Below are 113,418 nucleotides of genomic sequence, written 5' to 3' on the forward strand. Positions count from 1 at the left end.
CGACCCGCTCGGGACCGGCCTCGAGGACCAGGTCGGCGGCCGCGGCGGCCGCGGCCGGGTCGGTGTCGAAAGCCAGCGACGCGAGCGCCGAGGCGTCCGTCCCGAGCGCGCGGAGGTGCTCCGCGACGGCCGCGCGCAGGCGCGGCTCGGCGGCCGGGTCGGGGTCGGCGGCGCGGACGGCGCAGCCCCGGGACAGCGCGAGCGCGGCCCAGCTGCCGCCGATGGAGCCCGCGCCCACGACGGCGACGGTGTCGACCTGGGTCCTCACCGGGCCACCCCCGCTCCGCTCGCGGCCAGCGCGAGGAAGGGGTCGAGCACCGCCGGGTCGGCCAGCGCGTCGCGGCTGACCACCTGCTCGGCGGGCACGCCCTGGAGGATCCGCTTGACCGGCAGCTCGAGCTTCTTGCCGGTGAGGTTGCGCGGCACGGCCGGGACCTCGAGGATCCGGTCGGGGACGTGGCGCGGCGAGAGCGCCGTGCGCAGCTCGCGCCGGACCCGGTCCTGCAGCTCCGCGGTGAGCCCGCCCGCTCGCACCGGCGCCACGAAGAGCACCAGGTCGCCGTTGCCGCCGGCCGGGTCCTCCAGGTGCACGACCAGGCTGTCGGCCACCTCCGGCAGCTCCTCGACCACGCGGTAGAACTCCGCGGTCCCCAGCCGCACGCCGCCGCGGTTCAAGGTGGCATCGCTGCGGCCGGTCACCACGCAGCTGCCGTCGGCCTCGACCACGATCCAGTCGCCGTGGCGCCACACGCCCGGGTAGGTGTCGAAGTACGTCGCTCGCAGTCGCGACCCGTCCGCGTCACCCCACAGGCCCACCGGCATCGAGGGCATCGGGGAGGTCACGACCAGCTCGCCGGGCTCGCCGACCACCTCGTGTCCCGCCTCGTCGAACGCGTGCACGTCGACCCCGAGCGCGGGGCCCGAGATCATCCCGGCCCGCACCGGCATCCACGGGTCGTTCTGGACCAGCCCGCCGCACACGTCGGTGCCCCCGCTGCCCACGTTGAGCTGCACGTCCGGGCCGAGCTGCTCGCCGATCCAGGCGTAGCCCTCGGCCGGCAGCGGCGAGCCCGCCGAGCCGACCACCCGCACGCGCAGGTCGAGGTCGCCCAGGTCGAGGCCGGCCGAGCGGCAGGCCATCACGAAGCCCGGGCTGGCCCCCATCAGGGTCGCGCCGGTCTCCTGGGCCAGCCGCCACTGCCACCCCAGGTCGGGGAAGGCCGGGTCGCCGTCGACGGTGACGATGGTGGCACCGACCAGCAGGCCGCTGACCAGGGCGTTCCACATCATCCAGGCGGTGGTGGAGTACCACAGCACCACGTCGCCCGGCCCGAGGTCCCAGGAGAGAGCGTGGTTCTTCAGGTGCTCGAGCGTGATCCCGCCGTGGCCGTGCACGATCGCCTTGGGCTGGCCGGTGGTGCCGGAGGAGAAGAGCACGACCAGCGGGTGGTCGAAGGCGACCGGGGTGGTCTCCGGCACGGGGTCCACGACCGCGGCCAGCAGCGCGGGCCAGGACAGGGCGCCCTCGACGGGGGCGTCGGCGTACCCGATGTCGAGCACGGCGCGCAGGGTGGGGAGGCCGGCGACGACCTCGGCGACCTGGTCGCGCCGGTCGACCTGCTTGGCGCCGTAGCGGTAGCCGCCCGCGACGACGAGCACGACCGGCTCGACCTGCCCGAAGCGGTCCACGACGCTGCGGGGGCCGAACTCGCTGGCGCAGCTGGTCCACACGGCGCCCAGGCCGGCGGCGGCGAGGAACGCGACGACGGCCTCGGGGGTGTTGGGCAGGTAGCCCGCGACCCGGTCGCCCGGACCGACGCCCAGGTCGAGCAGCACGCGGCGGGCCCGGGCCACCTGGTCGCGCAGCTGCGCCCAGGTGAGGTCCACGTCGTCCCGCGACTGGGAGCGCCCGAGCACCGCCGGGGCGTCGTCGGCCACGCCAGCGCCGCGCAGGGCCTGCTCGGCGTAGTTCAGGCGCGACCCGGGGAACCACACCGCGCCGGGCATCGACCGGTCGGCCAGCACGGCCTGGCGCGCGCCGTGGTCGACCACGCCGAAGTGGTCCCAGACCGCGGCCCAGAAACCGTCGAGGTCCTCGACCGACCAGCGCCACAGGGCCGCTCGGTCGCCCAGGTCGGCGGGGTCGTGACCGCGCTCGCGCAGGCCCGCGACGAAGCGGCCCAGCTCGGTGGCGGCGAAGCCCTCCTCGGTGGGCGTCCAGACGACGTCGCCCGTCGCCGGCCCGCTCGACCTCGTCGCGCTCACCGGTCCGTCACCTTCGCGGCGCGTCCGTCCAGGAAGTCCTGCATCCGCCCCTTGGCGTCGTCGGTGCCCTGGGCGATCGCGGCCATCATCGACTCCATCAGGTAGCCCTGGTGCGGGTCGGCCTCGGCGATCCGGGGGAGCGCCTGCACGACCGCGTAGTTGGTCTGGGGGGCGTTCTGGGCGATCCGGCCGGCCAGCTCGAGCGCGGTGTCGAGACCGGCGCCGTCGTCCACGACGTACTGCGAGAGGCCGGCGGCGGCGCCCTCCTCGGCGTCGTACCGCCGCCCGGTGAGCATCAGGTCGGTCATCCGGGCCACGCCGATCAGCCGGGGAAGGCGCACGGCGCCGCCGCCGCCGACGAACAGCCCACGCATCCCCTCGGGGAGGGCGTAGAAGGTGGACCGCTCGGCCACCCGCAGGTGGGCGGCCGCCGCGAGCTCGAGCCCGCCACCGACGACGGCGCCCTTGAGAGCCGCGACCACCGGCACCGGGCCGAGCTCGACGTGCTCGAAGGCCCGGTGCCACATCCGCGAGTGGTGCACCCCCGCCAGGGTGTCCCGCCCGCGCATCTCCGCGAGGTCCAGGCCGGCGCAGAAGTGGTCGCCCGCGGCGGCCAGCACGACGACCCCCACGTCGCCGGGCAGGCGGGTGAAGAAGTGCTCGATGCCGAGCACGGTCGTGTCGTCCAGGGCGTTGCGCTTGGCCGGGCGCTCGAGGGTGAGGACGGCGACCCGACCTCCGGCACCCTCGCGGTGCGCGGACAGCGTGGGGGGGAGCGGGGGAAGCTCGGCGAGCTCGGGCACGGGACCTCCGGGGGAGACAATCAGGTTTCCTGATTAGTACACCAGTCCTGGGGGTCACGCAAGCGTGCCGACGGTCCTCGTCACCGACTGTTCACTCCACCCCTCGGGACCCGTCGCGGCGTTGTGGCCCGGATCGCGGCTCCCGGGGTGACAATCGGCCGGTGATCTCACGACGCACCCTCCTCGGCGTCTCGGCCGCCACCGCCGGACTGGCCGCCGCCTCCGGCTCGCTGCCCGACGCCAGCGCCACCACCTCGGTCACCCCGACCGACCTCACCAAGGTCGCGCCGGGCACCTCCGGCATCGACCACGTGGTCGTGGTGATGATGGAGAACCGCTCCTTCGACCACTTCCTGGGCTGGCTGCCCGGGGCGCGCGGCCGGCAGTCGGGGCTGACCTTCACCGACCGGTACGGCGTGCGGCACGGCACCCACCACCTCAAGACCTTCGCCTCGTGCGGCAACACCGACCCCGACCACTCCTACGAGGGCGGGCGCATCGAGCTCGGCGCCGGCCACGCCGACGGCTGGCTCAAGACCGGCGAGAACGACCTGCTCTCGATCGGCTACTACGGCCAGTCCGACCTGGGCTTCTTCGGCAAGGCGGCGCCGTACTGGACGACCTGCGACCAGTACTTCAGCGCGATCATGGCCGAGACCTACCCCAACCGGTTCTACCAGCACAGCGCGCAGACCGACCGGATCCACAACTCCTCGACGACCTCGACGCTCCCCACCATCTGGGACCGGTGCGCCGCCGCCGGGGTCAGCCACACTTACTACTACTCCGACGTGCCGTTCCTGGCCCTGTGGGGCAGCAAGTACCTCTCGATCTCCTCGCCCTACGAGAAGTTCCTCGCCGACGCGGCCACCGGCACGCTTCCGCAGGTCAGCTTCCTGGACCCTCGCTTCGGTGGTGAGGGCGACGGCATCTCGGGCGACGACCACCCCTCGGCCGACATTCGCGTGGGGGAGAAGTTCCTCGCCGACGTCTACACCGCGATCACCAACGGACCCGGCTGGGCCAACACGCTGCTGGTGGTCAACTACGACGAGTGGGGCGGCTTCTTCGACCACGTCGCGCCGGGCACCGCGCCGGACGTGACGGCCTCCAACGGACTGCGCGGCTTCCGGGTCCCGGCGCTGGTCGTGTCGCCCCGGGCCCGCCGCAAGTTCGTGGCGCCCTGGACCTACGACCACACCTCGGTGCTGAAGATGATCGAGTGGCGGTTCGGGCTCGCGCCGCTGACCACGCGCGACGCCCACGCCCGCAACCTGGCCGAGGTGCTCGATTTCTCCTCGCCGCCGTCGCTCACGGCGCCGGCGATCAGCGTGCCGGCCGTGGTGCCGACCCCGTGCGAGGCGCCGGCCCCGGTGCCCCGCAGCCTGGCCCCCGAGAGCGAGTGGGGACCGTTGAAGGACCGAGCGATCAAGGACGGGTGGAAGATCCTGTGAACCGCACGCGCACCTCCCTGACCCTGCTGGCGACCGGCCTGGTGGCCGCCCTGACCCTCGGGGCGCTGACGCTGGGCTCGGCGTCCTCCGACGGCGCCCGGGCCGTAGCGGCGTCCACCCCGGCCCGCACGGCCGCCACCGCGGCGTACGTCCCCCCGGCGAAGCACGTGTTCGTGATCAACATCGAGAACAAGGGCTACGACGAGACCTGGGGCCCGAGCTCCGCGGCGCCGTACCTCGCCAGGACGCTGCGCGCCAAGGGCGTCCTGCTGAACACCTACTACGGCACGGCGCACAACTCCCAGCCCAACTATGTCGCGCAGATCTCGGGGCAGGGCCCCGACCCGCAGATGCAGAGCGACTGCCAGGTGTTCTCCCGCTTCGTCAAGGTCGGGACCGCCACCCCGGGCCAGCTGCGGGGGACCGGGTGCGTGTTCCCGGCCGGCACCCCCAACCTGGCCAGCCAGCTCACCGCCAAGGGAATGAGCTGGAAGGGCTACATGCAGGACATGACGCGCCCCTGCCAGCACCCCGCGCTGGACTCGCGCGACACCACGCAGAAGGCGACCGCGACCCAGATGTACGCCACGCGGCACGACCCGTTCGTCTACTTCCGCTCGATCATCGACCACCCGCGCTACTGCGCGCGCCACGTGCGGCCGCTGACCTCGCTCTCGCGCGACCTCCAGCAGGTCTCCACGACGCCGCGCCTGACCTACATCACCCCGGACCTGTGCTCCGACGGCCACGACGCCCCGTGCGCCGACGGCCGTCCCGGCGGCCTGCGGTCGGTCGACGCGTTCATGAAGACCTACGTGCCCAAGATCCTGGCCTCGCCGGCCTTCCGTCGTGACGGCGTCCTGGTGATCACCGCGGACGAGTCCGACGGTCCCCAGAGCGACGCGACGGCCTGCTGCGGCGAGGGAGCGGCTCCCAACGCACCGATGCCCGGGATCGTGGGGGCCGGCGGCGGCCGGATCGGCGCGCTGGTGATCTCGCGCTGGACCCGCGGCGGCACGTGGTCGACCACGCCGTACAACCACTACAGCCTGCTGGCCTCCATGGAGGAGATCTTCGGCCTGTCCAAGATCGGGTACGCCGCCTCCGACCGGCTCAACCGGTTCGGGCTGGACGTCTACAACTCCGGCTGGCGCTGAGCCACCCGCGGTCGCTCGGGCCCGGCCCCTAGGGTCGGGCCATGAGCACCGACACCTCGCTCCACCCCGACCGCGCGTCCCGGGCCCGCGCGACCTGGCCCGCGGCGCTGGCCGCGGTCCCCGGCCTGGCGCTCGGCGTCGCCGGCCTGTTCCACCCCACGCACCTCAGCGAGGCCACCGCGCACCGGTGGTGGACGCTGCACGTGCCCGGCATGGTGTTCTTCCCGCTGGTCGGGGTGGCCCTGGTGCTGCTCTTCCGCGGCCGTCGCGACCCCGTCGCCGCGGTGGCGGTGCTGGCCGCGTCGGCGTACGCGATCTTCTACAACGCCCTCGACGTGCTCAGCGGCGTCGGCGCCGGGTGGGTCACCTCGCGGCTGCCGACCGGCACCCCGCGGCCCGACGAGGTGCGCTCGCTGTTCCGCATCGGGACCCCCCTGGGCGAGATCGGCTCGTGGGCGCTCCTGCTGGCCGCGGTGGTCATCGCGGCCGACGCGCTGCGTCGGCACGGGCTCCGCGGCGGCCCCGGCCTGCTGCTGGTCCCGGGCGCCTGGTGGGTGCACACCGACCACATCTTCGCCCCGTGGGGAGCCCTCGGGATGGCGCTCATCGGCCTCGGGACCGCCGGACTGTGGTGGGCCCAGTTGTCAACTTCGCGGGTCCAGGAAGAATCTCCGATCTAGTCCAGATGAACTATGTCCGTATTCCGGTTGGCGGCGTAGGCTCGTGGACATCGGGTGGGCTCCATCACAGGGCCCCGGGGCTGCAGGGCGAAAGGGATGATGACCATGGACGCCGTACCGTCGTCGATCGTGCTGGTCGGACTGCTCGGTCTGCTCGTGCTGGGCTTCGGCCTCGCCCGCATCGCCTGGCTGGAGACGCGGCTCCGTCGTGCCCAGCGCCCGGCCGCGACCGCTCCGGTCGCCGCCCACTCGGGCCTGCCCGGCTTCCCCGCCGCCGCCTGAGGGCCTGCGCGACGACCCGGTGACCCGGGTCAGATCCAGCGCTTGAACCACATCCGCTCGACCCACTGGCGGTTGGTCACCAGCTGGTCGGTCCAGATCGGCCAGAACCACGCGAAGGCCAGCATCGCGGCCACCACGACCGCGCCGGCCGCGGCCGCCCCCAGGGTGCGACGTCGCGGGCTCGAGCCCGCGCGCCCCAGCACCTCGCCGAGGCCGAGCACCAGCGAGAGCAGGATGAACGGCAGCGACATCGAGGCGTAGTAGCTGAAGATCGGGCGGTCGTCGTACTGGAACCACGGCAGCCAGGTCGAGGCCACGCCCACCAGCACCAGCCCGTGGCGCCAGTCGCGGCGGGTCGCGAACGCCACGACCGACCACAGCAGCGCCAGCGTGCCGCACCACCAGACCACCGGGTTGCCCAGCAGAAGCACCTGGCGCAGGCACGTCGAGCCGGCCGCGGCCGCGCAGCCCTGCGCACCGGGCTGGATGTCGAGCTGGGAGTCGACGCCGACCGGGCGGTTGAGCACGAACCAGCCCCAGGGGTTGGACTGGTAGACGTGCGTGGCCTGGTTCAGGAAGCCGGTGTGGAACGAGTACACGTCGTGGTGGTAGTGCCACAGCGAGCGCAGCGACCGCACCAGCTCGGGGAAGAAGCCGTGGGTGTCAGCCTTGAGGTAGTTGCCCCAGTAGGGGCCGTACTGCGTGTCGGAGAGGTAGCGCTCGTAGACGTCGGCGTGCATCAGCCAGCCGGTCCAGCTCACGACGTAGATCAGCACCGGCAGGACGACCAGGTAGCCCACCGCGGGCAGGGCGTCCAGGGCGGCGGACTTCAGCGCCGCCCGGCGTACGCCGAACGAGCGGCGGGCCCCGGCGTCCCAGGCCCACACCAGCAGCCCGAACGCCGCCAGCGGGTAGAGCGCGGACCACTTGGTGCCCAGCGCCAGGCCGAGCCAGACCCCGGCCCCCAGCCGCCAGGGACGCCACAGCAGCCGCGGTCCCCAGGCCGCCGGGGAGAGCCGGTTGCCCTCGCCGACCGCGGACGCCAGCCGGGCCCGGCCCCAGTCGCGGTCGGCGACCAGGCAGCTGGTGGCGCACAGCAGGAAGAAGGCCAGGAAGATGTCGAGCAGGGCGAGCCGCGACAGCACCAGCTGCTGGCCCTCGAAGCACATCAGCACGCCGGCGACCAGGCCGAGCATCGTGGACCGGGTGACCCGACGGGCCAGGCGGATCATCACCAGCACCATCAGGGTGCCGGCCAAGGCCGAGGCGAACCGCCAGCCGAAGGAGTTCATCCCGAACGCGGACTCACCCAGCGCGATCAGCCACTTGCCGACCTCGGGGTGCACCACCATCTCGGGGGTGCCGGTCCAGATGCCGGTGGTCTTCCCGCCGACGATCAGGTCGTTGGCCTTGTCGACGTAGTTCTGGGCGTAGCCGAAGTGCAGCAGCGACCACGCGTCCTTGGCGTAGTAGGTCTCGTCGAAGAGCAGCGTCCGCGGCCGGCCCAGGTCCCACAGTCGCAGGAACCCGGCCAGGGCCGTGATCGCGAGCGTGCCGACCCACGAGATCACCGGGTCGGAGTCGCGGGCGCGCAGGCGGGCACGGGTCCACGCGGAGGGGACCGGGTCGCCCGAGGCGGTGCGGGCCAAGCCGGAGGCGCCGCGGGTCCGCTCGAGCCGGACGGGGATGCTCACGGCGACCAGGCTACGGCTGCGATGATCGCGGGCATGAGCGCACCGCCGAACGTCGAGCAGGGCTCCGAGCCCGGTCGGGCCGGGGTGCTGGTGCTCGCCGGCACGCCGATCGGGCGTCCCGAGGACGCCGCCCCCCGCCTGGCCACCGAGCTGGCGGCCGCCGACGTGGTGGCCGCCGAGGACACCCGGCGGCTGCGCCGGCTGACCACCGACCTCGGGGTGGAGCTCACCGGACGGGTCGTCTCCTACTTCGAGGGCAACGAGCACCTGCGCACCCAGGGGCTGCTCGACTCCCTGCTCGAGGGCCAGCGGGTCGTGCTGGTCACCGACGCCGGCATGCCCAGCGTCTCCGACCCCGGCTACCGCCTGGTGGCCGCCGCCGTCGAGCACGACGTGCGGGTCACCGCCGTGCCCGGGCCCTCCGCGGTCCTCACCGCCCTCGCCGTCTCAGGGCTGCCGGTGGACCGGTTCTGCTTCGAGGGCTTCCTGCCGCGCAAGGCCGGCGAGCGGGCCCGGCGGCTGGCGGGCCTGGCCGACGAGCAGCGCACCCTGGTGTTCTTCGAGGCGCCCCACCGCACCCACGCCACGCTGCTGGCGATGGCCGAGGCGTTCGGGCAGGCCCGCCGCGGGGCGGTGTGCCGCGAGCTGACCAAGACCCACGAGGAGGTAGGCCGCGGCACGCTGGCCGACCTCGCCGGCTGGGCCGAGGCGGGCGTGCGCGGGGAGGTGACCCTGGTCGTCGAGGGCGCTCCCGAGCCCGAGGCCGTGACCGACCCGGCGGCGCTGGCCGACCTGGTCGGCGAGGAGGAGGCCGGCGGCACCTCCCGCAAGGAGGCGATCGCCGTGGTGGCCCGCCGGTCCGGGGTGCCCAAGCGGCTGGTCTACGACGCGGTGCACAAGCCGTGAGCGCGGGCACGACCGTCGCGCTGCCCGAGGGCTTCCCCGAGGTGCCCGAGCCGCTGCCGCACCCGGTGGTCGACAACCACTGCCACCTCGACACCGTCCGCGGCGACCCGTCGCCCGACGCCGAGCCGCTCCTGGCCGTCGCCGACGCCCTGGCCCTGGCGGCCGGCGTCGGCGTGCCGCGGATCGTCCAGATCGGCTGCGACCTGCCCGGGGCCCGCTGGGCGGTCGAGACCGCGCTGGCCCACGACCAGGTGGTGGCCGGCGTCGCGCTGCACCCCAACGAGGCGCCCGTGCTGGCCGAGCAGGGCCTGCTCGACGACGCCCTCGCCGAGATCGAGTCCCTGGCCCGCAGCAGCGACCGCGTCCGCGCGATCGGGGAGACGGGCCTGGACCACTTCCGCACCGGCGACGAGGGGAGGGCCGCGCAGCGCCGTTCCTTCGCCGCCCACGTCGAGCTGGCCACCGAGCTGGGCAGGACGCTGGTGATCCACGACCGCGACGCCCACGCCGAGGTCCTCGAGGTGCTCGACGAGGTCGGCGTGCCCGAGCGGTGGGTGATGCACTGCTTCTCCGGCGACGCCGAGTTCGCGCGGGCCTGCCTGGACCGGGGCGCCTACCTGTCCTTCTCCGGCACGGTGACCTTCAAGAACGCCGAGCCGCTGCGCGAGGCGCTGCGGGTCACGCCGCTGGGCAGGATCCTGGTCGAGACCGACGCCCCGTTCCTCACCCCGACGCCCCACCGCGGGCAGGTCAACGCCTCCTACCTGGTCCCGCTGACGGTCCGTTCGATGGCCGGCACGCTGGGGATCGAGGTCGAGGAGCTGTGCCGCTCCATCGACGCCGCGACCGACGCGGCGTTCGGTGGGACGTGGGGCGGGACACGCCGGTAGGAGGTCCGTCGGGACCGCGGCGTGTCGCTCGATCGGGCCGGGCCCCCCGGTGTCGGGGCGGTCACACGGGTTTGCTAAGGCCCCCCGGTCTTGCCTAGGGTCGGGCGCTGTTGGCCGGAAGCGGGTGTGCGTCGTACCCCTGCCGGTGGGCGCCTCTCGGTGGAGCCGCGTCGTCCCGAACGGGACGTGGCGCTGGCTCGCAGGCCTCGCCGGACCCGTGGTCCGGGACCCTCGAACATCGGAGAACCGTGCGCGCGTCCCTCACGCACCTCAGCAAGAAGAAGAAGGTGGCCGGCGGCGTCTCCGCCGCGGTCGTGCTGGCCCTCGTCGGCACCGGCGCCACCTACGCGACCATGTCGAAGACCGTCACCATCAGCGTCGACGGCAAGCCCCAGACCGTGCGGACCTTCGGCGGCACCGTCGGTGAGGTCCTGGCCGACCAGGGCATCAAGCCCGGCGCCCACGACTCCGTGGTCCCCTCGGCCTCGAGCCCCGTCGCCGACGGCAGCGAGGTCGCGGTCCGCCTGGGCCGCCCGCTGCAGCTCGACGTGGACGGCGACAAGCAGGTCCTGTGGACCACCGCCACCAAGGTCTCCTCGGCCCTGACCCAGCTCGGCGTGCGCTTCGGCGACGCCGCCCTGTCGGTCAGCCGCGGCACCACCATCGACCGCTCGGGCCTGGCCCTGTCGGTGACCACGCCCAAGGCGGTCACCCTCAAGGTCGGCGAGGGCAAGGTCCAGAAGCGTGACCTGCCCGTCGCCACCGTCGGCCAGCTGCTCAGCCGCAGCGCCCCCAACGTCGACGCCAACGACCTCGTGAGCCCCTCGCGCGGCACCCGCCTGACCGACGGCACCCGCATCGTGGTGACCAAGATCGGCGTCCGCACCAAGCACGTCCCCCGCGAGGTGCTGCCCGCGGGCACCCGCCGCGAGAACGACTCCTCGCTGGACAAGGGCACGACCAAGACCGTGCGCCAGGGCGTCGACGGCGTGCGCGACGTGACCTACCGGACGAAGTTCCGCAACGGCCACGCCGTCTCGACCCAGGTCGTCCGGGCCCGCGTGCTCCGCGCGCCGGTGGCCCAGGTCGTCAAGGTCGGCACCAAGGAGGCGCCCGCGGCGCCCGCGGCGCCCGCCACGCCGTCGTCGTCGGCCAACGGCTCCCGCTGGGACGCCATCGCCGCGTGCGAGTCCGGTGGCAACTGGGCCGCCAACACCGGCAACGGCTACTACGGCGGGCTGCAGTTCAACCTGCAGACCTGGTCCGCCTACGGCGGCCAGGGTCGTCCCGACCAGAACAGCCGCGAACAGCAGATCGCCGTGGCCGAGCGCGTGCGCGCCGCCTCCGGCGGCTACGGCGCGTGGCCGGTGTGCGGCGCCTAGCTCGCCGCCGCCTACGCTCCTGCCTGTGAGCACCCCATCCTCCGCCGGACCGAGACTCCTCGGTCCGGCGGAGGTGCGTCTGCTGGCGGACCGCCTCGACCTGCGTCCCACGAAGCAGCGCGGCCAGAACTTCGTCATCGACGCCAACACGGTGCGGCGGATCGTGCGCGACTCCGGCATCGGGGCCCACGACGTCGTGCTGGAGGTGGGCCCCGGGCTGGGCTCGCTCACCCTCGCGCTGCTCGAGGTCGCCCAGCGGGTGGTGGCGGTCGAGATCGACCCGGCGCTGGCCGGCCTGCTGCCCGAGACGATCGCCGACCGCGCGCCCGAGCAGGCCGACCGGTTCGAGGTCGTGCTCGCCGACGCCCTGCGCGTCACCGAGCTGCCCGGCCCCGCGCCGACGGCGCTGGTGGCCAACCTGCCCTACAACGTCTCGGTGCCCGTGCTGCTGCACCTGCTCGCGCTGCTGCCCTCGCTCGAGCGCGGCCTGGTGATGGTGCAGTCCGAGGTCGCCGACCGCCTCGCCGCCGGACCCGGGTCCAAGGTCTACGGGGTGCCCTCGGTCAAGGCGGCCTGGTACGCCGACGTGCGGCGCGCCGGGGCCATCGGGCGCCACGTCTTCTGGCCGGCCCCCAACGTCGACTCCGGGCTGGTCGCCTGGACCCGTCGCGAGCCGCCCACGACCGAGGTGACCCGCGAGCAGGTCTTCGCCGTCGTCGACGCCGCCTTCGCCCACCGGCGCAAGGCCCTGCGTCCCTGCCTGCGCGAGCTGGCCGGGTCGACCGAGCTCGCCGAGCACGCGCTCGCCCGGGCCGGCATCGACCCGATGACCCGGGGCGAGGCCCTCGTGCTGGCCGACTTCGTGCGGCTCACCGAGGCGCTGCTGGCCGAGGTCCGCCCGTGACGTCCGCCCCCTCGGTGACGGTCCGCGCGCCGGCCAAGGTCAACCTGTCCCTGGTCGTCGGCCCGGTCCGCCCGGACGGCTTCCACCCGCTCGACACCGTCTACCAGGCGATCAGCCTGTACGACGACGTGACGGTCACCGACGCCCCGTCGTGGAGCGTGGTCGTGACGCCGGTCGGCGGGGTCGACTGCTCCGGCGTACCCCTGGACGAGGGGAACCTCGCCGTCCGGGCCGGGCGCCTGCTCGCCGCGCACCACGGTCTCGACCGGGCCGCGGCCGTCGAGGTCCGCAAGGGCGTCCCCGTCGCCGGGGGCCTGGCCGGCGGCAGCGCCGACGCCGCCGCGACGCTGGTGGCGCTGGACCGGCTCTGGGACCTGCACACCAGCGACGAGGACCTGCTGCGGCTGGCCGGCGAGCTGGGCAGCGACGTGCCCTTCGCCCTGGTCGGCGGCAGCGCGCACGGCACCGGCCGCGGCGAGGTCGTCGAGCCCGTGGACGACGCCGGCACCTGGTGGTGGGTCGTCGTGCCCCACAGCGAGGGGCTCTCCACCCCGGCGGTCTACGCCGAGCTCGACCGGCAGCCCGGGCCGCCGACCGGTGCGGGCTCGCAGCCGGTGCTGGCCGCGCTCGCCGCGGGCGACCACGCCGCCCTCGCCGCCGCGCTGCGCAACGACCTGCAGGACCCCGCCCTGCGGCTGCGGCCGGAGCTGGGGGAGCGGCTGGCGGCCCTCACCTCCGCCGCCGGCCCGGCCGTCCAGGTCTCCGGGTCCGGCCCGACGCTGCTCGTGCTGTGCGCCACCCAGGAGGAGGCGCGCACCGCCCGCGGGCTGCTCCTGGAGGAGGGGTTCGTCACGGCCCAGGTGGCCACCGGTCCGGTCGCGGGCGCCCACGTGGTGGAGTACGTCTGATGGCGAACCTGGTGAACCTGGAGAAGGTCTCGAAGTCGTACGGCGTCCGGATCCTGCTCGACGAGGTCAGCCTCGGCGTGGGGGAGGGCGACCGGATCGGCATCGTGGGCCGCAACGGCGACGGCAAGACCACCCTGCTCAACCTGATCGCGGGCCGCGAGTCCGCCGACACCGGCCGGGTCTCGACGATCCGGGGCCTGCGGATCGGCTACCTCGACCAGCGCGACCTGCTCGACGACACCCACACCGTGCGCGAGGTCGTCCTGGCCGGTCGCGCCGACCACGAGTGGGCCGGCGACTCCCGTGCCCGCGAGGTGGTCGAGGTGCTGCTCGCCGGGATCTCCCTGGACCGCGAGGTGTCCGGCCTGTCCGGCGGCGAGCGGCGGCGCTGCTCGCTGGCCCGGCTGCTGCTGACCGACGACGACCTGCTGATCCTCGACGAGCCCACCAACCACCTCGACGTCGAGGCGGTCGCCTGGCTGGCGGCGTACCTCGTGGAGCGGCAGCGGCGCGCCCGTGGCTCCGCCCTCGTCGTGGTCACCCACGACCGGTGGTTCCTCGACGCCGTCTGCGACCGCACCTGGGAGGTGCACCCCGCGGCCAACGGAGCCGGGGTGGTCGACGCCTACGACGGTGGGTACGCCGCGTTCGTGCTGGCCCGCGCCGAGCGCCAGCGCCAGGCCTCCTCCTCCGAGCAGCGCCGGCAGAACCTCGCCCGCAAGGAGCTGGCCTGGCTCCGCCGCGGTGCCCCCGCCCGCACGTCCAAGCCCAAGTTCCGCATCGACGCTGCCAACGCGCTGATCGAGGACGTGCCGCCGCCGCGCGACCGCCTCGAGCTCCAGAAGTTCGCCACCCAGCGCCTGGGCAAGGACGTCGTCGACCTCGAGCACGTCGACCTGACCCGTGGCACCCGCCAGCTGCTCAGCGACGCCACCTGGCGCCTGGGTCCCGGCGACCGCGTCGGCGTGGTCGGCGTCAACGGCGCGGGCAAGAGCAGCGTGCTCAACCTCGTGGCGGGTGCCCTCGAGCCCGACGCCGGCAAGGTCAAGCGCGGGCGCACCGTGGCCCTGCAGCACCTCACCCAGCAGGTGCCGCCCGAGGACCCCGACGCCCGGGTGCTGCCCGCCATCGAGGACATCCGCCGGGTCACCCGCACCGCGACCGGCCAGGAGGTATCGGCCTCCTCGATGCTCGAGCGGTTCGGCTTCACCGGCGACAAGCTCACCACGCGCATCGGCGACCTCTCCGGCGGCGAGCGGCGACGCTTCCAGCTGCTCAAGCTGCTGCTGTCGGAGCCCAACGTGCTGCTGCTCGACGAGCCCACCAACGACCTCGACATCGACACCCTCAACGTGGTCGAGGACTTCCTGGACAGCTGGCCCGGCACGCTGATCGTCGTCTCCCACGACCGCTACTTCCTCGAGCGCGTCACCGACGCCACCTGGGCCCTGACCGGCGACGGCCAGATCTCGATGCTGCCCGGGGGAGTCGACCAGTACCTCGAGATCCGCTCCGCCCAGGCGACCCAGGCTGCGCAGGCTGCGCAGGCCGAGCGAGGAGGCTCATCTGGCGGCCGAGGGGGCTCGTCTGGCGGCCGAGGGGGCTCGTCTGGCGAGCGAGGAGGCTCGTCTGGCGGCCGAGGAGGCTCGTCTGGCGGTCCGGCCGAGGCACCCAAGGCCCGCGTCGGCGGCGCCCAGGAGCGCGAGGCCCGCAAGACGGTCAACCGGGTCGAGAAGCAGCTGGCCAAGATCACCGTCGACGAGCTGCGGATCACCGACGAGATGGCCGCCCACGGCACCGACACCGGCAAGCTGGCCGGGCTGGCGAAGCAGATGCACGACCTGGCCGAGCAGCGGGAGTCGCTCGAGATGGAGTGGCTCGAGGCCTCCGAGCTCCTGGAGTAGCCGAGCGGGATGGGCCCCCTCGCCCGCCAGACCAGCCTCCTCGTCCGCCAGGCGAGCCTCCTCGCGCGCCAGACGAGCCTCCTCGCGCGCCGGATGAGCCTCCTCGGCCGCCAGGTGAGCCTCCTCGGCGTCAGGGGGCGAGCGGGTCCATCAGCTGCTTGAGCAGCGCGGCCAGGCGGGTGCGGTCCTCGGCCGGGAGGTCGGCCAACAGGTCGGCCTCGCGGGCCAGCAGGCTCTCGAAGGCGGCGTCGACGGTGTCCTTGCCCTCGGTGGTCAACCGCACGAGCACGCCGCGGCGGTCACCCGGGTCCGGACGGCGTACGACGAGGGCCCGGCCGACCAACCGGTCCACCCGGTTGGTCATCGTGCCGCTGGTGACCAGCGTCTGGCGCAGCAGCGCACCCGGGGTCAGCTCGTAGGGTCGGCCCGCCCGTCGCAGCGCCGCCAGCACGTCGAACTCCCAGGACTCGACCGCGTGGGCGCTGAACGCCTCGCGCCGGACCCGGTCCAGGAGCCGGGCCAGCCGTCCGACCCGGCTGAACACCTCGACGGGGCCGAGGTCGAGGTCGGCGCGCTCGCGGTGCCAGGCCTCGACCAGCTCGTCCACCTCGTCGCGCTCCACCCGGGAAGACTAGCCGGACAAGATTCTTGACATCGAGATACTGCGCGAGGCTGGCTACCCTGACGCGGTGAGCGACGCCTGGGACCCGACCACTACCTCACCTACGCCGGCGAGCGCGGCCGGCCGTTCGTGGACCTGCTGGCCCGGGTCGGGGCCACGGATCCCCGGACGGTGGTCGACCTCGGCTGCGGTGCCGGCAACCTGACCGCGCTGCTCGCCCGGCGCTGGCCCGGGGCGCGCGTCCACGGGCTCGACTCCAGCCCCGAGATGATCGCCGCCGCTCCGACCGACGCCCGCGTCGACTTCGAGGTCGCCGACCTGCGCGACTGGACCCCGGCCGAGCCGGTCGACGTGCTGGTCTCCAACGCGGTGCTGCAGTGGGTGCCCGGCCACCTCGCGCTGCTCCCGCGGCTGGTCGATGCGGTCGCCCCGGGCGGGTGGCTGGCCGTCCAGGTGCCCGGCAACGGCGCCGCCCCCAGCCACACCCGGTGCGTCGAGCTGGCCGCCGAGCCGGCGTACGCCGCTCACACCGGCGACGCGCCCGTCCCGCGGGTCCACGACCCGGCGACCTACCTGCACGCCCTGAGCGACCTGGGGTGTGAGGTCGACGCCTGGGAGACCACCTACCTGCACGTGCTCCACGGGGCCGACGCGGTCCTGGACTGGGTCAGCTCGACGGGGGCCCGCCCGACGATCAACGCGCTCCCCGAGGAGCTGCGCCCGGGCTTCACGACCGAGCTGGGGCGACGGCTGCGCGAGGACTACCCGGAGCGGGGCGGGGTGGTCGTGCTGCCGTTCCGCCGCCTCTTCGTGGTCGCCCGTCGCACCGGCGGCCGCGGCTGACAGGATCGCCGCCATGCCGCTGTCCTACTTCACGCCCGACCCCGAGGACCCCGCCACGCTGCACCCGACCCAGGTGGCGCAGAGCATGTGGAGCACCGACCAGCTGCACGGCGTCGCGGTCGGGAGCGTGCTGGCTCGGGCGCTGGAGGCGCGGGTGCGCGACGAGGGCCGCACGGACCTGCGGGCGGCCCGGTTCGACGTCGACCTGTTCTCCCCGGCCCGCTCGCGGCCCACGACGACCACGACGACCGTCGTGCGCCAGGGCAACCGGCTCTGCCTGGTGGACGCGCTGCTGGAGCAGGAGGGCGTCGCGGTCGCCCGCGCCAGCGCCCTCTTCCTCGCCACCGGCGACCCCGCCCCGGGAGCGGTCTGGGAGCCCGCGGACTCACCGGCGCCGCCGCCCGAGGAGCTCGCCCCGCGCACCGACCGCCCGCAGGTGCCGCTGTTCGCCAGCGAGCCCGGCGGGTGGGCGCCGTCGTTCTCCGAGCACCAGAACGCCGGGCGCAAGTCGACCTGGCAGGTGGCCGTCCCCGTCGTGCCGGGGGAGAAGCCGTCGGGCTTCGTCGCCGCGGCCGGGATCGCCGACATCGCCAGCATGGTCACCAACTGGGGCGAGGGCGGCATCGAGCAGATCAACACCGACATCACCCTGGTCCTCGCCCGCGAGCCCGACGGCATCGAGATCGGCCTCCAGGCGCGCGACCGGGTCTCCGCCGACGGCATCGCGGTGGGCGACGTGGTCGTCTTCGACCGCACCGGCCGGCTCGGCAGCGTGGTGGTCACCTCGATCGCGAACACCCGGCGCACGGTCGACCTCGCCGGCAGCCAGTACGACGTGCGCGCCCGCCGAGGCGCCTGACAGCGGAACCCGGCGACCGCGTCAGGCCACGGCGCGCCCGCTGCGCAGCCAGGCGTCGCGCGCGGCCACGCCGAGGTCGGCGTTGTCGGTGAAGATGCCGTCGACGCCGGCGTCGAGGAAGGCCCGGATCTCGGACTGGAGGTCGCCGGTGGCGTTCGGGTCGGTGCCGCGACGGAAGTTCGTGGCCATGAACTGGTTCTCCCGGCGCAGCGTGAACACGTGCACCACCAGGCGCGCGCGGTGGGCGTCACGGACGAGCGCGCTGGGGGTCGTGGTGGCCCCCGAGGCGTCCCGGGGCAGCACCATGTCCTTGTTGGGGCCGATCCCGTCGGCGTACGTCGCGATCTGGCGCAGCTCGCTCGACGTGGTCAGGTCGGCGTAGGTGCGCCGGTCACCCCGCGCCACCAGGTCGTACGGCGCCCCTGAGGAGTCGAGCAGCTGGATGATCGGCAGCCTGGTCATCCGGTTCAGCTCGCGCAGGTTGCCGGTCTCGAAGGACTGCAGGAACACCCGCGAGCCGGGCTTGTCGAGGCCGTGGCGCCGTAGCGTGTCCAGCATCCGCTGCTCCAGCGGCAGCCCGATCGAGCGGAAGTACGTCGGGTGCTTGGTCTCGGGGTAGACCCCGATCTTCTCGTGCAGCCGCCGCTCCTCGGCCTGGACGAGGCTGAGCACCTCGTCGAAGGTCGGCACCTGGAGCTTCCCGTCGTACGCCGTGTTGGCGGGCCGCACCTTCGGCAGCCGCTCCTTGGCGCGCAGCGTCTTGAGCTCGGCCAGGGTGAAGTCCTCGGTAAACCAGCCGGTGACCGGCTTGCCGTCGATGGTCTTGGTGGTCTTGCGCGCGGCGAACTCCGGGTGGTCGGCGACGTCGGTCGTGCCGGTGATGTCGTTCTCGTGGCGCGCGACGAGCACGCCGTCCTTGGTCGAGACCAGGTCGGGCTCGACGTAGTCGGCGCCCATCGCGATCGCGGTCCGGTAGGACTCCAGCGTGTGCTCGGGCCGGTAGCCCGACGCGCCGCGGTGGCCGATCACGATCGGAGCCGTGCGCGCCTGCCCGGGCGGGCGGGCGTCGGCCGGCGCCGCGGCGACGGTGACGAAGGTCAGAGGGGTGAGGGTGGCCAGCACTGCGAGCAGCAGGGCACCACGGAACTTCCCGAGAGTGGTCATGCCCGACACCGAAACGGCCCGAGGTGACCGGGAGGTGACGCGGAGGTGACGACCGCGGAGGGCGGTAGCCTGGCGCGACACTTTCCCCGGTTGGTCTGCCGGCAGGGCCCGCCTGACTTTGAATCAGGACAAGCGACGTAGGTTCGACTCCTACCCGGGGAGCCGAGACGCAGCAGCGCCCCGGCCCCCACGCGGGGGACCGGGGCGCCGCCGGTGGATCAGCCCACTCGGACGTCGTAGCGGTCGTTCATCATGACCTTGTCCCAGACGGCGACGAAGTCGCGCACGAAGCGGCTCTCCCCGTCGGAGGCGGCGTACACCTCGGAGATCGCGCGCAGCTGGCTGTTGACCCCGAAGAGCAGGTCGTTGCGCGAGGCGTCGTACTTCTTCTCACCGGTCACGCGGTCGTCGACCGAGAACGCGTAGCCCTCCTCGTCGAGCTTGGACCAGGTGAAGTCCATCGAGGTGACCACGTCGAAGAAGTCGTTGGTCAGCTGGCCGACGCGGTCGGTGAAGATGCCGCTGGCCGAGCCGTCGTGGTTGCAGCCCAGGGCGCGCATGCCCCCGGTGAGCGCGACCCACTCCGGAGCGGTCAGGCCCAGCAGACCGGCCTTGTCGAGGAACATCTCCTCGGGCGCGACCTTGGAGATGCTGGAGAACTCCGGCATCACGTAGTTGCGGAAGCCGTCGACGACCGGGGCCAGCCACTCGATCTGCTGGGGGTCGGTCTGCTCGGCGGTGGCGTCGGTGCGCCCCGGGGTGAACGGCACCTGCACGTCGTGACCGGCGGCCTTGGCGGCCTGCTCGACCGCCACGCAACCGCCGAGCACGATCAGGTCGGCGAGGCTGACGTTCGCGCCGGACTGGGCCTTGACCTGGGCGAGCCGGTCGAGCACGTCGCCGCAGCGGGCGTTGACCTTCCAGTCCTTCTGCGGGGCGAGCGCGATCCGGGCCCCGTTGGCGCCGCCGCGCTTGTCGCTGTCGCGGTAGGTGACCGCGGAGGAGAAGGCGGTGTAGGCGAGGTCCGAGACCGACAGGCCGGTGTCGAGGATGGCCTGCTTGAGCGTGGCCACCTCGGCGTCACCGACGACGGGACCCTCGTGCACGGGCACGGGGTCCTGCCACAGGAAGTCCTTCTCCGCGACCTCGGGGCCGAGGTAGCGCGACTTCGGGCCCATGTCGCGGTGGGTCAGCTTGTACCAAGCCTCGGAGAAGGCCTTGGTGAAGTAGTCGAAGTCGGCGAGGAACCTCTCGCAGATCGCGCGGTAGGTCGGGTCGACCTTGAGCGCGATGTCGGAGGTCATCATCATCAGCTGGTGGGACTCACCCTCGAGGTGGGCGTCGGGGGTGCGGGGGGCGCCGTCGTCCTTCGGCTTCCACTGGACGGCCCCGGTGTCGGGGTTCTCGATCTTCTCCCAGTCGAAGCGGAACAGGTTGGTCAGGTAGTCGTTGTCCCAGACCGTCGGGTTGGGGGTCCAGGAGCCCTCGATGCCGTTGGTCATGGTGTTCTCGGCGTTGCCGGACCCCTGCGGGTTGTTCCACCCCAGGCCCTGCTGCTCCATGGGGGCGATCTCCGGCGGCGGGCCGATCTTGTCGGTCGGGACCTTGCCGTGGCTCTTGCCGAAGGCGTGGCCGCCGGCGATCAGCGCGACGGTCTCCTCGTCGTTCATCGCCATCCGGCCGAAGGTGATCCGGATGTCGATGGCGGAGTCCTCGGGGATGCCGTTCTCGTTGGGGCCCTCGGGGTTGACGTAGATCAGCGACTGGTGCGAGGCGGCGAGCGGCTGCTCGAGCTCGTAGTCGGCGTCGCCTGGCTCACCGGTCCAGCGCGGGCCGCGGATGACCATGTCGTCCTGGGCGTCGGGGTGGGTGTTGTCGATCCACTCCGGACCCCAGTACGTCGCGTCGTCGGCCTCCCAGGCGTCGCGGCGTCCGCCGCCGAAGCCGGTGGTCGGGAAGCCCATGATCTCCAGCGAGCAGTTGCCGGTGAGGATCATCAGGTCGGCCCACGACAGGGCGTTGCCGTACTTCTTCTTGATCGGCCACAGCAGCCGGCGCGACTTGTCGGTGTTGCCGTTGTCCCACCAGGAGCTGACGGGTGCGAAGCGCTGCATGCCGCGGCTCGCGCCGCCGCGGCCGTCGGCGATGCGGTAGGTGCCGGCGGAGTGCCACGCCAGCCGGATCATCTGGGGGCCGTAGTTGCCGTAGTCGCTGGGCCACCAGTCGACCGAGGTGGTCAGGAAGGTCTTGATCTCGCTCTTGAGCGCGTCGAGGTCGATGCTGTTGAAGGCGGCCTCGTAGTCCTGGTCCGACAGCGGGTTCGCCGCCGGGCCGTCGGTGTGCAGCTGCTCCACGCGCAGCCGGTCGGGGTACCAGTCCGACAGGGTCGGCTTCGAGGTGGCGGCGCCGCCCACCGTGTTGCCGCCGAAGGGGCACTTTCCTTCGAGCACGTCGTCGTACTCGGTGTAGTCCGTCATGTCGCTCCGCTCCAGGGTCTTGCAGGGGATCTGGCAGGCACGCGGCACTCACGCGCCCAGGAGGCCCGTTCCCACATCGGGCCGTCCTGACCCATCTAAGATCTCGACACGTGACCCAGAACCTGACCGTCATCGTCCTGGCCGCCGGTGGCGGCACCCGGATGAAGTCCAAGACCGCCAAGGTCCTGCACCCCATGGCCGGGCGGAGCATGGTCGGGCACGTCCTGGCCGCCGTGCACGAGCTCGGCCCGCGGCGCACGGTCGCGGTCGTGGGGTACCAGCGCGAGCAGGTCGCGCCCCACGTGGAGCAGCTGCTCCCTGAGGCGCGGATCGCGGTGCAGGAGACCCAGGACGGCACCGGGCACGCCGTGCGGATCGCCTGGGAGGCGCTCGACGCCGAGGACCGTCAGGGCACCGTGCTGGTGGCGTACGGCGACACGCCGCTCCTCGAGGGCGAGAGCCTCGCCGCCCTGGTCGCGGACCACGTCGCCGGCCGACGCGCGGTCAGCATCCTCTCCGGCGTGGTCGAGCAGCCCCACGGCTACGGCCGCGTGGTGCGCGACGAGTCGGGCGAGGTGACCGGGATCGTCGAGCAGAAGGACGCGACCCCCGAGCAGGCGGCCGTCACCGAGATCAACAGCGGGATCCTGGCCTTCGACGCCGACTTCCTCGCCTCGGCGCTGCCGCGGCTGAGCAACCAGAACGCCGGTGGGGAGTACTACCTCACCGACACCGTCGCCCTGGCCCGCGAGGACGGCCTGCCCGTGGGTGCGCTGCCGCTCGACGACGTGCTCCAGACCGAGGGGGCCAACGACCGCGTCCAGCTCGCGTCGCTGGCGGCGGAGAAGAACCGCCGGATCCTGGCCCGTTGGATGCGCGAGGGCGTCACGATCGTCGACCCCACGACCACCTGGATCGACGTCGACGTCCGCCTCGAGCGCGACGTGACGATCCTGCCCGGCGTGCAGCTGCTCGGCGCGACCGTCGTGGCCGAGGACGCCGTCGTGGGCCCCGACTGCACGCTCAAGGACGTCGAGGTCGGCGCGGGGGCCAAGGTCGTGCGCACCCACGCCCAGCTCGCCGTGATCCACGCCGGCGCCGACGTCGGTCCGTTCTCCTACCTGCGCCCGGGCGCCGAGGTGGGGGAGGGCGGCAAGGTCGGCGCGTTCGTGGAGATCAAGAACTCGACGATCGGCGCGGGCGCCAAAGTGCCGCACCTGTCCTACGTCGGTGACGCCGAGATCGGCGAGGGCACCAACATCGGCGCCGGCACGATCTTCGCCAACTACGACGGCGTGGCCAAGCACCGCACCACGATCGGCAAGCACGCCCGCACGGCCAGCAACAACACCTTCGTCGCGCCCGTCACGGTCGGCGACGGAGCGGCCACGGGCGCGGGCAGCACGATCCGCGAGGACGTGCCCCCCGGTGCCCTGGCGGTGAGCGCGGGCCCCCAGCGCTTGATCGAGGGCTGGAGCGAGCGACGGCGTCCCGGCACCAAGCAGGCCGAGGCCGCGGAGCGGGCGCGCAGTGGCGAAGGCCACATCGCAGAGCGCGACCAGGGTGCCGATCCGGCCTGACCCGGTTTCGTCGGAGGCCCTGCGTGGGTCACAATCGTCCGGCGACCGGCACCGGCCAGCAGCCCGCACGAGCGAGGAGTCCCCCAGCGTGAGCGGATTGAAGAAGACCACCGAGAAGAACCTGATGGTCTTCAGCGGCCGGGCCCACCCGGAGCTGGCCGAGGAGGTCGCCCGGCACCTGGGCACCGAGCTGGTGCCGACGTCGGCGTACGAGTTCGCCAACTCCGAGATCTACGTCCGCTACGAGGAGTCCGTCCGCGGCTCCGACGCCTTCGTGATCCAGAGCCACACGGCTCCGGTCAACGAGTGGATCATGGAGCACCTGATCATGGTCGACGCGCTCAAGCGCGCCTCGGCCAAGCGGATCACCGTGGTGATGCCGTTCTACGGCTACGGCCGCCAGGACAAGAAGCACCGCGGACGCGAGCCGATCTCGGCGCGGCTGATGGCCGACCTGTTCAAGACCGCGGGCGCCGACCGGCTGATCACCGTCGACCTGCACGCCGACCAGATCCAGGGCTTCTTCGACGGTCCCGTGGACCACCTGATGGCGCTGCCGATCCTGGCCGACTACGTCAAGGAGAAGTACGGCGACCAGCAGCTCGCCGTGGTCTCGCCCGACGCCGGCCGGATCAAGGTCGCCGAGCGCTGGTCGGCCCGCCTGGGCGGCGCGCCCCTGGCCTTCATCCACAAGACCCGTCGCGAGGACCGGCCCAACGAGACCGTGGCCAACCGCGTCGTGGGCCAGGTCACCGGACGGATCTGCGTCCTCACCGACGACATGATCGACACCGGCGGCACGATCGTGAAGGCCGCCGAGGCCCTGATGGCCGACGGTGCCGCGGGCGTGATCATCGCGGCCACCCACGCGATCCTCAGCGACCCGGCCATCGACCGGCTCAAGAACAGCCCGGCCACCGAGGTCATCGTCACCGACACCCTCCCGCTGCGCCCCGAGCACCAGTTCGACAAGCTCACCTGCCTCTCGATCGCCCCGCTGATCTCGCGGGCGATCAAGGAGGTCTTCGAGGACGGCTCGGTCACCTCGATGTTCGACGGCCACGCCTGATCCGAGGCGTCACCGCAGGACCGTCCCCGATTGGCACTCCGCCCCGGGACACGGGTAGGATCGCGCAGTTGCCTCGGCGAGGGAGAGACCTCCGTGATCGACGTGGCCGGACACCCGCAGGACGTGGGTGCCGGGCGCTCGAGCCCGGTGCAGGTCCTCGACCTCCGGCCCCGGGGCGACCACACGCGACGCAGTTGATCGACAACCCCCGAGGAGCATCCCCAGCATGTCCGAAGACCAGATCAAGGCCGAGACCCGCACCGAGTTCGGCAAGGGTGCCGCCCGCCGGATCCGCCGCGCCTCCAAGGTGCCCGCCGTGCTCTACGGCCACGGCAACGAGCCCGTGCACCTGACCCTGCCCGGTCACGACACGATGATGGCCCTCAAGCACGGCGGCGCCAACGCGCTGCTGCAGCTCGAGGTCGAGGGCGTGACCCGCCTCGCGCTGACCAAGCAGATCCAGGCCGACGCGATCAAGGGCTTCCTCGAGCACGTCGACTTCGTCGAGGTCAAGAAGGGTGAGCTCGTCACGGTCGACATCCCGATCCACGTCACCGGCGAGTCCAAGTCCGACGCCCTGACGGTGACCGAGCTCAACACCGTCTCCGTCGAGGCCGACGCCACCGCGATCCCCGAGTTCTTCGAGGTCTCCGTCGAGGACGCCGAGGTCGGCTTCCAGGTGTTCGCCAAGGACCTCGAGCTCCCCAAGGGCGCCACGATGCTCACCGACGAGGACCTGCTGGTCGTCAACGTGATCCACGCGCCCACCGCGGCCGAGGTCGACGCCGAGCTGGAGGAGGCCGAGGCCGAGGCCGGCATCGAGCGCGACGAGAGCGACGAGGAGGCCGCCGAGGCGGCGGCCACCGAGGGCAGCGAGTCCGAGGCTGCGGGCGAGGGGGACACCGTCCCCGAGACCGACGCGAACAACGGCCAGCGCTGATCCGCTGCGGTGGTCGATGACGTCTGGCTGGTCGTCGGCCTGGGGAACCCCGGGCCGACGTACGCCAACACCCGGCACAACATCGGCTACCTCGTGCTCGACGAGCTGGTCCGGCGACTGGGCGGCAGCTGGCGCTCCCACAAGAGCGGCCGCGCCGAGGTCGTCGAGGGCCGGCTGGGCGCGCCCGGCACCCCCGCCCCGCGGGTGGTGCTGGCGCGCCCGCGCTCGTTCATGAACGAGCTGGGTGGGCCGGTCAAGGCGCTGGCCACCTTCTACAAGGTCGACCCCGACCACGTGATCGCGGTGCACGACGAGCTCGACATCGCCTTCGGGACGCTGCGGGTGAAGTTCGGCGGCGGCGACAACGGCCACAACGGCCTGAAGTCGATGAGGTCCTCCCTCGGCACCGGCGACTTCTTCCGCGTGCGCGCCGGCATCGGCCGGCCCCCGGGTCGCCAGGACCCCGCCGACTTCGTGCTGGGGCCCTACTCCAAGGTCGAGCGCCACGAGCTGCCCTTCCAGGTCGACGCGTGCGCCGACGCGATCGAGTGCCTGATCACCCAGGGCCTCGACGCCACCCAGCAGAGGCACAACTCGTAGTCATTAGGCTGGGTCGGTGACCGACTTCGCCTCTGACCACGAGCTCGCCGCCTGGGCCGCCACCTCCGCCGGGGAGCTCCTCCTCGACGTACGCCGCCAGGGCCTCGTGGGCCGTGAGCTCAAGGACGCCGGCGACCTGGCCGCCCACGAGCACCTGATGAAGGTCATCGCCGAGCACCGCCCCGACGACGCGATCCTGTCGGAGGAGGAGTGGCGCGGCACCGAGTCCGAGCACGACCGGCGCACGGCCGACCGGGTGTGGATCATCGACCCGCTCGACGGGACGCGCGAGTTCTCCGAGCCCCCGCGCGACGACTGGGCCGTCCACGTGGCCCTGTGGGAGCGCGGCGCCGGTGACGGCTCGACAGGGGAGGGGGACCTGATCGCCGGTGCGGTCGCGCAGCCCGGCATCGGCCAGACGTTCGGCACGGGGGAGCCGCCCGTCGTACCTGCCTCCACGGCCGCCCGCCCCCGGATCGTGGTCAGCCGCACCCGCCCCCCGGCCTTCGTGCAGGCCTTCGCCGCCGAGGTCGACGCCGAGCTGGTCCCGATGGGCTCCGCCGGCGCCAAGGTGATGGCCGTGGTCCGCGACGTCGCCGACGCCTACATCCACGCCGGCGGACAGTACGAGTGGGACTCCGCCGCCCCGGTCGCCGTCGCCCGCGCCGCCGGCCTCTTCACCAGCCGGGTCGACGGCTCCCCGCTGCGCTACAACCAGGACGACGTCTCCCTGCCCGACCTGATTGTGTGCCGACCGGAGCTGTCGGACGCGATCCTGGACTACGTCGCCGAGCACGGCACCGACTGACGTGTCGACCCCGCGCGTCGAGGCCGTCCTGTGGGACGCCGACGGGGTGCTCCAGCACGATCCGCCGCCGTGGCCGGTCTTCTTCGCCGAGCCGCTGGGGGAGCGGGCCGGTCCGATCGGGGACGAGATCTTCGCCGACCTGCGACCGGCCCTGCTCGGCCAGCTCGACATGCGCGCCCGGGTGTGGCCTGCCACCTGGCGACCAACCAGGACGACTGGAGGGCGGCCGTGATGCGCGAGCAGATGGGGTACGCCGACCTCCTCGACCGCAGCTACTACTCCTGCGACCTCGGGCTGGCCAAGCCCGACCCGGCGTACTTCACGCACGTCCTGACGGACCTCGACCTCCCCGCCGACCGGGTGGCCTTCGTCGACGACCGGCTCCCGAACGTCGAGGGCGCCGCCTCGATCGGGATCCACGCCGTGCACTGGCACCACACCGACGGCCTCGGCGCGCTCACCGATCGCCTGGCATCGTGGCTCGTGCCCACCCTTGAACTAGTTCCCAGTCGTGTCGCCGGCCGTGATGAGGCGCCCCACTCCGCCGCGTTCCAGGCTGGGTGCGCGGAGACCGAGGATAGTGACGATGCGTTGACTTCGGTCCGCCTCACCGGTGGGTACGAGGAAGGCGATCCCTGAGGAAAGGAGCACGCCATGGAACGGGTCATCCCCACTGCGTGGAACACAGGCCACCCCTCGTGAGCGCCATGGGTTCGCTGGCTCGCAGGATGTTCGACCTTGTTGAGCCGATAGGAGCCATTCCCTACTCGGCTGAGGAACCCGACGAGGCGATGTTCGCCCTGGGGTTCACCAACTACTGGGACACCTACTTTGCCGGCCGCGCTGCCCCGCTTGGCAGCTCTGTGCCGGCAGGTGTCGTTCACGCGCTCTTCTACAATTTCGCCCCGGGTGAGGTGGCCCGCCACATCCCGAAAGTCTGGAGCACGACTACACCGGAGGCGGCGATCGCCGCCCGCCAGGAGGGCTGCGTCAAGGCGCTACGTCGCATCCTCGGCGACCTCGTCGACACACCGGAGTTCGCGCGAGCCGTCGAGCTGCTTACCAAGGCAGCGATCAGCGCCTCGCTCGACGGCCGGCCCATGTACGCCGCGCTGCGCGCGCTCCCTCGCCCTGAGGAGCCGATTGCCCGCCTCTTCCACTCCGCCTCGTTGCTACGCGAGCACCGCGGCGACGGGCACATCGCCGCCCTCATGTCGGAGGGCATCGACGGCCTGGAGGCCCACGTCCTTCTTGCCCTCGACATGGGGATGCTGGCTACGACGTTCGGTCGGATCCACCACCTCCCGTCCGCGCAACTGAAGCATCTGATCGACAAGATGAAGGATCGGGGACTCGTTGAGGACGAGGAGACGTTCACCCCCCTCGGCCGACAGGTCAAGGACCGCTTGGAGGCGTTGACCGACGAGCTCGCCGTCGCGCCGTACGAGATCCTCGAACCGGGCGAACGCGAAGAGCTGATCGCTGCTCTCGAACCTCTCGCCCGCCAGCTGCTGGCGGCACAGGACTTGGGCTGAGCCTCGGCCGAAGTACGCGGCTGCGTCGCCGGCGCTCGGCGGTCACGGCCTGGTGGTCCCCGTCCCCGCTCCGCCCAACTGAGTGGCACGCGATGCAGCCGACGACCGCATGCGCCGATTCGGCCGGCGACGGAAGTACGTCATAGCGCCGCCGCGACAATGTGCAGCTCGATCCAGATGGGGCGGAACCCAGCGCCCGCTGGCAGGTCCGCACTGACCCTCTCGTTCCTACTGGAGCTCGAGCTCCCAGGGTTAGGGTCACGGCATGGACAAGGAGTACGCGTTAGGACCTACCACCGGAATCCCCTCGGGCAAGGTCGTTGCGGCGGGGCCGTATGCCGCCGGAAACAACGACGGTGAGTACTTCGCGGTCAGCCGCAGGTGTCGACACCTCGGCGCGGACCTGGCGAACGGCAGCATCGATGCGGAAGGCTGCCTGGTCTGTCCGTGGCATCAGTCCACGTACGACGTTCACACGGGTCTGATGGTCCGTGGTCCGCAGGGGATATTCGCCAAGGTTCCGGGCCTCGGGTCGGCATTCAAAGCGCTTACCCGGGCCTTCCCGCTGCGCCGCGGCCACGTGACCGAACGCGCTGGCAATCTGTACGTCCGCTGACCTCGGCGGTTCTAGCCGCAGGCTTGCCCACATGGCGCCGGCTATCCCATTCGAGGAGCTGTAGCCCCTACGCAGGGGTCTCCCGGACGGTGGGCGTCGACTGCGAAGTCATGGCGCTCCCCGCGGCGATGTACGTGCGCCACACCAGCGGGAGTGCCAGCCGCTACTACGACGACCACGTCGAGTTCATGGACACCCGCACCTACCGCGTCACCCCGCGCCTGGCCAGCGGCCGCCTCCGAGAACCGGCGTTGCTGACCGTCTACGGCACCCGGATCTCGCTGCCGAGCAGCGCCGAGCGGATCCAGGTGGGGGAGAGCGCGTCGTTCACCGGTCGCCTGAGCCAGTCGTGGGACTACGTCGACTTCAAGGACGTGATGAAGGGGCCGGGCATCGAGGGGCAGCGCGTCCTGCTCTGCCGCCAGTCGAGCACCCACTTCGTCTTCGGCGCCTGCGATCTCATCGCCACCACCACGACCACCACCAACGGGGCCTTCACCTTCACCGTGCGCCCCGTCCAGAACAGCTACTACAGCGTGCGGGTGCCCGCTGGACCGACGCTCGTCGGCAACGTCGCGGACTTCAACAGCACCGCCTACGTGTCCCCGCAGACCGATCTGTCGGCACCCGCGAGCCAGGTCGCCGAGGCGCGCACCGGCGTCGTACGCCGTGGCTCGGTCATCCGCTTCTCCACCTCGCGGGCCCGGACCGGCTCGAACGGCACCGCCCGGCTGCAGCGACTGGACGGCCGCACCTGGCGGACGCTGGTCACCAAGCGGATCGCGACCAGCGGCCCCAGCCGGATGGCCATCCCCTACCGGGAGCGCACGGCCGGCGCCCACCAGTACCGCGTCACCAAGGCGCCCGACTCCCACCACGTCACCGGCTACAGCAAGGTGGTCCGGGTCCAGGTCAGGTGACGGCGGTGTCGTCCTCGGGCGGCCGCACGACCGTCACACGTCCGTCCTGGTCCGCACGCGAGTGCCACGGCCAGGGTGACCGCGAGCCTGTCGACGTCAGGGTGCCGACGTCACCGGCACGTGCTGGACGCCGGCGAGCAGCGCCAGGCGGAAGCGGCTCTCGTCCTCCGAACCGGGGGCCGCGGTCATGACGACGATCTTCAGGTCGTCCTCGCCGTCGGTGAGGGTGTCGCAGTCGACGGCGACGGGGCCGACGGTCGGGTGGTGGACGATCTTGCGGTCCTCGCGGTGGGCGCTGACCGTGCCCTCGGCCCACAGCTCGGCGAAGCGTGCGTTGCCGGCGAGCAGGCTGGTGACCACGTGGGCCAGGCGGGGGTCGTCGGGGAAGCGGCCCGTGGCGCGACGCAGGTCCGAGGCCACGGCGGCCTCGGTGCGGGCCTGGTCCTGGACCACGACCGGCCACTGGGCCACGGCCGGACCGTCCGCCGCGGTGGGGAAGATGCACCGGGCGAAGTTCCGCACCGGCAGCGGGACGACCGACGGGTCGCCGAGGAGCGCGGCCCAGCTGCGGTTCCACCAGATCAGCTGCCAGTCGGCGGCGAAGACCGCGATCGCGGCGTCTCCCAGTCGTGAGACCAGCCGGTGGACGCCGGGGGTGAGGTGGTCGGAGACCCGGCCGCTGCTGGGTGGGGCGAGCGAGGCCAACCGGAACAGGTGGTCACGCTCGGTGGTGCTCAGCTGCAGCGCCCGGGCCAGTGCGGTGGCGACCTGGGCCGAGGGGGTCGTGGCGCGCCCCTGCTCGAGCCGGACGACGTAGTCGACCGACACCCCCGCCAGCTCGGCCAGCTCCTCGCGTCGCAGCCCCGGCGTGCGCCGGCCGTGGCGCGGTGGCAGCCCCACCTCCGACGGCACGAGCCGGTCGCGCCACGCACGGATCGTGGGGCCGAGGGCATGCATGGTCGTCACCGGTCGATCATCCCTCGCGACGGGACGTCGTGGTGGTGACGAGGGTGGTACGGCGACTCCTACCGTCACCGCGTCCCTGGTGGGCCGCTGCTCGACCCGTGAGGATCGACCCATGACCACCACCTTCATCACCGGGGCCAACAAGGGCCTCGGCCTCGAGACCGCCCGCCGCCTCGCCGAGCTCGGCCACACCGTCGTCCTGGGCGCCCGCGACCGCGAGCGCGGCACCGCGGCCGCAGCCGACCTCGGCGTCCGCTTCGTCCAGATCGACGTCACCGACGAGGCGTCCGTGCGCGCCGCGGCCGCCGACGTCGAGGCCCACGAGGGCCACCTCGACGTGCTCGTGAACAACGCCGGCGTCGCCGGGACCCACGCCGACGCCTCCGAGCTGACCGGCGCCGACGTCCTCGAGGTCCTCGACGTCAACGTCGCGGGCGTCGTGCGCACCACGACGGCCTTCCTGCCCCTGCTGCGCCGGTCGAGCGACCCCGTCGTCGTCAACGTCAGCAGCGGGATGGGGTCCCTCGAGCACACCCACGACCCGTCCCGCCCCGAGTCCCACGTCGTCGCGCCGATCTACACCGCCTCCAAGGCGGCGCTCACCATGCTGACCACGCAGTACGCCAAGGCGTTCCCCGACGTCCGTGTCAACGCCGCCGACCCTGGCTACACGGCCACCGACCTCAACGCCCACAGCGGCCCGCAGACCCTCACCGAGGGCACCGACGCCGTCGTGACGCTGGCGACGGAGGGGCCGGGCCACGGCTCCGGACGCTTCGTGGACCGGCACGGCGAGATCTCCTGGGCCTGACCTGGCCGACCGGCCTCCTCCGCGTCGCTCCGTCGGTGGCGCCGGCCACTAGGTTGACCACATGGCATCCCCGGCGGTCGAGATCGAGGTCGACGACAAGGTCGTGCGGGTGTCCAACCCGGACCGGGTCTACTTCCCGGCGCGGGGCGAGACCAAGCTCGACCTGGTGCGGTACTACCTGTCCGTGGGCAACGGGATCGTCAACGCCCTGCGGGAGCGGCCCTGCATGCTGCACCGGTTCCCGACCGGGGTGGCGGGGGAGAAGGTGCACCAGAAGCGGCTGCCCAAGGGGGCGCCGCCGTGGATGGAGACCGTCCGGGTGCACTTCCCGCGCTGGAACCGCACGGCCGACGAGCTGTGCGTGACCGAGCTGGCGCAGGTGGTCTGGGCGGTGCAGATGAGCACCGTGGAGTTCCACCCCTGGAACAGCCGCCGCGCCGACGTCGAGAAGCCCGACGAGTGGCGCATCGACCTCGACCCCGGCCCGGACTGCCCCTGGGAGACCGTGCAGCGGGTGGCCCACGTCGCTCACGAGGTGCTCGACGAGCTGGGCGCCACCGGGTTCCCCAAGACCAGCGGCGGCAACGGCATGCACGTCTACGTCCGGATCGCGCCCGACCACTCCTTCACCGACGTACGCCGTGCGGCGCTGGCCTTCGCCCGCGAAGTGGAGCGCCGCTCCGACGAGGTGACCACGGCCTGGTGGCGCAAGGACCGCGACCCGGCCGACCTGTTCGTCGACTACAACCAGAACGCGCGCGACCACACCATCGCGGCGGCGTACAGCGTGCGCGGCAACCCGATCGGCACCGTCTCCACCCCCATCCGCTGGGACGAGGTCGACCGCGTGCGGCCCGACGACTTCACCATCGCCACCGTCCCCGAGCGGTACGCCGACCTCGGCGACCTGCACGCCGACATCGACGACCACGTGTTCGACATCAGCCCCCTGCTCGACTGGGCCGAGCGTGACGAGGAGGCGGGGGAGGCCCCGCCGGCCGACCCCGACGCCACTTGACAAGACGGCTCGTTGTGTCAAGTTACCCGCCGGTTTAGTGTGGCGGACATGTCTGCCCAGCCGGATCGTCAGCCCGACCGCACGCCCCGCCAGCCCGTCGCCGACGGCCCCGCAGATCCCGAGCACGACCCGACCGCGTCGTACGCCCTCGACCAGGGCTTCGTGCGCAGCCTGACCAACCGCGTCGTCTCGACGACCGGGAGGACCAAGGCGACCTTCTCCCCGATCTCGGGCCAGCCCCTCGCGCACGTCCCGCAGTCCTCGGAGGACGACGTCGAGAAGGCCTTCGCCCGCGCCCGCACGGCCCAGGTGGCGTGGGCCCGCACCAGCATCGAGGAGCGCCAGCGCCTGCTGCTGCGCCTGCACGACCTGGTGATGGAGCGCCAGGACGAGATCCTCGACCTGATCTGCTGGGAGTCCGGCAAGGCCCGCAAGCACGCCTACGACGAGCCGCTGCACATCGCGCTCACCGCGCGCTACTACGGCCGCACCGGTCGTCGCCACGTCGGCACCGAGCGCAAGAGCGGGGTCGTCCCCGGGCTGACCCGGGTCGAGCTCAACCACACCCCCAAGGGGGTCGTCGGCATCATCGCGCCGTGGAACTACCCGTTCACGATGGCGCTGTGCGACGGCCTGCCCGCCCTGCTCGCCGGCAACGCGGTGGTCACCAAGCCCGACGCCCAGACCATGCTCACCGCGCTGTACGGCGCGCAGCTGCTCGAGGAGGCCGGCTTCCCCGCCGGGCTGTGGAACGTCGTGGCCGGCCCGGGCCGTGAGCTCGGTACGCCGATCATCGACCGCTCCGACTACGTCTGCTTCACCGGCTCGACCGCCACGGGCCGGATCATCGCCCGCCAGTGCGCCGAGCGGCTGATCGGCTGCTCCCTGGAGCTCGGCGGCAAGAACCCGATGCTCGTCCTGGAGGACGCCGACCTCGACCGCGCCGCCGAGGGAGCCGTGCGGGCCAGCTTCTCCAACGCCGGCCAGCTCTGCGTCGCGATGGAGCGCCTGCTGGTCGCCGACTCGGTCTACGACCGCTTCAAGGCGCTGTTCGTCAAGCGCACCGAGGCGATGACCCTGCGTCCCGGCCTGGAGTGGGGCTCCGACATGGGGTCGCTGATCAGCCAGGACCAGCTCGACACCGTCGTGGCCCACGTCGACGACGCCGTCGCCAAGGGCGCCACCGTGCTCACCGGCGGCCGCGCGCGTCCGGACCTGGGGCCCTTCTTCTACGAGCCGACCATCCTCGAGGGCGTCACCTCGGAGATGACCTGCTTCGGCGACGAGACCTTCGGCCCGGTGATCTCGCTCTACCGCTTCGCCGACGAGGACGAGGCCGTCCGCGTCGCCAACGAGGGGGAGTACGGCCTCAACGCCGCGATCTACAGCCGCGACACCAAGCGGGCGCGCGAGCTGGCCCGCCGGGTCAAGTGCGGCACGGTGAACATCAACGAGGCCTTCGCCGCGACCTTCGCCAGCATCGACTCCCCGATGGGCGGCATGCGCACCTCCGGGATGGGCCGGCGCCAGGGTGCCGAGGGCGTGCTGCGCTACACCGAGAGCCAGTCCGTCGCGGTGCAGAAGCTGCTCCGCTTCGGACCCATGTTGGGTATGAATGACCAGACCTACGCACGGGTGATGAACGTCAACCTGCGGCTGCTGAAGAAGATGGGACGCGCATGAGCGGGCACGACGAGTTCGACTACGACGTACTGGTCATCGGGTCGGGCTTCGGTGGCTCGGTCACGGCCCTGCGGCTGACCGAGAAGGGCTACAAGGTCGGCGTGATCGAGGCCGGCGCCCGCTTCGAGGACGAGGACTTCGCCAAGAACTCCTTCGAGATCAAGAAGTTCCTCTACCGCCCCGAGATCGGCTGCTACGGCATCCAGCGCATCGACGCGGTCCGCGACTCCCTGATCCTGGCCGGTGCCGGGGTCGGCGGCGGGTCGCTGGTCTACGCCAACACGCTCTACGAGCCCCTCGAGCAGTTCTACCGCGACCCGCAGTGGGCCGACATCACCGACTGGAAGTCCGAGCTCGCGCCGTACTACGACCAGGCCAAGCGGATGCTCGGCGTCGTCGAGAACCCGCTGCGCACCCCGGCCGACGACGTGATGGAGAAGGTCGCCAGCGAGATGGGCGTGGCCGACACCTTCCACCCCACCCCGGTCGGCGTCTTCTTCGGCGGCCCGGAGAACTCCATGGGCGAGGAGGTCGCCGACCCCTACTTCGGCGGCGAGGGCCCCGCGCGGCGTACGTGCGTGGCGTGCGGTGACTGCATGGTCGGCTGCAACTACAACGCCAAGAACACCCTGGTGAAGAACTACCTCTACCTCGCGGAGAAGAACGGCGCGAAGGTGATGCCGCTCTCGACCGTGACCCGCGTCAGCCAGCGCGAGGGTGGTGGGTACGACGTCCGGATCCGCTACACCAAGGCCAAGCGGGCGACCGCCGCGTCGACCCGCACGCTGTCGGCCGAGCAGGTCGTCTTCGCCGCCGCCGCGATCGGCACCCAGAAGCTGCTGCACAAGATGAAGGCCGAGGGGCACCTGCCCAAGCTCTCGGACCGCCTGGGCCACCTCTCGCGCACCAACTCCGAGTCGATCCTCGGCGCGATCGCGCCGGACACCTCGATCGACTACAGCTACGGGGTGGCGATCACCTCCTCGTTCCACCCCGACGAGGACACCCACGTCGAGCCCTGCCGCTACGGCCGGGGCAGCAACGCGATGGCGCTGATGCAGACCGTCCTGACCGACGGCGACGTGCCGGGCCGCCGCTGGAAGACCTGGCTCAAGGAGCTGTGGGTCCAGCGCAAGAACATCCGGTCGCTCTACGACGTCAAGCACTGGTCCGAGCGCACCGTGGTCGCCCTGGTGATGCAGACGCTGGACAACTCGATCACCGTCTACCCCAAGAAGGTGCCGGGCACGAACAAGTACCGCCTGACCTCCAGGCAGGGCCACGGCAAGCCCAACCCGACGTGGATCCCGGTGGCCAACACGGTCGTGCGCAAGATGGCCACGATCATGGGCGGCACCGCCGGCGGCTCCATCGGCGAGCCGTTCGACATGCCCATGACCGCCCACTTCATCGGCGGCTGCACGATCGGTGAGTCGAAGCGCACCGGCGTCGTCGACCCCTACCAGCGCGTCTACGGCTACGACGGCATGCACATCGCCGACGGCTCGGCGATCACCGCCAACCTCGGGGTCAACCCGTCGCTGACGATCACCGCCCAGGCCGAGCGTGCGATGGCGTTCTGGCCCAACAAGGGCGAGGCCGACCCGCGCCCGGCGGTCGAGGCGGCGTACGAGCGGATCGCGCCGGTCGAGCCCCGCAACCCCGTCGTCCCGCCCAGCGCGTACGGCGCCCTGCGGCTCCCGATCGTGGGCGTCAGCTAGGGGCTCCAGCGCGGCCTGGCAGTTTCCCAGGTGATGAACCCATGTTGCCTCTGTGCACACCAGATCTGGTGTGTGGAGAGGGAGTGTGGGTTCATCACCTGGGAAACCGGCCCCGGCCCCGGCCAGCCCGACCACCCGCGGAAGACCCCGGACACAGCTCCAGGGCCCGACCGGGGAGGGAGGGTGGCCGGGCCCTGGGCGCGGCCCGCGTCGCGAGCCTGGCTGGAACCGGCCAGGGAGGGAGGTCGTGCGCCGGATCCGAATCGCACAACGAGGCCACCTGACGGGGGTCACGCCCGGCCCGAGGAAATCTCACGGGCTGTTCTCTGGCAGACTCGGCGGCTCAGCGGGGCCCGCTCCACCACCCGCCGTACCCGCCTCGCCACCCGTCGAAAGGGTCACCCGTGACCGACCACGACCTCGTCCTCGTCGTCGACTTCGGCGCCCAGTACGCCCAGCTGATCGCGCGGCGCGTCCGCGAGGCCAAGGTGTACTCCGAGATCGTGCCGCACACCATGCCGGTGGAGCAGATGCTCGAGCGCCGGCCCGCGGCGATCATCCTCTCCGGCGGACCATCCTCGGTCTACGCCCCGGGCGCACCCCGGGTCGACGAGGACCTCTTCACGGCCGGCGTCCCCGTCTTCGGGATGTGCTACGGCTTCCAGGCGATGGCTGCCGCGCTCGGCGGCGAGGTCGCCCGCACGGGCGTCTCGGAGTACGGCCGCACCCCCGTCACGGTCACCACCCCCGGCACCCTGCTCGCCGACGTCCCGGCCGCCCACCGCGTGTGGATGTCGCACGGCGACTCCGTGCGCGAGGCGCCGACGGGCTTCACGGTGCTGGCCTCGACCACGGCGACCCCGGTCGCGGCCTTCGAGGACGTGCAGCGCCGCCTGGCCGGCGTGCAGTGGCACCCCGAGGTGATGCACACCGAGCACGGGCAGACGGTGCTCGAGCACTTCCTGATCGAGATCGCCGGCTGCCGCCCGACGTGGACCATGGTCAACATCGTCGAGGAGCAGATCGAGAAGATCCGCGCCCAGATCGGCGACCGCGGCCAGGCCATCTGCGGGCTGTCCGGCGGCGTCGACTCCGCCGTGGCCGCCGCCGTGGTGCAGCGCGCCATCGGCGACCGCCTGACCTGCGTGTACGTCGACCACGGCCTGATGCGCAAGGGCGAGACCGAGCAGGTCGAGCGCGACTTCGTCGCCGCGACCGGGGTCGACCTGGTCGTCGTGGACGCCGAGAAGCAGTTCCTCGACGCCCTCGCCGGGGTCACCGACCCCGAGGAGAAGCGCAAGGTCATCGGCCGCGAGTTCATCCGGGTCTTCGAGGCCGCCGAGGCCGACGTCCTCGGCAGCGCGGCCGCCTCCGGTGACACGGTCGCCTTCCTCGTGCAGGGCACGCTCTACCCCGACGTCGTCGAGTCCGGCGGGGGAGCGGGCACCTCGACGATCAAGTCCCACCACAACGTCGGCGGCCTGCCCGACGACCTCGAGTTCGAGCTGGTCGAGCCCCTGCGCACGCTGTTCAAGGACGAGGTCCGCCTGGTCGGCGAGCAGCTCGGCCTCCCCGCCGACATCGTCTGGCGCCAGCCCTTCCCCGGGCCCGGCCTGGGCATCCGGATCATCGGCGAGGTCACCCGCGAGCGCCTCGACGTGCTGCGCGAGGCCGACGCCATCGCCCGCGAGGAGCTGACGCGCGCCGGTCTGGACCGCGACATCTGGCAGATGCCGGTGGTGCTCCTGGCCGACGTGCGCTCCGTCGGCGTCCAGGGCGACGGCCGCACCTACGGCCACCCGGTCGTCCTGCGGCCGGTGACCTCGGAGGACGCGATGACCGCCGACTGGGCGCGCCTGCCGTACGACGTCATGGAGACGATCTCGACCCGGATCACCAACGAGGTCCGCGAGATCAACCGCGTCACGGTCGACATCACGAGCAAGCCGCCGGGCACCATCGAGTGGGAGTGATCGACCTCTCCGGTCCACCGCGGGGTGTCCGTCGTGCAGTTGTCAGGTTGTCTTCTTAAACTGTTCGCGCATCCCGAGCGGAACGAGGACGTCAGTGAGCGTGGTCAGCACCGTCAAGCGCGTCGTGCGCCAGCGCGTGATCGCGCGCACCGGTGGCATCGACCTGACCAAGCTCGACAAGGTGCCCCCCTCCCTGTCGTGGCCGCTGCACCGCGAGGTGATGGCGCCGAGCCGTCGGCTCCAGGACTCCCGCGACGAGGCCCCCGTACGCCGCCACGCCAGACTGCTCGGTCTCGAGATCTGGCTGGTCACCGGTGACGCCGAGTCGCGTGAGGTGCTCAGCGACACCACAACGTACTCCACCGACATCCGGCCCTACATGGGCAAGAGCGGGTCGACCACCGACGGCGACATCGGCGGCCTCGGCTTCACCGACCCGCCCGACCACACCCGGCTGCGCCGCCTGCTGACCCCCGAGTTCACGATGCGGCGCCTCGCGCGGCTGCGGCCCACCATCCAGGCCATCGTCGACCAGCAGGTCGAGGAGGTGGCCCGCCTCGGCGCGTCCGGGGGCGTCGTCGACCTGGTGCCGACCTTCGCCTTCCCGATCCCGTTCCTGGTGATCTGCGAGCTGCTCGGCCTGCCGGACGAGAAGCGCGAGACCTTCGCCTCCCTGGCCACCGCGCGCTTCGACGTCACCCTCGGCGGCCAGGGCACGGTCGGTGCCATCGGCGGCTCGCGGGAGTTCCTGCTGGCCGAGGCCGCGCGGCAGCGCCTGGACCCCGGGCCCGGCCTGATCGGGCAGCTGATCCGCGAGCACGGCGACGAGATCACCGACTTCGAGCTCGGCGGCCTCGCCGACGGCGTCTTCACCGGCGGGCTGGAGACCAGCGCCTCGATGATCGCCCTGGGCACCGCCCACCTGCTCGACGACCGCGACCTGTGGAAGCACGTCGCCGCCGAGCCCGACCAGATCGGTCCGGTGGTCGACGAGTTGCTGCGCCTGCTCTCGGTCGTCCAGGTGGCCTTCCCCCGCTTCGCCAAGACCGACGTCGTCGTCGCCGGTCACCACATTCCGCAGGGCTCGGTCGTGCTCTGCTCGCTCCCGGCCGCCAACCGCGACCCGCGCGCCGGACGCGCCGACGGTCTCGACCTCGACCGTGCCTCGGCCGGTGCCGCCCACGGGTCGCACGGGTCCCACCTGGCCTTCGGCTACGGCTTCCACCGCTGCATCGGGGCCGAGCTGGCCCGGATGGAGCTCACCATGGCCTACCCGACGCTGGCGGCGCGCTTCCCCGAGATGCGGCTGGCCCAGGCCGTCGAGGACCTGCCCTACCGCCCGTTGAGCATCGTCTACGGCGTCGACTCGGTGCCCGTGCACCTGGGCTGAGCCCGCCGGACGAGCCCCCTCGGGCGCCGGATGAGCCTCCTCGGGCGCCAGATGAGCCTCCTCGGGCGCCGGACGAGCCTCCTCGCGCGCCAGGTGAGCCCCCTGGGCCGCCAGGTGAGCCTCCTCGGCTCGGGGCGGTCAGCCGGCGTCGGGGACCAGGTCGGTCGCGTCGACGGCCAGCAGGAGGCCGCCCAGCATCGAGGCCCGGTCGCCGAGCTGGGCGACCTTGATGGGCGTCGAGGCGGCGCCGGCGAGCACGTGGCGGCGCAGGCCCACCCGCACCGACTCCAGCAGCATCTCACCGGCGTGGCTCATGTCGCCGCCGACGGCGATCACGCCGGGGTTGAGCAGGTTGGTGATCGTGGCCAGGCCCCAGCCCAGGTGCAGCCCGGCGTCCTCGAAGACGCGGCGGGCCGAGACGTCGCCCCGGTGGGCGGCCCGGATGACGTCGTCGATCACGGGCTCGGGCGCGGGGGAGCCGTCCGGGCCCGGACGGCGCATCTGGCCGGCCATCATCGCCAGCGCCGAGCCGGTGGCGGCGTACGCCTCCAGGCAGCCGCGGCTGCCGCACCGGCACAGCGGACCCTGCTCGTCGAAGGTGAGGTGGCCGATCTCGCCGGCGGTGCCGTGGGCGCCGCGGAAGATCCGGTGGTCCAGGATCAGCCCGGCCCCGACGCCGGAGGAGACCTTGACGAAGACGACGTTGGCGTGGCCGCGGCCGACGCCCAGCCGGTGCTCGCCCAGGGCGCCGAGGTTGGCGTCGTTGTCGACCACCACCGGGGCGCCCAGGCGCGTCTGGACGATCTCGCGGGCGTTGACGCCGACCCAGGCCGGCATGATCGCCGAGGACATCACGATGCCGTCGGAGATGGGGCAGGGGAGTCCCACCCCGAGGTTGCGCAGGTCCGAGCGGCGTACGCCGGACTCGGTGAGCAGGGCCTCGAGCAGCTCCGAGGCGCGCCCGAGCCCCTCGTCCACGGAGTACGCCGGCGGCAGCTGGCGGCTGCGCTCGCCGAGCACGCCACCGCGCATGTCGCCCAGCGCGACGCCCACGTGGCTGTGGCCGAAGTCGACCGAGCCCACGACTCCGGCGCCTCGCGAGAGACGCACGGTCGTGCCGCGTCGTCCGGCCCCGGCCACGGTGGACAGGACCTCCGCGGCGGCGAGCTCGCGCACGATCGAGGAGACGGTGCCGGCGGCGAGCCCGGTCTCGCGGGCGATCTCCGACTGGGTCGTGGTGCCGGAGCGCTGGACCACGTCGAGGACGCGCCGCTGGTTGGCGGTGCGCAGCGAGGACGTGGAGCCGGGGGAGCCTGCGGCGTCACGTGAGCCCGCGGCGGTCCCGGGCTTGGTGGCCGACATGGCGACACCATGAAGGACATGCGAGGTTGTCGTCAAGTAGTGAGCACAAAAGTGGCAGGTCTAGTTCGTTATCGACTCGTAGCGTTCGACTCTTGACCGCAACCGCGTGACGCAGCACACTGCGGTGCATGAGTCTCGCCCCGCCGCGCGGTGGCCAGAGCTAACCCACTCACAGGAGGAACCACCGTGCCATCACTTTTCCGTCGCGCATCCGTCACCGGGATCGCCGTGACCCTCGGGGTCGCGGCCCTGGCCGGCTGTGGCAGCAGCGGCTCCAGCAGCAGCAGCAAGTCCGACAGCGGCTCGGGCTCCGGCGCCGCCAAGCTGACGGCTGCCTGCAAGCTGACCAACCCCCCGAAGAGCGCCGCCAAGGCCCCCTCGACCAACACCTCGAGCGCCAAGGCGAGCGGCAAGGTCGGCGTGATCCTCCCCGACACGACGTCCTCGACGCGCTACACCCTCTACGACAAGCCCCTGCTCCAGAAGGCCCTCTCGAGCGCCGGCGTCACCGCCGACATCCAGAACGCCCAGGGTGACAAGAACAAGTTCGCCTCGATCGCCCAGAACATGATCGGCGAGGGCGTGAAGGTCCTGATCATCGACTCGATCGACGCCGCCTCCGGCGCCGGTGTCGAGAAGCAGGCCGCTGCGGCCGGCGTCAAGGTCATCGACTACGACCGCGTGAACCTCGGCGGCTCGGCCGGGTACTACGTCTCCTTCGACAACGAGGACGTCGGCAAGCTGCAGGCCCAGACCCTGGTCGACTGCCTGGACGCCCAGAAGGTCTCCAAGCCGAAGATCATCATGATGGACGGCGGCACCGACGTCGACAACAACGCGGTGCTGTTCAAGAAGGGCGCCCACGAGGTGCTCGACCCGCTGGTCAAGGCCGGCAAGCTCTCCATCGAGCAGGAGGCCGTCGTCAAGGGCTGGAACGTCCAGAACGCCGCTCCCGCCTTCAGCCAGGCGCTGACCGCCTCGGGCGGCGACGTCCAGGGCGTGCTGGCCGCCAACGACGACATCGCCAACGCCGTCATCGGCGTCCTGAAGAACCAGGGCCTCGACGGCCACGTCGTCGTGACCGGTCAGGACTCGGGCGTCGAGGGTCTGCAGAACATCATCAACGGCAAGCAGAGCATGACGGTCTTCAAGGACGTCAAGCTCGAGGCCACCGCGGCGGCCCAGCTGGCCATCGCGCTGATCGGCGGCAAGGACGCCTCCTCCGCCGGCCTCACCCTGTCGTCGTTCGCCGACCCGCAGGCCTCCGGCCACAAGATCCAGGCGCTGCTCCTGCCCGCCCAGGTCATCACCCAGGCCAACGTCAAGGACGTCGTCGACGCCGGCGCGCTGACCAAGGCCGAGCTGTGCAAGGGCATCACCTCCGCCTGCGCCAAGGTCGGCCTCAACTGACCGGCTCGCACCTGCCACACCTGCACCACCAGCAGCACTGATCCACCTGTGACCACGGCCGGGCGCGCGCGTCGCGCCCGGCCGTGGTCCGGCCCTCCCGCACCCCCTCACGACCCGGACGGTGAACCGTGCCCGAACCCATCCTCGAGATCTCGAAGCTGAACAAGAGCTTCGGCCCCGTGCACGTGCTGCACGACGTGGACCTCAATGTCTACCCCGGCGAGGTGACGGCGTTGGTGGGCGACAACGGCGCCGGCAAGTCCACGCTGGTCAAGTGCATCGCCGGCATCAACGGCATCGACTCCGGCACCGTGAAGTTCGAGGGCAAGGAGGTCTCGCTCAACGACCCGCGCGACGCCACCGCCCTCGGCATCGAGTTCGTCTACCAGGACCTCGCGCTGGCCGACAACCTCGACATCACCCAGAACATGTTCCTCGGGCGCGAGATCAAGCGCGGCGGCACCTTCCTGGTCGACGGGGAGATGGAGCGCCAGGCCCGCGAGACGCTCAAGTCGCTCTCGGTCCGCACCGTCTCCTCGGTCCGCCAGCTCGTCGCCAGCCTCTCCGGTGGCCAGCGCCAGACCGTGGCGATCGCCAAGGCCGTGCTGTGGAACAGCAAGATCGTCGTCCTGGACGAGCCCACCGCCGCCCTGGGTGTCGCCCAGACCCGCCAGGTCCTCGACCTCGTGCGCCGGCTGGCCGACCAGGGCCGCGGCGTGGTCCTGATCTCGCACAACATGAACGACGTCATGGAGGTCGCCGACCGCGTGGCGGCCCTCTACCTCGGGCGGGTGGCCGCCGAGGTCAAGACCAAGGACACCTCCACCACCCAGATCGTCGAGCTGATCACGGCCGGTCGCAGCGGCGACCTGGGCCTGGCCGCCTCGACCGCGAACCAGAGCATCTGAGGACCACGATGAGCACCCCACCCGACATCACCCCCGGCACCACCAACGTGGACGCCGGCGCCCTGCCCGCGAGCGACCGGGCCAGCTCCTTCTCCCTCGACGTGGAGGAGCGCTCGATCCCGCAGGCCTTCAAGGACTGGACGATCAAGATCCGCACCGGTGACCCGGGCGCGCTGCCCTCGGTCCTCGGCCTGGTGGTCCTGGCCCTGATCTTCATGCAGGTCTCCGACCGGTTCCTCTCGAAGTTCAACATCGGCAACATCCCCGGCCAGGGCGCCTACATCGCGATCATCGCGCTGGGCCTGGTCTTCGTCCTGCTGCTCGGCGAGATCGACCTCTCGGCCGGCACCGCCGGTGGCACCTGCGCGGCGATCGCCGCGGTGGGCGTGATGTCGAAGGACCTGCACAAGGGGCTGCCGAGCCTCCTCTACTGGGCCCTGATCGTGGGCATGGTCGCCTGCATCGCACTCGCGATCTGGCTCAAGACCTACACCGCCGCGGTCTTCATCGCGGTCGGCATCGTGCTGATCCTGGTCAACGCCACCCAGACCCTGGTGCCGGCCCTGATCGCGGCCATCTGCATCGGCGTGGCCATCGGCGTCTTCAACGGCTGGCTCGTCGCCAAGGTCGGCATCCCCAGCTTCGTGGTCACCCTGGCGCTGTTCCTGGCCTGGCAGGGCGTGCTGCAGTTCGCCCTCAACGGCCAGCCGGTGAACACCTCCAACTACGCGCTGTGGCACGACCTGACCTACGGCAACCTCACCCCGCTGTGGAGCTGGATCTTCGTGATCGTCACGGTGGGCGGCTACCTCGCCTACACGCTGTGGGCCTCGCTGTCGGCCAAGAAGGCCCAGCTCGCCCGCGACTCGGTCAGCCTGGTGCTCCTGCGCGGCGGCGTGATCGCCGTGGTCGCGGTGGTCATCACGATCCTGGCCAGCTCCAACCGCAACACCAACCCGTTCCGGGTCATCGACGGCATCCCGGTGCCGGCGGCGCTGGCCATCGTGCTGATGATCGGCTGCACCATCGCGCTGACCAAGACCACCTGGGGCCGTCACCTCTACGCGACCGGCGGCAACATCGAGGCCGCGCGTCGTGCCGGCATCGACGTGGTCCGGATGAAGGTCAACGCCTTCACCCTCTGCTCGGCCTTCGGCGCCCTGGGCGGCATCCTGCTGGCCTCGTCGCAGTCCTCGGCCTCGCTGGACCTCGGCTCGGGCAACGTGCTGCTGTTCTCGGTCGCCGCGGCGGTCATCGGCGGCACCTCGCTGTTCGGTGGTCGCGGCAAGCCGCGCGACGCCATCATCGGCGCGCTCGTGATCGCGATCATCCCCAACGGCCTGGGCCTGCGCCCGAGCCTGGGAGCGCAGTGGCAGCAGGTCATCACCGGCGTCGTGCTGCTGCTGGCGGCCGCCGTGGACGCGATCTCGCGTCGCCGGGCCGCTCGCCGCTGACCTCACCTGCTCCGCACCGACAGGGACCTCGCCCACCGGGCGGGGTCCCTGCGGCGTTCGCGCGGAAGATCAGGGGGCGAGGTCGCGGTAGGCCTGCGCCAGCACACCGGCGCCGGCCTTGACCCGCTCGGTGGAGACGACCCGGTTCCACGTCGGCCAGGTGAGGTCGAGGTGCTCGGGCTGGCCGTCGACGACCAGGTCGAGGCCGATACCGGGGATCGTCACCATCCGGGCCGGGGTGCCCTCGCCGAGCGCGGTGCGGGACGACGGGTCGGCCATGCCGAGCATGCTCCACGGGATCCGCACGCGCACGGTGTCGTGCGCCTCGTCGACGTCCCAGGTCGCGCGGGAGTCGTAGCCCTTGGCCGTAGGGTCCCAGCTGCCGCGGCGCAGCCGGCCGATGTCGGCGTACTCCGCCGGGTGGCCGCGCTGGGCGCGGTTTGTGATCAGCTCGAACAGGTGCCAGGGCGCGGCCGCGTCGGGGCGGTACGGCGTCTGGTCGGTGTCGAGCCGCATCGGGTCCAGGGCGCGGCGCACCTCCCACGTGGCCGCGCCCGTGCCGCGGTCGAGGGCGAGCCGGTAGTCGGCCTTCTCGGCGCCCGGGACCACGTCGGCCTCGGCCGTCAGCGTGGTGGGGGTCGCGGTCCGGCCGGTGACCTCGAGGTGGACGTAGGAGTAGTCGGCCCAGGCGTAGAGGTACTTGGTCGCGCCGGTGGTCGGCAGCTTCTCGGCCGCGGCATCGGGCACCTGCGGGGTGTCGGTCGCGGTGATGCCGAACCACTGCTCGTTGGTCAGCGGGTCGTGCCACAGCTGGCGCCGAGCCGGGTCCTGGTGCTCCATGGTGTTCCAGGTGCGCTTGAACCACTCGTCGGCCCAGGAGAAGACGAAGCCGCCGCCGAGGCCGATCGACTGCATCATCCGCATCATCGAGGCGTCCATCGCCATCGCCTCCTGCTCGGAGTGGGCGCCTTGCCCGCGACCGTTGGTGCCGGCGTGGGCGGTCCCCAGCGAGGCCGGCACGCCGAACTCGCTGACGACGAGCGGCATGTGGGCGGCGAAGTGGCGCTGGAGCGAGAGCAGGTAGCCGGCGTACCGGTCCGAGCGGCCCTGCCAGCGCGCCTTGTCCAGGCCGGGCTCGTAGCGCTGGAAGTCGGGGTAGTAGGGGTAGGCGTGGAAGCTGGCGAAGGTGCCACCGGGCCAGGCGCGGGTCGGCAGGACGTGGTTGGCGTCGACCGAGACCAGGTCTTCCTGACGCAGGGGCTCGGTGGGGTGGTGCAGCGGGTCGGCCGTGGGCCAGTTGGCGAACGCCACCGGGACCGAGGTGCCGCGGGCGGCCTCCAGGGTCGCGAGGTGGTCCACGTGCCGGGCGATCCAGCGCTCGGTGGCGGTGGCGCCCGGGGTGGCGCGGAAGTAGCGACCCGGCGTGTACGCCGCCCGCCGCATCACCCGGTCGGTCCGGAGCGTGCCCTCGGGGTCCCACTCCACGCCGATGATCCACGAGGCCACCCACCGCGACACGTCGGTGCGGTAGGTGCCTCCGGCCCGGCCGGGGACCTGCGGGCGGGTCAGGTCGCCGTGGACGGCCGCCGAGACGTCGGAGATCTCGTCGGTGAACGCCCGGTCGACCGCGGGGGTGTAAAGCGTGTGCCCGGGGGTGTTGTAGTCCTCGTCGGGCAGGTAGACGCCCTGCACCAGGTAGAGCGGGTCGCGGGCGTGGGCGGTGTTCCACCGGTCGAGCTCGTCGTAGAACCCGGGGGAGAGGAGCGTGTAGATCCGGACGACCCGGATGCCGAGGTCGTGCATCTGGCCGAACCAGGTGCGGTACTGCGAGGCCGGGATGGACCCGACCTCGCCGGGCTGGTGGCCCGGGACCGAGCTGCCGAGGTTGATCCCGGGCAGGAAGGTCTTGTCACCGGACGCGGTGTGGAGGCGCAGGCCGCGGGCGTCGGACTGCGCGAGGACCCGCAGACCGCCCACCGTGCGGGCCGCTGGAGCCCAGTCGGTCGAGCGGGGCCCGGAGGCGTCCTGGTGGGAGCCGCACCCGGCCGCTGCGCCCACGAGGGCGACCGTCACTCCCAGGGCCGCGGCCCGCTGTTTCCATCCTCGCACTCAGCGAGGATATGTCCCTTTCGTCAGTCTCGTAATGCTTTCGGGCGGACGCCGGCGTACGTCGTCGACCGCTGCACGACCGGGCGGTCGATGCCCGCGCCGATCTCCTCCAGCTCGGCCACGGTCTTGGCCGAGCCGTGCTCGGAGCCCGCCATCCGGGAGATGGTCTCCTCCATCAGGGTGCCGCCGACGTCGTTGGCGCCGGCGCGCAGCATCGCGCGGGTGCCCTCGACGCCGAGCTTGACCCAGGACGTCTGGATGTTGTCGATGCGCCCGTGCAGCATGATCCGGCCCATCGCGTGCACGGCCAGGTTGTCGCGCAGCGTCGGACCCGGCCGGGCCACCCCGGCGAGGTAGATCGGCGCGGAGGTGTGCACGAACGGCAGCGGCACGAACTCGGTGAAGCGCGCGGCACCGTGCTCGAGCGCCCGGTCCTGGATGCCGGCCAGCACGCGCAGGTGCGTCACCCAGTGGCGCGGGTTGTCGACGTGGCCGTACATCATCGTGCTGGTGGTCGGGATGCCCACGCGGTGGGCGGTGGAGATGACCTCGACCCAGGTGCGGGTGGGCAGCTTGCCCTTGGTCAGCACCCAGCGGACGTCGTCGTCGAGGATCTCCGCGGCCGTGCCGGGGATCGAGCCGAGCCCGGACTCGCGCGCCTGCACCAGGAAGTCCTCGATCGAGAGACCCGTGCGCGCGGTGCCGTTGACGATCTCCATGGGGGAGAAGGCGTGCACGTGCATGTCGGGGACGCGGGCGCGGACGGCCGCGGCCAGGTCGAAGTACGCCGTGCCGGGCAGCTCGGGGTCGATCCCGCCCTGCATGCAGACCTCGGTGGCGCCCAGACCCCACGCCTCCTCGGCCCGGTCGGCGACCTGGTCGAGCGAGAGGGAGTAGGCGTCGGCGTCGGTGCGCCGCTGGGCGAAGGCGCAGAAGCGGCAGCCGACGTAGCAGACGTTGGTGAAGTTGATGTTGCGGTTCACCACGTAGGTGACGTCGTCGCCGACGGTCTCGCGGCGCAGGTCGTCGGCAAGCCGGCAGACCTGGTCGAGCAGGTCGCCCTCGGCGGTCATCAACCGCAGCGCGTGCTCGTCGGAGAGGTGGCCGGGGTCGCGCTCGGCGGCGCGCAGGGCGGCCAGCCCGTCGCTGTCGGCGCGGCCCGAGACGCCGGTGCGGGCGGCGTCGGCGGCGACCTCGTCCCAGTCGCCGTAGACGTCGGCGAAGTCGGAGCGGCGGTCCTCGGTGCGGCCCTCGGTGTCGACCTCGGCGTGCAGGTCGACGCGGCCGACGCTGGCGAACCCGCCGTCCGGCTCCTGCCACGGCAGGCCGGTGGGGCGGGCGCCTCCGGAGGTGATCTCGGGGCGCAGGAAGCCGTCGTCGTCGGCCAGGGCGGAGACGTGCCCGCTGACGCGCGGGTCGATCCACGGCTCGCCGGCCAGGGCGTACGCCGGGTGGACGGTCAGGCGCGCCCGCAGCTCGAAACCCGCCGCGGCGGTGACCTGGCGGAGACGGTCGAGCGAGGGCCAGGGGCGCTCGGGGTTGACGTGGTCGGGCGTCAGCGGCGAGACGCCGCCCCAGTCGTCGACGCCGGCGGCGAGCAGCAGGCGGCACTCGTCGAGATCGACCAGGTTGGGCGGGGCCTGGAGGCGGACCTTGGGGCCGAGCACGATCCGGGAGACGGCCAGCGCGGCGGCGTACTCCTCCAGGGCGAGGTCGTCGGTGTGGCGCATCGCGGTGTCGGGCTTGGCGCGGAAGTTCTGGACGATGACCTCCTGCACGTGCCCGAACTGCCGGGCGACGCGGCGCAGCGCGAAGATCGACTCCGCGCGCTCGGTGAGGTCCTCGCCGATGCCGATCAGCAGACCGGTGGTGAACGGGATCGAGAGCCGGCCCGCGTCCTCCAGCACGCGCAGGCGCACGTCGGGGTCCTTGTCGGGGGAGCCGTGGTGGGCCTCGCCGCGGGTCTCGAACAGCCGGCGCGACGTGGTCTCCAGCATCATCCCCATCGAGGGGGAGACCGGCTTGAGGCGGTTCATCTCCTCCCACGTCATCACGCCGGGGTTGAGGTGGGGCAGCAGCCCGGTCTCCTCCAGCACCCGCACGGCCATCGCCCGCACGTAGGCCAGCGTGGAGTCGTAACCCTGCTCGTCGAGCCACGCCTGCGCCTCGGGCCAGCGGTCCTCGGGGCGGTCGCCGAGGGTGAACAGCGCCTCGGCGCAGCCCAACTCGGCGCCCTGGCGGGCGATCTCGAGGATCTCGTCGGGGGAGAGGTACGCCGACCGGCCCTCTCGCGCCGCCTGGCCCGGGGTCTCCACGAAGGTGCAGTAGTGGCAGCGGTCGCGGCACAGCTTGGTGACCGGGATGAACACCTTGGGGGAGTAGGTCACCACGCCGGGTCGCCCGGCGGCCTCCAGCCCGGCGTCGCGGACCCGGCCCGCGATCGCGGTCAGCCGGGCCAGGTCGTCGCCGGTCGCGGCCAGGAGGACGGTCGCCTCGGCCACGTCGAGCGCGGCCCCCCGCTCGGCACGGGCCAGGGCGCGACGGACCTGCTGCGGCGTGGGGGAGGGGGTCACCCCCCCTACGCTAACGAGGGGGCCGACAGCCACGTCCGGCGCCTGCTCAGGCCAGCCACTCCTTGAGCTGGCGCACGACGCCCGCGGGGTCCTCGGAGGCCGGCGTCACCTGGAGGTTGGTCACGCCGGACTCGCGGAACGCCTCGATGCGCTCGCGGACGTAGGACGCCGGGCCGACCAGGTTGACCTGCTCGAGGAGCTCGAGGGGGACGGCCGCCTCCGCCTCCTTCTTCTTGCCGTCGAGGTAGAGGTCCTGGATCTGCTTGGCCTCCGCCTCGTAGCCGTAGTCGCAGGCCAGCTGGTTGTAGAAGTTCTTCCCGCGTGCGCCCATGCCGCCGATGTAGAGCGCGAACTGCGGGCGGGCCAGGTCGAGCATCCCCTTCACGTCGTCGCCGATCGCGACCATGCCGCCGGCCACGACCTCGAGCGGCGCCAGGCCCTCCTCGCGCTGAGCGGTCCCGGCGGCGAGCGCGTCGCCCCAGACCTTGCTCGAGCCCTCGGGGGAGTAGAGGAAGGGCAGCCAGCCGTCGGCGTACGTCGCGGCGCCCTCGACGGACTTCGGGCCGAGCCCGGCGATGTAGATCGGCACGCTCGAGCGCTCGGGGCGGGTCAGCATCTTCAGCGGCTTGCCCAGACCGGTGCCCTGGTCGGGGGGCAGCGGCAGGGTGATCGACGTCCCGGCGTACTCCACGACCTCGCGGCGGATCGCGGCCCGCACGACGTCGATGACCTCCTTGGTGCGCCCGATCGGCTTGGAGTACGGCATCCCGTGCCAGCCCTCGATCACCTGCGGGCCGCTGGCGCCGAGCCCGAGGATCGCGCGGCCGCCCGAGACGTTGTCGAGCCCGGCGGCGGTCTGCGCCAGCAGCGCGGGCGTGCGGGAGTAGACGTTGAGGATCGCCGCCCCGATCTCCACCCGCTCGGTGCGCGCGGCGAGGTAGCCCATCAGCGTGGGGGAGTCGAAGCCGTAGGCCTCGGCCACCCACACCGTGTCGAGCCCGGCCTCCTCCAGCCGCGCCACCTCGTCGGCGGCGTCGCGCGGGTTGCCGGAGTAGTTCAGCATCGTCGAGATCTTCATGACCGTGACAGTAGAGGTGGCACGGTCAGCCCGCCACCGCGCGCCCGTCCGACAGGACGCCGCTGCGCGCCTCTCGGCGGTCAGCGGGCGAGGTCGGGGACGACCTCGGCGCCGGGGAGGAGGGCGAGGAGGGGGCCGGGGACGAACAGCTTGGACCCGCGTACGCCGCTCCCGATCACCGCGAGCTCGATCCGCGTCGCCGCCTCGTCGACCAGGACGCGCCACGAGGACGGCAGGCCGAGGGGGGTGATGCCGCCGTGCTCCATCCCGGACTCGCCCACGGCGCGGTCGTGGTCGAGGAAGGAGGCCTTGCGGACGTCGAGGGTGCGCTTGACCACCGAGTTCACCTGGGCGCGGGTGTCGGCGCGCACCACGCAGGCGGCGATCCGCTCCTCCCCGTCGCGACGCCCGAGCACCACGACGCAGTTGGCGCCGGCGTCGAGCGGCACCTCGTAGGCCTCCGACATCGCGACGGTGTCGGCCAGGGCGGGGTCGATCTCGGCGACGAGGGCCTGGTCGGCGTGCTCCCAGCCGTCCAGGGCGCGGCGCACGGGCTCGCCGAGGAGGTCCGGTCGCTCCAGGGCGGGGGTCAGGGTCAGTCGTCCGATCATCTGCACGACGACCACGGTAGGGGTCGTGTTCGGGCGCTGGTCACCTGCCGGCCACCTGGGCCGCGCACGCTGGGGCGCGTGAGCCCAGCCCTCGTCATCGGCCACCGCGGCGCCAGCGGGCACCGCCCGGAGCACACGGCCCTGGCCTACCGCCACGCCTACCGCGCCGGTGCCGACTCGGTCGAGCCCGACGTGCTCAGCACCCGGGACGGGGTGCTGGTGTGCCGCCACGACCTCGACCTGTCCCTGACCACCGACATCGCCGAGCGCCCGGAGTTCGCCTCCCGGCGTCGCTCGCTGGTCGTCGAGGGCACCGAGCGGCGCGGCTGGTTCGTGCACGACCTCGACCTCGCGGAGCTGCGCACGCTGCGCGCCCGTGAGCGGTGGCCGCGCAAGCGCCCGGTGAGCGCCCGCTTCGACGGCCACGTCGGCGTGCTGACCCTCGAGGACCTCCTGGACCTGCGCGAGGAGGAGTCCGCCCGGGCCGGGCGTGAGCTCGGGGTGCACGTGGAGCTCAAGCACGCGGAGCACCAGGCCTCGCTCGGGCTGCCGCTGGACGACCTGCTGGTCGAGGTGCTGCGTCGCCGCCGCCACACCTCGCCGCTGAGCCCCGTGACGGTGATGGGCTTCGAGAGCTCGGTGCTGCGCTCGCTGCGCCACGAGGTCGACGTCGACCTGGTGCAGCTCGTCGACCACCCGGCCTCGATCAAGCGCTCGCGGCTGGCCCGGATCGCGTCGTACGCCACGGGGGTGGGCCTGCACAAGGACCACGTCCTGCCCCGCGACGCCCAGGACAACGTCGGCGCTCCCGGCAAGGCGGTCGGCAAGGCCATCGGCGCCGGCCTCGACGTGCTGGTCTGGACGCTGCGCAGCGAGAACCGTCACCTCCCGGCCAACCTGCGCGTCGAGGGCTCCAAGCGGACCCACGGCGCGGCCGACCAGGAGGTGCACCGGATGCTCGACGCGGGCGTCGACGGCCTGCTCACCGACTTCCCCGACGTCGCCGTGGACGTCTGCCGCAGCCGGGTCGAGAGCACCCGGTTCGCCCGCACCAGCTGACACCTCGGGCTGCGGGGCGCGCGTCGGCGGCTACACAAATGTGTGGGTGCGGCGTCCTCCGGGGCCTGTTCGTGGTGCGGCGTCTACACAAATGTGTGGGTGCGGCGCCCTTCGGGGCCTGTTCGTGGTGCGGCGTCTACACAAATGTGTGGGTGCGGCGCCCTTCGGGGCCTGTTCGTGGTGCGACGCCTACACAAATGTGTGGGTACGGCGTCTACCCGCCCCCGGACGCACAGCGGCCCGACCGCTCACCGTGAGGGGTCGGGCCGAGCTCGTGCGGGTCAGCTCTGCGGCATGTCGCCGACGCTGGTGCGGAGCTGGCCGAGGATGCGGGTGAGCAGTCGCGAGACCTGCATCTGGGTGACCCCGATGCGCTGGGCGATCTCGCGCTGGGTCAGGCCCTCGTAGAAGCGCATGTTCAGGATGCGGCGGTCGCGCTCGCCGAGGCTGCCCAGGACCGGGCGCAGCATCAGCCGGGCCTCGGAGGCGCCGTGCTCCGCGTTGTCGAACGGCAGCAGCTCGCCCAGCGTGGTCGAGCCGTCGCCGGCCGGGTGGTCCAGCGAGGCGGGCACGAAGCACCCGTCGCTGGCCAGCGCCTCGATGACGCTCTCGGTGCTCTCCTCGAGGAGCGCCGCGATCTCCGCGGGCCGCGGCGCGCGTCCGAGCTTGTTGGACAGCTCGGAGTCGGCGACGTTGATGCGGGCCTGGAGCTCCTGGATCCGACGCGGCGGCCGGATCATCCACCCGTGGTCGCGGAAGTGCTTGCGCAGCTCGCCGCGGATGGTGGGCACGGCGTAGGACAGGAAGTCGTGACCCGTCGTGACGTCGTAGCCGCGGGTGGCCTTGGTCAGCGCGAGTGCGGCGACCTGGCGCAGGTCGTCGAGCGGCACGCCACGGTTGCGGTAGCGACCGGCCTCGGCGTGGGCCAGGTCGAGGTGGAGCACGATCACCGTGTCGAGCAGCCGACGACGTTCCTCGTCGGAGTCCGTGGCCAGGGCCAGGGTGAAGAGCTCGCGGGTGTGGTTGGAACGGTCCTGGGACTGGGTGCTGCGCTCCGGGGTACCGGAATGCGTTGTTGCTGTCATCGCTCACCGACCTGGTAGTCCTCGACCCCGACGACGCGGGGGAGGTCCGAACGGCTGCGAGTGCCGCAAGGGCTAGAGCACTCAAGGGCATCGGGCCGGTGGCTTCAACGAGACGCCCGCCACCAAGAGGTGGCGCGTGTTGTCCACCATAGCCCGGAACGTCCGAGACGCAAGCGTCCAGCCGTCTAGACCGGTGAGGAATATTCTCGCGTGTCGGGTTTCACCGACGGGTCAGGAGACGTAGAGGCGCGCGATCTCCTCGGCGTACGTCCGGTGGACCACCCGACGCTTCAGCTTCAGGGTGGGCGTGAGCTCCTCGGAGTCGGCCGTCCACTCCACCGGGAGCAGCGTCCAGCGCTTGACCTGCTCGGGTCGCGACAGTCGCGCGTTGGCCGCTGCGACCCCCGTCTCGACGAGCTCGAGGACCGCCGGGTGCTGGGCGAGCTCGGCCAGGTCGGTGGTCCCCAGCCCCAGTCGCGTGGCGACGACGGGCGCCACGTCGGGGTCCAGGGTGAGGATCGCGACGACGTAGGGGCGGCCGTCGCCGTACGCCAGGGCGTGGCCGACGAGCGGGCTCTCCTTGAGGAGGTTCTCGATGTTGGAGGGGGCCACGTTCTTGCCCGAGGAGGTGATGATCATTTCTTTCTTGCGGTCCAGCACCGTGACGAAGCCGTCGTGGTCGATGGACCCGATGTCGCCGGTGTGCAGCCACCCGTCGGCGTCGAGGAGCCGGCTGGTGGCCTCGGCGTCGCCGACGTAGCCGACGGTCGTCACCGGGCCGCGCGCGAGCAGCTCGCCGTCCTCGGCCACCGCCATCTCGACCCCGGGCACCGCCCGTCCGACCGTGCCCAGCTTGAAGGCGTCCGGGCCGCACGCGGTGACCGAGCCCGTCGTCTCGGTCAGGCCGTAGATGTCGTAGACCGCCATCCCCAGGCCGGCGAAGAACCGGGCCGTCTCCAGCGGCATCGGGGCGCTGGCGCTGCCGGCCCAGGTGACCCGGTCCAGGCCCAGCAGCGAACGGATCGGGCGGAGCACCTCCCGGTCGGCGACCGCGAACCGCTCCTCGAGGTCGGGTGTCGTGGCGTGCCCGACCTGCTGGGACTCCACGTGGGCCAGGCCGACGGCCATCGCCTCGGTGACCGCGGCGCGCTTGGCCTCGTCGGTCTCGGCGCCCAGCAGTCCGAGGATGCCGGTCTGGAGCTTCTCCCACACGCGGGGTACGCCGAAGAACGCCGTGGGGCGCACCCGCGTCAGCGTCGGGAGGAGCTCCGAGGGGTCGCGCACGAGGTGGACCTCGGCGCCGCGCACCTGTGGGATGTAGAGGCCGAGGTTGCGCTCGGCGATGTGGGCGAAGGGCAGGTAGGAGACCCCGACGGTGCGGTCCTCGAGCGCCGCAGTGCGGTTGCTGCTGCCGACCTCGAAGAGCACGTTGCCGTGGGTGATCGTCACGCCCTTGGGGTGACCGGTGGTGCCGGAGGTGTAGAGCACGGTCAGGGTGTCGTCGTGGCGCAGCCCCTGCCAGCGCCGGTCCACCTCGCCCGTGTGCTCGGTGCGCACGGCGCGGCCCCGCTCGAGCAGCTCGGTCCAGGTCGAGGCGCCCTCGAAGGTGGCGTCCGGCTCCACGACGACCGCGCGGGGGACGCTGCCCTCGGCGCGGGCCTGCTCCCAGCGGGCGACGTGGTCGGCGTCCTCCAGCACGACCAGGGCGGGGCGGGCGTGCGCGGCGACGTAGGCGACCTGGTCGGCCGAGAGCGTGTTGTAGACCGACATCGGCACCGCACCGGCGTGCACGGCCGCGATGTCGGCCAGGACGTGCTCGAGCCGGTTGGTGGCCATGATCGCCACGCGGTCGCCGGGCTGGACCCCGAGGTCGACCAGGGCCGCCGCCAGGTCGAGCGCGGTCTCGCGCAGCTCGTGCCAGGTCAGGGTGCGGGCGGCGCGCTCGGGCCCCCGGTCGTCGGCGTACGCCGGGGCGTCGGCGAGCTCGCGCACCGTGGCCTCGAGCGCGTGGGCCAGGCTCGGCGGCATCGCCGCGGTGACCTCCCCGCGCAGCGCGTCGACGTCCTGGGTGGGGTGGGTCGCGGTCACGGGGTCCTCCTGGGCGGGCCGGAGCGGGTGGGGGGAGGGGCGCGCTGGACCTAGAGGCCCAGCGACCGACCGATGATCTCCTTCTGGATCTCGGTGGTGCCGCCGTAGATGGTGGAGATCCGGCTGTCGAGGTAGGCCTTGGCGATCGGGAACTCCATCATGTAGCCGTAGCCGCCGTGCAGCTGCACGCCCTGGTTGACCAGCTTGTTCTGCAGCTCCGTGGTCCAGTACTTCGCCATCGCGGCGTCGACCGGGGAGAGGTCGCCGTCGAGGTGCTTGCGCAGGCACTCCTCCAGGAACGCTCGCGCCACCCGGGTCTCGGTGGCCATCTCGGCGACCAGGAAGCGGTTGTGCTGGAACTTGCCGATCGGCTTGCCGAACGCCTCGCGGGTCTTGGCGTACAGCAGGCACATCTCGACGATCGCCTCGCACGCCGCGACCGCCTGGGCGGCGATGATCAGGCGCTCCTGGGGGAGGTTCATCATCAGGTAGATGAACCCCTCGCCCTCCTGGCCCAGGAGGTTCTCCTTGGGCACGCGGACGTCGGTGAACGACAGCTCGGCAGTGTCCTGGGCGTGCAGCCCGATCTTGTCCAGGTTGCGACCGCGCTCGAAGCCCTCCATGCCGCGCTCCAGGACGATCAGGCTGATCCCCTTGTGGCCGGCCTCGGGGTCGGTGCGGGCCACGACGATCACCAGGTCGGCGTTGATGCCGTTGCTGATGAAGGTCTTGGAGCCGTTGACCAGGTAGTGGTCGCCCTGGTCGACCGCGGTGGTGCGCACGCCCTGGAGGTCGCTGCCCGCCCCCGGCTCGGTCATCGCGATCGAGGTGATGATCTCGCCCGACACGCAGCCGGGCAGCCAGCGGCGCTTCTGCTCCTCGGTGCCCAGCGAGGTCAGGTAGGGGACGATGATGTCGGTGTGGACCGAGAAGCCGGGCCCGCTGACGTTGGCGCGGGCCTGCTCCTCGGAGAGGATCACGTTGTAGCGGAAGTCGGCCACGCCCGGGCCGTCGTACTCCTCGGGGACGTCGAAGCAGAGCAGGCCCGCCTCGCCGGCCTTGCGCCACAGCTCGCGCGGGACGATGCCGTCGCGCTCCCACTGGTCGTGGTGGGGGACCACCTCGCGCTCGTAGAAGGTGCGCGCCGTCTTGCGGAAGTCCTCGTGCTCGGCGGTGTAGAGGTCGGACATGGTGGATCCCCTCGGTGCGGGTGAGCGAGCGGAGGCGGCACGCGCCCCAGGTCGGTGACGGGCCCACTGTTACAGCAAACCTGTCACGCTTCAAGCGACCCGTCGGCCCGGCTGTTACGGTCGCCGCGTGACTGCGCAGGGCCTGGGGGCCGACGAGGGGGCCGATCCCGTCTACACGGTGGACGAGCTGGCCGCGACCGCCGGCCTGACCGTGCGCACCACCCGCTACTACGCCGGGCTGGGCCTGCTGCCGCCCCCCGAGCGGCGCGGCCGGATGGCCTACTACACCGAGGTGCACCGCGCGCGGCTCGACCTCGTGCGGGCCCTGCAGGACCACGGCTTCACCCTGGCCGCGATCGAGAAGTACCTCGCCCGGGTGCCGGCCGAGGCCAGCGTCGAGGACCTGGCGCTGCAGCGCGCGATGCTCACCTCGTGGGGCGGCGGGCGCCGCGAGACGGTCAGCCGGCGCCAGCTCGAGGCGCGGGCGGGCCGCCCGCTCGCGGACGAGGACGTGGCCCGGCTGGAGAAGATCTACGCCGTGCGCGCCGAGGGCGACCGCTTCGAGGTGCTGCCGCCGTTCGAGGTGGCCCTGAAGCTGATGGCGCTGGAGATCCCGGTGGACTCCCTGGAGGAGGCCTCCGAGGCGATCACCCGCCACATGGACGCCCTGGCCGACGAGCTCACCGACATCCTGCGCACCCGGGTGCTCAAGCCGTTCCGCGGCCAGGAGCACTCCGAGGCCGACAAGGCGCGCTTCGAGGTCACCGTGCAGCGCCTGCGCGAGCTGACCCTCGAGGCGGTGGTGGCGGGCTTCCAGCGCGCGGCCAACCAGGTGATCACCCGGTCGTTCTCCGGCTCCTCGGGCCGCGCGAACCACCCCTAGCCGGGGTCCGCCTCACTCCTTCGGGACGACGGCCCACATCACGGCGTACACGAGGGGTCCGGCGGGGAAGGTGACGATCATGGCGATCGCCGCCAGCACCCGCACCAGCGTCGGGTCGACGCCGAGGTAGCGCGCCACGCCGCCGCAGACACCGCTGACGCGGGAGTCCGAGGAGGAGCGGGTCAGCCGGCGGTACGGCGGGGTCGGGGGCTGCTGCTGCGGGGCGGTCATCGGATCTCCTGGGTGGGCTCGGTGTCGTCGCGGTCGTCCGTGGCGGCGTCGTGGGGGTCGGGGTGGAGGGGGGCGGAGGACGGGCGACGGCGCCGGTTGCGGCCGCTGGCCAGGCTCGCCACCAGCCCGATCACGCCGGCGGCGATCAAGAGGGCCGGCGCCACGACGGTGAGCCGGTCGGCGGTGACGACGCCGGTCCGGGCGAGCGCCCAGATGCCGGCCGTGCCGAGGAACAGCAGGGCGAAGACCAGGTGGGTGACCTTCACCGAGGTGTCGGGCGGAGGCCCGTCAAGGTGGTCCTGGGGGAGGGGTGCGTCGTTCATGGTGGGGCTCCAGTCGTGGTGAGGGTCAGCGCTGCTCGACGGTGATGTGGCCGATCCGGGCGGCCAGGTCGAGGTCGATGGTCGGGGTGCCGGGCGCCGTCGAGCCGGTCAGCGTCCGGGTGGTGGAGAGGTCGAAGCCGCCCCGCGAGGAGCTCCCGAGGTCCACCTGGCCGGCGTACCGGACCCGGGCGGCGACCTCGGAGTTGACGCCGGGCGGCAGCACCACGCGGACCTCGCCCGCCGTGGCCCTGACGCGCAGGGCGCGGCCGTCGAGGGCGGCCACGTCGCGGATGCCGCTCAGGTCGACCACGATCGTGCCGGTGCCGATGTCGTAGCGGTCCTGGAGACCCGCCGCGCTGGAGGGGGCGATCCGGACGTCCTCGTCGCGGGTGGCCCCGCCGGTGGCGGCCCCGACGGCGCTGACCACGACGAGCGTGGCGGCGGTGACCAGGCCCAGGGCGATCAGCCCGCCCGGTCGGCCGACGAACGCGCCGACCAGCAGGGCCAGGCCCGTCACGGCCAGGGCCAGGGCGGCGTACGCCGAGACCGGGACGCTGCTCGAGGCGTCGACGATCCCCAGGGTGCCCAGCGCGATGGCGATCAGCGCCAGGGTGGGCCAGAACAGCACCGGCCCGGTACGCCGGGGCCGCGGCGGGGGGACGTGCGCCGGGGTGGTCGGCGGCACCCACGCGGGCGGCGCCTGGCCGGGGTCCCCTACGAACGGGCGGGCGGACGGGTACGGCGACGGCGGCGCCGCACCGGTCGGGCCGGCCACGCGGCGGTCGCGCCGCTGCCGACGGGTCAGGACCACGACGCCGACCAGCGCCAGCACGACGAGGGGGAGCGGGAACGACCCGCCCCAGCCGCCGTCGAGGAACGGGCTGCCGAACACGATCATCAGCGCCAGTGCGGCCGCGACCACGAGGATCACCCGGCGGGTGTCCGGGCCCACCTCGATCGGTGCGCGGTCCGAGTCGTCCTCGGGCACGAAGAGCCACACGGCGGCGTACACCAGGACCCCGGCGCCGCCGAAGAGGGTGAGCACCGCGAGCAGGACCCGGATCACGGTCGGGTCGACGTCGAGGTGGCGGCCCAGCCCGCCGGCGACCCCGGCGACGTAGCGGTCGCTGCGGCTGCGACGCAGCCGGGCGACGTCGCGTGCCTGGTCCCCGGTGACCCGGGGACCGGGCCGGTCGGTCGTGCGGTCGTCGGTCGCGGTGCCGGTCGCGGTGCCGGTCGTGGGGCCGGGGTGGTCGTCGCCCGGTGCGGTCTGCTCGTCCATGGCTCCATCGTGGTGAAGCGGCCGGGTCGGCACCATCGGGGAACACCCTGGTTCCCGGGGGCCGACCCTCAGGGTGCGCACCTGATGTCGGCCCGGGGTCGGCGGTGGGACGATGGCCGCGACATGGCAGCGACCAGCACTCCTCCGCCGGCGCCGGGGCACGCCCCCGGGTCCGCGGCGCCCGCGCCCGGGCTCGGGGACGGACCCCGGCGCGCCTACCGCTCGGGCCACGACCGGTGGTTGGGAGGTGTGGGCTCCGGGCTGGCCCACCACCTCGGGGTGCCGGTGACGTGGGTCCGGGTCGGGTTCGTCGCGACGTCGGCGTTCGGCGGCTTCGGCGCGGTCCTGTACGCCGGGTTGTGGCTGTTCCTGCCCGTCCAGCGCCACGTCACGACCTCGTCGCCGGGCCTGGACGCCGCGACCCGGCAGGGCAGGCGAGCCGGTCGTCCACCTCGGCGGCTGGCCGACTACGGGCCGCTCGTCGCCCTCGGCGCGATCGCGGTCGGCGTGGTGCTGATGGTCACCTTCGTGACCGGCCAGACCCTCTCCTACGGCCCGCTCCTGCTGGCCGGTGCCGGCGTCGCCGTGCTGTGGTGGCAGGCCGACGAGGCCCAGCGCGAGCGCTGGCGCGACCCGTCGAGCCGGGTGGGGCCGCTGCGCGCCGTGGTCGGGGACGGTGGCTGGCGCGCCTGGAGCCGGATCGCGTGCGGGCTGCTGCTGCTGCTCGCGGCGATCACCTTGTTCTCCCTGCGCTCGGGCGACCTCGGCGCAGCCCTGAACGTCGGACTGGCGGGCGCCCTCGGCATCGTCGGTCTCGGCTTCATGGTCGGTCCGTGGCTGCTGCGCCTGTCCTCGGACCTCAGCGAGGAGCGGGAGGCCCGGGTGCGCTCGGAGGAGCGCGCCGACGTCGCGGCCCACCTGCACGACTCGGTGCTCCAGACCCTGGCGCTGATCCAGCGCTCGTCCGCCGACCCCGTCACCGTCGCGCAGCTCGCCCGGGCCCAGGAGCGCGACCTGCGCTCGTGGCTCTTCGGGGCCGGCGAGGCCGGACCCGACACGCTGGCGGCCGCGCTGACGGCGGTGGCGGCCGCCGTCGAGGAGACCTTCCCGGGCGTGCACGTCGAGGTCGTCTGCGTCGGCGACGCACCGGTCACCGAGCGCGACCGGCCGCTGGTGCTGGCCGTGCGCGAGGCCGTCACCAACGCCGCCCAGCACTCCGGGGCGCCCACCGTCGACGTCTACGCCGAGGTCACCCCCTCCGGTGCCGAGGTGTTCGTGCGCGACCGCGGCGCCGGCTTCGACCCGGACCTCGTCGCCGAGGACCGGCACGGCGTGCGCAGCAGCATCGTCGGCCGGATGGAGCGGCACGACGGCAGCGCGTCGGTGCGCAGCACGCCGGGCGGCGGCACCGAGGTGCACCTGTCCCTCCCGACCGTCCCGACGGTCCGACCCGAACGACCGGGCGCGACCACCGCCCCCCGGACCACCCCCGAGGAGACCCCGTGACCCGGACCGTCGTGATCGTCGACGACCACGCCATGTTCCGCACCGGGGTCCGGTCCGAGATCGGGACCGCGGTGGACGTGGTCGCGGAGGCGGCCGACGTCGACGGCGCGGTCGCGGCGGTGCTCCAGCACCGGCCCGAGGTGGTGCTGCTCGACGTCCACCTGCCGGGCGGTGGCGGGGCGGAGGTGATGCGACGGTGCGCGGCGGCGCCGTCCGCCCAGGACGCCTCCCCGACCCGCTTCCTCGCGCTGTCGGTCTCCGACGCCGCCGAGGACGTGATCGGCACCATCCGCGCGGGTGCTCGCGGGTACGTCACCAAGACCATCACCGGCCCCGAGCTGGTCGCCGCCGTCGAGCGGGTCGCCTCCGGGGACGCGGTGTTCTCCCCGCGGCTGGCCGGGTTCGTCCTCGACGCCTTCACCGGCACGGGCGGGGGCGCCGTCCAGGTGGACGAGGACCTCGACCGGCTCACCGAGCGGGAGCGGGAGGTGATGCGGCTGATCGCCCGCGGCTACTCCTACAAGGAGGTCGGCGCCGAGCTGTTCATCTCGATCAAGACGGTCGAGACCCACATGTCCTCGGTGCTGCGCAAGCTCCAGCTCTCCTCGCGCCACGAGCTCACCCGCTGGGCCTCGGACCGTCGTCTGCTCTGAGCCGTCGCGAGACCGTCGGCCCGTCGCACCGGTGGGGCAGCAGCGAGGCCCACGTCGGGCGCCAGGCGGGCGCGCGCTGGGACATCTCCCAGGCCAGGTCGGCCAGGGAGGGACCGCGGTCGCGGTCGTGCACGGCGAACCAGGACGGCCAGCTGTCGAAGGCCCGGTCGAACGCGACCACCACGCCGTCGGGGGAGTGCACCCGGGCGAAGAGCCACGCCCCGGACTCCTCGCCGGCCTCGGAGCGGTGCAGCTCGGTGAGCACGTTGGTCAGGCTCCGACGCACGGCGTCGGGCAGGCGGGTGTTGCCGGCCCCCGGCACCGCCTCGCCGCGCAGCCACATCACCGACCACGTGAAGGGCGTGCCGGGACCGTTGGTCCGGGCCCAGTGCACCACCGCCGGCGGCCGCTGGAGCAGCACCCGGTCGGCCCCGGACCCGCCCGCACCGGCCGGGACCACCCGCCCCTCGGCGGCGTCGCGCATCTGCTCGTGGATCTGGTAGCGCAGCCGGGAGAGCACCGACCCGGCGGTGGCCGCGGGTGGGGTGGCGCCCGCCGCCGCGACCAGGGCGAGGCCGGCCGCGAGGTGGCACTCGTCCGGCCGTGGACCCGGCAGGTGGTCGGCGAGGTGCCCGGCCACCAGGTCGCCGGCGCGGGCGAGCGCGGCCAGCCGGGGGTCCACCGCCAGGACCGGTCGCAGCAGCGGCACCAGGCCGTCGTCCTCGTCGTGGTGGCTCAGGTCCCACTCGCCGTGGGCGTGCCAGGCCACGAACGTGGGGCGGTCGCCGTCGGTGGCCTCCGTCAGCGCCCAGTCGGGGGCCCCGCGTCGCGCGTCGGCCGGCGCGGGCGCGGCCAGGGTCGAGCGGCCCCAGAGCACCGAGCGCGAGCCGAGGACGCGCTGCATCCGCAACCACGACCCGTCGGTGGCGTCCAGGCTCAGGACGAGGTCGTCGGGGTCGAAGCGGCACGACGGGTCGCCGGTGGCCCGGTGGAGCGCCGACAGCACGACCCAGGACCACCACAGGTCCTCGGCGTCGGGCACGTCCTCGGGCTCCACCGCCGCATCATCCCCTAGCGGGCGACCTCGGCCAGGGAGGCGTCCACCAGCCACTCCACGGGGGCCTTGTCGTCGGTGTAGACGGTGCCACCGGACAGCCCGCGCCCCAGCCGGTCGGCGGTCGCGTCGAGGACGGGGCGGACCTCGGCGGGCACGTCGGCCGCCCGCAGCGCCGCGGCCGGGTCGGCCCCGGTGGTCGTGCCGAGCAGCATGGTGTTGGTCTGGTCGACGGGGTCGCGGCGCACCCGGTCGCGGCCGAACACCGAGGCCAGGGTGGCGGTGAGGACCTGCTCGAGCTTCGCCGACTGCGGCGGGTGACCCACGTTGATCGCCACCACCCCGCCCGGGGCGAGCCGCTCGCGGACCACGTCGAAGAACTCCCGGGTGGCCAGGTAGAACGGGATGTAGGGCTGGCGGTAGGCGTCGACGAGGATCGCGTCGTAGGTGCCCGTCTGGCGCTGGAGCCAGGGGCGGGCGTCGGCGGCGTGGGTGTGCACCCCCGCGCCGCGCAGGTCGAACAGCCGACGCCCCACCTCGGTGACGTCGGGGTCGATCTCGACGGCGTCGATCCGGGTGTCGGGGAAGAAGTGCGCCAGCGCGCGGGCGGTGGTGCCGGCGGCGCTGCCCAGGATCGCGATCCGACGCGGCGGGTGGTCGGCGGCGAACGGCAGCGCGAGCATCTCGTCCCAGTAGCCGCCGGTGAGCCACTGGCCGGGCCGGTAGACCGAGTGCACGGCCTGGCCCTCGTTGAGCTCGAGCAGCCGCTGGCCGTCGTCGCGCTGGATCACGCGGGCGTACTGGTACTCGGTCTCCCGCTCCCAGATCACGCGTCCGCCGCTGGTCACGGTCTTGGTGCTGCCCACCGGCAGGGCGATCAGCACGAGCACCCCGACGAGGACGGCCGCCCCGACGGCCAGCCAGCGCCGGCCCAGGCCGGGCAGGGCGGCCAGCACGAGGACCAGGGCGAAGAGCAGGAAGGTGCGGTGGGTGCCCACGACGGGGATCAGCAGCAGCGAGGCCAGGAAGGTGCCGGCGAGCGAGCCGAGGGTGCCGACGGCGTACAGACGACCGGCGACGCGGCCGGCGTCGGCGACCTGGTCGATCTTCAGCCGCACGGCGTACGGCGACACGATGCCGAGCATCAGCACCGGCACCGCGATCAGCACGCCGACGCCCAGCAGCGAGCCCACGAACAGGCCGCCGGACAGCTCGGCGAAGGCGGTCGTCGACTCGCGCAGGAAGGGCCCGCTGACGAACGGGACCAGCGCCAGCAGCGCGGCCGCGCCGAGCACCCAGCGCGAGAGCCCGGCCATCGTCGGGGTGCGGTCGGCGAGCCGGCCCCCGACGGCGTACCCGATCGAGAGGGCGACCAGCACCGTGGCGATGGTGTTGGCCCACACGATCGTGCTGGCGCCGAACCAGGGGGCGAGCAGGCGGGCGGCGGCGATCTCGGCGCCCAGGCTGGCCATGCCGACCGCGAAGACGACGACCTCGAGCAGGAACCGCGGGCGTCGTGACGTCACGCCGGTGAACCTACCGACCCGCTGGGCGGGCCCGGTCGGGGGCGGGCTGGCAGGTCGGGCACCAGGACGTGGGGCGCTCGCGGCCGACCTGGCCCAGGTCGCGCTTGACCACGCGGGTCCCGCAGCGCAGGCACGGGCCGGTGCGGCCGTAGACCCAGTAGCGGTGCCCCGCCCGGCGGTCGCCGGTCGTGGTGCGGAAGGGCCGGTCCTTGTTGGCGTCCAGCTGGGCCCGCGCGGTGGCGACCACCGCGCCCAGGTCGGGGACGTCGCCGACCTTGGTCGCGGGGTGCAGACCGGTCAGGAAGCAGATCTCGGACTTGAACACGTTGCCGACCCCGGCCAGGTGGCGCTGCTCGAGCAGGGCCTCGCCGAGCGGGGCGTCGGGGTCCGCCGCCAGGTTGGCCTCGGCCTCCGCGGCGTGGGCGTCGTCCCAGGCCGGGTCGAGCAGGTCGGGACCCAGGTGCCCCACCAGGCGGTCCTCGGTGGCGGTCGGGACCAGGTCGAGCAGCACCTGGAAGCCCACGGCCTCCAGCCGGTCGGTGCGCAGGACCACGCGGGCGGTGTGCCAGGGCCGCCGCCACCGCGAGCCCAGGGGCGCCACGGTCCAGGTGCCCTCCATCTTCAGGTGGGTGTGCAGCGTGAGCAGCCTGGCCGGGCGGTCGGGCGTGCTCGCGGTCTCGACCCGGGTGAGCAGGTGCTTGCCGTGCGGGACCGTCTCGAGCACGGTGGCACCGGCCAGGTCCTGGGTCGCCAGCGACGGGATCCGGAAGTCGCTGCGGGTGATCACCTGGCCGGTCAGGGGCTGGAGCTTGGCCGCCGCGCGGTAGATCGAGTCGCCCTCGGGCACGCCGTCAGCCCCGGAGCCGCAGGCCGCGGGGGGTCGCGATGAAGCCGGCCGACTCCATCGCGCGCCGCAACGTCTCGGAGCCGGCGCCCAGGATGCTCTCGCCGTCGGCCTTCTCGACGGTCAGCCGTCCCAGGGCGCCGTCGCGGACCACCCGGCCCAGCGACTCGATGCCGTGCGCGAGCCGCTGCTCGTCCTCGACGAAGGTCAGCAGCGTCTTGCCGCCGCGCTCGACGTACAGCGTCAGCTCGCCGTCGACCAGCACCACGATGGCGCCGGCCTTGCGCCCGGGGCGGTGGCCGGACTCCTGGGCGGGCCACGGCAGGGCGGCACCGAACGGGTTGGCGGGGTCGGTGGCGGCCAGCGCCAGCGCCTCGGGCGGCTGGGAGGAGTCGGCGTCGGGGGTGGCGCGCTGGTGGGTGCGCAGCCGGTCGATCGCGCCCGCGGTGCCGAACTGCGCGGCGCCGAGCCCCTCCACGAAGTAGCCGCGACGGCAGCGCCCGGAGTCCTCGAAGGCCGAGAGCACCTTGTACGTCGCTGCGAAGCCGCCCGGGGTGCGCTCGCTCATCACCGCGCCGCGGATGACCACGCCGTGCCGCTCCAGCAGGCTCTCGGCGGTCGCGTGGGCCCGCTTGGTGGGGTCTGGCTCCCGCTCGGGCAGCTCGAACCAGCGCCCGGCCACGTCGGGCGGCGCCGCGCGCAGGGCGGCCCCGCTCAGGCGCGGACGGCCCGTGCGGGCACCTCGGGCGCGGGCCGGGGCGCGCTTGACGCGGTGGGCACTGCGACCGCCCTGGGTCAGGGCGCGCAGGGGCGCGAGGGTGTCGTTGCCGAGGTGGCCCGCCCACGCCAGGTCCCACAGCGCGGAGGAGAGTGCCTTGTCGTCGCTGGAGCCGACGGCGGTCGCGAGCTGGCGGAAGAAGTACGCCCCGCCGCCGGCCAGGGCCTCCAGGACGCCCTGGTGCACCTCGCCCAGCTCGAGCTCGCCGTGGTCGGGCAGGGTGAGGTGGGCGGTGTCGGCCAGGTGCAGCGAGACCCAGCCGTCGGAGCCGGGCAGCCCACCGTGACCGGCCCACAGGACCTCCCCGCTGGCGGTCAGCTCGTCCAGCATCGCGGGGGAGTAGTCGCCGACCCGGGCCGGGAGCACCAGCGACTCCAGGGCCGAGGCGGGCACCGCGCACCCGGCCAGCTGCTCGACCACCGTCACGACGCCGTCGACACCGCGGAGCCCGCGTCCGCGACCGCTGGGCGCCTTGGCCCGCTGCGGGGCGCCGGGGTCCTCGACGGAGACGGGGGTGCCGGCGCTGACGTGCTGCCAGGCCGGCAGGAACCGGGCCAGGGTGCGGGGCTCGACCGGCTCGACCTCGTGGCGCAGCCGGGCCAGCGAGCGCCGCCGCAGCATCCGCAGCACCTCGGCGTCGCACCACTCCGCACCCGACCCCTGGGGCCGGAACTCGCCCTCGAGCACCCGGCCCTGGGCGGCGAGCCGGGCCAGGGTCTGCTGGCACACCGCGACGCCGAGCCCGAGCCGGGTGGCGACCTCGGAGGCCAGGAAGGGGCCGTGGGTGCGGGCGTAGCGGCCGACCAGGTCGCCCAGCGGGTCCTCGACGGGCTGGGTGAACACGTCGGGCACGCCGGGGGGCACCGGCACCCCGAGGCCGTCACGCAGGCGCGCCACGTCCTCCACGACGGCGTACCGCGGTTGGCCCGACATGGTCACCGGGACGACGCGGCGGGCCTTGACCAGCCCCGCGATCCAGTCGCCGACCTCGCCGGGGACCTCGCAGCGCTCGACGACCTCGTCGTGGGTCAGGGGGCCGAGCAGGCGCAGCAGGTCGGCGACCCCCTCGCTGTCCTTGACCCGGCGGCCCTCGGCCAGCCGCTGGAGCTCCAGCTCGAGCTCGGCCAGCACCTCGGGGTCGAGCAGCTCGCGCAGCTCGGCACGCCCCAGCAGCTCGGCCAGCAGGCCCTGGTCCAGCGTCAGCGCCGCGGCCCGGCGCTCGGCGATGGGGGAGTCGCCCTCGTACATGAACGCCGCGACGTAGCCGAACAGCAGCGACTGGGCAAACGGGGAGGGGCGCTGGGTGGTCACGTCGACCAGGCGCAGGCGGCGGTCCTGGATCCGGGTGTGCAGCGCGACCAGGGAGGGGAGGTCGTAGACGTCCTGGAGCACCTCGCGGACGGTCTCCAAGATGATCGGGAAGGAGGGGTAGCGCGAGGCCACCTCGAGCAGCTGGGCCGAGCGCTGGCGCTGCTGCCACAGCGGCGCGCGGCGGCCGGGGTCGCGCCGGGGGAGCAGCAGGGCACGGGCCGCGCACTCGCGGAAGCGGGAGGCGAACAGGGCGGACCCGCCCACCTCGGTGGTGACGATCTGCTCGAGCTCCTCGGGCTCGAAGGCGATCAGCTCGGCCCCGGGCGGCTCCTGGTCGGTCTCGGGGATGCGCAGCACGATGCCGTCGTCGGTGGCCATCGCCTGCGCGTCCACGCCGTAGCGCTCGCGCAGGCGGGCGTTGAGCGCCAGCGCCCAGGGCGCGTGGACGGGGGTGCCGAAGGGGGAGTGGACCACGATCCGCCAGTCGCCGAGCTCGTCGCGGAAGCGCTCGACGACCAGCTGCTGGTCGTGGGGGACGACCTGGGTGACCTCGCGCTGCTCCTCGATCAGCGAGACCAGGTTGTCCGCGGCCCACGCGTCCAGCCCGGCGTCGGTGCAGCGGGCGATCGCCTGCTCGCGGGTCATCGCCGCGACCTCGCGGGTGAACGCGCCGATGGCGGCCCCGAGCTCGGCGGGGCGACCCAGGGTGTCGCCGGTCCAGAAGGGCAGCCGGCCGGGCTGGCCGGGCGCGGGCACGACCAGCACCCGGTCGTGGGTGATGTCCTCGATGCGCCAGCTGGTGGTGCCCAGGGTGAAGACGTCGCCGACGCGGGACTCGTAGACCATCTCCTCGTCGAGCTCGCCCACGCGGCTCTGCTTCTCCCCGACCAGGAAGACCCCGAAGAGGCCGCGGTCGGGGATGGTGCCGCCGCTGGTCACGGCCAGCCGCTGCGCCCCCGGCCGGCCGGCCAGCTCCCCGGAGACGCGGTCCCAGACCAGGCGTGGGCGCAGCTCGGCGAACTCGTCGCTGGGGTAGCGGCCCGAGAGCAGGTCCAGGGTCGCGTCGTACGCCGAGCGGGGCAGGGTCGCGAACGGCGCCGCACGGCGTACGACGTCGAAGAGCCGGTCGGCCGGCCAGGCCTCCATCGAGGTGGCCGCGACGACCTGCTGGGCCAGCACGTCGAGCGGGTTGGCCGGGACGTGCAGCGCCTCGATGCCGCCGGTGCGCATCCGCTCGACGGTGACCGCCGAGGGCACCAGGTCGCCCCGGTGCTTGGGGAACAGCACGCCGCGCGAGGTCTCGCCGACCTGGTGACCGGCCCGGCCGACCCGCTGCAGGGCGCTGGCCACCGAGGGCGGCGACTCGATCTGGACCACGAGGTCCACCGCGCCCATGTCGATGCCGAGCTCGAGGCTGCTGGTGGCCACCACGCAGGGCAGCCGGCCGCGCTTGAGGTCGTCCTCGATGATGGCGCGCTGCTCCTTCGACACCGACCCGTGGTGGGCCCGGGCGACCAGCGGCAGGGCGCCCTCGCTCTGGCCGGACTGGGCCATCACCTCGGCGGGGGAGCCCATCCGCTCCATGACCTCGGCGTCCAGGCCGGCCCGCTCGCCCGCGAGCTCGTTGAGGCGGGCGGTCAGCCGCTCGGCCAGGCGCCGGGAGTTGGCGAAGACGATGGTGGAGGTGTGCTGCTCGATCAGGTCGAGCACGCGTGCCTCGACGTGGGGCCACAGCGACCCCGACCGGGGTCCGTCGTCGCCCTCCTCGCCGAGCTCGGTCATGTCCTCGACCGGGACCACGACCGAGACCTCCCAGGTCTTCTCGCTGGGCGGCGACACGACCTCGACCGGGGCCTGTCCGCCCAGGAACCGCGCGACCTCCTCGATCGGGCGCACCGTGGCCGACAGCCCGATCCGCTGCGCGGGCCTCTCGAGCAGGTCGTCGAGACGCTCGAGGGACAGCGCGAGGTGGGCGCCGCGCTTGGTGCCGGCCACGGCGTGCACCTCGTCGAGGATCACGGTGTCGACGCTGCGCAGCACCTCCCGGGCCTGCGAGGTCAGCATCAGGAACAGCGACTCCGGCGTGGTGATCAGGATGTCGGGGGGCGTGGTGGCGATCGTGCGCCGCTCGGCGGCCGGGGTGTCGCCGGACCGCACGCCGACCCGGATCTCCGGGACGCTGGCGCCGAGCCGCTCCGCGGTCTGGCGGATGCCGACCAGGGGTGCCCGCAGGTTGCGCTCCACGTCGACGGCCAGCGCCTTGAGCGGGGAGATGTAGAGCACCCGCAGGCGCTCCTTCTTCTCCGGCACCGGGCTCGTGGCCAGCCGGTCGATCGACCACAGGAAGGCCGAGAGGGTCTTGCCGGACCCGGTCGGGGCGACCACGAGGGCGTGGCGGCCGGCCGAGATGGCCTCCCAGGCACCGCTCTGCGCGGGGGTGGGCGCGGCGAAGGCCGCCTCGAACCACGCCCGCGTGGGCTCGCTGAACTGGTGCACCGGTCCATCCTGCCGGAGGGCACCGACAGGACCCCGGGGCGACCGGCGACGGAGGTGGACCCGAGGTGGACCAGCCCACCCCCCGCGGTCCTGTCGGTGGTCTCTGCCAGGCTGCTGCCATGGCTGATGCGGTGGTGGCGCAGGGGCTCACGAAGTCCTACGGCAAGGTGACGGCCCTGGCGGGCCTGGACCTCAGGGTGCCCGAGGGCACGGTGCTCGGGGTGCTGGGGCCCAACGGGGCGGGCAAGACGACGGCGGTGAAGGTGCTGACCACGCTGGTGCGGCCCGACGCGGGCACGGCCCAGGTCGCCGGCATCGACGTCGTGCGCGACCCGGCCGCGGCCCGGCGCAAGATCGGCGTCTCGGGGCAGTACGCCGCCGTCGACGAGTACCTCACCGGCTTCGAGAACCTCGACATGATCGGCCGGCTCTACCACCTCGGTCGCCGGGCCAGCCGGGAGCGGGCGCGGGAGCTGCTGGAGCAGTTCGACCTCGCCGACTCGGGGGACCGGGTGGCCAAGGGCTACTCCGGCGGCATGCGGCGCCGTCTCGACCTCGCCGGGGCCCTGGTGGCCCGGCCGCCGGTGCTCTTCCTCGACGAGCCGACCACCGGACTGGACCCGCGCAGCCGCACCTCCATGTGGGACGTCATCCGCGGCCTGGTCTCGGGCGGCACCTCGCTGCTGCTGACCACGCAGTACCTCGAGGAGGCCGACCTGCTGGCCGACAACATCGTGGTGGTCGACCACGGGCGGGTGCTCGCCGAGGGCACCGCCGACCAGCTCAAGGCCCAGGTCGGCGGCGAGCGGGTGCACGTCACGCTCAGCGACGCCGACCGGCTCGGCCGCGCCGAAGAGCTGCTGACGCCGCTCGCCGTGGGCCCGGTGGTCCGCGAGCCCGAGCGGCGCTCGCTGCTCGTGCCGGTCAGCGGGGGCGCCGCCCAGCTCTCCCAGGCGCTGCGGCTGCTCGACGCCGAGGGCATCGCGCTCGACGACGTGGGCCTGCGACGACCGACCCTCGACGACGTCTTCCTCACCCTGACCGGCAGCAGCGAGCCCACCGAGACGCAGGAGGACCACCGATGAGCGCCCTGAGCCCCTTCACCGACGGCCTGGTCGTCGCCAAGCGCAACCTGATCAAGATCAAGCGCGTGCCGGACCTGCTCGTCTTCACCACGCTCTCGCCGATCATGTTCGTGCTGCTCTTCGCCTACGTCTTCGGCGGAGCGATCGACCAGAGCGGCGGGGGCAGCGGCTACCGCGAGTTCCTGATCGCCGGCATCTTCGCCCAGACGGTCGTCTTCGGCTCCACGATCACCGGCGCCGGCATCGCCGACGACGTCCAGAAGGGCATCGTCGACCGCTTCCGCACCCTGCCGATGTCGCCGTCGGCGGTGCTCTTCGGCCGCACCCTGTCCGACGTGGTCAACAACGTGATCGTGCTGGTGGTGATGTCGGTGACGGGCCTGATCGTCGGGTGGCGCATCCGTGACGGCTTCTGGCACGCCCTGGTCGGCTACGTGCTCCTGCTGGTCTTCGCCTACGCGATCTCGTGGGTGATGGCGCTGGTCGGGCTGCTCGTCCCCAGCCCCGAGGTGGTCAACAACGCCTCGTTCATCATCATCTTCCCGCTCACCTTCATCGCCAACACCTTCGTCGGCCTCGACACCCTGCCCGGCCCGCTCAAGGCGTTCGCGGAGTGGAACCCGATCTCGGCGGTCACCCAGGCGGCGCGGGAGAACTTCGGCAACGTGCCGCCAGGCGGCGGCCTCTCGACGCCGTCGTGGGCGCTGCAGAACCCCGAGGTCTACACCCTGATCTGGGCCGCGCTCGTGCTCGCGGTCTTCGTCCCGCTGACCACCCGGCGCTACCGGCGGGCCACCAGCCGCTGACCCGGGACGGAGGGGGAAACCCGGTGGGTCCTGTCGGTGGTGACAACTAAGGTCGTTGCTCGTGACCACCACGGAGACGTTCTCGGGCCCCTCCTCGCCGACCCCGCCGCCGCCGGGCGAGCCGATGATCGAGGCCAGGGGGCTGCGCAAGTCCTTCGGCGGGTTCGAGGCGGTCAAGGGCATCGACGTGACCGTCCGGCGGGGCGAGGCCTTCGGCTTCCTGGGACCCAACGGGGCCGGCAAGTCCAGCACCATGCGGATGGTCGCGGCGGTGTCGCCGGTCTCGGGCGGGGAGCTGCGGATCCTCGGGATGGACCCCGCCACCGACGGTCCGGCGATCCGGGGCCGGATCGGGGTGTGCCCGCAGGAGGACACCCTGGACACCGAGCTCGACGTGCGCGACAACCTCTACGTCTACGGCCGCTACTTCGGGCTGCCGCGGGCCGAGGTCAGACGCCGCACCGACGAGCTCCTCGAGTTCGTGCAGCTCACCGAGAAGGCCGGCGCCAAGGTCGAGGACCTGTCGGGCGGGATGAAGCGCCGCCTGACCATCGCCCGGTCACTGGTCAACCGGCCCGAGCTGCTCCTGCTCGACGAGCCGACCACCGGCCTGGACCCCCAGGCCCGGCACGTGGTCTGGGACCGGCTGTTCCGGCTCAAGCAGCAGGGCGTGACGCTGGTGCTCACCACCCACTACATGGACGAGGCCGAGCAGCTGTGCGACCGGCTCGTGGTGATGGACGGGGGCGTGATCGTGGCCGAGGGGTCGCCCGCGGAGCTGATCCGCACCCACGCCACCCGTGAGGTGGCCGAGCTGCGCTTCGGCATCGGCGAGAACGAGCTGGTCGCGCCGTCGCTGAGCGGCCTGGCCGAGCGGGTCGAGGTGCTCCCCGACCGGGTGCTGCTCTACACCGCCGACGGCGAGGCGGCCGTCGCAGCGGTGCGCGCCCGGGGGCACCAGCCCGTGACGACGCTGGTGCGCCGCTCCTCCCTCGAGGACGTGTTCCTGCGCCTCACCGGCCGGACGCTGGTCGACTGATGGCCACCAGCCTGGCGCCGCGGATGGCGGACTACTGGTGGACGGTCTACCGCCGCACGTGGAAGGGCAGCGTCGTGACGTCCTTCGTCACCCCGCTGCTCTACGTCGTGGCGATGGGCGTCCTCCTCGGCGGGTTCATCAAGGGCGACCCGGCGAAGCTGGAGGGGGCGACCTCCTACCTGGCCTTCGTGGTCCCCGGGATGCTCGCCGCGCAGTCGATGCAGCTGGCCTTCGGCGAGCTCACCTACCCGGTGATGTCGGGGATCAAGTGGCAGAAGACCTACTTCGCCATGGTCGCCACCCCGCTGTCGGTGCGTGACGTGGTGCAGTCGCATCTCGGGTTCGTGCTGGCCCGCGTCGCGATGACCTCGGCCGTGTTCTGCCTGGTGGTCTCCCCGTTCGGGGTCTTCCACTCCGTCGCGGGTGCGCTGCTGGCGTTCCTGACCCAGGTGCTGGTCGGGGCGGCCTTCGCCGCCCCCGTCTTCGCCCTGTCGTCCTACCTCAAGGACGAGATGGGCTACTCGCTGATCTTCCGGCTGGGGATGATGCCGATGTTCCTGTTCTCCGGGGCGTTCTTCCCCGTCGCCAACCTCGGGCCCGTGCTCCAGCGGGTCGCCGAGGTCACCCCGCTGTGGCACGGGGTGGACCTCACCCGCCGCCTCACGACCGGGCACGTCGAGGCGCTCCCGGTGCTGGGCCACCTGGCCTACCTCGGGGCGCTGAGTGTCGTCGGCTACGCCCTGACCGTGCGGTTCCTGTCCCGGAGGCTGAGCTCGTGACCCCGCTGACCGCGACGGCCGCCACCGCCGAGGGCCGCCGCCTGAGCGCGGTCGGTGCGGTCGGGGTGCTGCTGCACCGCAACTACACCGTCTACCGCAGCGCCTGGTGGGTCTTCGTCTCCGGGTTCCTCGAGCCGGTGTTCTACCTGTTCTCCATCGGGGTCGGGGTGGGCCAGCTGGTCTCGGGCTTCACCTTCAACGGCCAGGTCGTGCCGTACGCCGAGTTCGTGGCCCCGGGGATGCTGGCCGCCTCGGCGATGAACGGCGCGCTGCTGGACTCGACGTTCAACTTCTTCTTCAAGCTCAAGTACAACAAGACCTTCGACCAGATGCTGGCCACGCCGCTCACCACCGGCGACGTGGCCCGCGGGGAGCTGAGCTGGTCGCTGCTGCGCGGCGGGCTCTACTCGCTGGTCTTCTTGCTGGTCATGGTCGCGATGGGGCTGGTGCACTCGTGGTGGGCGCTGCTCGTGCTGCCCGCGGCCCTGCTGATCGGCACGGCGTTCGGTGCGGCGGGGATGGCGCTGACGACCTTCATGAAGTCCTGGCAGGACTTCGAGTACATCACCCTGGCCACGCTCCCGCTCTTCCTGTTCTCCGCGACCTTCTTCCCGCTCTCGGCCTTCCCGACGTGGCTGGGCTGGGTCGTCGAGGCGACGCCGCTCTACCGCGGGGTCGTGCTCGTGCGGGAGCTGACCACCGGGGCGGTCGGCGTCGCGTCCCTGGTCTCGGTGGTCTACCTGCTGCTGATGGCGGTCGGCGGCCTCCTCGTCGTACGCCGACGGCTCGACGCCCTGCTGCTGGCATGAGCGGGCTGCGGGACCGGGTCCGGTTCTGGAACGTCACGCCCGCGGAGCGCGCGGCCCGCCACCCCGCCGACCGGCACGTGCCCGCCGGCGGTGGGCACGTCGTGCGCGCGACGGACGTCGAGGCCGACCCGGCGCTGGTGTGGCGCTGGGTGTGCCAGCTGCAGCTGGCGCCGTACAGCTACGACCTCGTCGACAACCTGGGGCGTCGCAGCCCGCGGCGGCTCACCCCCGGGGCCGAGCAGCTGCGGGTGGGGCAGAGGCTCCTGATCGGCCCCCTGGTCGAGCTCGAGGAGGGACGTGCGGTCACGGCCGCCACGCGCGGGCTGGCCGCCCGGCTCTGCGGCCCGGTCGCGCTCAGCTACGAGGTCGTCCCGGGCGTGCGCACGCGCTCGCGGATCCTGGCCTGCCTGGCCACCGGGCCGCCTCGCGGGCGGGTGGACTCGGTCGCCCAGGAGCTCCTCGGGGCCGGCGACCTGGTGATGATGCGGCGTCAGCTCCTGACGCTGCGCGACCTCGCCGAGCGCGACGACCGGGAGCGGGACCGGGACGGTGCGAGCCACCACGACCGGGGCGAGCGGCAGGGGCGGCCGTGACGACGTGAACCCGCTTGGCAGACTGCCGCCCATGACGCCGCAGCAGAGCCAGGATCCCCAGCAGTCGGGCCAGCGCCACCCGCGCGTGGCCGTGATCGGGGGTAGCGGGTTCTACGAGTTCCTCTCCGACCCGACGACCGTCGAGGTGACCACGCCGTACGGCGACCCCTCCGCGCCGATCGCGGTCGGCGAGGTCGGGGGAGTGCCGGTCGCGTTCCTGCCGCGCCACGGGGCCGGCCACCGCTACCCGCCCACGCAGATCCCCTACCGCGCCAACATCTGGGCGCTGCGGTCGCTCGGCGTCGAGCGGATCCTCGCGCCGTGCGCGGTCGGCGGCCTCCAGCCCGAGACCCAGCCCGGGACCCTCGTGGTCCCCGACCAGCTGGTCGACCGCACCACCCAGCGCGTGCAGACCTACGTCGACCGCGGCGCCGTGCACGCGCCCTTCGCCGACCCCTACTGCCCCGACCTGCGCACGGCGCTGGTCGGCGCCGCGGGGGACGACGTGATCGACGGCGGCGCGATGGTCGTCATCGAGGGCCCGCGGTTCTCCACCCGCGCGGAGTCCCAGAGCTACGCCCGCGAGGGCTGGACCGTGGTCAACATGACCGGTCACCCCGAGGCCGTCCTGGCCCGCGAGCTGGGGGTCTGCTACGCCACGATCGCGCTGGTCACCGACGTCGACGCGGGCGTCAGCGCGGAGGAGTCGGTCGACCAGGCCGCGGTCTTCGCGCTGTTCGAGAAGCACATCGGCCGGCTCAAGGAGATGCTCGGCCACGTGGTCGCCGACCTGCCGTCCGGTGCGCCGACCTGCGGCTGCGCCGACTGGCTGAGCGACGTCGAGCTGCCCTTCGAGCTCCCCACGGTCCCGGGCGCGGCCCGATGAGGGTCCTGGTCACCGGTGCCTGCGGGTTCATCGGCGCCCACGTGGCCGACCGGCTCGAGGCCCGCGGCGACGAGGTCGTCCGGGTCGACGCGCTGATCCCGCAGGCCCACGCCGAGGGCGTCGAGGTGCCCGAGGGCGTGCACCGGCTCGACGTGCGCCGGGCCGACGAGTGGGCCGACCTGCTCGACGGCGTGGACGCGGTCGACCACCAGAGCGCCATGGTCGGGGCGGGCGTCACCGTCGCCGACCTGCCGCTCTACGCCGGTCACAACGACCTCGGCACGGCCGTCCTGCTGGCCGCGATGAGCGCCCGCGGCGTGGAGAACCTCGTGGTCGCGAGCTCGATGGTCGTCTACGGCGAGGGGCGCTACGCCTGCGAGGAGCACGGCGAGCAGACCACCCGCGCGCGCAGCCGGGAGGCCCTGGAGTCCCGCGACTTCGAGAACCACTGCCCCGTCTGCGAGCGGGCGATGGGGTGGCAGCTGGTGCCCGAGGACGCCCGGCTCGACCCGCGCAGCAGCTACGCCGCGAGCAAGCTGGCCCAGGAGCACTACACCCTGGCGTGGGCCCGGCAGGCGCGGTCGCGGGCGATCGGGCTGCGCTACCACAACGTCTACGGCCCCCAGATGCCTCGCGACACCCCCTACAGCGGGGTCGCGGCGATCTTCCGGTCCTCCCTGGAGCACGGCCAGGCGCCGCGGGTCTTCGAGGACGGCGGCCAGATGCGCGACTTCGTCCACGTCGACGACGTCGCGCGCGCCAACGTGCTCGCGCTCGACGCCGTCGTGGGTCGCGAGCCGGAGTCGTGGTCGACGTACAACGTCTGCTCGGGGACCCCGGTGCCGATCCTCAAGGTGGCCCAGGTGCTCAGCGCCGCGGCGTCGGGGCCGGAGCCGGTCGTGACCGGCGACTACCGCGCCGGCGACGTGCGGCACGTGGTGGCCTCGCCCGAGCTCGCCGCGCGCGAGCTGGGGTTCACCGCCGAGATCGGCCCCGAGGAGGGCATCACCGCCTTCGCGGACGCGCCCCTGCGCGCCTGAGCGGTGCGGCCATCCGTCGGGCCGACGGCTACGAACACCTCTGAACGGCCCGGCAGGGGCCCGGCGCAGTCCCGCCGCGGACCTCGTCGCAGGGCCCCTCCCGACCAGCGCACCAGGAGTCGCTCATCACCTCGACGCGCTCCCGATCGGCCGACGCGAACACACGAGTAGTCCACGACCAATACGGTGTACCCATGGCTCACCCTGTTCTCCCCCCTGCGACGTGCGACGTGGTCGTCCCGTGTCGCGACGAGGGGCCCGCCCTGCCGGCCCTGCTGGCCCTCTTCCCCGAGGGGCTGCGGCCGATCGTGGTGGACAACGGCTCGACCGACGACACCGCCGAGGTGGCCCGTCGGCTGGGCGCCCAGGTGGTCAGCGAGCCCCGTCCCGGCTACGGCGCCGCCGTGCACGCCGGCCTGGAGGCCGCGACCTCCGACTACGTCGCCGTGATCGACGGGGACGGGTCGATGGATCCCCGGCAGCTGCTGCCCCTGCTGGCCGAGGTCTCCGCCGGTCGGGCCGACATGGCGACCGGCCGGCGTCGTCCGGTGTCGCGCGGCGTGTGGCCCTGGCACGCCCGCGCCGGCAACGCCGTCGTGCTCTGGTGGCTGCGCCGCCGCATCGGGATGCCCCTGCACGACATCGCCCCCATGCGCGTCGCCCGCCGCGAGGACCTCCTGGCCCTCGGCGTCGAGGACCGCCGGTTCGGCTACCCCGTGGAGCTGCTCCAGCGTGCGGCTCGCGCCGACTGGCGCTTCGTGGAGCAGGACGTGGACTACCACCCCCGGGCGGCGGGCACGAGGTCGAAGGTGTCGGGCTCGGTGCGCGGCACCGTGCGCGCGGCCCGCGACTTCGCCCGGGTGCTCGCATGAGGCCGCCGGTGGTGCTGGTGGTCGCCAAGGCCCCCGTCGCCGGGACGGCCAAGACCCGCCTGGGTCGCGTGGTGGGGATGGAGCGCGCCGCGGACCTCGCCGCTGCCGCCCTCCTGGACACCCTGCGGGCCTGCGAGACGGCGTACGGCGTACGGCGCTGCCACCTGGCCCTCCAGGGCGACCTGGCCGGGGCCGAGCGGTCCGCCGCGCTGCTCGAGGCCTCCGCGGGCTGGACCGTGCACGCCCAGCGCGGCGACGGTCTGGCCGAGCGGCTCCGGCACGCCCACGACGACGTCCACCGTGCGACCGGCTCGCCGGTCGTGCAGGTGGGGATGGACACCCCCCAGCTCGACCCCGCGCACCTGCGCGAGGCGGGGGACCTGCTGACCGACGAGGACGCCGCGGTGCTGGGCCCGGCCGACGACGGTGGGTGGTGGCTGCTCGGGGTGGCCGGTCCCCATCTGCTCACCCACCTGGAGGACGTGCCCATGTCGACACCGGACACCGGCGCGCGGACGCGCGCCGCCCTGGACCGGGCCGGGGCGCGCACCGTCCAGGTCCAGACCCTGCGCGACGTCGACGAGGTCGACGACGCCGAGGCCGTGGCCGCCGCGGCCCCCACCACCGAGTTCGCCCGGGGGTGGAGATGAGCACCGCCGAGTGGGTCGGGGAGCCGGTCGAGGAGCTGTCGTCCGTCTCCGAGGCCGCTCTCCTCGCCGAGTCGCCGGAGGCCCGCGCCGACCAGGGCACCTTCAGCGAGGTCTTCACCGACGCCCTGCGCGGGATGCCGACCTCGGTGCGCGGCATGCACGCCGACGACCAGCCACTGCCGGTGCACGACTGGCTGCGGGACGCCACCGTCTCCGACCGCGTGCTGCTGCGCCACTGCCGGGGCGCGACGATCGACGTCGGGTGCGGCCCGGGCCGGATGAGCGCCCACCTGGCCCGGCTGGGCCACGCCGTGCTGGCGGTGGACATCGTCCACGAGGCCGTCCACCAGGCCCGGCGACGCGGTGTCCCCGCCCTGCGCCGCAACGTCTTCGACCTGATGCCGGGGGAGGGGCGCTGGGACACGATCCTCCTCGCCGATGGCAACATCGGCATCGGCGGTGACCCGACCGCCCTGATCGGCCGCGCGATGGAGCTGGTGCAGGACGACGGCCGGGTCGTGGTCGACCTGGCACCGCCCGGCACCGGGCTGCGTCGTCACCACGCCCGCATCGTCAGCCGCGGGCGCCACTCCTCGTCGTTCCCGTGGGCCGAGGTGGGCGTCGACGCGATCGCCGAGCTGGCCACCCGGTGCGGCATCCAGGTCGACCGGGTCCGCGAGCACCACGGCCGCTGGTTCGCCGTCCTGGTGCGCTAGTGATCTCCCCCAGGTCGTTCAGCTCCGCCGTGCGTGGCCCCTGGCTCACCGCACGGCTGGGGACATGGGTCGGGATCTGCTTCGGGCTGGCCTTCCTCACCGGGTTGATCAGCCACTGGTACTACCTGCCCGACGCCCCCGTGCTGCCCCCGACCCGGCCCGTGTGGGGCTACCGCGTCACCCAGGGCCTGCACGTCCTGTCGGGCACGGCCGCCGTGCCGCTGCTGCTGGTCAAGTTGTGGAGCGTCTACCCCAAGCTGTTCGTGCGGCCGCCGCTCGCCCCGGCACGGCGCGCGCTGCTGCACCTGGTCGAGCGCGGCTCGATCCTGGTGCTGGTCGCGGCCGCGATCTTCCAGCTCGTGGCCGGGCTGGCCAACGCGGCGCAGTGGTACCCCTGGTCTTTCTCGTTCCGCCCCGCCCACTACGCCGGCGCCTGGATCGCGATCGGTGCGCTCGTGGTGCACGTGGCCGTCAAGCTGCCGGTGATCCGGGCGGCGTACGCCGGGGAGGGGGACGCGCGGTCCGCCGCCGAGACCGGCCCCGGGGACGACCCCGAGACCCTGCCGACCCCGGTGGACCACGCCGGGCGGCGGACCGTGCTCCGGGCCGCGTTCCTGGCCTCGGGGGTGGCCGTGCTGAGCGTCGCCGGCGGCACCGTGCCGTGGCTGCGCAAGGTCTCGGTGCTGGCCGTGCGCACCGGCGAGGGCCCCCAGGGTCTGCCGGTGAACCGCTCGGCCCAGGCCGCCGGGGTCACGCAGACGGCCCGCGACCCGGCGTACCGCCTCACGCTGCGGCACGGCGGTCGCGAGCGCGTGCTGACGCTGGCCGACCTGCAGGGCATGCCGCAGCGCACCCACGGGCTGCCGATCGCGTGCGTGGAGGGCTGGAGCGCCTCGGCGACCTGGACCGGCGTACGCCTGCGCGACCTGCTCGACCTGGTGGGGGCCCCGGCGGACGCCGACGTGAAGGTGCGGTCCCTGCAGACCCGCGGCGCGTTCGGGTCCACGTTGCTGCCGGCCTCGTTCGCCCACGACGACCTGACCCTGCTCGCGCTGCGCGTGAACGGCGAGCAGCTCGACCTCGACCACGGCTTCCCCTGCCGCCTGATCGCCCCGAACCGTCCGGGCGTCCTCCAGACCAAGTGGGTCACCCGGATCGAGGTCGCATGAGCACCGACGAGGCCAAGCGAGCACGTGTCGGGACCGACCGGCCCGGGGCCGGTCGCCTGGTCCTCGGCGCCCTTGGCGTCCTGATGGGCCTGTTCGGGGTCCTGCGGCTGTTCCGCCTGGACGCCTCGGGCCTGCTCGACGCCCTGGTCTGGATGGTCGGGGGAGCGCTGGTCCACGACGTCGTGCTGGCCCCGCTGACCCTGCTGGCGGCCTGGCTGCTGCGCAGGGTCGTGCCCGACTCCTGGTGGGCCCGGGTGGCCGCCGCCCTGGTCGTCGTCGCCACCGTGACCGTCACCGCCGTGCCCGTCCTGGGGCGCTTCGGCGCGCGGCCCGACAACACGACGCTGCTCGACCGGCCCTACTGGGTCGGCTGGCTGGTCCTGGTCGTGCTCGTCGCCGTGGTGACCCTGCTGCTCGACCCCGTGCGCCGCGCGCTGCGTCGCCGCTCCGGGCGGAGGTCCGCGCGGCCGTAGCCGGCCGGGTCAGCCGTAGACGGGGCCGAGCAGCAGCCCGACCGCTCCCAGCACCGTGCCGGCGCTGGCGATCCAGACGGGGAGGCGCCCGGGGGGACCGTCGGTGTGCCGCGAGGGGACCAGCACCAGCACCACCGCGACCAGGCAGAGCAGGCCCGCGAGCCCGCCGCAGACGATCGCCGGGCCGGGCCCCGGGCCGGCACCGACGTGCGTGCCGGCGACGACGAAGCAGAACGCCGCGGCCAGGGCCGAGAGCCCGATGCTCGGCCAGGTGATGGCCCGGCCGCTCCGGAGCAGGCCGACCAGCGCCACGAGCAGGGCGATGCCCAGGACCAGGACCACGGTCGTGCCCAGCGTGCCCATGCGCCACCACCTCTCACGTGCGCGTGCCGGCACCTCATCGGTGCCGGACCCCGCCCTACGTCTACAGCATCGCCGGTCGGGTGCGTCCCACCGCCACCCGGCCACCCGGGGTCGGTTGGCCCGATCAGGACCGTTCGGCCACACTCGTCCGGTGAGGCACACGGAGTTCTGGGCACGGATGGAGCGGGCGCTGGGTCGCGCCTACGCCCGGTCGTGGGCCGACCAGCACGTGATGAGCGAGCTCGACCAGCGCACCGCCGCCGAGGCGCTGGCGGCCGGGGTGCCCCCGCTGGCGGTGTGGCGCGCGGTGTGGTCCGAGCTGGAGCTGCCCAGCGTCGACCGCTGAGGTTCCGGCTGCACCCGGACCGTTGGGCGGCCTCGGCGTGTCCCGACGTGCGTCGAACACATGTTCGTACTACCGTCGGTGTCCACAGGCGGGTCCGGGACCCAGGTTCTCCACAGGCCAGCACGACGCCCACGGCGTTGTCAGTGCCGGCCCCTAACGTCTGGCGAGACATCAGGTCAGGCCGTGCTCCGGGATCCGGGGCACACGACACACGAGGGACGATCACCATGGCCGCATCGGGCAGCACCAAGCAGGAGAGCAACCGCGAGAAGGCGCTCGACGTCGCTCTGGGCAACATCGAGAAGCAGTTCGGCAAGGGCTCGGTGATGCGCCTGGGCGACGAGACCCGCGCGCCGCTGGAGATCATCCCGACCGGGGCGATCTCGCTGGACATCGCGCTGGGCCTCGGCGGCCTCCCGCGTGGCCGCGTCGTGGAGATCTACGGCCCGGAGTCCTCCGGCAAGACCACGGTGGCCCTGCACGCGGTCGCCAACGCCCAGCGCCTGGGCGGCATCGTGGCCTTCATCGACGCCGAGCACGCCCTCGACCCGGAGTACGCCCAGCGTCTCGGTGTCGACACCGACGCCCTGCTGGTCTCCCAGCCCGACTCCGGTGAGCAGGCCCTGGAGATCGCGGACATGCTGATCCGCTCGGGTGCGCTCGACCTGATCGTCATCGACTCGGTGGCCGCCCTGGTGCCCCGTGCCGAGATCGAGGGCGAGATGGGCGACAGCCACGTCGGCCTCCAGGCGCGTCTGATGAGCCAGGCGCTGCGCAAGATGACCGGTGCGCTGAACAACTCCGGCACGACCGCGATCTTCATCAACCAGCTGCGCGAGAAGATCGGCGTCATGTTCGGCTCGCCCGAGACCACGACCGGTGGTCGCGCGCTGAAGTTCTACTCCTCGGTCCGCCTCGACGTGCGTCGCATCGAGACGCTCAAGGACGGCACCGACATGGTCGGCAACCGCACCCGCGTCAAGGTCGTCAAGAACAAGGTCGCCCCGCCGTTCAAGCAGGCCGAGTTCGACATCATGTACGGCCTGGGGATCTCCCGCGAGGGTGGCCTGATCGACGTGGGCGTGGAGCAGGGTCTCGTCCGCAAGGCGGGTGCCTGGTACACCTACGAGGGCGACCAGCTCGGGCAGGGCAAGGAGAACGCCCGCACCTTCCTGCGCGACAACCCCGACCTGGCCAACGAGATCGAGAAGAAGATCCTCGAGAAGCTCGGCATCGGCCCGCAGGTGGACGCCCCGGCCGCCGAGGCGTTCGCCGCCGACGCCCCGGGCATCGACCCCGATGGCATCGACTTCTGAGCCCAGCCCGGGTCTGCACACCGGACCGGACGCGGACCCGGAGTCGGTCGGGCGCAAGATCCTGCTGGACCAGCTGACCGGCCGGGCCCGCACTCGGTCCGAGCTGGCCACCAAGCTCGCGGCTCGTGACGTCCCCGACGCCGTCGCCACGCGTCTCCTCGACCGGTTCGAGGAGGTCGGTCTGATCGACGACGAGAAGTTCGCCCGCGAGTGGATCGAGCAGCGTCAGTCCGGCCGTGGACTGGCGCGCCGGGCCCTGGCGATGGAGCTGCGTCGCAAGGGGATCGTGGACGACGTCGCCCGCGAGGCGCTCGACGAGATCGAGCCCGACGACGAGGTGGCGGCGGCCCGGGCCCTGGTCCGGGCCAAGCTCCGCTCGGTGCGGTCCCTCGAGCACGACAAGGCGATGCGTCGGCTCGTGGGGATGCTGGCCCGCAAGGGTCACTCCTCGTCGGTGGCCTTCACCGTGGTCAAGGAGGAGCTGGCGACGCTAGCCCCCGAGGTCAGCGACGACGACTCCGACGGGTCGGCGTCCGACACCTGGTGATCGGGCACCCGGACCTGCAGGGGCGACGCGGTCAGCAGCGGGCTGTGACGCTCGGCGGCCCGCAGCCAGCCCCGGGTCATCTCCTCGTAAGCGCTCGGGCTGTGCATCTCCTGGCACCGCGACCAGAGTCCGTGGCCGGCGTACGTCAGGAGCGTGGTGGTGCAGGCCGCGTGCTCGGACCCGTCGCCCGGGTCGTGCAGCCGGTGCCGGACCTCGAAGAGCACCGTCTGCCGCACCCGGTCCACCACCCGCCAGGTCACCTCGGTGGACGCGAGGCGGGTGCCCGGGAAGCTCGTCACGCCGTTGCGGACCAGGCTCGCGATCTCCTCGGGCCCGCGTGCGTCGGGGTGACGCGGGCGTCGGTAGACCGCGTCGGGGGTGAACCGGGCGGCGAACGCGCGCCAGTCGTGATCGAGGTGCAGACGCGTCAACGTCGCGACGTAGGCGGTGAAGGCCGCCTCGATCCCCCGATCAAGCATGGAAGAATTCAACCACTTTCACCCGTTCTGGGAGGGTATTCGAGCAGACGGCGGATCCTCGCCAGGTGGAGGCACGAGGTCTCTCTCGCGGGCTGCTCGTGGCCACGGAGTTACCGACCAGTAGCATCTGGGCCATGAGCAGAGTCCTCGACCTCCACCGCAAGGCCCACGCGATCCCGGTGGTGGGCGACCGGTTGTTCTCCTTCGCCTTCAGCCAGGTGGCGCCGTACTTCTGGACCATCCGGCCGCGCTTCACGGTCGTGGAGCCCAACCGCGCCGAGGTGGTCATCCCCAAGCGACGGGGAGTCCAGAACCACATCGGGACCGTCCACGCGATCGCACTGTGCAACGGGCTCGAGGCGGCGATGGGGGTCCTGGCCGAGGCGAGCATCCCCCGCGACAAGCGTTGGATCCCCAAGGGGATGGAGGTCAGCTACACCGCCAAGGCGACCAGCGACATCACCTGCGTGGCCGAGACCGATCCCGAGCAGTGGACGGGTGACGAACCCGACGTACCTGTGCGCGTGAAGGGGGTACGGACCGATGGCACCGTGGTCATCGAGGGCGTCATCCGGCTCTGGGTGACCCCGAAGAAGCAGTAGCGCCACGTCTCCCGGCCCCGGCCGGTCCCCCGAGCACGCACGTCGACGAGAGGAACCACCATGACCACCAAGCTGATCTCCACCGTGACCCGGAGCGCCGTCTCCACCGCCGCCCACGTCGCCCGCCACCCGATCGGCACGGCCACCCAGGCCGTCACCCTGGTCAGGGGGGTCGCCGAGCTCGGCCTCGACCTGGTCCACGGCTCCCGCTCCCAGTCGTCGTGGACCGAGGCGGACCGGCCGCGGCCCCAGTCCAACGAGTCCTCCGAGTCCGACGAGTCCTCCGAGTCCTCCGAGTCCTCCGAGGCTGCCCGGACCGCGGAGAAGGCCGTCCGGAAGACCCAGGAGAAGGTCGCCGACGCGGCCCAGAAGGTGGAGGCCACGGCCGAGGAGATCGCGTCGGAGAAGCCGGCGGCGGCCGGTGCTGCCGACAAGGTCGCCGCGGGTGCCGCGAAGGTCGCCGACACGGCCGAGAAGGCCGCGACCGAGGCCGAGGACGAGGTGGAGGAGAAGGCCGGCAACGCCAAGGCTGAGGCCACCACCGGCAAGCCCGCCCACGAGCCGGCGGCGGGCACGGCCCCGACGGGGGAGCCGGTCGACACCGAGGCCGTCCGCAAGGACCCCGAGCACGAGAGCACCCCGTCTGCGCACGACGCGGGCGAGAGCGAGGACCCGCGCGACCACATCCCCGGCCCGGACCTGGCGACCTTCGCGCCCCCGGCCCCCGAGGACCTGCCCGAGCCGATCGTGATCGAGGCCGAGTAGGACCCGTACGCTGGGGCGGCCATGACTGGAACCACCACCGCCCCTGACCTAGCCGCCGACGGCACCCGCGACACCCACGACGAGGGCGCCGGGGTCCGGACCTACCAGGTCCGGACCTACGGCTGCCAGATGAACGTGCACGACTCCGAGCGGCTCACCGGCCTGCTCGAGACGGCCGGCTACGCCCCGGCGCCGGCCGGCGAGCAGGCCGACGTGGTGGTGCTGAACACCTGCGCCGTGCGGGAGAACGCCGACAACAAGCTCTACGGCAACCTCGGGCACCTGGCCTCGGTCAAGGCCGAGCGGCCGGGTATGCAGATCGCCGTCGGCGGCTGCCTCGCCCAGAAGGACCGCACCACGATCACCGACCGGGCCCCGTGGGTCGACGTGGTCTTCGGCACCCACAACATCGGCTCCCTGCCGGTGCTGCTGGAGCGTGCGCGGGTGGCCGAGGAGGCCCAGGTCGAGATCCTGGAGTCGCTCGAGGTGTTCCCCTCGACCCTGCCGACCAAGCGTGACTCGGCGTACGCCGCCTGGGTGAGCATCTCGGTCGGCTGCAACAACACCTGCACCTTCTGCATCGTCCCTGCGCTGCGCGGCAAGGAGAAGGACCGTCGACCCGGGGACATCCTGGCCGAGATCGAGGCGCTGGTCGCCGAGGGCGTCTCCGAGGTCACCCTGCTGGGCCAGAACGTCAACGCCTACGGCGTGGAGTTCGGCGACCGGCAGGCCTTCTCCAAGCTGCTGCGCGCGTGCGGCGAGATCGAGGGTCTGGAGCGGGTGCGGTTCACCAGCCCGCACCCGGCGGAGTTCACCGACGACGTCATCGAGGCGATGGCCGAGACCCCTAACGTGGTGCCCTCGCTGCACATGCCGCTCCAGTCGGGGTCGGACAAGGTCCTCAAGGACATGCGCCGGTCCTACCGCCAGGCCAAGTACCTCGGGATCATCGAGCGCGTGCGCGCGGCCATGCCCGACGCCGCCATCACCACCGACATCATCGTCGGCTTCCCCGGGGAGACCGAGGAGGACTTCGAGCAGACCCTGGAGGTCGCGCGCCGGGCGAGGTTCGCCGGCGCCTTCACCTTCCAGTACTCCAAGCGCCCGGGGACCCCGGCCGCCGTCCTGGAGGACCAGGTCCCCAAGGCGGTCGTCCAGGAGCGCTACGAGCGACTCGTGGCGCTGGTCGACGAGATCGCCTGGGAGGAGGGTCGGGCGCTGGTGGGCACGACTGTGGAGCTGATGGTCTCCGAGGGCGAGGGGCGCAAGGACGCCGCGACGCACCGGCTCTCGGGGCGGGCGCGCGACAACCGGTTGGTGCACTTCCGGCCGGTGGTCGCGACGGGCTCGCCCGACGACGGCTCGAGCGACGGGTTCGCCCCCGTCGAGGTCCGGCCCGGGGACATGGTCACCGTCGAGGTCACGTACGCCGCCCCGCACCACCTGGTCGCCGACGGACCGGTGCTGGCCGTGCGCCGGACCCGGGCCGGTGACGCCTGGGAGGCACGGACGGCGGCGCCCACCGCACCCACGGGCGTCTCGCTGGGCCTGCCGACCGTCGGGGTGCCCGCCCCGCTCGCGCCGGCCCAGGGGTGCGCGCTCTAGAGGTCCCTAGAGTCGTCGTGCGACCACGACGGCGCCGACGACCCGCCACCCGAGGGCGGCGTACAGGCGCCGGCCCTGGTCGGAGGCGACCAGCACACCCTGCGACGCACCACGCTCGCGCGCGGCGTCGACCAGCAGCGCCATCACCGCGGCGGCGAGGCCGCGTCGACGGTGGTCGCGCTCGGTGCCGATCCGGTCGGGGACGGCCCAGCCGTCGGGCAGGGCCACGCCCACCTGTCCCGACGCGGCCAGCGTGCCGTCGTCGGTGACCACCTGCAGCCGCAGCGCGTCGTGGGCGTCGCGCCGCACGACCGTCGTGAAGCCCGGGGGCAGCGGGACCCGGCGCTGGTCGGCCAGGGCCACCCGCATGAGCCACTCGGGGGCGGCGGCGGTGGCCAGCCCGTGCTCGGCCAACCGGTCGGCGGTGCGTCCGGGGTCGCGGGTCGGGACGGTGATCCAGGGGTCGCGGTCGTCCCAGCTCGCCGAGGCGGCCCGGTCCAGCCGCCGGGGGTGCTCGTCGGCGTCGAGGACCAGTCGCTCCACGTCTCGACCGGGGTCGCCGACGAGCGTGCGCAGGACGCCGTCGTCCTCGCGGGGCGGAGGGAGGCCCCGGGAGGCCACCCAGCCGGCGTGCCACCGGCGCACGAGTGTCGTGTCGAACCCGTCGAGCCGGTCCGGCCCCGGGGGGCGGTCGACGTCGTGCTCGCGCGCCGGTGGGGGAGTGCTGGTGGGCCCGTCCTCAGACAGGCTCGTCCTCGGCGGGGTCGACGTCCTTCTCGCCCTCGTCGAGCTCCTCGGGGTCCTCCAGCCCGTCGGGCACCTCGTGGTCCTCCACCTGGGCCGAGCGGGGCTGGTCGGGAGTCACGAGCGGCAGGTCGTCCTGGTCGCGCTCGACGACGTCGGCGGGACCGCCGGGACCGTCCTCCGGGGCGGGGTCGGTGGTGGGCTCGGGTGCGGCCGAGAGCTCGGAGTCGCTGCTCAACGCTCGGCCCCGGGGGTGCCGTCGCCCATCGGGCCGGTGGGGGCCTTGGGGTCCAGCGGCGCCGTGGGCTCGGCCGGCGAGCTCGGGCCGGCCGGGTGCTGCGTCTGGTGCGGGGCCGGGGCGTTGGGGTCGGGGTTGGGGGTCGTGTCGCGGTGGGTGGGCAGGTCGTCGTTCTTGCCGTCGAGGCCCTCGAGCCCCTGCTTGGCCTTCTCCACGCCCTGGCGGATCTTGTCGGTGTGCTTGCCACCGGTCTTCTGGTCGACCACGCCGGCGGCCTTGTCCAGGCCCTCGCTGATCTTGTCGCCGTGCTTGTCGACCGCGTCGCCGAGCTTCTTCTTCGCGTCGTCCAGGAAACCCATGGGACCTGCTCCTCCACACCTCGTCCGCGGCGGGTGACCCGCCGGGGGCGCCCCTCGGCGCCCGCGCTGCCAAACTAGCGGGCGTGTCCACCCGCCCGCCCGCCGACCGCCCCGACGCGCGCGGGGCCGGGACCGTCCCCGTGGTGGCGGTCGTGGGGGCCACCGCGTCGGGCAAGAGCGACCTCGCCCTGGACCTGGCCGAGCGGCTGGGCGGCGAGGTGGTCAACACCGACTCGATGCAGCTCTACCGCGGCATGGACGTCGGCACGGCCAAGCTGCCGCCGCAGGAGCGCCGCGGGGTGGTCCACCACCTGCTCGACGTGCTCGAGGTGACCCAGGCCGCGACCGTGGCGGAGTTCCAGGGGTGGGCCCGCGCCGTCATCGCCGACTGCCGGGCCCGCGGCGTCGTACCCGTCCTGGTGGGCGGGTCGGCGCTCTACACCCGCGCCGTGGTGGACCGCTTCGAGTTCCCCGGCACCGACGCCGACCTGCGTGCCCGCCTGGAGGCCGAGCTGGCCGAGGTGGGCCACGAGGAGATGCACGCCCGGCTCGAGCGGGTGGACCCCGCCTCGGCCGCGCTCGTGCTCCCCGGCAACGGCCGCCGCGTCGTCCGTGCGCTGGAGGTCGTCGAGCTGACCGGGCGCTCCTTCACCGCCACCCTCCCGCAGCAGGCGTACGCCGACCCCGCCACCGTCCAGGTCGGCGTGGACATCGACCGGGACGTCCTGGTCGGGCGCATCGACCGCCGGGTGGACCTGATGTGGGAGCAGGGCCTGGTCGCCGAGGTGGAGTCGCTGGTGGCGCGCGGTCTGCGGGAGGGGCGCACCGCTCCGCGGGCCCTGGGCTACCAGCAGGTGCTGGACCTGCTGGACGGCGGGCTCACCGACGCCGAGGCCCGCGAGCGCACGAGGACCGGGACCCGTCGCTTCGCGCGTCGTCAGGACAGCTGGTTCCGCAAGGACCCCCGCGTGCACTGGGTCGCCCACGACGACCCCGACCGGGTCGAGCGGGCCCTGGAGGCCGTGCGTTCGGTCTGAGCGTGCCCGCCGGACGCAGCCGCGCGGCGTACGCTCCGGGCCGTGGAGATCCCCTCGACCTGGACCGGCGTCGACGACCTCGCCGCCCTGGAGGCCGTCGTCGGCACCCCGGCGCCGGCCGCACGCGACAAGACCCGGCCCGCGCTCACCGAGCTCGACGTCGCCTGGCTGGCGGCCTCGCCCTTCTGCGTCGTGGCCACCACCGGGGCCGACGGCAGCTGCGACGCCTCGCCGAAGGGCGACCCGGCCGGGCAGCTGGTGCACGTGCTGGACGCGCACACGATCGCCCTGGCCGAGCGGCCGGGCAACCGCCGGGTCGACGGCTACCGCAACGTCCTCGCGAACCCGCACGTCGGGCTGCTGTTCCTGATCCCCGGCCGCGGCGACACGCTGCGCGTGAACGGACGCGCCCGGCTGGTCAGCGACGCCCCCTTCTTCGAGGAGATGGTGGTCAAGGGCCACCGGCCCCTGCTCGCGCTCGTCGTGGAGGTCGAGGAGGTGTTCCACCACTGCGCCAAGGCGTTCCTGCGCTCGGGGCTGTGGGAGCCCGAGGGGTGGGACCCCGAGGCCGTGGTCCCTCGACGCGCCGTCATCGCCCAGCGGCTGGAGCGGCAGGGGAGCACCGTGGACGACCTGGACCTCTACTACGGGCCCTCCTACGCCGAGCACCTCTACGACTGATCGGCCGCGGGTCGCGGGCGTGACAGGATCGTCCCCGTGAGCGAGTACTCCTTCGTCAAGGGCCACGGCACCGAGAACGACTTCGTGCTGGTGCCCGACGCCAACGGCGCGCGCGAGCTGGACGCCGAGCAGGTCGTGCGGCTGTGCGACCGCCGCGCCGGGATCGGCGCCGACGGAGTGATCCGGGTGGTGCGCACCGACGCGACCAAGGACCCCGCGGCCGTGGCGGCCCGGGGCGAGGCGACCTGGTTCATGGACTACCGCAACGCCGACGGGTCGGTCAGCGAGATGTGCGGCAACGGCATCCGGGTGCTGGGCCGCTTCCTGGCCACCCACGCCGACGTCGACACCCGCGCCCCGCTCCCGATCGCCACCCGTGCCGGGGTGAAGGTGCTGACCTTCGACGGCGCCGACATCACCGTCGACATGGGCGCGCCCACGCTGCGGGGCGAGACGCAGGTCTCCGTGGGCGAGCGCAGCTGGACCGCCAGCCACGTCGACATGGGCAACCCCCACGCGGTGGCCTTCGTCGAGGACCTCGCCGACGCCGGGACCCTCCTGGAGGCGCCCGGGCACGACGCGGCGGCGTACCCCGAGGGCGTCAACGTGGAGTTCGTCGCGCGCCGCGGCGAGCACCACCTCGCGATGCGGGTGCACGAGCGCGGGTCGGGGGAGACCCGGTCCTGCGGCACCGGCGCCTGCGCGGTCGCGGTCGCGGCGGCCACGGCCGACGACGCGCCCCGGGGCACGGCGTACGTCGTGGACCTCCCGGGGGGCACGTTGAGGATCACCTGGACATCGGCCGACCGCGTCCTGATGACCGGCCCGGCCGTCCTGGTCGCGGAGGGGGTCACCGCGCTCTGATCCGGCGCCGCTATCGTCCGTGACCATGGACATCAACGGAGCCAGCGCCATCGTCACCGGGGCCGCGTCGGGGATCGGGGCCGCAGCGGCCCGCCAGCTCGCGGAGCGCGGCGCGCACGTCGTCGTCGCCGACCTGAACCAGGAGAAGGGCGAGGCCCTGGCCGCCGAGATCGGCGGCGTCTTCGCCCCGGTCGACGTCACCCGCACCGAGCAGATCGTCGCCGCGATCGAGGAGGCCGAGAAGCTCGGCCCGCTGCGGCTGCTGGTCAACTCCGCCGGCATCGGCTGGGCCCAGCGCACGGTCGGTCGCGACGGCACCTACGACTCCGCCGCCGACCTGGGGGCGTTCGCCAAGGTGATCGCGATCAACCTGGTCGGCACCTTCGACTGCGTGCGCCTGGTCGCCACCGCGATCAGCCGTCACGAGCCGACCGCCAGCGGCGAGCGCGGCGCGATCGTCAACCTGGCCAGCGTCGCGGCCTTCGACGGGCAGATCGGCCAGGCGGCGTACAGCGCCTCCAAGGGCGGCGTCGTCGGGATGACCCTGCCGGTCGCGCGCGACCTGGCCGCCGTGGGGATCCGGCTCAACACCGTCGCCCCGGGGCTGATCGACACCCCGATCTACGGCGAGGGCGAGGCGGCCGAGGCGTTCAAGGCCAAGCTGGGGGAGAGCGTGCTGTTCCCCAAGCGGCTGGGCGACCCCTCCGAGCTGGCCAGCATGGTGGTGGAGTGCCTGACGAACTCCTACATGAACGGCGAGACGGTGCGCGTCGACGGCGGCATCCGGATGCCTCCCAAGTAGGCGTCGTGGACTCCGACCCCCGCTGGCTCGACGAGGAGGAGCGCCGCGCCTGGCTGCGCCTGGTGATGCTGCTCGAGGTGCTCCCGGGCGTGCTCGACGGGCAGCTGCGGCGGGACGCCGGGATGACCCACTTCGAGTACACCGTGCTCGCGATGCTCTCCGAGGCCCCCGGGCGGACCCTGCGGATGACGGCCCTGGCCGCGCGCTCCAACGCCACCCTCCCGCGGCTCTCCCACGTCGTGGCGCGGCTGGTCGACCGTGGTCTGGTGGAGAAGCGGCCCTCGACCCAGGACGGGCGGGTCACCGACGTGGCGCTGACCGACGCCGGTCACGCCGCGCTGGTGCGGGCGGCGCCGGGCCACGTGGGGAACGTGCGCACCCACGTACTCGACCCCCTCACCCCCGAGCAGGTCGCCCAGCTGGAGGGGATCGCCGAGGCGATGGTGGCCACGATCCCGGCGGCCCAGCAGATGCTCGAGGCGTGGGAGGACCGGCCCGGGAGCTGACGCCGCGGGTTCACCCCGGCGTCGCACCCCGGTCACCCGGGCGGGTTCGGATCCACCCGTGACCTCCTCGGACCCCAGCCGCACACCCAGCCAGCGCAGCCCCCAGCCCGGAGACCAGCGCGCCGCTCCCGACCCGCTGGCGCCGCGCCCCTCCCGGCGTCGGGTGCTGCTCGGGGGCGCCGGAGCGCTCACCCTCGGGGTGCTGGCCGCCCCGTCGGCCTCCTGGGCCGCCCCGACCGGGGTGAGCCAGGGCCGCAGCCGCCTGGGGCTGACCTCGGGCGTCCAGACCGGCGACGTCACCAGCCGCTCGGGCACCCTCTGGGCCCGGTCCTCGGGCCCCGGTCGGCTGGTGGCCCAGGTGGGGTCGGGACGCCGGCCGCGCCTGGTCCGCGGGCCCTGGGCCACCCCCGCCACCGACCTGACCGCCCGGATCGACCTCGAGGGCCTGGCGCCGGGGCGCGAGCACGTCGCTCGGATGTGGTTCGAGACCGAGGACGGCTGGGCCGGCGAGGTCGGCACGGCCCGGTTCTCTACGGCGTCCGTGCACCCCGAGGAGACCTCGTTCGTGTGGACGGGGGACACCGCCGGGCAGGGCTGGGGGATCAACCCCGACCTGGGCGGGATGACGACCTACCGCACCATGCTCGAGACCCGTCCGGACTTCTTCGTCCACGCCGGCGACACGATCTACGCCGACGGGCCGATCCCGGAGTCGGTCACCGAGCCCGACGGGCAGGTGTGGCGCAACGTGGTCACCCCTGAGGTGTCCAAGGTCGCCGAGAGCCTGGCGGAGTTCCGTGGCCGTCACCGCTACAACCTGCTCGACACCAACGTCCGGGCCCTGTACGCCGAGGTGCCGGTCCTCGCGCAGTGGGACGACCACGAGACCCACAACAACTGGTACCCCGGCCAGGTCCTCACCGACGACCGCTACACCGAGCGCCGCGTCGACGTGCTCGCGGCCCGGGCGCGTCAGGCCTGGCAGGAGTACCAGCCGATCAGCACCGCCCACGTCCGCGGACGGGGTCGCACCGGGTTCGCCGAGGCGCGGATCTACCGCAAGATCGAGCGCGGCGCCCACCTCGACGTGTTCTGCCTGGACATGCGCACCGACAAGAGCCCGAACACGACCGGGACCGAGGACCACCTGACCCCGATCTTCGGCGCGGAGCAGGCCGACTGGATCATCCGCGAGGTGCGCCGGTCCCGGGCCACCTGGAAGGTGATCAGCGCCGACCTGCCGCTCGGCCTGGTCGTCCCCGACGGCACGAACGAGGAGTCGATCTCCAACGGCGACCCGGGTCGTCCGTTGGGGCGCGAGCTCGAGCTGGCCCGGGTGCTGCGCGGCCTCAAGGGGGTCCCGAACGTCGTGTGGATCACCGCCGACGTGCACTACTGCGCCGCGCACCACTACGACCCGGCCCGGGCGAGCTTCACCGACTTCGACCCGTTCTGGGAGTTCGTGGCGGGGCCGGTCAACGCCGGCGGGTTCGGACCGAACAAGCTCGACGCGACCTTCGGGCCGGAGGCCGTGTTCGTGAAGCCGGCCGACTACCCCAACCAGTCACCGCGCGGGGGCAACCAGTTCTTCGGCCACGTGGCCGTCGACCGACCCGGTGCGATGACGGTCAGCCTGCGCAACACCGCCGGGACGGTGCTGTTCTCGAAGCGGCTGGAGCCGCAGCACCACTGACGGAGAGCTCACGTCGAGCCACGTGGTCGTGCACGGTCCCGGGCACGAGCGCTCTCCTAGACGCCGTGGCGCGGGTTGCGGTCGGGGTCGTGGTCCTGGGTCGCGACGCCGTCGGGGTGGGGTTCGGGGGCGTCGCCCTGGGCGGGGCGGTCCTGCTCGTGCGGGACGTCGTCGCCGGTGGGTGCGCCGACCTCGTGCGGGTCGGGGTGGGTGGGCGCCGTGGTGTAGGTGACCTCCTCGTCGCCGCCGCGCACCGTCCCCACGTGCTCGCTGCTGACGCCCATGCCCCCGTCGAGGCCCTCGGGCCCGTCGGCGTTGGGGTCGGACTCGGTGACCTCCGTGGGTGGGGTCGCGGAGGTGGGCCCGGTCGCGTCGGTGGCGTCGGTCGGCTGGTGCTCGCTCATGGGGTGTCCTGTCCTGCTCCGCGTACGTCGGGTGGTGCTACTGCGAGGGCTGGTCCTCGGTGGTCTCGGCGTTGTGCTCCTGGCGCGCCTCGTCCTGCTCCTCGCCGACGGTCTCGCCGGCGGGGGACTCGTGGGGCTGCTCGTCCTCGATCGGCAGGGTGCCCCCGTGCTGGTCCTCCACCGAGTCCTGCGCGGTCGCGCCGACGCCCTCGTCGCCGCCGGCCAGGCCGGAGCCGGCCTCACCGGGGGTGTCCTGGCGCTGGGGGCCTCCGGGCGGGGTGGGGGCGTCGGAGCCCTCCTCGCGGGGGCTGGCAGGTCCGGGCTTGGTGTCGGCGTCGCTCATGGGGGTGGCGTACCCGTGCCCGGCCGCGGGAAACACGCGACCGGCGCGACCCACGGCCCGGCCGGTGCTTGTGCGGTGTCGGTGGGCCGTGCCTGAATGAGACCGGGTCCGGCCGTCACGGTCGGGCCGCGACGACGACCACCTCTCGGGAGCACGCATGCGCACCACCTCAGGTCACCCCGGTCACCCAGGTCACCCGGGCCACGCGGGCCGCACCAGCGGCCGCCGCCGCGCGGGCGCGATCGGCGCCGCCGTCCTGACCGGCCTGGTCGGGGTCGCGGCCCTGCCCGGCACCCCGGCGCAGGGAGCCTCGGGCCAGCCCGTGGCGACCCGCCCCGACGGCCCGCACGTCCCCGTCGGCGGGCGCTACAACGTCAAGACCCCCACGAGCACGGGCTACGGCGGTGCCGTCACCTCGGTCGACCCCGAGGCCTCCCGCGTGGGCCTGGAGGTGCTGCGCCGCGGCGGCAACGCCGTCGACGCCGCGGTCGCCACGGCGGCGGCCCTGGGCGTGACCGAGCCCTACAGCTCCGGCATCGGTGGCGGCGGCTACTTCGTGCACTACGACGCGCGCACCGGACGCGTGGGCACCATCGACGGTCGCGAGACGGCTCCCGCCACCATGCCGAGCAACGCCTTCGACGACCCGAGGACCGGCAAGCCCTACAACTTCACCCCGGAGCTGGTCACCAGCGGCGTCTCGGTCGGCACCCCCGGCAGCCTCGCGACCTGGGACCGGGCGCTGCGCCGGTGGGGGACCCGCAGCCTGGCCAGCACCCTGCGGCCCGCCGAGCGGCTCGCACGTCGTGGCTTCACCGTCGACCAGACCTTCCACGACCAGACGGCCGACAACCAGCGCCGGTTCGCCAACTTCCCGGCGACCAGCAAGCTGTTCCTCCCGGGCGGTCAGCCGCCCGCCGTCGGGTCGGTGCTGCGCAACCGCGACCTCGCGGCGACGTACGCGCTGATCGGCCGGAAGGGCCTGCGCGCCTTCTACTCCGGCCCGCTGGCCGCCGAGATCGCCCGCACGGCCCAGCACCCGCCGACGCGGGCCAACCCCGACCTGCCGGTGCCCGCCGGCTACCTCTCGACCGGCGACCTGGCGCGCTACCGCGTGCGCGACCAGGCGCCGACCCGGATCGGCTACCGCGGCTACGACGTCTACGGCATGGCGCCCTCCTCCAGCGGTGGGTCCACGGTCGGGGAGGCGCTCAACATCCTGGAGCGCTTCGACGTCCCGGCGATGAGCGACGGCGACGCCCTGCACCACTACCTCGAGGCCAGTGCGCTGGCCTTCGCCGACCGCGCGAAGTACGTCGGCGACCCGGCGTACGTCGACGTCCCGCTGGCCGACCTGCTCTCCGACCGGTACGCCGCGGAGCGCGCCTGCCTGATCGACCCGCAGCACGCCGCGACCAAGCCGGTCGCGGCCGGCGACGTGACGTCGTACGACGGCCGCTGCTCGGGGGCGTCGGCGAGCGGGAAGGTCGCGCAGGACACCGAGAACATCAACACCACCAACCTGACCGTGGCCGACCGGTGGGGCAACGTCGTGGAGTACACCCTGACCATCGAGCAGACCGGCGGCTCGGGCATCACCGTGCCGGGGCGCGGGTTCCTGCTCAACAACGAGCTCACCGACTTCTCCTACGGCCCGACGATGCCGGCGAACGACCCCAACCGGATCCAGCCGGGCAAGCGACCGCGCTCCTCGATCTCCCCGACCCTGGTGCTGCGCGGCGGCCGGCCGTTCCTGGCGCTCGGCTCGCCCGGCGGCTCGACCATCATCACCACGGTCCTGCAGCTCCTCTTCGACCGGCTCGACCGCGGCATGACGATCGAGCAGGCGATGGCCGCGCCCCGGGCCTCCCAGCGCAACACCCCCGCGGTGACCGCCGAGCCCGAGTTCATCGCGAAGTACGGCGACCTGCTGAAGACCTACGGCCACACCCTGACCCCCTCGGGCGACGCCTTCACCAGCGCCGCCCAGATCGGGGCGGCCACCGCGATCGAGTTCGGTCGCGGTGGCCGCCTGACGGCCGTCTCGGAGCCGGTGCGCCGTGGCGGCGGGTCGGCGCTGGTGGTCCGCCCGGGCCGCCGCTGAGCCGTCGGGAGCGGTCGGTCCCCTGCCGGCCGGGCCGTCAGCCGGGCCGGGGCCGACCGTCAGGCCGGTGCCGCCTCCGCGTCGGGGCCGGACGCGCCCTGCGGGGTCGGGTCGGACCCGGACGACGGCCGGGGTGACGGGAGGGTCAGCGGGCCGGGGGTCTCGACCGGCTCGACCGACGAGGCCGGCTCGAGAGACGGGCCCTGCTGGACCGACGCGGTGAGGTCGGCCGACGGGAGCGGCTCGAGCAGGGCGGGCGGACCGAGCGCTTCCGGGCGGGGGGCCGGGTCGAGGGGCAGCGTGAGGATCATCGTGGTGCCCTGGCCCTCGGGCCCCGGGCGGGCCGAGATCCGCCCGCCGTGGCGCTCGACCGCTCGGGCGCAGATGGCCAGGCCGAGGCCGGTGCCGGGGTAGGCGCCCGTCGTGGTGGAGCGGAAGAAGCTGTCGAAGACCTTGCCCCGGTCCGCGCTGGGGATGCCGATGCCGTTGTCGGTGACCCGTACCTGCAGGCGGTCGCCGCGGACCCGGGACTCGATCGTCAGCTGGGGCAGGACCCCCTCGTCGACGTACTTCACCGCGTTGCCGACCAGGTTGGCGAACAGCTGGCGGATCAGCAGCGGGTCGGCCAGGACGTGGCCGAGCGGCTCGTGCTGCACCACCGGCGCGGGCCCGGTGACCTCGAGGTCGGCGACCACCGAGGCCACCACCTCGTCGAGGTCGATCGAGTGCACCTGGAGCTCGGCGCTGCCGGCCAGGGTGTAGTCGAGGAGGTCGGTGATCAGGGCGTTCATCCGGGTCGCCGATCCGTCGATCCGGGCCAGGCTCGCCCGGGCCGCCGCCACCGAGTCCGGGTCTATCGGGCCGCCCAGCTGCTCGCGGGCGATCTCGGCCCAGGACAGGACGCCGGTCAGCGGCCCCTTGAGGTCGTGGGCCACCACCCCGGCGAAGTTCTCCAGCATCCGCTTCTCGGCCCGCTCGTGGGTGACGTCGTGGAGCAGGACGACCGCGAGCGGGCCGTCCTCGTCGGGCGCCACGTCCTCGAAGCCCGACCGGTCGAGGTGCAGCGGCACGGCCGTGGTCGCCAGCACCGTCTCCTGGCCGGTGGCCGGGTCCAGGCGGACCACGTCGGTGCTCGCGACCCGCTCGCCGCGCAGGGCCCGGGCGTGGGGGAGGTCCTGCGGTGCCACCCGGGTCCCGTCGGGGTGCAGGAAGCCGGGGTCGTCCGGGTCGTGCACGTGACGGCCGTGCTCGTCCCCGCCGGCCAGCTCGGCCGCGGCCGAGTTGGCCAGGACGACGTGGCCCCAGGAGTCGGTGACGCACAGCCCGTCGGCCATCGCCTCGGTGACGGCGTCCAGCAGGTCGGCCCGGGTGCGGGCCCGGGCCTCCGCGCTCGCCAGCCGCTGGGCCAGGGCGTTCTTCTCCGCGACCCCCAGGGCCAGCATCAGCACCAGGCCGGTGGTCATGGTGACGAACGCCTGGACCACCGTGGCCCGGGCCGAGAGGTTCGTCAGCGTCCCGAACGGCCCCTGGCCCAGCAGGGTCAGCAGGATGACCAGCGTCCCGAACACCGCCGAGTAGATCGCACCGACCGCCGGGGCGAACCGGAACCCCACCCACGCCGCGACGCCGATCAGCAGGAAGCCGAGCGGGGTGCCTCGGGTGGCCCCGAACATCACCAGCCCCACCAGCACGGTGGTGCCGAGCGTCAGCGCCAGCTCGGCCGCCACCGCGCGTCGGCGTACGGGTGTCCCCCGGGTGGGGGACCGCAGCCCGTCCCCGAGGCAGGTCAGCACGGCGGCCGCCACGACGAACGTGCCGCACGCGTTGCGCACCACCCAGCCCACGACCAGCACGCGGTCCAGGTCGGCCCCGCTCGTCCAGACCGCCAGGCAGCCCGGCACCGACCCGGCGAGCGCCGCGAGCAGGGAGGCGGCGAAGAGGCGGGCCAGCTGCCGGGTGGTCCGCACGGGCTCGGGGCCGGAACGCGTCCCCACCAGGCGGCGTACGACGAGGGCCTGGGTCGCGTTGGCCGCCCCCAGGAGCGCGGCCTCGAGCAGCGGCATCGGCTCCACCACGAGGAAGTACGCCGCCACGGTGGCCCCCAGGACCACGGCGTCGACGGCGGCCCGCCGACCCGAGCCGCTGGAGAGCAGCCAGAGCGCGCCCACGCCGGCGGCGGGCCAGAACAGGGCCAGCCCGGTGTCGGCGAGGACGACCTGACGACCGAGCGCGATGGCCATCAGGCAGGCCAGGACCCACCCGAGCAGGCGCAGGGGGACGCGGTGCACCCCCCTAGTCTCAGGCCTCGGACGCCGTCTGGGCCAGGAATGCCGTGGTCCGTGGGAGCGCCGGGACGAAACCGGCTCGCCGCCGCTCGCCCCGCGAACTACGCTGGAGGGCACATGACGAACGCACCCCACCACTTCGACCTCGCCCAGGAGCTCGCCGACACGGCGGACTGGGACGAGGGGACCGCGCCCGAGGCGACCACCGACGACGGCACCGCGACCACGCCCGCCGAGCCGACGGGGCCCACCTGGCGTCCCGCCTCCGCGCTCGAGGGCGAGGAGCAGGACGACAGCACCGGCGCAATGGACCTGGCCGAGCGCCACCAGCTCCGCCGGGTCGCGAGCCTGCGCACCGAGCTCGAGGACATCACCGAGGTCGAGTACCGCCAGCTGCGCCTGGAGCGCGTGATCCTGGTCGGCGTCTGGACCAGCGGCACAGTGGCCGACGCGGAGAACTCCATGGCCGAGCTCGCCGCGCTGGCCGAGACGGCCGGCTCGGAGGTGCTCGACGCGCTCTACCAGCGGCGTGACAGCCCCGACCCCGCCACCTACATCGGTCGCGGCAAGGTCGAGGGCCTGGCCGAGATCGTGGCCGCGAGCGGCGCCGACACCGTCATCCTCGACGGCGACCTGGCGCCCAGCCAGCTCAGGAACCTCGAGGACAAGGTCAAGGTCAAGGTCGTCGACCGCACCGCGCTGATCCTCGACATCTTCGCCCAGCACGCGAAGAGCCGCGAGGGCCAGGCGCAGGTCGAGCTGGCCCAGCTGAACTACCTCAAGCAGCGGCTGCGCGGCTGGGGCGGCAACCTCTCGCGCCAGGCCGGTGGCCGGGTCGCGGGCGGTGCGGGCATCGGTGGCCGTGGCCCCGGTGAGACCAAGCTCGAGACCGACCGGCGCCGCGTCAACACCAAGATCGCCAAGCTGCGGCGCGACCTCGCGCACATGAAGACCACCCGCGACACCAAGCGCGGCAACCGGGTGCGCCACGAGATCCCCAGCGTCGCGATCGCGGGCTACACCAACGCGGGCAAGTCCTCGCTGCTCAACCGGTTCACCGACGCCGGGGTGCTCGTCGAGGACGCGCTGTTCGCCACGCTGGACCCCACCACGCGCGGCACCGAGACCAGCGACGGACGCGTCTACACGATGAGCGACACGGTCGGGTTCGTGCGCCACCTGCCCCACCAGCTCGTCGAGGCGTTCCGGTCGACGCTGGAGGAGGTGGCCGACTCCGACCTCGTCCTGCACGTCGTCGACGGCTCCCACCCCGACCCCGAGGGCCAGATCGCGGCCGTGCGCGAGGTGTTCGCGGAGATCGGGGCCGACAAGGTGCCCGAGCTGATCGTCATCAACAAGGCCGACGCCGCCGACCCGATGGTCCTGGCCCGGCTGCGCCAGCGCGAGCCGCACTCCGTCGTGGTCTCGGCCCGGACGGGCGAGGGGATCGCCGAGGCGCTGGCCGCGGTCGAGGCCGACCTGCCCCGCCCGGCGGTCGAGGTCGCCGTGCTGCTGCCCTACGACCGGGGCGACCTGCTCAGCAAGGTGCACGACCACGGTGAGGTGGTCTCGATGGAGCACACCGGCGAGGGCACGTCCCTGGTCGCGCGCGTCAACGAGTCGCTCGCGGGCGAGCTCTCGGCGTACTCCAGCAGCTGAGCCGGGCGCCCGTCCACGTGCTCCGGGGGTGGTGGACGTCGGTCGTCCTGGCGACCGCGGGGCTCGTCGTCCTGAGCCTGACGCGGTTCCTGCCCGGTGACCACGGGCCCGTCGTGGCCGCGGCGTCGTTCTCCTCCTACGCCGTCCTGGGGTACGCCGCCCTCCTGGTCGTCCTCGCTGCCGGGCCGCGCTCGGGCGCGTGCGCCGCGCCCGGGGGAGCGGCGTGCCCGCAGCCTGGCGCCGCGTCCGCGCCGGCGTGGCGGTCACGAGCGTGGTGGGGCTGGCGGTGCACGTGGTCGTGCTCGCTCCGCTGTTCGTCGCCGCCGCGCCTGCTGGTGCCGCTACGGCGTCGTCGTCCCCGGGGTCGGGACCGACGGTGATGACGACCAACCTCGAGTTCGGAGCCGGGGACGCGGGGGCCGTGGTCCGCGCGGTGTCGCGCCACCACGTCGACGTCGTGGTCCTCGAGGAGGTCACGCCCGCGTGCCTGGCGCGGCTGGAGGCCGCCGGCCTCATGGCCCTGCTGCCGCACCGCGCCGGGCGGGCCTCGACCGGGGCGGACGGCACCGTGGTGGTGTCGCGGTGGGGGCTGCGCACGCTGCGCTCGTTGCGGCTGGCCAACGGGGGCTACGAGGTGCGTGTCGCGGGCCCGCGGCCGTTCACGCTGCTGGCGGCGCACACCATGGCGCCGGTGGTCTCGCCGCGGCGGTGGGCCTCGGACCTGGGGCGCCTGCGGGCCGCCGTGGCGGCCGCTGACGGACCGGTCGTGCTCGCAGGAGACCTCAACGCGACGCGCGACCACCAGCCCTTCCGCCGGGTACTGGGGGCCGGGGTGCGCGACGCCGGGGAGGAGGCGGGCTCGGGCTGGCAGCCGACCTGGCCCTCGCGCTGGCGCGAGAGCTGGCTGCGCCCGGTGATCGCCATCGACCACGTGCTGGTCTCCGAGGAGCTGCTCGGGGTGCGCACCTGGACCGTCGAGGTGCCCCACACCGACCACGTGGGCCTCCTGGCCGAGCTGGTCTGGTCACGCCCCTCCTGAACCCGCGGGCGCGCCGTCCCCAGGTCCGCAGGTCGTGGCCACCGGTGTCCTTGCGGACACGTAGGGTGCTCGGGTGGTCGAGGGGTCCGGACGTGGTGCGAGCGAGGTGCTGTCCACCGCCGTGAGGGCCCTGGGGGGCCAGGAGCGACCCGGTCAGGTCGCCATGGTCGAGGCCGTGGCCGCCGCGATGGAGGAGGGTCGCCACCTCCTGGTGCAGGCCGGCACCGGCACCGGCAAGTCGCTGGGCTACCTCGTCCCCGCGCTGCTCCACGAGAAGCGCGTCGTGATCGCGACCGCCACCCTGGCCCTGCAGCACCAGCTGGTCGAGCGCGATCTCCCGGCGCTGATGGGGGCGGTGGAGGAGAAGACGTCGTACGCCGTGCTCAAGGGCCGGTCCAACTACGCCTGCCTGCACCGCGTGCGTGAGGGCGTGCCCGACGACCAGGGCACGCTGGTCGACCTGCCCACCGGCGGTCTCGGCGCCGAGGTCCTGGCCCTGCGCGAGTGGGTGGAGGAGGAGGCCCAGGAGGGCGGCACCGGCGAGCGCGACCACGCCCCGCGCCACACCGACCGGGTCTGGCGCCAGGTCAGCGTGAGCGCGCGGGAGTGCCTGGGCGCGACCCGCTGCCCCTTCGGCACCGAGTGCTTCGCCGAGCGCGCCAAGGAGCGGGCCGCGCAGTCGCACCTGATCATCACCAACCACTCCCTGCTGGCGATCGACGCGATCGAGGGCGTCCCGATGATCCCGGAGTACGACGTCGCGGTGATCGACGAGGCCCACGAGCTGGTCGCCCGGGTCACCCAGGCCGCCACCGACGAGCTGACCGCCACCGAGGTCGACCGCACGAGCCGCCGGGCCGAGCGCTACGTCGAGGGCGACGCGGCCGTGGACCTCGGGGACGCGGGGGAGGCCCTCGCGGCGGCGATGGAGGCCGCCGGCGGCGGACGGCTGGAGTCGGTGCCGGCCGAGCTGGCCGACGCGCTGGCCCAGGTGCGCGACGCCGCGCGCACGCTGGTCTCCGCCTTCCCGCGCGAGCAGCCCGGCGCCGCGCAGCCCGCGGATGCCGGCGCCACCCAGGCCAAGGGCTGGGCCCAGGAGATCTTCGCGACCGCCGAGCGGATGGCGGCCGGTTCGGACCGCGACGTGCTGTGGATCAACGAGCGCGAGCGCAACCGGGGCGGCTTTGCGCTCTGCGTGGCCCCGCTCGAGGTCGCCGGCACCCTGCGCGACCGCCTGCTGGCCGAGAAGACCGTGGTGTTCACCTCCGCGACCCTCAAGCTCGGCGGCGACTTCGACGCCGTCGCGGGGTCACTGGGGATGTGGCCCTCGGAGCGGGCCACCGCGGCGCAGGAGGGCACCTGGACCGGGCTCGACGTCGGCTCGCCCTTCGACTACGGCAAGCAAGGCATCCTCTACGTCGCCCGCCACCTGCCCCAGCCGGGGCGCGACGGGCTGACCGCCGCTCACCTGCAGGAGATCACCGAGCTGGTCGACGCCGCCGACGGTCGCACGCTCGGGCTGTTCTCCAGCCGTCGCGCCGCCGAGGCCGCGGCCGAGCACGTCCGCGAGGCGCTGCCCCACCTGACCACGCTCGCCCAGGGCGAGGCCCAGCTGCCGGAGCTCTCGCGCCAGTTCGTGGGGGACCCCCACACCAACCTCTTCGGCACGCTGAGCCTGTGGCAGGGCCTCGACGTCCCCGGCGACACCTGCCAGCTGGTGCTGATCGACCGGATCCCGTTCCCGCGGCCCGACGACCCCCTGATGTCGGCGCGCCAGAAGGCCGCCGACCAGGCGGGGCGCAACGGCTTCATGCAGGTCGCCGCCTCGCACGCCGCGCTGCTGATGGCCCAGGGCGCCGGCCGCCTGATCCGCACCACCGCCGACCGCGGCGTCGTGGCCGTCCTCGACCCCCGCCTGGTCACCGCGCGGTACGGCGGCTTCCTGCGCGCCAGCCTCCCCCCGATGTGGACCACCGAGGACCCCGCCGTCGTCCGCAAGGCCCTCGCCCGCCTCGCCTCCGACGCCCGCTAGGTCCTGACGGGGGCGGGGGTCCTCGAGCGCCGTTGCCACACAAATGTGTAGCAACGGCGTCGTCAGCGGGTCGACGAGCTGCAGTTGCTACACAAATGTGTGGGCATGACGCCGAGGTCACCCTCGAAGAGCCACCCAGCCCGCCCCGGTCTGCGACTCAGCGAGCAGTCACGATCCGCGAGGCCGACGACCAGGTGGAGGCCCCCACGCTGTTCCACGCCATCACCACGAACTGGTAGCGACCGCGGGGCAGGCGCATCGAGAGGCTGCGGGCCGTGGGAGCGGAGTAGGACGAGGCGTAGTACGTCGCGACGGTGCGGTTGCGCGAGTCGAGCTTGCGCGCGGCGACGCGGTAGCGGGTGATGGGGGCGCCGCCCAGGGTCAGCGGCGGGGTCCAGCGAGCGGTCGCGGTGACCGAGCCGCCGTACGAGCCCGAGGAGGCCGAGCCGATCCGCGGGGCGCCGGGGCGCGAGAGCGCCGGGATGGTGACGGGCGGGGTGGTCGGGGAGGCGCTCACGGTGACCGTCGGGGGGTGCTCCGGTGCGGTGACCGGTGCCGTCGAGGGGGAGCCGGTGGGCGAGGGCGTCGGGGTGGGGGTGATCGAGGGGGCCGGCGTCGTGGGGGAGGCGGTGGCCGCGCTGCAGCCCGAGGCGGCCAGGGTGTACTGCCCGAGGCTGGCGTAGTCGGAGTAACCCGTCTTCGTCGGGTCGCCGGCGCCCACGCCGTCGACGGTCAGGTAGTAGCGCCCCGCCCCCAGCGTCGTGGAGATCGCGGCGTTCATGCCGGTCGACTGGGGCCACGACCCGCCGGTGTTGCCGCTGGCGGGGTTGTTGAAGGCGACCTGCGCGCCGGTGGAGTCGCGCAGCGACAGGGAGAGGTCGAGGGCCGTCTGCGCGCCGATCCCGGAGGCGCTGGCGGTGAAGGTGCCCGTGCAGGCACGGTCCACGGCGAAGACGTCGACGTCGGTGCGCGTCGAGATGATCCCGGTCGCGGCGTACGACGTCGCGGCGCCGAGCTGGTCGGCGGTGGCGGTCGTGTCGCCGTGGTCGTCGGCCTTGAGGGGAGCGCCGTTGGCGGCGATCACGGCCAGGTCGTCCTGGGTCTCGTTCGCGTCGGCGTACTCGCCCTTGCTCCACTGGCTCAACGCCCGGTTGGTGGCGAAGCCCATGATCGGACCCCAGGCGGCGGTCCCGGCGTAGTAGCTGCCCGCGCCGGCGGTCTTGGTGCCGTCGTGGCTCAGCCCCAGGGTGTGGCCGGCCTCGTGGGCGGCGCCCTGTGCGGCGATCGTGGCGTTGGTGGTGGCGTCGGCGAAGACCCAGGCGGGCTGGTAGACGCCGGCCGAGTCGACCAGGTCGAAGGTGCCGACCATGGCCAGGCCGAGGCAGTTGACGCCGTTGCAGAGCTTGGACTTGGTGGCGGAGTTCATCGTGAACACGACGTGGGTGCCGTACGCCGTGTCGGTGTCGCTCGAGCGCGTGTAGCCGGCGACACCGGGGTCCTCGGTGGTGACGTCGATGTCGAAGGGCGCGTAGTCCTCCGAGACCTGGCGCCAGACCTCCTGGATCCAGGCGTCCTGGGCCTCGGTGAAGGTGCTGCCGCCGCCGTTGACGCCGGCCACGGAGCCGGCGGCGAGACCGTTGTAGTTCCAGCCGGTGCCGCTGACGTAGGCCCCGTCCATGTCGAGGAAGATCTTGTGCGTCGAGCCCGGGTTGCTGTGCAGCTTGAAGGTCTGGTCGGCCGGCAGGGCCAGTCGAGCCGTCGTGCTCGGGCCGGACGTCGTGGCCGCGCCCGCCTCGACGCGGTGGGCGGCGGGGTCGAGGTAGAACAGGCTGCCGTTGCGACCCACCCAGGCGGTGGAGTCGGTGGTCAGCAGCTGGCGCAGGCGACCGGCGCTGACGCCGCTGCGACGGGCGGCCTCGTGGATCCGGCCCCCCAGGGCGTCGACCGCGGCCTGTCCGTGGGTCGGCCGGGCAAGCAGGTTGCTGGTGGCGACCACGTGGACCGGCGAGCCGTGACGCAGCGGCTTGGTCGGCACGGACGTCGACCCGGCGGTGGCGGCCGGCTTCGGCAGCGCGGGGGCGCCGGTCGGGGCCGACGTCCCGCGCCTGCTCCCGATCGACGAGGTGCGCACCGTGACGGGCGGCGCCGCGACAGCCTGGACACCGGCCTGCTCCCGGGTGGCGCCGGGGCCGGGCGCCGCTTCCGCGCCGCCGTGGACGACGGTCACAACGGCACCGGACGCCACGAGGGCGCCGGTCACGAGAGCCAGGGCAGAGGTCGTACGTCGGGTCACCCCGTGATCATGCGCCGCAAAACCGTCCTAGTCACCCAAAACGGACAAAGCAGTCACACAATCTCGGGATCACATCCTCCGCAGGACGGCGGTGACCTTGCCCAGGATGGTGGCGTAGGTGCCGTCGATGGGGTCGTAGGCGTCGTTGTGGGGCATCAGCCACACCTTCCCGTCCTTGCGCTGGAAGGTCTTGACCGTGGCCTCGCCGTCCAGCAGGGCGGCCACGACGTCGCCGTTCTCGGCGGTCTGTTCCTTGCGGACGACCACGTAGTCGCCGTTGCAGATCGCCGCGTCGATCATGGAATCGCCGGCGACCTCCAGCATGAACAGGGTGCCGTCGCCGACCAGGGACTTCGGCAGCGGGAAGATCTCCTCCACCCGCTCCTCGGCCAGGATCGGCCCACCGGCGGCGATCCGCCCGACCATGGGCACCATCGTGGCGGTCGGCATGGCGTCGCCGGACCCGGTGGGGTCGTAGCCGGCCTCGTCGGCCTCGCTGATGGCACGACGGGCGGCCATCAGCTCGGGGATGAAGACCTCGAGGGCGCGCGGCCGGTTGGGGTCGCGCTTGATGAAGCCCTTCTGCTCGAGCACGCGCAGCTGGTGGGCCACGCTCGAGGAGCTGGTCAGGCCGACCAGCTCGCCGATCTCGCGGATGCTGGGCGGGTAGCCGCGCTTCTCGATGCTCTCGCGCAGCACGTTGAGGATGCGCTGCTGACGTGGGGTCAGTCCCGTGCTGTCGGGGGCCGCGTCCGGGAGCTCCGTGACGCGACCCGCGGTGCTCTTGCCGTTCGAGGATTCGCGAGTCGCCATGGAAGGGAACCTAGTCCAGTCACACGGGTCACTTCAAACACATGTTCGAACGGCGTGTCGCGCTCAGCGCCGAGCCCGTCCGAACATTTGTTCGACGAAATGCTTGATTCCGTTCGAACACGTGCTCTAACGTCGCTCATGTGTTCGATCGAATGTCTGTTCGGACGTCACCGATCCAAGGTCCAGCCCGTCCGGGCGGAAGGTCTTGTCGGTGGTCGCCGATAGACATCGGAGCACACACCAAGCAGGGGTCGCTTCCCTCGTCCGCTCCACCCGGAGCGGGCACTTCCCCGAAAGAGGTTGACCGATGAGCACGCTGAACATCACCCCCCACGTCCACGACGACTCCGCGTTCGAGGCCCTGGTCCGCTCGGCGGGCCCGGTCCTGGACGCCACCGACGTCGAGTTCGCCACGGTCTTCGACCTCGACTACGGCGACCGTCGGCTCGCCCTGGTCGTGCCGCAGCAGCGCACCGCCGGCCCCCGGCGGGCCACCGCGCGACGGGCCGCCCCGGCCCCGGCCCGCAGCCGGGTGCGGTTGACCCGGCGCGGTCGGCTGACCGCGCTCGCGGTGTTCCTGGGTGCGGCCCTCACCGTCCTGCTGACCCTCGGCGGGTTCTCCGCGGTCGCGACCCGCGACGCCGGCACGCCGCCCCCGGTGCGCGTGGTGACGGTCCACGCGGGCGACACGCTCTACGGGATCGCCGCAGACGTCGCCGCCCCGGGTCACATCCGCGAGACGGTGCACCAGATCCAGGAGCTGAACTCGCTCCCGTCGTCCTCGCTCAGCGAGGGCCAGAAGCTCGCCGTTCCCCTCGGCTGAGGCATCACACTGCTCGCGCCACCGACCTCCTCGACCCGGGTCGGTGGCGCAGGGGAAGACGTGGGGCGGGACCGCATCACACCGGTTCCGCCCCACGGTCACGTCCAGCCGGTCGAGACGGCGATCACTCAGGCGCGGAGCCGTGCGTCCGTCGTCGAGACCACGCTCGGTGTGCCGGCGGCACCGGCTCCGAGACGGATCAGCAGCTGAGCCGTCGTGTAGGTCCCCATCACCAGGCGCTCCCACGGGTCGGGTCGTGGGCTGGGTGCCGGCACCCCGGTGGCGGGTGAGGTGAGCTCCGCCGCCGGCCCCGGTGCGGGGGGCAGCGCTGGCGGCGGTGCGAAGGTCCTCCACGCCAGCACGGTGTCGGAGACCAGGAACAGGACGGCCCCCGCCCCGACGAGGACGCGAGCGCGGGTCGGCAGCTCCCGGTCGAGGTGGAGCGCGGCGCTGGTCATGGTGGCCAGCGCGCCGGCGTACGCCAGGACGGCGAGGGCGAGGACCCGGTCGTGCCGCCCGGCCAGGACGGCGATCACCGGCGTGGTGGTCGCCGCGGTCGCCAGCACGACGCGCGGACCCAGTGCGTCGAGCAGGGGCTCGCGTCGACGGTGCCTCCAGAACCCCGACAGGTACGCCGCGTGGCCCACGGCGAAGCTGCCCGCCCCGGTCAGGAAGGCTCCGGTGCCCTCACGCAGCAGGGCGACGTCGCCACCCCACCCGGCCACCTCGGCGACGAGGGTGGAGGACCGCACTGGCGAGGTGGCGGCGCCCGGGGCGAGGAGCAACGAGCCCGCGAGCGTGGGCATCAGAGCGGGCTTGGTGATCACCCGGGCCCGGTGCGCCCACGCCTCAGGGCGTCCGGCCAGCCAGGTGTCGGTGGCCGCGAGCACCGCGTACCCCGCGGTGAGTCGACGGGAGGTTGTCCCGGCGTCACCGGTGGTCCGAGGCAGGTGAGGACGTCGGCGCAGCAGCATGGGGTGACGCTAGCGGTGTCTCGGTCCCGAGGTGGCTCGAGCAGTGCCTCAGTGGCCCTCGCCGGACAGGGCCGGGCTGGCCTCGGCCACGCGCAGCGGGGTCGCGGGGCCCGTGGTGGTGACGGTCCCGGTGACCGGCCGCAGCGGGCCGCCGTTGAGCGACCACTGCGCCGTCCAGGTGACCACCACGCGGTGCTCCACCGTCGTGTGGGCGTGCTGGTAGCGGTGCACGACCTCCTTGCTCGGGTACGCCGCCCCCGGGGTCGTCGTCGTGCTGCTGGTCCCGTCCCCGTGCACCCAGGTGAAGCGGGCCGGCCGGATGGCGAGCCGCACCTGCTGCCCCAGCAGCGTGACGTTCCGCGTCAGGGGCTGCGCCTGGGTGTGGAAGATCGTGTCGAAGTTGATGAGCGTCTTCCCCGCCGGCTGGCTGATCGACCTCAGCCCCGGCACCGGGATGCGCCGGAACGCCGTCAGCACCATCGCGTCCGTGACCTGGGGCGGCGGGGGAGCAGCCAGCGCTGCGGGGAGAGCCGGTGGTCCGGCCCCGCCGGTGCAGGTGAGCCCCAGCGGCTGCTCTGCCGCAGTCGTAATTCGCCACAGTCGGTACATGGTCTGACCCGGCCCGCAGATGTTGCCGGGGCAGACCGACGCACCTGTGGCGGGGTTGCCAATCCCGCCGCCGCAGGGCGTTCGATAGGCGTACCGGACCGTCGGCGCGCTTCGTCGCGCCGGCTCAGTTGTTGATGCTCTGGACACGCTGCTTGGGGCGACTGCACGCGGGGCCTTTATCGCCTGTCCCTTCTTGGCGCGTGAAAGCAAAACGCTGAAGTAGTCCTTTGCGTCGTTAGGGCTCACACCGTTTCCGGAGTCCGCCAGGGCGACAGTTGGAAGTGTCAACGCAAGCAGGAATGCGCAGGCGATGAGTCCGATGTGCCTCATGCCTTGGGATCCAGTTCAGAAACACGCCATGCACCCGCGCGTCGCTCAAGAACAAAGGCACGAAGTTGCCCCCGGGATCCTGGGAACGTGCGGGGTGTCGAAGTCTTGGACTCCTTGACCACTTGACGACTGGACCGGATGGCTAGGTCCAAGAAGAAGTGGCCCTGGGTGAATCCATAGGTCTTGGAGCCAACGACGGTCCATTCTCCCCCTCGGATACTGCCTCCGTTGACGTAAACCTTGGCGATCCCCGACGTTAGCGCTTGGCACCCCGCGCACGAACCCAGAGCAAGGGCTCGCAACTCGCCTACGTCACCCGTCAATGCGGCGTAGTTCAATTGCGACACGTAGTGCTTCGCGAATGCAACCGCGCCGGCCTTCGTTTTCTCCCTGGCCGCAGCGGGGAGCGCCGGGGGCGTCGGGGCGGAGGACGCGGAGGCCGTGGGGCTGGGCGAGGTCTTCGGTGGGGGAGCTGGGGTGGGGTTGCCGCCGCACCCGGAGGACAGCACGAGGCAGCCGGTGAGGGCGGTGGTGGCGAGTGCGCGGGTGAGCGGGCGCATCGATCACTCCTTGAGTCGATCCCGAGACATCGGGGAGTCAACTACCCCGGCTCAGGACTCGCTACACCGACGAGCCGCCCTGTGGACAGACCGTGCGGACCTCGACGTCACCATGGTGGTGCTGCGTCCCAGAGGTCACCAGGAGGCTCAGGAGTAACGGTGCGACTTCTGCGGGTGGCCCGCCGGGCGGGTGCAGGTGCGCCCGTTCATCGAGGCGTGACCGCACAGCGCCTCGGCCGAGGCCGAGGTGGTCGGAGCCCCGGAGGTGTCGGGCGGGGTGTCCCGGCCCGGGGCCGGCGCGCGGTCCGCAGGTGGCGCGACGGGTGGACGCGGGCGTGTGCCCGCCGGGGTCGTCGCAGCCTGGGCAGCTCGCGCCTGCGTGCGGGCCCACTTGGCCTCGCGCATGGCGCGCTGGGCGTCCATCTTGCTCATCGTGCGATCACGAGGTCGGACCCTACGCGGCGGCACCCACACGGGCGCGGCGGCGTACCCCCGGGCGTCAGCGTGCGGCGCGCTTGCCGCCCTTGGGACGTGGGGGTGCGGGAGCAGGCTCGCGGCGACGCACCACGGCCACCAGTCGTACGCCGAGGAGCAGCCCGACGAACAGGGCGGCGGCGGCCCCGGCCGACACGAGCACCACCAGCAGCCAGCCGCCCACCCCTCGGTCGGAGGCCGCACCCACCAGCCGCACGGCCGCGACGACCAGGAGGACCCAGACCACCACCGCGAGGGCCGTGCCGGTCGCGAGGGTGAGCAGTCGGCGTCGGGGCAAGGGGGCGCGGTCCACGGGGTCATTGTGCCGGGGGTCGCGTGGGGGAGCGGCGAGAAGGCTCGCCGGCGCTTCTCCACAGGCCCCGCGGTCGTCCCCAGGGTCTTGTCGGACCTCGGTGGCAGGGTGCCCCGCATGACGAATCCAGACCTCTCCCGGCCCGTGACCTGGGACAACGTCGAGGGTCCGACGCCACCGCCGGATCAATCGCTGGAGTGTGTTGCGCACCACCGCCACCCCGCGTACGGTTACCACTACATCTAGTAGTTACAACGTTGTAGTTATCCACATCTGGTGTCACAGAAATCCCGACTTACCCACAGGGCAGGCGGGTTTTCCCACCGGAATCCACAGGTCGAACCACAGGTTCTACCTCTGGGACGTCCTGCAGACCACCTGCGCCCCGTGAGAGGAGGCCCCGCGATGCACTGCCCGTTCTGCCGCAGCACCGACACCCGGGTCCTCGACTCTCGCGTCACCGACGACGGGTCCGCGATCCGCCGCCGCCGCAGCTGCCCCGCGTGCGAGAAGCGCTTCAGCACCGTCGAGCAGATGCAGCTGATGGTGGTCAAGCGCAGCGGCACCAGCGAGCCCTTCACCCGCGACAAGGCCGTGGCGGGCGTGCGCAAGGCCTGCAAGGGCCGACCGGTCTCCGAGGACGACCTGGCCCGCCTGGGGCAGACCGTGGAGCACGCGTTGCGCGCCGAGGGCTGGGCCGAGGTGCCCGCCCACGAGATCGGCCTGGCCATCCTGCGTCCGCTCCGCACGCTCGACGCGGTCGCCTACCTGCGCTTCGCCAGCGTCTACAAGGCCTTCACCAGCGCGGCCGACTTCGAGACCGAGATCGCGCTGCTCCAGGCCGAGCGTCAGCTCGACGGCGATCCCAGCGAGCACCAACCTCAGCCCACCGGCTGACCCCGATCAGCCCGGTGTGGTCGTGGGGAAGCGACCGCACCGGGCCACCAGCACCACCGAGCAGCACCCAGCACGACCGAGCACCACCGAGGCACCACCAGCAGCACCGACAGACGCACCACGCGAAGCGCCACCACTGAGCAGCACTAGGGAGCAGGGACATGACGGAGACGGTCAGCGGAACGAACGCACGCGGCACCCGCAAGAAGGGTGGGATGAAGGTCGAGCGCACGTTCTCCACCGAGGGTGTGCACCCCTACGACCAGCTCACCTGGGAGCGACGCGACGTCGTCCAGCAGAACTGGAAGACCGGGGCGGTCGTCTTCGAGCAGCGTGGCGTGGAGTACCCCACCACCTGGAGCGTCAACGCCTCGACGATCGTCACCACCAAGTACTTCCGCGGCGCCGTCGGCACCGACGCCCGTGAGTGGAGCCTCAAGCAGCTCATCGACCGGGTCGTGACGCAGTACGTCAAGGGCGGTCAGGAGAACGGCTACTTCGCGACCGAGGCCGACGGCGTCGTGTTCGGCGAGGAGCTCACCTGGCTGCTGGTCAACCAGTACTTCTCCTTCAACTCCCCGGTCTGGTTCAACGTCGGCACCCAGTCGCCGCAGCAGGTCTCGGCCTGCTTCATCCTCTCGGTCGACGACTCGATGGACTCCATCCTGAACTGGTACAAGGAGGAGGGCTTCATCTTCAAGGGCGGCTCCGGCGCCGGCCTCAACCTCTCCCGCATCCGCTCCTCCAAGGAGCTGCTCTCCTCCGGTGGCACGGCCTCCGGCCCGGTCTCCTTCATGCGCGGTGCCGACGCCTCCGCGGGCACCATCAAGTCCGGTGGCGCCACCCGCCGCGCGGCCAAGATGGTCGTCCTGGACGTCGACCACCCCGACATCGTCGAGTTCGTCGAGACGAAGATGAAGGAGGAGGACAAGATCCGGGCGCTGCGCGACGCCGGGTTCGACATGGACCTCGGCGGTGCCGACATCACCTCGGTGCAGTACCAGAACGCCAACAACTCGGTCCGCGTCAGCGACGAGTTCATGCGCGCCGTCGAGGACGGCACCACCTTCGGCCTGCGTGCCCGCGACACCGGCGAGGTCATCGAGTCCGTCGACGCCCGCGAGCTCTTCACCAAGATCAGCCAGGCCGCGTGGGCCTGTGCCGACCCGGGTCTGCAGTACGACGACACGATCAACGACTGGCACACCAACCCCGAGACCGGCCGCATCACCGCGTCCAACCCGTGCTCGGAGTACATGTCGCTCGACAACTCCTCGTGCAACCTGGCGTCGCTGAACCTGCTGAAGTTCCTCAAGGACGACGACACCTTCGACGCCCCTCTGTTCGCCAAGGCCGTCGAGGTGATCATCACCGCGATGGACATCTCCATCTGCTTCGCCGACTTCCCGACCGAGCCCATCGGTGAGACCACCCGCAACTACCGCCAGCTCGGCATCGGCTACGCCAACCTCGGCGCGCTGCTGATGGCGATGGGCCTGGGCTACGACTCCGACGGCGGCCGCGCGATGGCCGCCACCATCACCTCGCTGATGACCGGCACGTCGTACAAGCGCTCCGCCGAGCTCGCCGCGATCGTCGGCCCGTACGCCGGCTACGCCCGCAACGCCGACGCCCACAAGCGCGTCATGCGCAAGCACCAGGCCGCCAACGACGTGGTCCGCACCCTCGGCGTCCACGACGCCGGCGTGCACAAGGAGGCCACCAAGGCCTGGGCGGAGGTCCAGAAGCTGGGCGAGAAGAACGGCTTCCGCAACGCGCAGGCCTCCGTGCTCGCGCCCACCGGCACCATCGGCTTCATGATGGACTGCGACACCACCGGCATCGAGCCCGACTTCTCCCTGGTCAAGTTCAAGAAGCTCGTCGGCGGCGGCTCCATGCAGATCGTCAACCAGACGATCCCGCGGGCCCTGAAGAAGATGGGCTACCAGGAGGAGTCGATCGAGGCGATCGTCGAGTTCATCGGCGAGAACGGCCACGTCATCGACGCCCCCGGCCTGAAGACCGAGCACTACGAGGTCTTCGACACCGCCATGGGTGCCCGTTCGCTCAAGCCGATGGGTCACGTGCGGATGATGGCGGCCTGCCAGCCGTTCCTGTCCGGCGCGATCTCCAAGACGGTCAACCTGCCCGAGTCCGCCACGGTCGAGGAGATCGAGGACGTCTACCTGCAGAGCTGGAAGCTCGGCCTGAAGGCGACCGCGATCTACCGCGACAACTGCAAGGTCGGCCAGCCCCTGTCCGACGGCAAGTCCGACCAGGCCAAGAAGGACCAGGGTCAGTCCACGTCCTCGGCGGCCGAGGTGGCCCCCGAGGTCGTCGAGAAGATCGTCGAGATCCACAAGCCCTTCCGCAAGCGTCTGCCCAAGAGCCGTGCCTCGCGCACCACCAGCTTCACCGTCGGTGGCGCCGAGGGCTACATGACCTCGGGTGCCCACGACGACGGCGAGCTGGGCGAGGTCTTCCTCAAGCTCGGCAAGCAGGGCTCGACCCTGGCCGGCGTGATGGACGCCTTCTCGATCGCGGTGTCCATCGGCCTGCAGTACGGCGTTCCCCTCGAGACCTACGTCTCGAAGTTCACCAACCTGCGCTTCGAGCCCTCGGGCATGACCGACGACCCCGACATCCGGATGTCGCAGTCGCTGATGGACTACGTCTTCCGCCGCCTGGCGCTGGACTACCTGTCCTTCGAGGAGCGCTCCATGCTCGGCATCTACTCCGCCGAGGAGCGTCAGCGCCAGCTCGAGACCGGGTCCTACGAGGCGATCGAGGAGACCGGCGGGGCGGGCGAGCTGATCCAGTCCGAGGCCACGCCGGCGACGGTCGAGGCCACCTCCACCGGTCACGACGTCGACAACCGCGCCGAGGAGCTGGAGACCAAGGACACCCACGGTGCCGAGGCCCGTCAGGTCCCGGCCCAGGTCACCCGTGAGGCCCACACCTCGG

At 72.9% G+C, this 113,418-nt stretch carries 105 protein-coding genes and 1 tRNA gene (2 of these 106 only partly in view); 68 read left to right on the forward strand and 38 right to left on the reverse strand.

Annotated elements, in window-relative coordinates; all coding sequences use genetic code 11:
* The 3 genes in view from ACYVDA_RS04085 to ACYVDA_RS04095 are tightly spaced (each overlapping or abutting the next) and all read right to left on the reverse strand, a layout consistent with a single transcriptional unit that may run on beyond the window.
* Positions 1–268 carry the 5' end (the start) of a 3-hydroxyacyl-CoA dehydrogenase NAD-binding domain-containing protein gene (locus ACYVDA_RS04085; RefSeq protein ID WP_460815157.1) on the reverse strand. 680 nt of this gene lie to the left of the window's left edge, so 268 of the gene's 948 nt are visible here — the first part of the coding sequence; the start codon lies at positions 266–268; its stop codon lies off the left edge, out of view.
* Positions 265–2,265, reverse strand: coding sequence for an acetoacetate--CoA ligase (locus tag ACYVDA_RS04090; RefSeq protein WP_460815159.1), 2,001 nt, complete (start codon positions 2,263–2,265; stop codon positions 265–267). Before ACYVDA_RS04090 ends, ACYVDA_RS04085 begins: the two co-directional genes overlap by 4 nt.
* Positions 2,262–3,068 carry a crotonase/enoyl-CoA hydratase family protein gene (locus ACYVDA_RS04095; protein ID WP_460815161.1) on the reverse strand — a complete coding sequence of 269 codons (807 nt, stop codon included), beginning with the start codon at positions 3,066–3,068 and terminating at the stop codon, positions 2,262–2,264. The genes ACYVDA_RS04090 and ACYVDA_RS04095 overlap by 4 nt, the downstream gene beginning before the upstream one ends.
* A 161-nt stretch (positions 3,069–3,229) precedes the next feature.
* Here ACYVDA_RS04095 and ACYVDA_RS04100 point away from each other — a divergent pair, with 161 nt between their 5' ends.
* From ACYVDA_RS04100 to ACYVDA_RS04115, 4 genes are all read left to right on the forward strand, one after another.
* Positions 3,230–4,522: an alkaline phosphatase family protein gene (locus tag ACYVDA_RS04100; RefSeq protein WP_460815163.1), complete on the forward strand. Its 1,293-nt coding sequence runs from the start codon at positions 3,230–3,232 to the stop codon at positions 4,520–4,522.
* Complete coding sequence (locus tag ACYVDA_RS04105; RefSeq protein ID WP_460815165.1) at positions 4,519–5,679, forward strand: alkaline phosphatase family protein; 1,161 nt, start codon at positions 4,519–4,521, stop codon at positions 5,677–5,679. Before ACYVDA_RS04100 ends, ACYVDA_RS04105 begins: the two co-directional genes overlap by 4 nt.
* A 41-nt stretch (positions 5,680–5,720) precedes the next feature.
* Positions 5,721–6,359 (forward strand): hypothetical protein, encoded by a 639-nt coding sequence (locus ACYVDA_RS04110; RefSeq protein ID WP_460815167.1) that lies wholly within the window; start codon positions 5,721–5,723, stop codon positions 6,357–6,359.
* Positions 6,360–6,464: 105 nt separating this feature from the next.
* A complete protein-coding gene (locus ACYVDA_RS04115; protein ID WP_460815169.1) occupies positions 6,465–6,641 on the forward strand; it encodes a hypothetical protein in 177 nt (58 codons plus the stop codon).
* Positions 6,642–6,670: 29 nt separating this feature from the next.
* On the opposite strand, the gene ACYVDA_RS04120 is transcribed toward ACYVDA_RS04115, so the two are convergent.
* On the reverse strand, positions 6,671–8,335 hold the full coding sequence (locus tag ACYVDA_RS04120; protein ID WP_460815171.1) for a dolichyl-phosphate-mannose--protein mannosyltransferase: 1,665 nt from the start codon (positions 8,333–8,335) through the stop codon (positions 6,671–6,673).
* Between the two features lie 33 nt (positions 8,336–8,368).
* Here ACYVDA_RS04120 and rsmI point away from each other — a divergent pair, with 33 nt between their 5' ends.
* From rsmI to ACYVDA_RS04150, 6 genes are all read left to right on the forward strand, one after another.
* Positions 8,369–9,241 carry a 16S rRNA (cytidine(1402)-2'-O)-methyltransferase gene (gene rsmI, locus ACYVDA_RS04125; RefSeq protein WP_460815173.1) on the forward strand — a complete coding sequence of 291 codons (873 nt, stop codon included), beginning with the start codon at positions 8,369–8,371 and terminating at the stop codon, positions 9,239–9,241.
* A complete protein-coding gene (locus tag ACYVDA_RS04130; RefSeq protein ID WP_460815176.1) occupies positions 9,238–10,131 on the forward strand; it encodes a TatD family hydrolase in 894 nt (297 codons plus the stop codon). The genes rsmI and ACYVDA_RS04130 overlap by 4 nt, the downstream gene beginning before the upstream one ends.
* A gap of 248 nt (positions 10,132–10,379) precedes the next feature.
* Entirely contained in the window at positions 10,380–11,513 is a 1,134-nt protein-coding gene (locus ACYVDA_RS04135; protein ID WP_460815178.1) for a transglycosylase family protein, read from the forward strand.
* A gap of 25 nt (positions 11,514–11,538) precedes the next feature.
* Entirely contained in the window at positions 11,539–12,417 is an 879-nt protein-coding gene (gene rsmA, locus ACYVDA_RS04140) for a 16S rRNA (adenine(1518)-N(6)/adenine(1519)-N(6))-dimethyltransferase RsmA (protein WP_460815181.1), read from the forward strand.
* Positions 12,414–13,325: a 4-(cytidine 5'-diphospho)-2-C-methyl-D-erythritol kinase gene (locus ACYVDA_RS04145; RefSeq protein ID WP_460815184.1), complete on the forward strand. Its 912-nt coding sequence runs from the start codon at positions 12,414–12,416 to the stop codon at positions 13,323–13,325. The genes rsmA and ACYVDA_RS04145 overlap by 4 nt, the downstream gene beginning before the upstream one ends.
* The gene (locus ACYVDA_RS04150) at positions 13,325–15,229 is read left to right on the forward strand and encodes an ABC-F family ATP-binding cassette domain-containing protein (protein ID WP_460815187.1); all 1,905 of its coding nucleotides are present in this window, start codon (positions 13,325–13,327) and stop codon (positions 15,227–15,229) included. Before ACYVDA_RS04145 ends, ACYVDA_RS04150 begins: the two co-directional genes overlap by 1 nt.
* Positions 15,230–15,359: 130 nt before the next feature.
* On the opposite strand, the gene ACYVDA_RS04155 is transcribed toward ACYVDA_RS04150, so the two are convergent.
* The gene (locus tag ACYVDA_RS04155; RefSeq protein WP_460815189.1) at positions 15,360–15,851 is read right to left on the reverse strand and encodes a MarR family winged helix-turn-helix transcriptional regulator; all 492 of its coding nucleotides are present in this window, start codon (positions 15,849–15,851) and stop codon (positions 15,360–15,362) included.
* A 78-nt stretch (positions 15,852–15,929) separates the two neighbouring features.
* Here ACYVDA_RS04155 and ACYVDA_RS04160 point away from each other — a divergent pair, with 78 nt between their 5' ends.
* The gene (locus ACYVDA_RS04160; RefSeq protein WP_460816096.1) at positions 15,930–16,694 is read left to right on the forward strand and encodes a methyltransferase domain-containing protein; all 765 of its coding nucleotides are present in this window, start codon (positions 15,930–15,932) and stop codon (positions 16,692–16,694) included.
* 13 nt (positions 16,695–16,707) lie between these two features.
* Entirely contained in the window at positions 16,708–17,553 is an 846-nt protein-coding gene (locus ACYVDA_RS04165) for an acyl-CoA thioesterase domain-containing protein (protein ID WP_460815192.1), read from the forward strand.
* 21 nt (positions 17,554–17,574) lie between these two features.
* On the opposite strand, the gene ACYVDA_RS04170 is transcribed toward ACYVDA_RS04165, so the two are convergent.
* The gene (locus ACYVDA_RS04170; RefSeq protein ID WP_460815194.1) at positions 17,575–18,717 is read right to left on the reverse strand and encodes a glycerophosphodiester phosphodiesterase; all 1,143 of its coding nucleotides are present in this window, start codon (positions 18,715–18,717) and stop codon (positions 17,575–17,577) included.
* Between the two features lie 83 nt (positions 18,718–18,800).
* On the opposite strand from ACYVDA_RS04170, the gene ACYVDA_RS04175 reads away from it, so the two are divergent.
* Positions 18,801–18,879 (forward strand) — tRNA-Gln (locus tag ACYVDA_RS04175).
* A gap of 56 nt (positions 18,880–18,935) precedes the next feature.
* Here ACYVDA_RS04175 and katG read toward each other — a convergent pair.
* Positions 18,936–21,194: a catalase/peroxidase HPI gene (gene katG, locus ACYVDA_RS04180; protein WP_460815197.1), complete on the reverse strand. Its 2,259-nt coding sequence runs from the start codon at positions 21,192–21,194 to the stop codon at positions 18,936–18,938.
* 110 nt (positions 21,195–21,304) lie between these two features.
* Here katG and glmU point away from each other — a divergent pair, with 110 nt between their 5' ends.
* The 10 genes from glmU (at position 21,305) to ACYVDA_RS04230 (ending at position 29,262) form a co-directional block, all read left to right on the forward strand.
* Entirely contained in the window at positions 21,305–22,774 is a 1,470-nt protein-coding gene (gene glmU, locus ACYVDA_RS04185) for a bifunctional UDP-N-acetylglucosamine diphosphorylase/glucosamine-1-phosphate N-acetyltransferase GlmU (RefSeq protein WP_460815199.1), read from the forward strand.
* Positions 22,775–22,862: 88 nt separating this feature from the next.
* Positions 22,863–23,843 (forward strand): ribose-phosphate diphosphokinase, encoded by a 981-nt coding sequence (locus ACYVDA_RS04190; protein ID WP_460815201.1) that lies wholly within the window; start codon positions 22,863–22,865, stop codon positions 23,841–23,843.
* A gap of 226 nt (positions 23,844–24,069) precedes the next feature.
* The gene (locus ACYVDA_RS04195; protein WP_460815203.1) at positions 24,070–24,783 is read left to right on the forward strand and encodes a 50S ribosomal protein L25/general stress protein Ctc; all 714 of its coding nucleotides are present in this window, start codon (positions 24,070–24,072) and stop codon (positions 24,781–24,783) included.
* Positions 24,784–24,792: 9 nt separating this feature from the next.
* Entirely contained in the window at positions 24,793–25,383 is a 591-nt protein-coding gene (gene pth / locus ACYVDA_RS04200; protein ID WP_460815205.1) for an aminoacyl-tRNA hydrolase, read from the forward strand.
* 16 nt (positions 25,384–25,399) lie between these two features.
* Positions 25,400–26,191, forward strand: a complete 792-nt coding sequence (locus ACYVDA_RS04205; RefSeq protein WP_460815207.1) for a 3'(2'),5'-bisphosphate nucleotidase CysQ — start codon at positions 25,400–25,402, stop codon at positions 26,189–26,191.
* Position 26,192: 1 nt separating this feature from the next.
* Positions 26,193–26,423: a hypothetical protein gene (locus ACYVDA_RS04210; RefSeq protein ID WP_460815210.1), complete on the forward strand. Its 231-nt coding sequence runs from the start codon at positions 26,193–26,195 to the stop codon at positions 26,421–26,423.
* On the forward strand, positions 26,423–26,830 hold the full coding sequence (locus tag ACYVDA_RS04215) for an HAD-IA family hydrolase (protein ID WP_460815213.1): 408 nt from the start codon (positions 26,423–26,425) through the stop codon (positions 26,828–26,830). Before ACYVDA_RS04210 ends, ACYVDA_RS04215 begins: the two co-directional genes overlap by 1 nt.
* Positions 26,831–26,898: 68 nt before the next feature.
* Positions 26,899–27,726, forward strand: a complete 828-nt coding sequence (locus ACYVDA_RS04220) for an SCO6745 family protein (RefSeq protein ID WP_460816099.1) — start codon at positions 26,899–26,901, stop codon at positions 27,724–27,726.
* A gap of 265 nt (positions 27,727–27,991) precedes the next feature.
* Positions 27,992–28,342, forward strand: coding sequence for a Rieske (2Fe-2S) protein (locus ACYVDA_RS04225; RefSeq protein WP_460815216.1), 351 nt, complete (start codon positions 27,992–27,994; stop codon positions 28,340–28,342).
* A 110-nt stretch (positions 28,343–28,452) separates the two neighbouring features.
* Positions 28,453–29,262: a hypothetical protein gene (locus ACYVDA_RS04230; RefSeq protein WP_460815219.1), complete on the forward strand. Its 810-nt coding sequence runs from the start codon at positions 28,453–28,455 to the stop codon at positions 29,260–29,262.
* Between the two features lie 96 nt (positions 29,263–29,358).
* Here the strand turns inward: ACYVDA_RS04230 and ACYVDA_RS04235 are convergent, their stop codons facing one another.
* Positions 29,359–30,219, reverse strand: coding sequence for a helix-turn-helix domain-containing protein (locus ACYVDA_RS04235; protein WP_460816102.1), 861 nt, complete (start codon positions 30,217–30,219; stop codon positions 29,359–29,361).
* Between the two features lie 121 nt (positions 30,220–30,340).
* On the opposite strand from ACYVDA_RS04235, the gene ACYVDA_RS04240 reads away from it, so the two are divergent.
* From ACYVDA_RS04240 to ACYVDA_RS04265, 6 genes are all read left to right on the forward strand, one after another.
* Positions 30,341–31,039 (forward strand): SDR family NAD(P)-dependent oxidoreductase, encoded by a 699-nt coding sequence (locus ACYVDA_RS04240; RefSeq protein ID WP_460815221.1) that lies wholly within the window; start codon positions 30,341–30,343, stop codon positions 31,037–31,039.
* Between the two features lie 61 nt (positions 31,040–31,100).
* Positions 31,101–32,057 (forward strand): non-homologous end-joining DNA ligase, encoded by a 957-nt coding sequence (gene ligD / locus ACYVDA_RS04245; RefSeq protein ID WP_460815223.1) that lies wholly within the window; start codon positions 31,101–31,103, stop codon positions 32,055–32,057.
* Between the two features lie 48 nt (positions 32,058–32,105).
* Positions 32,106–33,740: a succinic semialdehyde dehydrogenase gene (locus ACYVDA_RS04250; RefSeq protein WP_460815225.1), complete on the forward strand. Its 1,635-nt coding sequence runs from the start codon at positions 32,106–32,108 to the stop codon at positions 33,738–33,740.
* Positions 33,737–35,461: a GMC family oxidoreductase N-terminal domain-containing protein gene (locus ACYVDA_RS04255; protein WP_460815227.1), complete on the forward strand. Its 1,725-nt coding sequence runs from the start codon at positions 33,737–33,739 to the stop codon at positions 35,459–35,461. Before ACYVDA_RS04250 ends, ACYVDA_RS04255 begins: the two co-directional genes overlap by 4 nt.
* 404 nt (positions 35,462–35,865) lie before the next feature.
* Positions 35,866–37,434: a glutamine-hydrolyzing GMP synthase gene (guaA, locus tag ACYVDA_RS04260; protein WP_460815229.1), complete on the forward strand. Its 1,569-nt coding sequence runs from the start codon at positions 35,866–35,868 to the stop codon at positions 37,432–37,434.
* 94 nt (positions 37,435–37,528) lie between these two features.
* A complete protein-coding gene (locus ACYVDA_RS04265) occupies positions 37,529–38,824 on the forward strand; it encodes a cytochrome P450 (RefSeq protein WP_460815231.1) in 1,296 nt (431 codons plus the stop codon).
* Positions 38,825–38,962: 138 nt separating this feature from the next.
* On the opposite strand, the gene ACYVDA_RS04270 is transcribed toward ACYVDA_RS04265, so the two are convergent.
* The gene (locus ACYVDA_RS04270) at positions 38,963–40,186 is read right to left on the reverse strand and encodes an ROK family transcriptional regulator (RefSeq protein ID WP_460815233.1); all 1,224 of its coding nucleotides are present in this window, start codon (positions 40,184–40,186) and stop codon (positions 38,963–38,965) included.
* A gap of 186 nt (positions 40,187–40,372) precedes the next feature.
* Here ACYVDA_RS04270 and ACYVDA_RS04275 point away from each other — a divergent pair, with 186 nt between their 5' ends.
* From ACYVDA_RS04275 to ACYVDA_RS04285, 3 genes are all read left to right on the forward strand, one after another.
* Positions 40,373–41,596 (forward strand): sugar ABC transporter substrate-binding protein, encoded by a 1,224-nt coding sequence (locus ACYVDA_RS04275; RefSeq protein ID WP_460815235.1) that lies wholly within the window; start codon positions 40,373–40,375, stop codon positions 41,594–41,596.
* 128 nt (positions 41,597–41,724) lie between these two features.
* Positions 41,725–42,504 (forward strand): ATP-binding cassette domain-containing protein, encoded by a 780-nt coding sequence (locus ACYVDA_RS04280; RefSeq protein WP_460815237.1) that lies wholly within the window; start codon positions 41,725–41,727, stop codon positions 42,502–42,504.
* 8 nt (positions 42,505–42,512) lie between these two features.
* Positions 42,513–43,958, forward strand: coding sequence for a sugar ABC transporter permease (locus tag ACYVDA_RS04285; protein WP_460815239.1), 1,446 nt, complete (start codon positions 42,513–42,515; stop codon positions 43,956–43,958).
* A 69-nt stretch (positions 43,959–44,027) separates the two neighbouring features.
* Here ACYVDA_RS04285 and ACYVDA_RS04290 read toward each other — a convergent pair whose 3' ends face one another.
* The 4 genes from ACYVDA_RS04290 to ACYVDA_RS04305 form a co-directional block, all read right to left on the reverse strand.
* Positions 44,028–46,067, reverse strand: coding sequence for a hypothetical protein (locus ACYVDA_RS04290; protein WP_460815240.1), 2,040 nt, complete (start codon positions 46,065–46,067; stop codon positions 44,028–44,030).
* 23 nt (positions 46,068–46,090) lie between these two features.
* Positions 46,091–48,640, reverse strand: a complete 2,550-nt coding sequence (locus ACYVDA_RS04295; protein ID WP_460815242.1) for a bifunctional FO biosynthesis protein CofGH — start codon at positions 48,638–48,640, stop codon at positions 46,091–46,093.
* A 46-nt stretch (positions 48,641–48,686) separates the two neighbouring features.
* Positions 48,687–49,718, reverse strand: a complete 1,032-nt coding sequence (locus ACYVDA_RS04300; RefSeq protein WP_460815243.1) for an LLM class F420-dependent oxidoreductase — start codon at positions 49,716–49,718, stop codon at positions 48,687–48,689.
* Between the two features lie 80 nt (positions 49,719–49,798).
* Entirely contained in the window at positions 49,799–50,329 is a 531-nt protein-coding gene (locus ACYVDA_RS04305; protein ID WP_460816105.1) for a YbaK/EbsC family protein, read from the reverse strand.
* Positions 50,330–50,407: 78 nt separating this feature from the next.
* On the opposite strand from ACYVDA_RS04305, the gene ACYVDA_RS04310 reads away from it, so the two are divergent.
* On the forward strand, positions 50,408–51,388 hold the full coding sequence (locus ACYVDA_RS04310) for a glycerophosphodiester phosphodiesterase family protein (RefSeq protein WP_460815245.1): 981 nt from the start codon (positions 50,408–50,410) through the stop codon (positions 51,386–51,388).
* A 281-nt stretch (positions 51,389–51,669) separates the two neighbouring features.
* Here the strand turns inward: ACYVDA_RS04310 and ACYVDA_RS04315 are convergent, their stop codons facing one another.
* From ACYVDA_RS04315 to ACYVDA_RS04325, 3 genes are all read right to left on the reverse strand, one after another.
* On the reverse strand, positions 51,670–52,473 hold the full coding sequence (locus tag ACYVDA_RS04315; protein WP_460815247.1) for a sigma-70 family RNA polymerase sigma factor: 804 nt from the start codon (positions 52,471–52,473) through the stop codon (positions 51,670–51,672).
* A 231-nt stretch (positions 52,474–52,704) separates the two neighbouring features.
* Positions 52,705–54,561: an AMP-dependent synthetase/ligase gene (locus ACYVDA_RS04320; protein ID WP_460815249.1), complete on the reverse strand. Its 1,857-nt coding sequence runs from the start codon at positions 54,559–54,561 to the stop codon at positions 52,705–52,707.
* A gap of 50 nt (positions 54,562–54,611) precedes the next feature.
* Positions 54,612–55,751 carry an acyl-CoA dehydrogenase family protein gene (locus ACYVDA_RS04325; RefSeq protein ID WP_460815251.1) on the reverse strand — a complete coding sequence of 380 codons (1,140 nt, stop codon included), beginning with the start codon at positions 55,749–55,751 and terminating at the stop codon, positions 54,612–54,614.
* A gap of 127 nt (positions 55,752–55,878) precedes the next feature.
* Here ACYVDA_RS04325 and ACYVDA_RS04330 point away from each other — a divergent pair, with 127 nt between their 5' ends.
* On the forward strand, positions 55,879–56,634 hold the full coding sequence (locus ACYVDA_RS04330) for a MerR family transcriptional regulator (RefSeq protein ID WP_460815253.1): 756 nt from the start codon (positions 55,879–55,881) through the stop codon (positions 56,632–56,634).
* A 12-nt stretch (positions 56,635–56,646) separates the two neighbouring features.
* Here ACYVDA_RS04330 and ACYVDA_RS04335 read toward each other — a convergent pair whose 3' ends face one another.
* Genes ACYVDA_RS04335 through ACYVDA_RS04345 form a run of 3 tightly spaced genes read right to left on the reverse strand, consistent with a single transcriptional unit; the run spans position 56,647 to position 58,470 of the window.
* A complete protein-coding gene (locus tag ACYVDA_RS04335; protein WP_460815255.1) occupies positions 56,647–56,865 on the reverse strand; it encodes a PspC domain-containing protein in 219 nt (72 codons plus the stop codon).
* Positions 56,862–57,188 (reverse strand): hypothetical protein, encoded by a 327-nt coding sequence (locus ACYVDA_RS04340; RefSeq protein ID WP_460815259.1) that lies wholly within the window; start codon positions 57,186–57,188, stop codon positions 56,862–56,864. Before ACYVDA_RS04340 ends, ACYVDA_RS04335 begins: the two co-directional genes overlap by 4 nt.
* Before the next feature lie 25 nt (positions 57,189–57,213).
* A complete protein-coding gene (locus tag ACYVDA_RS04345; protein ID WP_460815261.1) occupies positions 57,214–58,470 on the reverse strand; it encodes a PspC domain-containing protein in 1,257 nt (418 codons plus the stop codon).
* 123 nt (positions 58,471–58,593) lie between these two features.
* Here ACYVDA_RS04345 and ACYVDA_RS04350 point away from each other — a divergent pair, with 123 nt between their 5' ends.
* On the forward strand, positions 58,594–59,976 hold the full coding sequence (locus tag ACYVDA_RS04350; protein ID WP_460815263.1) for an ATP-binding protein: 1,383 nt from the start codon (positions 58,594–58,596) through the stop codon (positions 59,974–59,976).
* On the forward strand, positions 59,973–60,629 hold the full coding sequence (locus ACYVDA_RS04355; RefSeq protein WP_460815266.1) for a LuxR C-terminal-related transcriptional regulator: 657 nt from the start codon (positions 59,973–59,975) through the stop codon (positions 60,627–60,629). Before ACYVDA_RS04350 ends, ACYVDA_RS04355 begins: the two co-directional genes overlap by 4 nt.
* On the opposite strand, the gene ACYVDA_RS04360 is transcribed toward ACYVDA_RS04355, so the two are convergent.
* The 4 genes from ACYVDA_RS04360 to ACYVDA_RS04375 are packed head-to-tail and all read right to left on the reverse strand — an operon-like array spanning position 60,595 to position 68,638.
* Positions 60,595–61,686, reverse strand: coding sequence for a hypothetical protein (locus ACYVDA_RS04360; protein ID WP_460815268.1), 1,092 nt, complete (start codon positions 61,684–61,686; stop codon positions 60,595–60,597). The two genes, ACYVDA_RS04355 and ACYVDA_RS04360, sit on opposite strands and share 35 nt — an antisense overlap.
* A 14-nt stretch (positions 61,687–61,700) precedes the next feature.
* On the reverse strand, positions 61,701–63,209 hold the full coding sequence (locus ACYVDA_RS04365) for a spermidine synthase (protein ID WP_460815271.1): 1,509 nt from the start codon (positions 63,207–63,209) through the stop codon (positions 61,701–61,703).
* Between the two features lie 10 nt (positions 63,210–63,219).
* Entirely contained in the window at positions 63,220–64,056 is an 837-nt protein-coding gene (locus ACYVDA_RS04370) for a DNA-formamidopyrimidine glycosylase family protein (RefSeq protein WP_460815274.1), read from the reverse strand.
* Between the two features lie 4 nt (positions 64,057–64,060).
* Positions 64,061–68,638, reverse strand: coding sequence for an ATP-dependent helicase (locus ACYVDA_RS04375; RefSeq protein ID WP_460815276.1), 4,578 nt, complete (start codon positions 68,636–68,638; stop codon positions 64,061–64,063).
* 119 nt (positions 68,639–68,757) lie between these two features.
* Between ACYVDA_RS04375 and ACYVDA_RS04380 the strand changes: the two genes are divergently transcribed.
* The 13 genes from ACYVDA_RS04380 to ACYVDA_RS04440 all read left to right on the forward strand — a co-directional run bounded on the left by ACYVDA_RS04380 (position 68,758) and on the right by ACYVDA_RS04440 (position 79,555).
* The gene (locus ACYVDA_RS04380; RefSeq protein WP_460815279.1) at positions 68,758–69,723 is read left to right on the forward strand and encodes an ATP-binding cassette domain-containing protein; all 966 of its coding nucleotides are present in this window, start codon (positions 68,758–68,760) and stop codon (positions 69,721–69,723) included.
* Entirely contained in the window at positions 69,720–70,529 is an 810-nt protein-coding gene (locus ACYVDA_RS04385; RefSeq protein ID WP_460815281.1) for an ABC transporter permease, read from the forward strand. The genes ACYVDA_RS04380 and ACYVDA_RS04385 overlap by 4 nt, the downstream gene beginning before the upstream one ends.
* A 61-nt stretch (positions 70,530–70,590) precedes the next feature.
* Complete coding sequence (locus ACYVDA_RS04390; protein ID WP_460815283.1) at positions 70,591–71,568, forward strand: ABC transporter ATP-binding protein; 978 nt, start codon at positions 70,591–70,593, stop codon at positions 71,566–71,568.
* A complete protein-coding gene (locus ACYVDA_RS04395; RefSeq protein ID WP_460815285.1) occupies positions 71,568–72,347 on the forward strand; it encodes an ABC transporter permease in 780 nt (259 codons plus the stop codon). The genes ACYVDA_RS04390 and ACYVDA_RS04395 overlap by 1 nt, the downstream gene beginning before the upstream one ends.
* Positions 72,344–73,156: an ABC transporter permease gene (locus tag ACYVDA_RS04400; protein ID WP_460815286.1), complete on the forward strand. Its 813-nt coding sequence runs from the start codon at positions 72,344–72,346 to the stop codon at positions 73,154–73,156. Before ACYVDA_RS04395 ends, ACYVDA_RS04400 begins: the two co-directional genes overlap by 4 nt.
* Positions 73,153–73,749, forward strand: a complete 597-nt coding sequence (locus tag ACYVDA_RS04405) for a hypothetical protein (protein ID WP_460815288.1) — start codon at positions 73,153–73,155, stop codon at positions 73,747–73,749. The genes ACYVDA_RS04400 and ACYVDA_RS04405 overlap by 4 nt, the downstream gene beginning before the upstream one ends.
* 31 nt (positions 73,750–73,780) lie before the next feature.
* On the forward strand, positions 73,781–74,635 hold the full coding sequence (locus ACYVDA_RS04410; protein ID WP_460815291.1) for an S-methyl-5'-thioadenosine phosphorylase: 855 nt from the start codon (positions 73,781–73,783) through the stop codon (positions 74,633–74,635).
* On the forward strand, positions 74,632–75,675 hold the full coding sequence (locus ACYVDA_RS04415) for an NAD-dependent epimerase/dehydratase family protein (RefSeq protein WP_460815293.1): 1,044 nt from the start codon (positions 74,632–74,634) through the stop codon (positions 75,673–75,675). The genes ACYVDA_RS04410 and ACYVDA_RS04415 overlap by 4 nt, the downstream gene beginning before the upstream one ends.
* A 194-nt stretch (positions 75,676–75,869) precedes the next feature.
* Entirely contained in the window at positions 75,870–76,547 is a 678-nt protein-coding gene (locus ACYVDA_RS04420) for a glycosyltransferase family 2 protein (RefSeq protein WP_460815296.1), read from the forward strand.
* Positions 76,544–77,197: a TIGR04282 family arsenosugar biosynthesis glycosyltransferase gene (locus tag ACYVDA_RS04425; RefSeq protein WP_460815298.1), complete on the forward strand. Its 654-nt coding sequence runs from the start codon at positions 76,544–76,546 to the stop codon at positions 77,195–77,197. Before ACYVDA_RS04420 ends, ACYVDA_RS04425 begins: the two co-directional genes overlap by 4 nt.
* Entirely contained in the window at positions 77,194–77,913 is a 720-nt protein-coding gene (locus tag ACYVDA_RS04430) for a methyltransferase domain-containing protein (protein WP_460815299.1), read from the forward strand. Before ACYVDA_RS04425 ends, ACYVDA_RS04430 begins: the two co-directional genes overlap by 4 nt.
* The gene (locus tag ACYVDA_RS04435) at positions 77,913–79,082 is read left to right on the forward strand and encodes a molybdopterin-dependent oxidoreductase (RefSeq protein ID WP_460815301.1); all 1,170 of its coding nucleotides are present in this window, start codon (positions 77,913–77,915) and stop codon (positions 79,080–79,082) included. The genes ACYVDA_RS04430 and ACYVDA_RS04435 overlap by 1 nt, the downstream gene beginning before the upstream one ends.
* The gene (locus ACYVDA_RS04440; RefSeq protein WP_460815303.1) at positions 79,079–79,555 is read left to right on the forward strand and encodes a hypothetical protein; all 477 of its coding nucleotides are present in this window, start codon (positions 79,079–79,081) and stop codon (positions 79,553–79,555) included. Before ACYVDA_RS04435 ends, ACYVDA_RS04440 begins: the two co-directional genes overlap by 4 nt.
* Before the next feature lie 9 nt (positions 79,556–79,564).
* Here the strand turns inward: ACYVDA_RS04440 and ACYVDA_RS04445 are convergent, their stop codons facing one another.
* Entirely contained in the window at positions 79,565–79,918 is a 354-nt protein-coding gene (locus ACYVDA_RS04445) for a hypothetical protein (RefSeq protein WP_460815305.1), read from the reverse strand.
* A 151-nt stretch (positions 79,919–80,069) separates the two neighbouring features.
* Here ACYVDA_RS04445 and ACYVDA_RS04450 point away from each other — a divergent pair, with 151 nt between their 5' ends.
* The 3 genes from ACYVDA_RS04450 (at position 80,070) to ACYVDA_RS04460 (ending at position 82,127) form a co-directional block, all read left to right on the forward strand.
* Positions 80,070–80,264, forward strand: coding sequence for a DUF3046 domain-containing protein (locus ACYVDA_RS04450; protein WP_460815307.1), 195 nt, complete (start codon positions 80,070–80,072; stop codon positions 80,262–80,264).
* A gap of 227 nt (positions 80,265–80,491) precedes the next feature.
* Positions 80,492–81,580, forward strand: coding sequence for a recombinase RecA (gene recA / locus ACYVDA_RS04455; RefSeq protein ID WP_460815310.1), 1,089 nt, complete (start codon positions 80,492–80,494; stop codon positions 81,578–81,580).
* On the forward strand, positions 81,564–82,127 hold the full coding sequence (locus ACYVDA_RS04460) for a regulatory protein RecX (RefSeq protein WP_460815312.1): 564 nt from the start codon (positions 81,564–81,566) through the stop codon (positions 82,125–82,127). Before recA ends, ACYVDA_RS04460 begins: the two co-directional genes overlap by 17 nt.
* Here the strand turns inward: ACYVDA_RS04460 and ACYVDA_RS04465 are convergent.
* Entirely contained in the window at positions 82,022–82,606 is a 585-nt protein-coding gene (locus ACYVDA_RS04465) for a nuclear transport factor 2 family protein (RefSeq protein ID WP_460815314.1), read from the reverse strand. The genes ACYVDA_RS04460 and ACYVDA_RS04465 overlap by 106 nt on opposite strands.
* Before the next feature lie 134 nt (positions 82,607–82,740).
* Between ACYVDA_RS04465 and ACYVDA_RS04470 the strand changes: the two genes are divergently transcribed.
* The 3 genes from ACYVDA_RS04470 to miaB are packed head-to-tail and all read left to right on the forward strand — an operon-like array spanning position 82,741 to position 85,578.
* On the forward strand, positions 82,741–83,208 hold the full coding sequence (locus tag ACYVDA_RS04470; RefSeq protein WP_460815317.1) for a hotdog fold domain-containing protein: 468 nt from the start codon (positions 82,741–82,743) through the stop codon (positions 83,206–83,208).
* Positions 83,209–83,268: 60 nt separating this feature from the next.
* On the forward strand, positions 83,269–83,973 hold the full coding sequence (locus ACYVDA_RS04475) for a hypothetical protein (RefSeq protein WP_460815321.1): 705 nt from the start codon (positions 83,269–83,271) through the stop codon (positions 83,971–83,973).
* 21 nt (positions 83,974–83,994) lie between these two features.
* Positions 83,995–85,578 (forward strand): tRNA (N6-isopentenyl adenosine(37)-C2)-methylthiotransferase MiaB, encoded by a 1,584-nt coding sequence (gene miaB / locus ACYVDA_RS04480; RefSeq protein ID WP_460815324.1) that lies wholly within the window; start codon positions 83,995–83,997, stop codon positions 85,576–85,578.
* Between the two features lie 6 nt (positions 85,579–85,584).
* Here miaB and ACYVDA_RS04485 read toward each other — a convergent pair whose 3' ends face one another.
* The 3 genes from ACYVDA_RS04485 to ACYVDA_RS04495 all read right to left on the reverse strand — a co-directional run bounded on the left by ACYVDA_RS04485 (position 85,585) and on the right by ACYVDA_RS04495 (position 86,919).
* Entirely contained in the window at positions 85,585–86,223 is a 639-nt protein-coding gene (locus ACYVDA_RS04485; protein WP_460815327.1) for a GNAT family N-acetyltransferase, read from the reverse strand.
* A 94-nt stretch (positions 86,224–86,317) separates the two neighbouring features.
* The gene (locus ACYVDA_RS04490; RefSeq protein ID WP_460815329.1) at positions 86,318–86,560 is read right to left on the reverse strand and encodes a hypothetical protein; all 243 of its coding nucleotides are present in this window, start codon (positions 86,558–86,560) and stop codon (positions 86,318–86,320) included.
* Positions 86,557–86,919 carry an antitoxin gene (locus tag ACYVDA_RS04495; protein ID WP_460815331.1) on the reverse strand — a complete coding sequence of 121 codons (363 nt, stop codon included), beginning with the start codon at positions 86,917–86,919 and terminating at the stop codon, positions 86,557–86,559. The genes ACYVDA_RS04490 and ACYVDA_RS04495 overlap by 4 nt, the downstream gene beginning before the upstream one ends.
* 83 nt (positions 86,920–87,002) lie before the next feature.
* On the opposite strand from ACYVDA_RS04495, the gene miaA reads away from it, so the two are divergent.
* Genes miaA through ACYVDA_RS04525 form a run of 6 tightly spaced genes read left to right on the forward strand, consistent with a single transcriptional unit; the run spans position 87,003 to position 92,502 of the window.
* A complete protein-coding gene (miaA, locus tag ACYVDA_RS04500) occupies positions 87,003–87,956 on the forward strand; it encodes a tRNA (adenosine(37)-N6)-dimethylallyltransferase MiaA (RefSeq protein ID WP_460815333.1) in 954 nt (317 codons plus the stop codon).
* Positions 87,957–87,998: 42 nt separating this feature from the next.
* Positions 87,999–88,637: a pyridoxamine 5'-phosphate oxidase family protein gene (locus ACYVDA_RS04505; RefSeq protein WP_460815335.1), complete on the forward strand. Its 639-nt coding sequence runs from the start codon at positions 87,999–88,001 to the stop codon at positions 88,635–88,637.
* 36 nt (positions 88,638–88,673) lie between these two features.
* Positions 88,674–89,501 carry a diaminopimelate epimerase gene (dapF, locus tag ACYVDA_RS04510; protein ID WP_460815337.1) on the forward strand — a complete coding sequence of 276 codons (828 nt, stop codon included), beginning with the start codon at positions 88,674–88,676 and terminating at the stop codon, positions 89,499–89,501.
* A gap of 25 nt (positions 89,502–89,526) precedes the next feature.
* The gene (locus ACYVDA_RS04515; protein WP_460815339.1) at positions 89,527–90,303 is read left to right on the forward strand and encodes an SDR family NAD(P)-dependent oxidoreductase; all 777 of its coding nucleotides are present in this window, start codon (positions 89,527–89,529) and stop codon (positions 90,301–90,303) included.
* A gap of 5 nt (positions 90,304–90,308) precedes the next feature.
* On the forward strand, positions 90,309–90,809 hold the full coding sequence (locus ACYVDA_RS04520) for a MarR family winged helix-turn-helix transcriptional regulator (RefSeq protein WP_460815342.1): 501 nt from the start codon (positions 90,309–90,311) through the stop codon (positions 90,807–90,809).
* Between the two features lie 58 nt (positions 90,810–90,867).
* Complete coding sequence (locus ACYVDA_RS04525; RefSeq protein WP_460815345.1) at positions 90,868–92,502, forward strand: alkaline phosphatase D family protein; 1,635 nt, start codon at positions 90,868–90,870, stop codon at positions 92,500–92,502.
* Positions 92,503–92,558: 56 nt separating this feature from the next.
* Here the strand turns inward: ACYVDA_RS04525 and ACYVDA_RS04530 are convergent, their stop codons facing one another.
* A complete protein-coding gene (locus ACYVDA_RS04530) occupies positions 92,559–92,906 on the reverse strand; it encodes a hypothetical protein (protein WP_460815347.1) in 348 nt (115 codons plus the stop codon).
* A 37-nt stretch (positions 92,907–92,943) separates the two neighbouring features.
* Positions 92,944–93,249: a hypothetical protein gene (locus ACYVDA_RS04535; RefSeq protein WP_460815349.1), complete on the reverse strand. Its 306-nt coding sequence runs from the start codon at positions 93,247–93,249 to the stop codon at positions 92,944–92,946.
* 157 nt (positions 93,250–93,406) lie between these two features.
* On the opposite strand from ACYVDA_RS04535, the gene ggt reads away from it, so the two are divergent.
* A complete protein-coding gene (gene ggt, locus ACYVDA_RS04540) occupies positions 93,407–95,353 on the forward strand; it encodes a gamma-glutamyltransferase (RefSeq protein ID WP_460815352.1) in 1,947 nt (648 codons plus the stop codon).
* Positions 95,354–95,412: 59 nt separating this feature from the next.
* Here ggt and ACYVDA_RS04545 read toward each other — a convergent pair whose 3' ends face one another.
* On the reverse strand, positions 95,413–97,641 hold the full coding sequence (locus ACYVDA_RS04545; RefSeq protein WP_460815354.1) for an ATP-binding protein: 2,229 nt from the start codon (positions 97,639–97,641) through the stop codon (positions 95,413–95,415).
* A gap of 303 nt (positions 97,642–97,944) precedes the next feature.
* Between ACYVDA_RS04545 and hflX the strand changes: the two genes are divergently transcribed.
* The 3 genes from hflX to ACYVDA_RS04560 all read left to right on the forward strand — a co-directional run bounded on the left by hflX (position 97,945) and on the right by ACYVDA_RS04560 (position 102,368).
* The gene (hflX, locus tag ACYVDA_RS04550) at positions 97,945–99,297 is read left to right on the forward strand and encodes a GTPase HflX (RefSeq protein WP_460816107.1); all 1,353 of its coding nucleotides are present in this window, start codon (positions 97,945–97,947) and stop codon (positions 99,295–99,297) included.
* A gap of 223 nt (positions 99,298–99,520) precedes the next feature.
* Positions 99,521–100,336 carry an endonuclease/exonuclease/phosphatase family protein gene (locus ACYVDA_RS04555; RefSeq protein ID WP_460815358.1) on the forward strand — a complete coding sequence of 272 codons (816 nt, stop codon included), beginning with the start codon at positions 99,521–99,523 and terminating at the stop codon, positions 100,334–100,336.
* A gap of 73 nt (positions 100,337–100,409) precedes the next feature.
* On the forward strand, positions 100,410–102,368 hold the full coding sequence (locus tag ACYVDA_RS04560; protein ID WP_460815360.1) for an ATP-dependent DNA helicase: 1,959 nt from the start codon (positions 100,410–100,412) through the stop codon (positions 102,366–102,368).
* A gap of 157 nt (positions 102,369–102,525) precedes the next feature.
* On the opposite strand, the gene ACYVDA_RS04565 is transcribed toward ACYVDA_RS04560, so the two are convergent.
* A complete protein-coding gene (locus tag ACYVDA_RS04565) occupies positions 102,526–104,628 on the reverse strand; it encodes a M12 family metallo-peptidase (RefSeq protein ID WP_460815362.1) in 2,103 nt (700 codons plus the stop codon).
* 102 nt (positions 104,629–104,730) lie between these two features.
* Positions 104,731–105,474, reverse strand: a complete 744-nt coding sequence (lexA, locus tag ACYVDA_RS04570; protein ID WP_460815364.1) for a transcriptional repressor LexA — start codon at positions 105,472–105,474, stop codon at positions 104,731–104,733.
* A gap of 307 nt (positions 105,475–105,781) precedes the next feature.
* Between lexA and ACYVDA_RS04575 the strand changes: the two genes are divergently transcribed.
* Positions 105,782–106,297, forward strand: coding sequence for a LysM peptidoglycan-binding domain-containing protein (locus ACYVDA_RS04575; RefSeq protein WP_460815367.1), 516 nt, complete (start codon positions 105,782–105,784; stop codon positions 106,295–106,297).
* A gap of 128 nt (positions 106,298–106,425) precedes the next feature.
* Here ACYVDA_RS04575 and ACYVDA_RS04580 read toward each other — a convergent pair whose 3' ends face one another.
* From ACYVDA_RS04580 to ACYVDA_RS04600, 5 genes are all read right to left on the reverse strand, one after another.
* On the reverse strand, positions 106,426–107,271 hold the full coding sequence (locus ACYVDA_RS04580) for a lysoplasmalogenase (protein WP_460815370.1): 846 nt from the start codon (positions 107,269–107,271) through the stop codon (positions 106,426–106,428).
* A 48-nt stretch (positions 107,272–107,319) separates the two neighbouring features.
* Complete coding sequence (locus ACYVDA_RS04585) at positions 107,320–107,880, reverse strand: hypothetical protein (RefSeq protein ID WP_460815373.1); 561 nt, start codon at positions 107,878–107,880, stop codon at positions 107,320–107,322.
* A gap of 326 nt (positions 107,881–108,206) precedes the next feature.
* Positions 108,207–108,770: a DUF6318 family protein gene (locus tag ACYVDA_RS04590; protein WP_460815376.1), complete on the reverse strand. Its 564-nt coding sequence runs from the start codon at positions 108,768–108,770 to the stop codon at positions 108,207–108,209.
* Positions 108,771–108,917: 147 nt separating this feature from the next.
* Positions 108,918–109,202, reverse strand: coding sequence for a hypothetical protein (locus ACYVDA_RS04595; RefSeq protein WP_460815378.1), 285 nt, complete (start codon positions 109,200–109,202; stop codon positions 108,918–108,920).
* 67 nt (positions 109,203–109,269) lie between these two features.
* Positions 109,270–109,557 carry a hypothetical protein gene (locus tag ACYVDA_RS04600; protein ID WP_460815381.1) on the reverse strand — a complete coding sequence of 96 codons (288 nt, stop codon included), beginning with the start codon at positions 109,555–109,557 and terminating at the stop codon, positions 109,270–109,272.
* Positions 109,558–109,962: 405 nt separating this feature from the next.
* On the opposite strand from ACYVDA_RS04600, the gene nrdR reads away from it, so the two are divergent.
* Positions 109,963–110,454 (forward strand): transcriptional regulator NrdR, encoded by a 492-nt coding sequence (nrdR, locus tag ACYVDA_RS04605; RefSeq protein WP_460815382.1) that lies wholly within the window; start codon positions 109,963–109,965, stop codon positions 110,452–110,454.
* 161 nt (positions 110,455–110,615) lie between these two features.
* Positions 110,616–113,418, forward strand: the 5' portion of a protein-coding gene (locus tag ACYVDA_RS04610; RefSeq protein ID WP_460815384.1) for a vitamin B12-dependent ribonucleotide reductase. Its footprint extends 131 nt past the window's final position; only the first 2,803 of its 2,934 coding nucleotides appear in the window; the start codon lies at positions 110,616–110,618; its stop codon lies off the right edge, out of view.

This window comes from Nocardioides korecus, from assembly GCF_054778395.1.

What these genes read in the sequence shown, in the direction of transcription:
- ACYVDA_RS04110 (WP_460815167.1), top strand. Translation starts at nt 5,721, where the DNA reads ATGAGCACCGACACCTCGCTCCACCCCGACCGCGCGTCCCGGGCCCGC.
- ACYVDA_RS04115 (WP_460815169.1), top strand. Translation starts at nt 6,465, where the DNA reads ATGGACGCCGTACCGTCGTCGATCGTGCTGGTCGGACTGCTCGGTCTG.
- rsmI (WP_460815173.1), top strand. Translation starts at nt 8,369, where the DNA reads ATGAGCGCACCGCCGAACGTCGAGCAGGGCTCCGAGCCCGGTCGGGCC.
- ACYVDA_RS04150 (WP_460815187.1), top strand. Translation starts at nt 13,325, where the DNA reads ATGGCGAACCTGGTGAACCTGGAGAAGGTCTCGAAGTCGTACGGCGTC.
- ACYVDA_RS04165 (WP_460815192.1), top strand. Translation starts at nt 16,708, where the DNA reads ATGCCGCTGTCCTACTTCACGCCCGACCCCGAGGACCCCGCCACGCTG.
- ACYVDA_RS04170 (WP_460815194.1), bottom strand. Translation starts at nt 18,717, where the DNA reads ATGACCACTCTCGGGAAGTTCCGTGGTGCCCTGCTGCTCGCAGTGCTG.
- katG (WP_460815197.1), bottom strand. Translation starts at nt 21,194, where the DNA reads ATGACGGACTACACCGAGTACGACGACGTGCTCGAAGGAAAGTGCCCC.
- ACYVDA_RS04195 (WP_460815203.1), top strand. Translation starts at nt 24,070, where the DNA reads ATGTCCGAAGACCAGATCAAGGCCGAGACCCGCACCGAGTTCGGCAAG.
- ACYVDA_RS04215 (WP_460815213.1), top strand. Translation starts at nt 26,423, where the DNA reads ATGCGCGAGCAGATGGGGTACGCCGACCTCCTCGACCGCAGCTACTAC.
- ACYVDA_RS04220 (WP_460816099.1), top strand. Translation starts at nt 26,899, where the DNA reads ATGGGTTCGCTGGCTCGCAGGATGTTCGACCTTGTTGAGCCGATAGGA.
- ACYVDA_RS04225 (WP_460815216.1), top strand. Translation starts at nt 27,992, where the DNA reads ATGGACAAGGAGTACGCGTTAGGACCTACCACCGGAATCCCCTCGGGC.
- ACYVDA_RS04230 (WP_460815219.1), top strand. Translation starts at nt 28,453, where the DNA reads ATGGCGCTCCCCGCGGCGATGTACGTGCGCCACACCAGCGGGAGTGCC.
- ACYVDA_RS04235 (WP_460816102.1), bottom strand. Translation starts at nt 30,219, where the DNA reads ATGCATGCCCTCGGCCCCACGATCCGTGCGTGGCGCGACCGGCTCGTG.
- ACYVDA_RS04240 (WP_460815221.1), top strand. Translation starts at nt 30,341, where the DNA reads ATGACCACCACCTTCATCACCGGGGCCAACAAGGGCCTCGGCCTCGAG.
- ligD (WP_460815223.1), top strand. Translation starts at nt 31,101, where the DNA reads ATGGCATCCCCGGCGGTCGAGATCGAGGTCGACGACAAGGTCGTGCGG.
- ACYVDA_RS04250 (WP_460815225.1), top strand. Translation starts at nt 32,106, where the DNA reads ATGTCTGCCCAGCCGGATCGTCAGCCCGACCGCACGCCCCGCCAGCCC.
- ACYVDA_RS04255 (WP_460815227.1), top strand. Translation starts at nt 33,737, where the DNA reads ATGAGCGGGCACGACGAGTTCGACTACGACGTACTGGTCATCGGGTCG.
- ACYVDA_RS04270 (WP_460815233.1), bottom strand. Translation starts at nt 40,186, where the DNA reads ATGTCGGCCACCAAGCCCGGGACCGCCGCGGGCTCACGTGACGCCGCA.
- ACYVDA_RS04285 (WP_460815239.1), top strand. Translation starts at nt 42,513, where the DNA reads ATGAGCACCCCACCCGACATCACCCCCGGCACCACCAACGTGGACGCC.
- ACYVDA_RS04300 (WP_460815243.1), bottom strand. Translation starts at nt 49,718, where the DNA reads ATGAAGATCTCGACGATGCTGAACTACTCCGGCAACCCGCGCGACGCC.
- ACYVDA_RS04305 (WP_460816105.1), bottom strand. Translation starts at nt 50,329, where the DNA reads ATGATCGGACGACTGACCCTGACCCCCGCCCTGGAGCGACCGGACCTC.
- ACYVDA_RS04315 (WP_460815247.1), bottom strand. Translation starts at nt 52,473, where the DNA reads ATGACAGCAACAACGCATTCCGGTACCCCGGAGCGCAGCACCCAGTCC.
- ACYVDA_RS04325 (WP_460815251.1), bottom strand. Translation starts at nt 55,751, where the DNA reads ATGTCCGACCTCTACACCGCCGAGCACGAGGACTTCCGCAAGACGGCG.
- ACYVDA_RS04335 (WP_460815255.1), bottom strand. Translation starts at nt 56,865, where the DNA reads ATGACCGCCCCGCAGCAGCAGCCCCCGACCCCGCCGTACCGCCGGCTG.
- ACYVDA_RS04340 (WP_460815259.1), bottom strand. Translation starts at nt 57,188, where the DNA reads ATGAACGACGCACCCCTCCCCCAGGACCACCTTGACGGGCCTCCGCCC.
- ACYVDA_RS04345 (WP_460815261.1), bottom strand. Translation starts at nt 58,470, where the DNA reads ATGGACGAGCAGACCGCACCGGGCGACGACCACCCCGGCCCCACGACC.
- ACYVDA_RS04350 (WP_460815263.1), top strand. Translation starts at nt 58,594, where the DNA reads ATGGCAGCGACCAGCACTCCTCCGCCGGCGCCGGGGCACGCCCCCGGG.
- ACYVDA_RS04380 (WP_460815279.1), top strand. Translation starts at nt 68,758, where the DNA reads ATGGCTGATGCGGTGGTGGCGCAGGGGCTCACGAAGTCCTACGGCAAG.
- ACYVDA_RS04385 (WP_460815281.1), top strand. Translation starts at nt 69,720, where the DNA reads ATGAGCGCCCTGAGCCCCTTCACCGACGGCCTGGTCGTCGCCAAGCGC.
- ACYVDA_RS04395 (WP_460815285.1), top strand. Translation starts at nt 71,568, where the DNA reads ATGGCCACCAGCCTGGCGCCGCGGATGGCGGACTACTGGTGGACGGTC.
- ACYVDA_RS04405 (WP_460815288.1), top strand. Translation starts at nt 73,153, where the DNA reads ATGAGCGGGCTGCGGGACCGGGTCCGGTTCTGGAACGTCACGCCCGCG.
- ACYVDA_RS04410 (WP_460815291.1), top strand. Translation starts at nt 73,781, where the DNA reads ATGACGCCGCAGCAGAGCCAGGATCCCCAGCAGTCGGGCCAGCGCCAC.
- ACYVDA_RS04415 (WP_460815293.1), top strand. Translation starts at nt 74,632, where the DNA reads ATGAGGGTCCTGGTCACCGGTGCCTGCGGGTTCATCGGCGCCCACGTG.
- ACYVDA_RS04420 (WP_460815296.1), top strand. Translation starts at nt 75,870, where the DNA reads ATGGCTCACCCTGTTCTCCCCCCTGCGACGTGCGACGTGGTCGTCCCG.
- ACYVDA_RS04425 (WP_460815298.1), top strand. Translation starts at nt 76,544, where the DNA reads ATGAGGCCGCCGGTGGTGCTGGTGGTCGCCAAGGCCCCCGTCGCCGGG.
- ACYVDA_RS04430 (WP_460815299.1), top strand. Translation starts at nt 77,194, where the DNA reads ATGAGCACCGCCGAGTGGGTCGGGGAGCCGGTCGAGGAGCTGTCGTCC.
- ACYVDA_RS04440 (WP_460815303.1), top strand. Translation starts at nt 79,079, where the DNA reads ATGAGCACCGACGAGGCCAAGCGAGCACGTGTCGGGACCGACCGGCCC.
- ACYVDA_RS04445 (WP_460815305.1), bottom strand. Translation starts at nt 79,918, where the DNA reads ATGGGCACGCTGGGCACGACCGTGGTCCTGGTCCTGGGCATCGCCCTG.
- recA (WP_460815310.1), top strand. Translation starts at nt 80,492, where the DNA reads ATGGCCGCATCGGGCAGCACCAAGCAGGAGAGCAACCGCGAGAAGGCG.
- ACYVDA_RS04460 (WP_460815312.1), top strand. Translation starts at nt 81,564, where the DNA reads ATGGCATCGACTTCTGAGCCCAGCCCGGGTCTGCACACCGGACCGGAC.
- ACYVDA_RS04465 (WP_460815314.1), bottom strand. Translation starts at nt 82,606, where the DNA reads ATGCTTGATCGGGGGATCGAGGCGGCCTTCACCGCCTACGTCGCGACG.
- ACYVDA_RS04470 (WP_460815317.1), top strand. Translation starts at nt 82,741, where the DNA reads ATGAGCAGAGTCCTCGACCTCCACCGCAAGGCCCACGCGATCCCGGTG.
- ACYVDA_RS04475 (WP_460815321.1), top strand. Translation starts at nt 83,269, where the DNA reads ATGACCACCAAGCTGATCTCCACCGTGACCCGGAGCGCCGTCTCCACC.
- miaB (WP_460815324.1), top strand. Translation starts at nt 83,995, where the DNA reads ATGACTGGAACCACCACCGCCCCTGACCTAGCCGCCGACGGCACCCGC.
- ACYVDA_RS04495 (WP_460815331.1), bottom strand. Translation starts at nt 86,919, where the DNA reads ATGGGTTTCCTGGACGACGCGAAGAAGAAGCTCGGCGACGCGGTCGAC.
- ACYVDA_RS04515 (WP_460815339.1), top strand. Translation starts at nt 89,527, where the DNA reads ATGGACATCAACGGAGCCAGCGCCATCGTCACCGGGGCCGCGTCGGGG.
- ACYVDA_RS04530 (WP_460815347.1), bottom strand. Translation starts at nt 92,906, where the DNA reads ATGAGCGAGCACCAGCCGACCGACGCCACCGACGCGACCGGGCCCACC.
- ACYVDA_RS04535 (WP_460815349.1), bottom strand. Translation starts at nt 93,249, where the DNA reads ATGAGCGACGCCGACACCAAGCCCGGACCTGCCAGCCCCCGCGAGGAG.
- ggt (WP_460815352.1), top strand. Translation starts at nt 93,407, where the DNA reads ATGCGCACCACCTCAGGTCACCCCGGTCACCCAGGTCACCCGGGCCAC.
- hflX (WP_460816107.1), top strand. Translation starts at nt 97,945, where the DNA reads ATGGACCTGGCCGAGCGCCACCAGCTCCGCCGGGTCGCGAGCCTGCGC.
- lexA (WP_460815364.1), bottom strand. Translation starts at nt 105,474, where the DNA reads ATGGCGACTCGCGAATCCTCGAACGGCAAGAGCACCGCGGGTCGCGTC.
- ACYVDA_RS04575 (WP_460815367.1), top strand. Translation starts at nt 105,782, where the DNA reads ATGAGCACGCTGAACATCACCCCCCACGTCCACGACGACTCCGCGTTC.
- ACYVDA_RS04580 (WP_460815370.1), bottom strand. Translation starts at nt 107,271, where the DNA reads ATGCTGCTGCGCCGACGTCCTCACCTGCCTCGGACCACCGGTGACGCC.
- ACYVDA_RS04585 (WP_460815373.1), bottom strand. Translation starts at nt 107,880, where the DNA reads ATGTACCGACTGTGGCGAATTACGACTGCGGCAGAGCAGCCGCTGGGG.
- ACYVDA_RS04590 (WP_460815376.1), bottom strand. Translation starts at nt 108,770, where the DNA reads ATGCGCCCGCTCACCCGCGCACTCGCCACCACCGCCCTCACCGGCTGC.
- ACYVDA_RS04595 (WP_460815378.1), bottom strand. Translation starts at nt 109,202, where the DNA reads ATGAGCAAGATGGACGCCCAGCGCGCCATGCGCGAGGCCAAGTGGGCC.
- nrdR (WP_460815382.1), top strand. Translation starts at nt 109,963, where the DNA reads ATGCACTGCCCGTTCTGCCGCAGCACCGACACCCGGGTCCTCGACTCT.